The 111,782-nt window shown below is 59.1% G+C and carries 108 protein-coding genes and 2 pseudogenes (2 of these 110 only partly in view); 53 read left to right on the top strand and 57 right to left on the bottom strand.

Annotated features, from left to right (window positions below):
* From CLU80_RS12720 to exbB, 4 genes are all read right to left on the bottom strand, one after another.
* A protein-coding gene (locus CLU80_RS12720) for a hydrogen peroxide-inducible genes activator (RefSeq protein WP_007920331.1) crosses the window boundary here: on the bottom strand, positions 1 to 654 show its 5' portion. It extends 276 nt beyond the left edge of the window; only the first 654 of its 930 coding nucleotides appear in the window; its start codon is at positions 652 to 654; the stop codon falls past the left edge of the window.
* Positions 655 to 931: 277 nt separating this feature from the next.
* Entirely contained in the window at positions 932 to 1,678 is a 747-nt protein-coding gene (locus CLU80_RS12715; protein WP_093429658.1) for an energy transducer TonB family protein, read from the bottom strand.
* Positions 1,675 to 2,103, bottom strand: a complete 429-nt coding sequence (gene exbD / locus CLU80_RS12710) for a TonB system transport protein ExbD (protein ID WP_007920333.1) — start codon at positions 2,101 to 2,103, stop codon at positions 1,675 to 1,677. The genes CLU80_RS12715 and exbD overlap by 4 nt, the downstream gene beginning before the upstream one ends.
* 6 nt (positions 2,104 to 2,109) lie before the next feature.
* Positions 2,110 to 3,069, bottom strand: coding sequence for a tonB-system energizer ExbB (exbB, locus tag CLU80_RS12705; protein WP_099757518.1), 960 nt, complete (start codon positions 3,067 to 3,069; stop codon positions 2,110 to 2,112).
* Between the two features lie 188 nt (positions 3,070 to 3,257).
* On the opposite strand from exbB, the gene CLU80_RS12700 reads away from it, so the two are divergent.
* Positions 3,258 to 4,115 (top strand): SDR family oxidoreductase, encoded by an 858-nt coding sequence (locus tag CLU80_RS12700; RefSeq protein ID WP_099757517.1) that lies wholly within the window; start codon positions 3,258 to 3,260, stop codon positions 4,113 to 4,115.
* A gap of 139 nt (positions 4,116 to 4,254) precedes the next feature.
* Here CLU80_RS12700 and CLU80_RS12695 read toward each other — a convergent pair whose 3' ends face one another.
* The 6 genes from CLU80_RS12695 to CLU80_RS12670 form a co-directional block, all read right to left on the bottom strand.
* A complete protein-coding gene (locus CLU80_RS12695) occupies positions 4,255 to 4,995 on the bottom strand; it encodes a putative periplasmic lipoprotein (protein WP_099757516.1) in 741 nt (246 codons plus the stop codon).
* Positions 4,996 to 5,062: 67 nt separating this feature from the next.
* Positions 5,063 to 5,443, bottom strand: a complete 381-nt coding sequence (gene ridA, locus CLU80_RS12690) for a deaminase RidA (RefSeq protein ID WP_003229509.1) — start codon at positions 5,441 to 5,443, stop codon at positions 5,063 to 5,065.
* A 24-nt stretch (positions 5,444 to 5,467) separates the two neighbouring features.
* Entirely contained in the window at positions 5,468 to 7,573 is a 2,106-nt protein-coding gene (spoT, locus tag CLU80_RS12685) for a bifunctional GTP diphosphokinase/guanosine-3',5'-bis pyrophosphate 3'-pyrophosphohydrolase (protein ID WP_007920338.1), read from the bottom strand.
* A 57-nt stretch (positions 7,574 to 7,630) separates the two neighbouring features.
* On the bottom strand, positions 7,631 to 7,894 hold the full coding sequence (rpoZ, locus tag CLU80_RS12680) for a DNA-directed RNA polymerase subunit omega (RefSeq protein WP_008030604.1): 264 nt from the start codon (positions 7,892 to 7,894) through the stop codon (positions 7,631 to 7,633).
* Between the two features lie 167 nt (positions 7,895 to 8,061).
* Positions 8,062 to 8,682: a guanylate kinase gene (gene gmk / locus CLU80_RS12675; protein WP_008078609.1), complete on the bottom strand. Its 621-nt coding sequence runs from the start codon at positions 8,680 to 8,682 to the stop codon at positions 8,062 to 8,064.
* 12 nt (positions 8,683 to 8,694) lie between these two features.
* The gene (locus tag CLU80_RS12670) at positions 8,695 to 9,558 is read right to left on the bottom strand and encodes a YicC/YloC family endoribonuclease (protein WP_093429970.1); all 864 of its coding nucleotides are present in this window, start codon (positions 9,556 to 9,558) and stop codon (positions 8,695 to 8,697) included.
* 271 nt (positions 9,559 to 9,829) lie between these two features.
* Here CLU80_RS12670 and rph point away from each other — a divergent pair, with 271 nt between their 5' ends.
* The 3 genes from rph to gltS all read left to right on the top strand — a co-directional run bounded on the left by rph (position 9,830) and on the right by gltS (position 12,518).
* Complete coding sequence (gene rph, locus CLU80_RS12665) at positions 9,830 to 10,552, top strand: ribonuclease PH (RefSeq protein ID WP_016985814.1); 723 nt, start codon at positions 9,830 to 9,832, stop codon at positions 10,550 to 10,552.
* A gap of 28 nt (positions 10,553 to 10,580) precedes the next feature.
* Positions 10,581 to 10,949, top strand: a complete 369-nt coding sequence (locus CLU80_RS12660; protein ID WP_007920344.1) for a DUF4870 domain-containing protein — start codon at positions 10,581 to 10,583, stop codon at positions 10,947 to 10,949.
* A gap of 357 nt (positions 10,950 to 11,306) precedes the next feature.
* Complete coding sequence (gene gltS / locus CLU80_RS12655) at positions 11,307 to 12,518, top strand: sodium/glutamate symporter (RefSeq protein WP_099757515.1); 1,212 nt, start codon at positions 11,307 to 11,309, stop codon at positions 12,516 to 12,518.
* A gap of 79 nt (positions 12,519 to 12,597) precedes the next feature.
* Here gltS and crc read toward each other — a convergent pair whose 3' ends face one another.
* Positions 12,598 to 13,377 carry a catabolite repression control protein Crc gene (gene crc, locus CLU80_RS12650; protein ID WP_007920349.1) on the bottom strand — a complete coding sequence of 260 codons (780 nt, stop codon included), beginning with the start codon at positions 13,375 to 13,377 and terminating at the stop codon, positions 12,598 to 12,600.
* Positions 13,378 to 13,459: 82 nt separating this feature from the next.
* On the opposite strand from crc, the gene pyrE reads away from it, so the two are divergent.
* Positions 13,460 to 14,104 (top strand): orotate phosphoribosyltransferase, encoded by a 645-nt coding sequence (pyrE, locus tag CLU80_RS12645; RefSeq protein WP_008078597.1) that lies wholly within the window; start codon positions 13,460 to 13,462, stop codon positions 14,102 to 14,104.
* Positions 14,105 to 14,272: 168 nt separating this feature from the next.
* On the opposite strand, the gene argB is transcribed toward pyrE, so the two are convergent.
* The 4 genes and pseudogenes from argB to coaBC form a co-directional block, all read right to left on the bottom strand.
* Entirely contained in the window at positions 14,273 to 15,178 is a 906-nt protein-coding gene (gene argB / locus CLU80_RS12640; protein ID WP_003229488.1) for an acetylglutamate kinase, read from the bottom strand.
* A 17-nt stretch (positions 15,179 to 15,195) separates the two neighbouring features.
* A pseudogene (locus tag CLU80_RS12635) lies at positions 15,196 to 16,572 on the bottom strand (phosphomannomutase/phosphoglucomutase); the annotation flags it as partial.
* A 318-nt stretch (positions 16,573 to 16,890) separates the two neighbouring features.
* Positions 16,891 to 17,346: a dUTP diphosphatase gene (gene dut / locus CLU80_RS12630; protein WP_038359240.1), complete on the bottom strand. Its 456-nt coding sequence runs from the start codon at positions 17,344 to 17,346 to the stop codon at positions 16,891 to 16,893.
* A gap of 5 nt (positions 17,347 to 17,351) precedes the next feature.
* Entirely contained in the window at positions 17,352 to 18,560 is a 1,209-nt protein-coding gene (gene coaBC / locus CLU80_RS12625; RefSeq protein ID WP_007920365.1) for a bifunctional phosphopantothenoylcysteine decarboxylase/phosphopantothenate--cysteine ligase CoaBC, read from the bottom strand.
* A 135-nt stretch (positions 18,561 to 18,695) separates the two neighbouring features.
* On the opposite strand from coaBC, the gene radC reads away from it, so the two are divergent.
* Positions 18,696 to 19,370 carry a RadC family protein gene (radC, locus tag CLU80_RS12620; RefSeq protein ID WP_093429665.1) on the top strand — a complete coding sequence of 225 codons (675 nt, stop codon included), beginning with the start codon at positions 18,696 to 18,698 and terminating at the stop codon, positions 19,368 to 19,370.
* 133 nt (positions 19,371 to 19,503) lie between these two features.
* Here the strand turns inward: radC and CLU80_RS12610 are convergent, their stop codons facing one another.
* Positions 19,504 to 21,090 carry an ABC transporter substrate-binding protein gene (locus tag CLU80_RS12610; RefSeq protein WP_099757513.1) on the bottom strand — a complete coding sequence of 529 codons (1,587 nt, stop codon included), beginning with the start codon at positions 21,088 to 21,090 and terminating at the stop codon, positions 19,504 to 19,506.
* Positions 21,091 to 21,538: 448 nt separating this feature from the next.
* Between CLU80_RS12610 and rpmB the strand changes: the two genes are divergently transcribed.
* Positions 21,539 to 21,772 carry a 50S ribosomal protein L28 gene (rpmB, locus tag CLU80_RS12605; protein ID WP_007920377.1) on the top strand — a complete coding sequence of 78 codons (234 nt, stop codon included), beginning with the start codon at positions 21,539 to 21,541 and terminating at the stop codon, positions 21,770 to 21,772.
* Positions 21,773 to 21,783: 11 nt separating this feature from the next.
* On the top strand, positions 21,784 to 21,939 hold the full coding sequence (gene rpmG, locus CLU80_RS12600; RefSeq protein ID WP_003177274.1) for a 50S ribosomal protein L33: 156 nt from the start codon (positions 21,784 to 21,786) through the stop codon (positions 21,937 to 21,939).
* Between the two features lie 180 nt (positions 21,940 to 22,119).
* Here the strand turns inward: rpmG and CLU80_RS12595 are convergent, their stop codons facing one another.
* On the bottom strand, positions 22,120 to 22,482 hold the full coding sequence (locus tag CLU80_RS12595; RefSeq protein ID WP_093429667.1) for a cupin domain-containing protein: 363 nt from the start codon (positions 22,480 to 22,482) through the stop codon (positions 22,120 to 22,122).
* 239 nt (positions 22,483 to 22,721) lie between these two features.
* On the opposite strand from CLU80_RS12595, the gene CLU80_RS12590 reads away from it, so the two are divergent.
* Together CLU80_RS12590 and CLU80_RS12585 are read left to right on the top strand one after the other, a co-directional pair.
* On the top strand, positions 22,722 to 24,215 hold the full coding sequence (locus tag CLU80_RS12590) for an aldehyde dehydrogenase (RefSeq protein WP_099757512.1): 1,494 nt from the start codon (positions 22,722 to 22,724) through the stop codon (positions 24,213 to 24,215).
* A gap of 188 nt (positions 24,216 to 24,403) precedes the next feature.
* Entirely contained in the window at positions 24,404 to 25,546 is a 1,143-nt protein-coding gene (locus tag CLU80_RS12585; protein WP_099757511.1) for an MFS transporter, read from the top strand.
* Positions 25,547 to 25,632: 86 nt separating this feature from the next.
* Here the strand turns inward: CLU80_RS12585 and CLU80_RS12580 are convergent, their stop codons facing one another.
* Together CLU80_RS12580 and CLU80_RS12575 are read right to left on the bottom strand one after the other, a co-directional pair.
* A complete protein-coding gene (locus CLU80_RS12580) occupies positions 25,633 to 27,201 on the bottom strand; it encodes a phospholipase D family protein (RefSeq protein ID WP_093429670.1) in 1,569 nt (522 codons plus the stop codon).
* 60 nt (positions 27,202 to 27,261) lie between these two features.
* The gene (locus CLU80_RS12575; RefSeq protein ID WP_093429671.1) at positions 27,262 to 28,683 is read right to left on the bottom strand and encodes an aminotransferase-like domain-containing protein; all 1,422 of its coding nucleotides are present in this window, start codon (positions 28,681 to 28,683) and stop codon (positions 27,262 to 27,264) included.
* A gap of 178 nt (positions 28,684 to 28,861) precedes the next feature.
* Here CLU80_RS12575 and CLU80_RS12570 point away from each other — a divergent pair, with 178 nt between their 5' ends.
* On the top strand, positions 28,862 to 29,107 hold the full coding sequence (locus CLU80_RS12570; RefSeq protein ID WP_095049332.1) for a DUF1127 domain-containing protein: 246 nt from the start codon (positions 28,862 to 28,864) through the stop codon (positions 29,105 to 29,107).
* Positions 29,108 to 29,224: 117 nt separating this feature from the next.
* Here CLU80_RS12570 and CLU80_RS12565 read toward each other — a convergent pair whose 3' ends face one another.
* A complete protein-coding gene (locus CLU80_RS12565; protein WP_099757510.1) occupies positions 29,225 to 30,535 on the bottom strand; it encodes an NAD(P)/FAD-dependent oxidoreductase in 1,311 nt (436 codons plus the stop codon).
* 147 nt (positions 30,536 to 30,682) lie between these two features.
* Between CLU80_RS12565 and CLU80_RS12560 the strand changes: the two genes are divergently transcribed.
* Positions 30,683 to 31,036 (top strand): YkgJ family cysteine cluster protein, encoded by a 354-nt coding sequence (locus CLU80_RS12560; RefSeq protein WP_064389779.1) that lies wholly within the window; start codon positions 30,683 to 30,685, stop codon positions 31,034 to 31,036.
* A gap of 110 nt (positions 31,037 to 31,146) precedes the next feature.
* Here the strand turns inward: CLU80_RS12560 and CLU80_RS12555 are convergent, their stop codons facing one another.
* Positions 31,147 to 31,635, bottom strand: coding sequence for an Lrp/AsnC ligand binding domain-containing protein (locus CLU80_RS12555; protein ID WP_003177284.1), 489 nt, complete (start codon positions 31,633 to 31,635; stop codon positions 31,147 to 31,149).
* A gap of 156 nt (positions 31,636 to 31,791) precedes the next feature.
* On the opposite strand from CLU80_RS12555, the gene dadA reads away from it, so the two are divergent.
* From dadA to CLU80_RS12530, 5 genes are all read left to right on the top strand, one after another.
* Positions 31,792 to 33,096: a D-amino acid dehydrogenase gene (dadA, locus tag CLU80_RS12550; protein ID WP_099757509.1), complete on the top strand. Its 1,305-nt coding sequence runs from the start codon at positions 31,792 to 31,794 to the stop codon at positions 33,094 to 33,096.
* Positions 33,068 to 33,421 carry a RidA family protein gene (locus CLU80_RS12545; protein ID WP_099757508.1) on the top strand — a complete coding sequence of 118 codons (354 nt, stop codon included), beginning with the start codon at positions 33,068 to 33,070 and terminating at the stop codon, positions 33,419 to 33,421. The genes dadA and CLU80_RS12545 overlap by 29 nt, the downstream gene beginning before the upstream one ends.
* A gap of 94 nt (positions 33,422 to 33,515) precedes the next feature.
* Positions 33,516 to 34,589 (top strand): alanine racemase, encoded by a 1,074-nt coding sequence (gene alr / locus CLU80_RS12540; RefSeq protein WP_099757507.1) that lies wholly within the window; start codon positions 33,516 to 33,518, stop codon positions 34,587 to 34,589.
* An 88-nt stretch (positions 34,590 to 34,677) separates the two neighbouring features.
* A complete protein-coding gene (locus CLU80_RS12535; protein WP_007920393.1) occupies positions 34,678 to 35,226 on the top strand; it encodes a cupin domain-containing protein in 549 nt (182 codons plus the stop codon).
* Positions 35,227 to 35,407: 181 nt separating this feature from the next.
* Complete coding sequence (locus tag CLU80_RS12530; protein WP_016985831.1) at positions 35,408 to 35,824, top strand: c-type cytochrome; 417 nt, start codon at positions 35,408 to 35,410, stop codon at positions 35,822 to 35,824.
* 55 nt (positions 35,825 to 35,879) lie between these two features.
* Here CLU80_RS12530 and CLU80_RS12525 read toward each other — a convergent pair whose 3' ends face one another.
* Genes CLU80_RS12525 through lanM form a run of 4 tightly spaced genes read right to left on the bottom strand, consistent with a single transcriptional unit; the run spans position 35,880 to position 41,288 of the window.
* Positions 35,880 to 36,599 carry an AAA family ATPase gene (locus CLU80_RS12525; protein ID WP_099757506.1) on the bottom strand — a complete coding sequence of 240 codons (720 nt, stop codon included), beginning with the start codon at positions 36,597 to 36,599 and terminating at the stop codon, positions 35,880 to 35,882.
* Positions 36,592 to 37,476, bottom strand: a complete 885-nt coding sequence (locus CLU80_RS12520; RefSeq protein WP_099757505.1) for a 6TM ABC transporter family protein — start codon at positions 37,474 to 37,476, stop codon at positions 36,592 to 36,594. Before CLU80_RS12520 ends, CLU80_RS12525 begins: the two co-directional genes overlap by 8 nt.
* Before the next feature lie 3 nt (positions 37,477 to 37,479).
* Entirely contained in the window at positions 37,480 to 38,358 is an 879-nt protein-coding gene (locus CLU80_RS12515) for a 6TM ABC transporter family protein (protein ID WP_099757504.1), read from the bottom strand.
* Entirely contained in the window at positions 38,355 to 41,288 is a 2,934-nt protein-coding gene (lanM, locus tag CLU80_RS12510; protein WP_099757503.1) for a type 2 lanthipeptide synthetase LanM, read from the bottom strand. The genes CLU80_RS12515 and lanM overlap by 4 nt, the downstream gene beginning before the upstream one ends.
* Positions 41,289 to 41,873: 585 nt before the next feature.
* Here lanM and CLU80_RS12505 point away from each other — a divergent pair.
* Entirely contained in the window at positions 41,874 to 43,796 is a 1,923-nt protein-coding gene (locus tag CLU80_RS12505; protein ID WP_099757502.1) for an acetyl-CoA hydrolase/transferase C-terminal domain-containing protein, read from the top strand.
* 136 nt (positions 43,797 to 43,932) lie between these two features.
* Here the strand turns inward: CLU80_RS12505 and CLU80_RS12500 are convergent, their stop codons facing one another.
* Entirely contained in the window at positions 43,933 to 44,505 is a 573-nt protein-coding gene (locus CLU80_RS12500) for a xanthine phosphoribosyltransferase (protein ID WP_007920398.1), read from the bottom strand.
* 59 nt (positions 44,506 to 44,564) lie between these two features.
* Positions 44,565 to 46,574, bottom strand: a complete 2,010-nt coding sequence (rep, locus tag CLU80_RS12495; protein WP_038359196.1) for a DNA helicase Rep — start codon at positions 46,572 to 46,574, stop codon at positions 44,565 to 44,567.
* 262 nt (positions 46,575 to 46,836) lie between these two features.
* Here rep and CLU80_RS12490 point away from each other — a divergent pair, with 262 nt between their 5' ends.
* Positions 46,837 to 48,510, top strand: coding sequence for a putative bifunctional diguanylate cyclase/phosphodiesterase (locus tag CLU80_RS12490; RefSeq protein ID WP_093429679.1), 1,674 nt, complete (start codon positions 46,837 to 46,839; stop codon positions 48,508 to 48,510).
* Positions 48,511 to 48,618: 108 nt separating this feature from the next.
* Here the strand turns inward: CLU80_RS12490 and CLU80_RS12485 are convergent, their stop codons facing one another.
* Entirely contained in the window at positions 48,619 to 50,013 is a 1,395-nt protein-coding gene (locus CLU80_RS12485; protein ID WP_093429680.1) for a NorM family multidrug efflux MATE transporter, read from the bottom strand.
* A gap of 158 nt (positions 50,014 to 50,171) precedes the next feature.
* Between CLU80_RS12485 and CLU80_RS12480 the strand changes: the two genes are divergently transcribed.
* From CLU80_RS12480 to CLU80_RS12470, 3 genes are all read left to right on the top strand, one after another.
* Positions 50,172 to 51,092, top strand: a complete 921-nt coding sequence (locus CLU80_RS12480; RefSeq protein ID WP_099757501.1) for a LysR substrate-binding domain-containing protein — start codon at positions 50,172 to 50,174, stop codon at positions 51,090 to 51,092.
* A gap of 184 nt (positions 51,093 to 51,276) precedes the next feature.
* Complete coding sequence (locus tag CLU80_RS12475) at positions 51,277 to 53,253, top strand: methyl-accepting chemotaxis protein (RefSeq protein WP_099757500.1); 1,977 nt, start codon at positions 51,277 to 51,279, stop codon at positions 53,251 to 53,253.
* Between the two features lie 219 nt (positions 53,254 to 53,472).
* Complete coding sequence (locus CLU80_RS12470; RefSeq protein WP_099757499.1) at positions 53,473 to 54,687, top strand: aldose 1-epimerase family protein; 1,215 nt, start codon at positions 53,473 to 53,475, stop codon at positions 54,685 to 54,687.
* Here the strand turns inward: CLU80_RS12470 and CLU80_RS12465 are convergent.
* The 3 genes from CLU80_RS12465 to CLU80_RS12460 form a co-directional block, all read right to left on the bottom strand.
* Entirely contained in the window at positions 54,684 to 56,177 is a 1,494-nt protein-coding gene (locus CLU80_RS12465; protein WP_099757498.1) for a YifB family Mg chelatase-like AAA ATPase, read from the bottom strand. The genes CLU80_RS12470 and CLU80_RS12465 overlap by 4 nt on opposite strands.
* Before the next feature lie 171 nt (positions 56,178 to 56,348).
* A complete protein-coding gene (locus CLU80_RS30235) occupies positions 56,349 to 56,519 on the bottom strand; it encodes a hypothetical protein (protein WP_167351291.1) in 171 nt (56 codons plus the stop codon).
* Positions 56,520 to 56,553: 34 nt separating this feature from the next.
* Positions 56,554 to 57,006 (bottom strand): N-acetyltransferase, encoded by a 453-nt coding sequence (locus tag CLU80_RS12460; RefSeq protein WP_224794712.1) that lies wholly within the window; start codon positions 57,004 to 57,006, stop codon positions 56,554 to 56,556.
* 913 nt (positions 57,007 to 57,919) lie between these two features.
* On the opposite strand from CLU80_RS12460, the gene CLU80_RS12455 reads away from it, so the two are divergent.
* Positions 57,920 to 58,189 (top strand): HigA family addiction module antitoxin, encoded by a 270-nt coding sequence (locus tag CLU80_RS12455; protein ID WP_099757497.1) that lies wholly within the window; start codon positions 57,920 to 57,922, stop codon positions 58,187 to 58,189.
* On the opposite strand, the gene CLU80_RS12450 is transcribed toward CLU80_RS12455, so the two are convergent.
* Both CLU80_RS12450 and CLU80_RS12440 read right to left on the bottom strand, forming a co-directional pair.
* The gene (locus CLU80_RS12450) at positions 58,184 to 58,711 is read right to left on the bottom strand and encodes a BRO-N domain-containing protein (RefSeq protein WP_099757496.1); all 528 of its coding nucleotides are present in this window, start codon (positions 58,709 to 58,711) and stop codon (positions 58,184 to 58,186) included. The genes CLU80_RS12455 and CLU80_RS12450 overlap by 6 nt on opposite strands.
* A 359-nt stretch (positions 58,712 to 59,070) precedes the next feature.
* A complete protein-coding gene (locus CLU80_RS12440) occupies positions 59,071 to 59,331 on the bottom strand; it encodes an accessory factor UbiK family protein (protein ID WP_008086041.1) in 261 nt (86 codons plus the stop codon).
* A gap of 414 nt (positions 59,332 to 59,745) precedes the next feature.
* Between CLU80_RS12440 and glnK the strand changes: the two genes are divergently transcribed.
* The 4 genes from glnK to sutA all read left to right on the top strand — a co-directional run bounded on the left by glnK (position 59,746) and on the right by sutA (position 62,530).
* Entirely contained in the window at positions 59,746 to 60,084 is a 339-nt protein-coding gene (gene glnK, locus CLU80_RS12435) for a P-II family nitrogen regulator (RefSeq protein WP_002555808.1), read from the top strand.
* 38 nt (positions 60,085 to 60,122) lie between these two features.
* On the top strand, positions 60,123 to 61,460 hold the full coding sequence (locus CLU80_RS12430) for an ammonium transporter (protein ID WP_083367564.1): 1,338 nt from the start codon (positions 60,123 to 60,125) through the stop codon (positions 61,458 to 61,460).
* Between the two features lie 215 nt (positions 61,461 to 61,675).
* Complete coding sequence (locus tag CLU80_RS12425) at positions 61,676 to 62,101, top strand: secondary thiamine-phosphate synthase enzyme YjbQ (protein WP_007920418.1); 426 nt, start codon at positions 61,676 to 61,678, stop codon at positions 62,099 to 62,101.
* A 102-nt stretch (positions 62,102 to 62,203) separates the two neighbouring features.
* Positions 62,204 to 62,530, top strand: a complete 327-nt coding sequence (sutA, locus tag CLU80_RS12420) for a dormancy-specific transcriptional regulator SutA (protein ID WP_007920420.1) — start codon at positions 62,204 to 62,206, stop codon at positions 62,528 to 62,530.
* 189 nt (positions 62,531 to 62,719) lie between these two features.
* On the opposite strand, the gene CLU80_RS12415 is transcribed toward sutA, so the two are convergent.
* The 6 genes from CLU80_RS12415 to lptM are packed head-to-tail and all read right to left on the bottom strand — an operon-like array spanning position 62,720 to position 67,329.
* A complete protein-coding gene (locus CLU80_RS12415) occupies positions 62,720 to 63,427 on the bottom strand; it encodes an HAD family hydrolase (protein ID WP_099757494.1) in 708 nt (235 codons plus the stop codon).
* Positions 63,424 to 64,323, bottom strand: a complete 900-nt coding sequence (xerC, locus tag CLU80_RS12410; protein ID WP_099757493.1) for a tyrosine recombinase XerC — start codon at positions 64,321 to 64,323, stop codon at positions 63,424 to 63,426. The genes CLU80_RS12415 and xerC overlap by 4 nt, the downstream gene beginning before the upstream one ends.
* Before the next feature lie 2 nt (positions 64,324 to 64,325).
* A complete protein-coding gene (locus CLU80_RS12405; protein ID WP_064116398.1) occupies positions 64,326 to 65,051 on the bottom strand; it encodes a DUF484 family protein in 726 nt (241 codons plus the stop codon).
* A 13-nt stretch (positions 65,052 to 65,064) separates the two neighbouring features.
* On the bottom strand, positions 65,065 to 65,895 hold the full coding sequence (dapF, locus tag CLU80_RS12400) for a diaminopimelate epimerase (RefSeq protein WP_095119833.1): 831 nt from the start codon (positions 65,893 to 65,895) through the stop codon (positions 65,065 to 65,067).
* 3 nt (positions 65,896 to 65,898) lie between these two features.
* The gene (lysA, locus tag CLU80_RS12395; RefSeq protein ID WP_095049352.1) at positions 65,899 to 67,146 is read right to left on the bottom strand and encodes a diaminopimelate decarboxylase; all 1,248 of its coding nucleotides are present in this window, start codon (positions 67,144 to 67,146) and stop codon (positions 65,899 to 65,901) included.
* A 9-nt stretch (positions 67,147 to 67,155) separates the two neighbouring features.
* Complete coding sequence (gene lptM / locus CLU80_RS12390) at positions 67,156 to 67,329, bottom strand: LPS translocon maturation chaperone LptM (RefSeq protein ID WP_007911098.1); 174 nt, start codon at positions 67,327 to 67,329, stop codon at positions 67,156 to 67,158.
* A gap of 317 nt (positions 67,330 to 67,646) precedes the next feature.
* Here lptM and cyaY point away from each other — a divergent pair, with 317 nt between their 5' ends.
* The 3 genes from cyaY (at position 67,647) to rnk (ending at position 68,747) form a co-directional block, all read left to right on the top strand.
* Positions 67,647 to 67,979, top strand: a complete 333-nt coding sequence (gene cyaY, locus CLU80_RS12385; protein ID WP_077575013.1) for an iron donor protein CyaY — start codon at positions 67,647 to 67,649, stop codon at positions 67,977 to 67,979.
* Between the two features lie 4 nt (positions 67,980 to 67,983).
* Positions 67,984 to 68,208: a DUF1289 domain-containing protein gene (locus tag CLU80_RS12380; protein WP_093429716.1), complete on the top strand. Its 225-nt coding sequence runs from the start codon at positions 67,984 to 67,986 to the stop codon at positions 68,206 to 68,208.
* Positions 68,209 to 68,336: 128 nt separating this feature from the next.
* Entirely contained in the window at positions 68,337 to 68,747 is a 411-nt protein-coding gene (gene rnk / locus CLU80_RS12375) for a nucleoside diphosphate kinase regulator (protein WP_027610444.1), read from the top strand.
* Positions 68,748 to 68,754: 7 nt separating this feature from the next.
* Here the strand turns inward: rnk and CLU80_RS12370 are convergent, their stop codons facing one another.
* The 3 genes from CLU80_RS12370 to CLU80_RS12360 all read right to left on the bottom strand — a co-directional run bounded on the left by CLU80_RS12370 (position 68,755) and on the right by CLU80_RS12360 (position 72,572).
* Complete coding sequence (locus CLU80_RS12370) at positions 68,755 to 71,598, bottom strand: class I adenylate cyclase (protein ID WP_099757492.1); 2,844 nt, start codon at positions 71,596 to 71,598, stop codon at positions 68,755 to 68,757.
* A gap of 183 nt (positions 71,599 to 71,781) precedes the next feature.
* A complete protein-coding gene (locus CLU80_RS12365) occupies positions 71,782 to 72,027 on the bottom strand; it encodes a TIGR02647 family protein (protein ID WP_047596728.1) in 246 nt (81 codons plus the stop codon).
* Between the two features lie 254 nt (positions 72,028 to 72,281).
* Positions 72,282 to 72,572 (bottom strand): hypothetical protein, encoded by a 291-nt coding sequence (locus CLU80_RS12360; protein WP_093429718.1) that lies wholly within the window; start codon positions 72,570 to 72,572, stop codon positions 72,282 to 72,284.
* A gap of 123 nt (positions 72,573 to 72,695) precedes the next feature.
* Between CLU80_RS12360 and CLU80_RS12355 the strand changes: the two genes are divergently transcribed.
* On the top strand, positions 72,696 to 73,355 hold the full coding sequence (locus CLU80_RS12355; RefSeq protein ID WP_099757491.1) for a glutathione S-transferase family protein: 660 nt from the start codon (positions 72,696 to 72,698) through the stop codon (positions 73,353 to 73,355).
* A gap of 130 nt (positions 73,356 to 73,485) precedes the next feature.
* Here CLU80_RS12355 and argH read toward each other — a convergent pair whose 3' ends face one another.
* Complete coding sequence (gene argH / locus CLU80_RS12350) at positions 73,486 to 74,880, bottom strand: argininosuccinate lyase (protein WP_095049356.1); 1,395 nt, start codon at positions 74,878 to 74,880, stop codon at positions 73,486 to 73,488.
* A 334-nt stretch (positions 74,881 to 75,214) separates the two neighbouring features.
* On the opposite strand from argH, the pseudogene CLU80_RS30650 reads away from it, so the two are divergent.
* The 8 genes and pseudogenes from CLU80_RS30650 to rsd all read left to right on the top strand — a co-directional run.
* Positions 75,215 to 75,355, top strand: a pseudogene (locus tag CLU80_RS30650) (sensor histidine kinase); the annotation flags it as partial.
* The gene (locus tag CLU80_RS12345; protein ID WP_093429721.1) at positions 75,352 to 76,098 is read left to right on the top strand and encodes a LytR/AlgR family response regulator transcription factor; all 747 of its coding nucleotides are present in this window, start codon (positions 75,352 to 75,354) and stop codon (positions 76,096 to 76,098) included. The pseudogene CLU80_RS30650 and the gene CLU80_RS12345, both read left to right, overlap by 4 nt.
* Before the next feature lie 138 nt (positions 76,099 to 76,236).
* Entirely contained in the window at positions 76,237 to 77,178 is a 942-nt protein-coding gene (gene hemC, locus CLU80_RS12340) for a hydroxymethylbilane synthase (RefSeq protein WP_093429722.1), read from the top strand.
* Positions 77,175 to 77,936, top strand: a complete 762-nt coding sequence (locus CLU80_RS12335; protein ID WP_099757490.1) for a uroporphyrinogen-III synthase — start codon at positions 77,175 to 77,177, stop codon at positions 77,934 to 77,936. The genes hemC and CLU80_RS12335 overlap by 4 nt, the downstream gene beginning before the upstream one ends.
* Positions 77,937 to 77,952: 16 nt before the next feature.
* The gene (locus tag CLU80_RS12330) at positions 77,953 to 79,095 is read left to right on the top strand and encodes a uroporphyrinogen-III C-methyltransferase (protein WP_093429724.1); all 1,143 of its coding nucleotides are present in this window, start codon (positions 77,953 to 77,955) and stop codon (positions 79,093 to 79,095) included.
* Positions 79,092 to 80,330, top strand: coding sequence for a heme biosynthesis protein HemY (locus CLU80_RS12325; RefSeq protein ID WP_099757489.1), 1,239 nt, complete (start codon positions 79,092 to 79,094; stop codon positions 80,328 to 80,330). Before CLU80_RS12330 ends, CLU80_RS12325 begins: the two co-directional genes overlap by 4 nt.
* 218 nt (positions 80,331 to 80,548) lie before the next feature.
* Complete coding sequence (locus CLU80_RS12320) at positions 80,549 to 81,100, top strand: disulfide bond formation protein B (protein ID WP_093429726.1); 552 nt, start codon at positions 80,549 to 80,551, stop codon at positions 81,098 to 81,100.
* Between the two features lie 183 nt (positions 81,101 to 81,283).
* Positions 81,284 to 81,742: a sigma D regulator gene (rsd, locus tag CLU80_RS12315; protein WP_093429727.1), complete on the top strand. Its 459-nt coding sequence runs from the start codon at positions 81,284 to 81,286 to the stop codon at positions 81,740 to 81,742.
* A 60-nt stretch (positions 81,743 to 81,802) separates the two neighbouring features.
* Here rsd and CLU80_RS12310 read toward each other — a convergent pair whose 3' ends face one another.
* Positions 81,803 to 82,468, bottom strand: a complete 666-nt coding sequence (locus tag CLU80_RS12310) for an FKBP-type peptidyl-prolyl cis-trans isomerase (RefSeq protein ID WP_099757488.1) — start codon at positions 82,466 to 82,468, stop codon at positions 81,803 to 81,805.
* A gap of 192 nt (positions 82,469 to 82,660) precedes the next feature.
* Between CLU80_RS12310 and CLU80_RS12305 the strand changes: the two genes are divergently transcribed.
* Positions 82,661 to 83,806 carry an AlgP family protein gene (locus CLU80_RS12305; protein WP_099757487.1) on the top strand — a complete coding sequence of 382 codons (1,146 nt, stop codon included), beginning with the start codon at positions 82,661 to 82,663 and terminating at the stop codon, positions 83,804 to 83,806.
* Here CLU80_RS12305 and CLU80_RS12300 read toward each other — a convergent pair.
* The gene (locus CLU80_RS12300) at positions 83,803 to 84,264 is read right to left on the bottom strand and encodes a TIGR02444 family protein (protein ID WP_093429730.1); all 462 of its coding nucleotides are present in this window, start codon (positions 84,262 to 84,264) and stop codon (positions 83,803 to 83,805) included. The two genes, CLU80_RS12305 and CLU80_RS12300, sit on opposite strands and share 4 nt — an antisense overlap.
* A 50-nt stretch (positions 84,265 to 84,314) precedes the next feature.
* On the opposite strand from CLU80_RS12300, the gene CLU80_RS12295 reads away from it, so the two are divergent.
* From CLU80_RS12295 to CLU80_RS12285, 3 genes are all read left to right on the top strand, one after another.
* A complete protein-coding gene (locus tag CLU80_RS12295) occupies positions 84,315 to 86,225 on the top strand; it encodes an ATP-binding cassette domain-containing protein (RefSeq protein WP_099757486.1) in 1,911 nt (636 codons plus the stop codon).
* Positions 86,225 to 86,806 (top strand): mechanosensitive ion channel family protein, encoded by a 582-nt coding sequence (locus CLU80_RS12290; RefSeq protein ID WP_093429732.1) that lies wholly within the window; start codon positions 86,225 to 86,227, stop codon positions 86,804 to 86,806. The genes CLU80_RS12295 and CLU80_RS12290 overlap by 1 nt, the downstream gene beginning before the upstream one ends.
* Positions 86,807 to 86,972: 166 nt before the next feature.
* Positions 86,973 to 87,605, top strand: coding sequence for a LysE family transporter (locus CLU80_RS12285; protein WP_095049367.1), 633 nt, complete (start codon positions 86,973 to 86,975; stop codon positions 87,603 to 87,605).
* Between the two features lie 114 nt (positions 87,606 to 87,719).
* Here the strand turns inward: CLU80_RS12285 and CLU80_RS12280 are convergent, their stop codons facing one another.
* The 5 genes from CLU80_RS12280 to CLU80_RS12260 all read right to left on the bottom strand — a co-directional run bounded on the left by CLU80_RS12280 (position 87,720) and on the right by CLU80_RS12260 (position 92,483).
* Positions 87,720 to 88,463 (bottom strand): penicillin-binding protein activator LpoB, encoded by a 744-nt coding sequence (locus CLU80_RS12280; protein ID WP_095125000.1) that lies wholly within the window; start codon positions 88,461 to 88,463, stop codon positions 87,720 to 87,722.
* 3 nt (positions 88,464 to 88,466) lie between these two features.
* Positions 88,467 to 89,054: a penicillin-binding protein activator LpoB gene (lpoB, locus tag CLU80_RS12275; RefSeq protein ID WP_016772610.1), complete on the bottom strand. Its 588-nt coding sequence runs from the start codon at positions 89,052 to 89,054 to the stop codon at positions 88,467 to 88,469.
* Positions 89,055 to 89,090: 36 nt separating this feature from the next.
* Positions 89,091 to 89,465: a YcfL family putative periplasmic lipoprotein gene (locus CLU80_RS12270; protein WP_007911131.1), complete on the bottom strand. Its 375-nt coding sequence runs from the start codon at positions 89,463 to 89,465 to the stop codon at positions 89,091 to 89,093.
* A gap of 15 nt (positions 89,466 to 89,480) precedes the next feature.
* Positions 89,481 to 90,875 (bottom strand): COG3014 family protein, encoded by a 1,395-nt coding sequence (locus CLU80_RS12265; protein WP_093429735.1) that lies wholly within the window; start codon positions 90,873 to 90,875, stop codon positions 89,481 to 89,483.
* Between the two features lie 207 nt (positions 90,876 to 91,082).
* Positions 91,083 to 92,483 (bottom strand): COG3014 family protein, encoded by a 1,401-nt coding sequence (locus CLU80_RS12260; protein WP_099757485.1) that lies wholly within the window; start codon positions 92,481 to 92,483, stop codon positions 91,083 to 91,085.
* Positions 92,484 to 92,672: 189 nt separating this feature from the next.
* On the opposite strand from CLU80_RS12260, the gene CLU80_RS12255 reads away from it, so the two are divergent.
* Both CLU80_RS12255 and CLU80_RS12250 read left to right on the top strand, forming a co-directional pair.
* Entirely contained in the window at positions 92,673 to 94,568 is a 1,896-nt protein-coding gene (locus CLU80_RS12255; RefSeq protein ID WP_099757484.1) for an FTR1 family protein, read from the top strand.
* Positions 94,569 to 94,689: 121 nt separating this feature from the next.
* On the top strand, positions 94,690 to 95,145 hold the full coding sequence (locus tag CLU80_RS12250; protein ID WP_093429738.1) for a YaiI/YqxD family protein: 456 nt from the start codon (positions 94,690 to 94,692) through the stop codon (positions 95,143 to 95,145).
* Positions 95,146 to 95,273: 128 nt separating this feature from the next.
* Here the strand turns inward: CLU80_RS12250 and elbB are convergent, their stop codons facing one another.
* Together elbB and CLU80_RS12240 are read right to left on the bottom strand one after the other, a co-directional pair.
* Entirely contained in the window at positions 95,274 to 95,942 is a 669-nt protein-coding gene (gene elbB / locus CLU80_RS12245; RefSeq protein ID WP_038359087.1) for an isoprenoid biosynthesis glyoxalase ElbB, read from the bottom strand.
* A gap of 290 nt (positions 95,943 to 96,232) precedes the next feature.
* Complete coding sequence (locus CLU80_RS12240; RefSeq protein WP_093429739.1) at positions 96,233 to 96,883, bottom strand: DedA family protein; 651 nt, start codon at positions 96,881 to 96,883, stop codon at positions 96,233 to 96,235.
* A 207-nt stretch (positions 96,884 to 97,090) separates the two neighbouring features.
* Here CLU80_RS12240 and hemB point away from each other — a divergent pair, with 207 nt between their 5' ends.
* Entirely contained in the window at positions 97,091 to 98,104 is a 1,014-nt protein-coding gene (hemB, locus tag CLU80_RS12235) for a porphobilinogen synthase (protein WP_099757483.1), read from the top strand.
* 18 nt (positions 98,105 to 98,122) lie between these two features.
* The gene (ppk1, locus tag CLU80_RS12230; protein ID WP_034152005.1) at positions 98,123 to 100,348 is read left to right on the top strand and encodes a polyphosphate kinase 1; all 2,226 of its coding nucleotides are present in this window, start codon (positions 98,123 to 98,125) and stop codon (positions 100,346 to 100,348) included.
* Between the two features lie 272 nt (positions 100,349 to 100,620).
* Here ppk1 and ppx read toward each other — a convergent pair whose 3' ends face one another.
* The 5 genes from ppx to CLU80_RS12205 form a co-directional block, all read right to left on the bottom strand.
* Positions 100,621 to 102,123: an exopolyphosphatase gene (gene ppx / locus CLU80_RS12225; protein WP_093429742.1), complete on the bottom strand. Its 1,503-nt coding sequence runs from the start codon at positions 102,121 to 102,123 to the stop codon at positions 100,621 to 100,623.
* Between the two features lie 206 nt (positions 102,124 to 102,329).
* Complete coding sequence (locus CLU80_RS12220; protein WP_099757482.1) at positions 102,330 to 103,067, bottom strand: amino acid ABC transporter ATP-binding protein; 738 nt, start codon at positions 103,065 to 103,067, stop codon at positions 102,330 to 102,332.
* Positions 103,054 to 103,704 carry an amino acid ABC transporter permease gene (locus tag CLU80_RS12215; RefSeq protein ID WP_099757481.1) on the bottom strand — a complete coding sequence of 217 codons (651 nt, stop codon included), beginning with the start codon at positions 103,702 to 103,704 and terminating at the stop codon, positions 103,054 to 103,056. Before CLU80_RS12215 ends, CLU80_RS12220 begins: the two co-directional genes overlap by 14 nt.
* The gene (locus CLU80_RS12210; protein WP_093429744.1) at positions 103,701 to 104,375 is read right to left on the bottom strand and encodes an amino acid ABC transporter permease; all 675 of its coding nucleotides are present in this window, start codon (positions 104,373 to 104,375) and stop codon (positions 103,701 to 103,703) included. Before CLU80_RS12210 ends, CLU80_RS12215 begins: the two co-directional genes overlap by 4 nt.
* A gap of 21 nt (positions 104,376 to 104,396) precedes the next feature.
* Positions 104,397 to 105,182 (bottom strand): transporter substrate-binding domain-containing protein, encoded by a 786-nt coding sequence (locus CLU80_RS12205; RefSeq protein ID WP_093429745.1) that lies wholly within the window; start codon positions 105,180 to 105,182, stop codon positions 104,397 to 104,399.
* A gap of 256 nt (positions 105,183 to 105,438) precedes the next feature.
* On the opposite strand from CLU80_RS12205, the gene CLU80_RS12200 reads away from it, so the two are divergent.
* From CLU80_RS12200 to CLU80_RS12175, 6 genes are all read left to right on the top strand, one after another.
* Entirely contained in the window at positions 105,439 to 106,146 is a 708-nt protein-coding gene (locus tag CLU80_RS12200; RefSeq protein WP_093429746.1) for a FadR/GntR family transcriptional regulator, read from the top strand.
* A gap of 120 nt (positions 106,147 to 106,266) precedes the next feature.
* Positions 106,267 to 106,596, top strand: coding sequence for a thioredoxin TrxA (trxA, locus tag CLU80_RS12195; protein WP_003206727.1), 330 nt, complete (start codon positions 106,267 to 106,269; stop codon positions 106,594 to 106,596).
* Between the two features lie 250 nt (positions 106,597 to 106,846).
* Positions 106,847 to 108,106: a transcription termination factor Rho gene (gene rho, locus CLU80_RS12190; protein WP_003229334.1), complete on the top strand. Its 1,260-nt coding sequence runs from the start codon at positions 106,847 to 106,849 to the stop codon at positions 108,104 to 108,106.
* Between the two features lie 125 nt (positions 108,107 to 108,231).
* A complete protein-coding gene (locus CLU80_RS12185) occupies positions 108,232 to 110,193 on the top strand; it encodes an acyltransferase family protein (RefSeq protein ID WP_099757480.1) in 1,962 nt (653 codons plus the stop codon).
* Positions 110,194 to 110,273: 80 nt separating this feature from the next.
* On the top strand, positions 110,274 to 111,740 hold the full coding sequence (gene ubiD / locus CLU80_RS12180) for a 4-hydroxy-3-polyprenylbenzoate decarboxylase (RefSeq protein ID WP_095049380.1): 1,467 nt from the start codon (positions 110,274 to 110,276) through the stop codon (positions 111,738 to 111,740).
* Positions 111,740 to 111,782, top strand: partial view of a CDP-6-deoxy-delta-3,4-glucoseen reductase gene (locus CLU80_RS12175; protein ID WP_095049381.1) — the start only. 926 nt of this gene lie beyond the right edge of the window; only the first 43 of its 969 coding nucleotides appear in the window; it begins with the start codon at positions 111,740 to 111,742; its stop codon lies off the right edge, out of view. The genes ubiD and CLU80_RS12175 overlap by 1 nt, the downstream gene beginning before the upstream one ends.

Raw genomic sequence — 111,782 nt, 5'->3', positions numbered from 1 at the left:
GGCGCCATCGTTGCCCTTGGTCAGGGTCGGGCAGGCTTCCAGCACTTGGTCGCGGAAGCAGTGGCCCTCGCCGAGCAGCAGCAGGCTCTTGTCGTTGAGCAGGCCGGCGTCGATGGTTTCTTTTTGCGTCCACGGGTGCTGCGCCGGCATCAGGACGTAGAACGGCTCGTCGTAGAGCGGCAGGGTCAGCACGTCGGCTTCGTTGAACGGCAGGGCGATGATGATCGCGTCGAGCTCGCCGTTGCGCAGTTTGTCGCGCAGCACGTGGGTGAAGTTTTCTTCGATGTACAACGGCATCTGCGGGGCGACCCGGTGCAGTTGCGGAATCAGGTGCGGGAACAGGTACGGGCCGACGGTGTAGATCGCGCCGACTTTCAGCGGTGCGGTCAGCTGGTTCTTGCCGGCCTGGGCCAGTTCGCGGATGCCTTGCGCTTGCTCGAGGACTTTCTGCGCCTGGGCGACGATGCCTTCGCCGACCGGGGTCAGGCGCACGGCGCTTTTGCTGCGCTCGAAAATCAGCACACCGAGTTCGTCTTCAAGCTTTTTCACGCCCACCGACAGGGTCGGCTGGCTGACGTGGCAACGTTCGGCGGCGTGGCCGAAATGCTGCTCTTGGGCGAGGGTGACGATGTAGCGTAATTCTGTGAGGGTCATAGCAAGCGTCCATGAAGATGCGGGCCAAGCATACCGGCTGCAATCGATAGACGCACGTTATCAGACTGAGTGTGGAATGCGACACCGGGCAATGTCGGTTTGCCGTTGCCAGATATGCAAAAGGCACCTTTCGGTGCCTTTCTCTTGATTTAACGGTCGACTCATAACCCATGTGGGAGCGAGCCTGCTCGCGAAAGCGGTGGGTCAGACAAGCATGTGCTGACTGACACGACCTCTTCGCGAGCAGGCTCGCTCCCACAGGGTATTGCGGTGTTGCTTAGCGGCGGCGTTCGAGGGAGTAAACAAACGGCGCAACAATTTCGATCGAGCCGTTGGTCAACATGTCGGCCGGTGGCTTGGGCAGCGGTTGTGCGCGGCGGATCATTTCCAGGGTGGCCCGGTCCAGATCGGCGTTGCCTGAGCGGCCCACCAGTTCAAACGACAACACGTTGCCTTCGGCATCGACTACAAAACGCAGGCGGTTCAAGCCTTCCTTGCCCCGTGCCTGTGCACTTTGCGGGTACTTCTTGTACTTGGCCAAATGCGCAAGCAGAGTGCCTTGCCAACTGGCCTTGGCTGCCAACTGTGCCGGCGACGGGCCGGGCGCCGGTGCAGCGGATTTCTCCGTCGGTGCCGGGGTCGGTGGTGTATCGGCCGGTTTCTCCTCGGAAGGTTTTTCCTTCGGTGGATCAGGCAGCTTCTTCTCGACCGGCTTCGGCGGTTTAGGCTTTGGCTTCGGCTTGGGCTTCTGCACCGCGATTTCAGCTTTCGGTGCTTCGGCCAACTTCGGAATCGGCAACTCTTCAACCGGAGCCGGTGGCTGCGGCGGTGTGACGACTTTCGGCGGAGCAGGCGGTGGCGGGGCTGGAACCGGGGCCAGCTCGACCATCATTGCCTGTGGGGGCAATTCGATGGGCGGGCGGGCGGTCCAGTTCAGTGCCAGCGCGATGGCCAGCGCATGCACGCCCAGCACCACGGCCAGGCTACCGCTGTAACGCGTCAGCTTATGGCGCGTCGTGATCATTTCTTGGCTGCCGTCTCAAGTCCGACCAGGCCGACCTTCAGGTAACCGGCGGAGCGCAGCTTGTCCATCACGCTCATCAGGTCGCCGTAATCCACGCCTTTATCAGCCTGGAAGAAGATAGTGGTGTCTTTCTTGCCCTGAGTCTTGGCGTCGAGCACGGCGCCAAGGGTTTCGGCTTTCACTTCGTCGTCGCCGATGTACAGGCGCTGGTCAGCTTTGACGCTGAGGAACACCGGTTTCTCTGGCCGCGGCGCCGGTTTGGCCGTCGAGGCCGGCAGGTCGACTTTGATGTCCACGGTGGCCAACGGAGCGGCCACCATGAAGATGATCAACAGCACCAGCATCACGTCGATGAACGGCGTGACGTTGATTTCGTGGTTCTCGGCCAGATCGTCGTCTGCGCCTTCTTTCAAATGCAGGCCCATGGCCGATTACCCCACTTTCACCATGTGCGGTTGCGAGCTGCGCTCAGGCTGGTGATCGAGGTCGCGGCTGACCAGCAGCAGAACTTCTGCCGACGCGTCGGAGACCTGCGCCTTGTAACCGGCGATGGAACGGGCGAAGACGTTGTAGATCACCACTGCTGGAATCGCCGCAACCAGACCCAGTGCAGTGGCCAGCAGCGCTTCGGCAATGCCTGGCGCCACGACGGCAAGATTGGTGGTCTGGGTTTTGGCGATGCCGATGAAAGAGTTCATGATCCCCCACACGGTGCCGAACAGGCCCACGAACGGTGCGGTGGAACCGATGGTGGCGAGGACGCCGGTGCCGCTGCTCATGTTGCGACCGCAGGCCGCTACCAGACGCTCGAGACGGAAGCTCACGCGTTCCTTGATGCCTTCTTTCTCGCGGCTGTTGACCGACAGGCGCATCTCCTCGAGCGCGTCGTGCACCAGCAGGTTAGCGAGGGTGCCTTCCTTGCCGGCCGTGGCGCTGGCTTCTTTAAGGGTGGTGGCTTTCTTCAGGGCGGCGATCTCGCCACGCAGGCGACGCTTGGCGCCCATCAGCTCGAAGCCTTTGGCGATCCAGATGGTCCAGGTGATGATGGAAGCGATGGCCAGACCGATCATCACGATTTTCACGATGATGTCGGCGTTCTGGTACATGCCCCAAGGCGACAGGTCGTGGGCCATGCCCAGGCTGTTGTCCGCTTCGAGAACTTCAGGTACATCGGCAGCGTCTACCGCTTGCACTGGATCAGTGGCAGCGGGAGCAGCGGCAGGCGCGTTGGCGGCCGGTGCGTGCTGTTCGGTCGCGGCCGGGGCTGCTGGCGCTTGTGCGTCGGCGAACGCGGCGGTCGGTGCCAGCATCATGCTGAGCAGCAGAGCCGCCAGCGCGCTCCAGGCGCGAGGTCGATTGGTTGGCGAAGCGGGGATTTGATTGCGTGTCATGCTGGCCGGACCTGAGATAGAAAAACGTTGATGCTCTTCCAGGCCTCGTGAGGCCGAGAACAAAAGTGAGGTGCATTATTGCAAGTAATTCTTGTTAACAAAAGTAATAGAGTATCTTTTTTTCCTTCATTGCTAGCCGCCCGTCCTTTGCCAGCGCTAGTCTGTGTCTTTCCGATAGGAGTTTTTTGATGTCCGCGCCTTCTGTTTTGATTGCCGGTTGTGGTGATGTCGGCAGTCGTCTGGCCAGGCAATTGCTGGCGGCTGGTTGGGAAGTTCATGGCTTGCGCCGGGATGTTTCGAAGCTGCCCGACGGGGTGATTGGCGTTGCCGGCGACTTGTTCAGTGAGGACTGCCCGGCGACCTGGCCGGTGGGTGCCGTGGACTATCTGGTGTATTGCGCTGCAGCGACTGATCACGATGAGGCCGGTTATCGCGCGGCTTATGTTCAGGGTTTGCAGAATGTCCTGAGCTGGCTGGACGATTACGGGCAAGTGCCTGAGCGGCTGCTGTTCGTATCCAGCAGCAGTGTCTACGGTCAGCAGGATGGCGAGTGGGTTGACGAGGCATCCGCGACGGTCGCTGCGGGTTATTCCGGGCGACTGATGCTCGAAGCAGAGCAGGTGGCTCTAAACAGTGGAATCCCTGCGAGCATCCTGCGCCTGACCGGGATTTACGGCCCGGGTCGCGAATGGCTGCTGACTCAGGTGCGTCGCGGTTATCGCGTCGCGGTGGAGCCGCCGCTGTATGGCAACCGGATTCACGCTGACGACGCGGCGGGATTGCTGGCGTTTCTGCTGGAGAAGGATCGGCAGGGCGTGAAGCTGGAGGATTTCTACATCGGCGTGGACGATGCACCGGCACCGTTGGCCGAAGTGGTGGGCTGGTTGCGTGAGTATCTGGGCGTTACCGAATGGGCGGAAGACGCCAGCGTTCGGCGCACGGGCAGCAAGCGATGCAGCAATGCCCGGGCGAAAGCGTTGGGCTGGACGCCAGCGTACCCAAGTTACCGCGAGGGCTATGCCGCGATCCTCGAAGGTAAGTGCTGACTTCCTGACACCCCAAAACAACTGTAGGAGTGAGCCTGCTCGCGATAGCGGTCTAACATTCAACACTTATGCTGACTGTTACACCGCTAACGCGAGCAGGCTCACTCCTACAGGTGATTTCTGCGAATTGAGGTCCGGGTTACTGCTTCTCCAGCAACCACTTACGCTCGCCCGGCGTGTATTGCGGCATTTCATCCGCCAGCGCGGTGTTCACCGCCTGGAAAATCTCCAGCTCCTTGCCCTTGCGCGCAAAGATGTAGGCATTGCCCTGACCGTTGAGCTGCAACCACATGTTGTCGTTGGTACTGCTCATCGAAGCGCAATCACCTGCCAGGCACAAGGCATAACGGTCGGCGCCCGGCAAACCGGAAACCTGGCCGTCAGCCTGGAACTGCACGGTGCTGCCTTCGCCCTGACCACTGGCGATTGTCCAGCTGCCGCCCATGTAGGCGGAATACAGCGCACGTTCGAAGCTGGCGCCGATTGGTGCGCCTTCCGGCACCGGGATCTGTGCGCGGTCGAAAAGTTGCTCGGGTTCGTTCTCGCTGGCGGCTTGCTGCAGTTGCCCGCCGTCGCGTTTCAGCTCGCTGGCGGAGCTGCCATAGAAGTCGACTTTCCAGGCGCCGGATTTCTCGCCCAGCAGCCGCCCTTCGACGTTCTCAAAACCGTTGGTGTAGCGGGCCTGACCGGCCTTGGTGTTGACGTCCCACTCAAGGTTCGGGCCGTAAGCCTGAAGCGCTTCGCGCAGGGGGCCGCCCTTGGCTGCGGCATCGATCGCCACCTGGTTGATCCAGGTGCCGCTGATGTCACGGTCGGCAGGGTTGCTGGCGCAGCCGCCGAGGAAAATGGCGAGCAGCGGGAGAGCTAGCGCTTTGCGCATGGTGGAATCCTTTCAAAACCTTTTCTTGCAGCAGTCGGCGCGGCGTTTGAAGGCCGCGCCGTGCGCATCACTCGATGACCAGAATGGCATCCATTTCAACCTGCGAACCCTTTGGCAGGGCAGCCACGCCGATGGCGGCGCGAGCCGGGTATGGCTGGTCGAAGTACTTGCCCATGATCTCGTTGACCTTGGCGAAGTGGCTCAGGTCGGTGAGGAAGATGTTCAGTTTGACGATGTCCTTGAACGAACCGCCAGCGGCTTCAGCCACGGCTTTGAGGTTCTCGAATACCTGGACGGTCTGGGCTTCGAAGCCTTCAACCAGTTCCATGGTTTTTGGGTCCAGAGGAATCTGGCCCGACATGTAAACGGTGTTGCCTGCCTTGATCGCCTGGGAGTAAGTACCGATGGCGGCCGGGGCCTTGTCGCTGGTGATTACGGTTTTGGTCATATATGACTCCTTGTAATGGTTGAGTTATGCACGCATGCGGGTGATGCGGATCACCCCGGTCAAGGCGCGCAGCTTCTTGATCACGCGGGCCAGGTGCACACGGTCGTGAACGCTGACCACCAACTGGACCACGCTGATGCGACCATCGCGTTCGTCCATGCTGATTTTCTCGATATTGCCGTCGGCTGCGTTGACGCTGCTGGCCAGCAGGGCAATCAGGCCGCGCTGGTGTTCCAGCTCGACGCGCAGTTCGACGTTGAATTCGCCGGTGACATCCTTGGCCCACGAGAGCTGGATGCATTTTTCCGGGTTGTGCCTGATTTCACTGATGTTGCGGCAGTTGTCCAGGTGCACGACCATGCCTTTGCCCGCGGACAGGTGCCCGACAATCGGGTCGCCCGGGATCGGCGTGCAGCATTTGGCGTAGCTGAGCACCAGACCTTCGGTGCCGCGAATCGCCAGCGGACCTTCCGGGCTTGGCAACTGTTCGCCTTCGCCGAGCAGGCGGCGGGCGACCACATAGGCCATGCGGTTGCCGAGGCCGATGTCTTCGAGCAGGTCTTCGATCAGTTCGAGGCGGTACTCGGTGAGCATCGCCTTGACGCGTTCGGCCGGGATCTTCTCCAGCGAACTGTCGAAACCGTTGAGCACCTTGTTCAGCAGGCGTTCGCCGAGGCTGATGGACTCGGAGCGACGTTGCAGTTTCAGCGCATGGCGGATGTGCGTGCGTGCCTTGCCGGTGACGACGAAATTGAGCCACGCCGGGTTTGGCCGTGCGCCCGGGGCGCTGACGATCTCGACTGTGGAGCCGCTTTGCAGTGGTTCGGACAGCGGTGCGAGACGGCGGTTGATCCGGCAGGCTATGCAGCTGTTGCCGACATCGGTGTGCACCGCGTAGGCAAAGTCGACTGCCGTGGAGCCTTTCGGCAGCTCCATGATCCGGCCTTTGGGCGTGAACACGTAGACCTCGTCCGGGAACAGGTCGATCTTCACACTCTCGATGAATTCCAGCGAGTTGCCGGCACGTTGCTGCATCTCCAGCACGCCTTTGACCCACTGACGGGCGCGGGCGTGAGTGCCTTTTGGCTGCTCGTCACCGCTGGACTTGTACAGCCAATGGGCGGCGATGCCGTTGTTGGCCATCTCTTCCATTTCGCGGGTGCGGATCTGGATTTCGATCGGTACGCCGTGCATGCCAAACAGCGTGGTGTGCAGCGACTGATAGCCGTTGGCCTTGGGAATCGCGATGTAATCCTTGAAGCGCCCTGGCAACGGTTTGTACAAATTATGCACAGCACCCAGCACGCGGTAGCAGGTATCGACCTTGTCGACGATGATCCGGAACGCATAGACGTCCATGATCTCGTTAAAGGCCCGACGCTTGCCGCGCATTTTCTTGTAGATGCCGTAGAGGTGTTTCTGCCGACCGCTGACTTCGCCCTGGATGCCGTCGATGGCGAGGCAATGGCCAAGGGATTCTTCGATTTTGTTGACGATTTCCTTGCGGTTGCCCCGGGCGCGTTTGACCGCTTGGTAGATCCGCGCGGAACGCATCGGGTGCATGGCCTTGAAGCCAAGGTCTTCAAATTCGATACGAATGGCATGCATGCCCAGCCGGTTGGCGATGGGCGCGTAGATTTCCAGGGTTTCCTTGGCGATGCGTCGGCGCTTTTCGCCGGACAGCACTTCCAGCGTGCGCATGTTGTGCAGGCGGTCGGCGAGTTTGACCAGGATCACGCGAATGTCGCGCGCCATGGCCATGGCCATTTTCTGGAAGTTTTCGGCTTGGGCTTCGGCCTTGGTCTCGAAATTCATCTGGGTCAGTTTGCTGACCCCGTCGACCAGTTCGGCCACGGTTTCACCGAACTGCGCTTGCAGCGCTTCTTTGGCGATACCGGTGTCTTCGATCACGTCATGCAGCATCGCCGCCATCAGGCTCTGATGGTCCATGTGCATGTCGGCAAGAATATTGGCCACGGCAAGAGGATGCGTGACGTACGCCTCGCCGCTGCGACGGCGTTGACCGTCATGGGCTTGTTCGGCGTAGAAATACGCTCGGCGGACCAGGTTGACCTGGTCGTTGCCGAGGTAGGTCGATAAGCGATCGGCGAGGGCGTCTATGCTCGGCATGATGATTCCTGCCGTAAGCTGTGATCCCGCGCCGTGCTACGTCGACCAGGCATAGGCTTAGACGGCCTCGTTGGACTCGTCCTCGAACGCTGCAAACAGCGGCTCATCCTGGACGATTTCCTGCTCGGCGATGAACTCGTAGCTCATCAGGCCTTCAGCGATTTCACGCAGTGCGACAACAGTCGGCTTGTCGTTTTCCCACTGGACCAATGGCTCTTTGCCGCCGGTGGCCAGTTGACGGGCACGCTTGGTAGAGAGCATGACCAGCTCAAAGCGGTTTTCCACGTGTTCTAGGCAGTCTTCAACGGTTACGCGGGCCATGGTATTCCTCGGAGCGAATGCAATATGCGCGCTGCCCGGTTGGGCGAGCGGACTCAACAGTTTAAAAAATCACCAGCGATTAGGGAAGCGCTGATTTTTTGACCAAGCCCTTCAACGCGCTGCAAGCACCAATGTAAAGCGCTTGCAGCTGTTTTGGGAAGTGCTGATTATCCGAGCAATTCGGCCAGCAATTTGCCGAAACGTACTTGCTGGCGTTTCTGCTGGAGTTGATTGGCGCGGAAAATCGCCTTCAGATCGTCCAGTGCGTGAGCAAAATCGTCGTTGATGATCAGGTAGTCGTATTCGACATAGTGACTCATCTCGCTGACCGCTTCGCGCATCCGCCCGTCAATGATCTCGTCGCTGTCCTGACCGCGATTGGTCAGGCGTTGGTGCAGGGCCTGAAGCGACGGCGGCAGGATAAAGATCGAGCGTGCTTGCGGCATCAGCTTGCGCACTTGCTCGGCGCCTTGCCAGTCGATTTCCAGAATCAGGTCGTGACCTTCGTCCAGCGTCTGCTGCAGGCGGCTTTGCGAGGTGCCGTAGAAGTTGCCGAAGACTTCGGCGCGTTCGAGGAAGTCGCCATGCTCGCCCATCTTCACGAACTCTTCGCGGGTCACGAAGTGATAGTTCACGCCGTCCACTTCACCCGGGCGCATGGCGCGGGTGGTGTGGGAAACCGAAACGCGAATTTCCGGTATGGCGTCGGTCAAGGCCTTGACCAGGCTGCTCTTGCCCGCGCCCGATGGCGCGGAAATGATGTACAGGGTGCCGGTGCTGTGGGTCATGTCGGGGTAGCCTTACTCAATATTCTGCACTTGTTCGCGCATCTGCTCGATCAACACCTTGAGGTTGACGGCGGCTTGGGTGCTGCGCGGGTCGAAGGCCTTGGAGCCCAGTGTGTTGGCTTCGCGGTTGAGTTCCTGCATCAGGAAGTCCAGGCGCCGACCGGCGGCACCGCCGGACTTGAGCACCCGGCGTACTTCGATGATGTGGGTGCTCAGGCGATCCAGTTCTTCGGCCACGTCGCTCTTTTGCGCGAGGATGACCATTTCCTGTTCGAGACGCTGCGGATCCAGCTCGGCCTTCATGTCGGCGAAGCGATCGAGGACTTTCTGACGCTGGGTCGCGAGCATCTGCGGCACCAGTTCGCGCAGGGTCACCACGTCTTCTTCAATGGAGGTCAGGCGCTCGTTGATCAGGCGTGCCAGCTCCGCGCCTTCGCGCTCGCGGCCGGCCTTCAACTCTTTCAGGCCTTGATTGAACAGCGCCAGTGCGTCGGCATTCAGCGCCTGCGGGTCGCTCGCATCGCCCACCAGTACGCCGGGCCAGGCCAGCACTTCCAGCGGGTTGAGTGCGGCAGGGTTCTTGATCAGGCCAGCCACGGTCTCAGCCGCTGCGACCAGCTGCGCGGCGCGCTCGCGATCGACTTGCAGGGTTTTGCCGGTGCTTTCTTCGGTGAAACGCAGGGTGCATTCCAGTTTGCCCCGCGACAGGCCCTGACGCAGCGCTTCACGCACCGCGCCTTCGAGGTCGCGAAACGACTCCGGCAGGCGCAGGTGCGGTTCCAGATAGCGGCTGTTCACCGAGCGCAGTTCCCAGCTCAGGGTGCCCTGTGCGCCGGCTTTTTCGACGCGGGCGAAGGCGGTCATGCTGTGCACCATGGCGGTGACCTCGCAAATGCAGATCGGCGCGAAACCTGTGTTCCGCAGGCGCGATATGTATGAATTTAAGCCGACTGGCAGCAAAGGCGCAGGATTGTAGCGCAGTGCGGCGAATGCGCCCAAACACACGGTGTGACAAAGGGCTGCATCCCGTCGGTAACGGGTGTTTCAGGGCCTTCGATCGTCGGGCTGGATTTTTAACGAGTGCCCACGCGCGGTGCAGCGCTCTATAATGCTCGGCAGTTTTCCGTCCCCAGTACAGGTATTCCCTATGAAACGTCCAAGTGGTCGCGCTGCCGATCAGCTCCGCTCGATCCGCATTACCCGCAACTACACCAAACACGCCGAGGGATCCGTACTGGTCGAATTCGGTGATACCAAAGTCATCTGCACCGTCAGCGTCGAAAACGGCGTGCCGCGCTTCCTCAAAGGCCAGGGCCAGGGTTGGTTGACCGCCGAATACGGCATGCTGCCGCGCGCCACTGGCGAGCGTAACCAGCGTGAAGCGAGCCGTGGCAAGCAGGGTGGTCGCACCCTGGAAATCCAGCGCCTGATCGGCCGTTCCCTGCGCGCTGCGCTGGACATGTCCAAGCTGGGCGATGTGACCCTGTACGTCGACTGCGACGTGATTCAGGCCGACGGTGGTACTCGCACGGCTTCGATCACCGGCGCCATGGTTGCACTGGTTGATGCACTGAAAGTAATCAAGAAGCGTGGCGGCCTGAAGGGTGGCGATCCGCTCAAGCAGATGATCGGTGCCGTGTCGGTTGGCATGTATCAGGGCGAGGCCGTGCTGGATCTGGACTATCTTGAAGATTCCGCCGCCGAGACTGACCTCAACGTGGTGATGACCAGCACCGGTGGTTTCATCGAGGTGCAGGGTACGGCTGAAGGCGCGCCGTTCCAGCCTGAAGACTTGAACGCCATGCTGGAACTGGCCAAGCAAGGCATGAACGAAATCTTCGAACTGCAAAAGGCTGCACTGGCCGACTGAGCAGGTTCATAACCGCAAGGAGGACGCGATGAGTGACGAACAAGAGTTGCTGCCCAAACCGAGCCAGGAGGTTCGCCAGTGGGCGATGTTTTGTCACTTGTCCGCCTTGCTGGGGATCTGGATCCCGTTCGGCAATCTGATCGGGCCGTTGATCCTCTGGCAGATGAAGCGCGAAACGGACCCGTTCATCGACGCTCAAGGCAAGGAGGCGCTGAATTTTCAGATCACCGTCGCCATCGCCTCGTTGATCTGTTTCCTGCTGATGGTGCTGATCATCGGGTTCTTCCTGTTGGGGATACTGGCCATTGGTGCGCTGGTATTGACCATCATCGCCGGTGTGAAGGCCAATGAAGGTTTTCCTTACCGATATCCGTTTACCTGGCGGCTGATCAAATAAGGCGCTCGAAAAGTTTTAAAACAAATGCCCTGACCTGTCAGGGCATTTTATTAATGCAACAAAATTAATCGTTATTATGGGTAGGAATGATCTGATCGCGATGATCGGTCGATACTCTTTCTGTATATACACTTTTAGTCACAACTGCATCGGCTTAGTTAGGATTCATGGCCTTGGAATCAAAGGCGACGATTGTTAAAGTTGCTCGGATAATATTTCTCCTGAAATATTAAGATATATTCAAGCCATCGAAGGCTATTGAATTTCCGAGTAATCAGTGTTGAGACAATCAGCCGGTTCATGAGGCGCGTGCAGGTAAACAGCTCGCCTCTGAATATCTAGCCAAGAATAATCCCAATGATTCAGCTTGATTTTTACGGAACACTTGTCGCCGCCTCCTTAGTACTTCTGCTAGGGCGCGGGCTCGTTATGCGTGTTGGTTTCATGCGCAGTTACAACATTCCCGAACCTGTCGCGGGGGGCTTGGTAGTTGCCTTGATCTTGTTGCTGCTGCGAACGCTCAATATTGAAATTCGTTTCGATACTTCGCTGCAGACACCTTTGATGCTGGCCTTTTTTGCCACCATTGGTCTAAGTGCAGACTTTGCCAGCTTGAAGAAAGGGGGGCGCGTTGTCGGGATATTTCTATTGGCAGTCACCGGATTGTTGGTAGTGCAGAATGCGATGGGGATCGGGCTGGCAACAATGCTCGGGCTCGATCCATTGATGGGACTGCTGACCGGATCGATCACCTTGGCGGGCGGTCACGGCACTGGGGCTGCGTGGGGTACGGTATTCAGTGAGAAATACGGTCTGGCATCTGCGTCGGAGCTGGCGATGGCTTCCGCGACGTTTGGCCTGGTGCTGGGTGGTTTGATCGGCGGACCAGTCGCGCGCTTGCTCATCAAGCGAGTGCATGTGCCCGGTTGTCAGAGTCCGGATGCGCCGCTGCGGTTGCCGAAAGGCTTCGAGCAACCAAACAAAGAACGCTCGATTACCCCGTTTTCGTTTATAGAAACACTCGCCCTGATCGCGGTCAGTTTGCTGGCGGGCAATCTGTTGAACGGCCTGCTGCAGGGCACCGCATTCGAGTTGCCGACGTTCGTTTGTGTTCTGTTTGTTGGCGTGGTCTTGCGCAACGGGCTTTCGGCGTTGGGTCTGTATCAGGTGTTCGAGCGTGAGGTGTCGGTGCTGGGCAATGTCAGCTTGTCGCTGTTTCTGGCGATTGCCCTGATGTCGCTCAAACTGTGGGATCTGGCAGCATTGGCGCTGCCCATTTTCATCATCCTGGCAGTGCAGGCGCTGGTCATGGCGTTGTTCGCGATTTTCGTGACATTCCGGATGATGGGGCGCAACTACGACGCGGCCGTGCTGGCGGCAGGGCACTGCGGTTTCGGATTGGGTGCGACGCCGACGGCGATCGCCAATATGCAGGCAGTGACGCAGCGTTATGGGCCGTCGCAGATTGCCTTTCTGGTGGTGCCGATGGTCGGAGCGTTTTTCATCGATATCATTAATGTCGTCGTGATCAAGCTCTACCTGGCCTTACCGTTCTTCGCTGCTGTCTGAGTCCGAATCGGCTTGGCACTGACGCACAAAAAATGCCCGTATCCTGCGATACGGGCATTTTTTTACTTCGAAAAGGCGCTTAGATGGTCAGCGTCCAGTCGTAGTCGACGATCAGCGGTGCGTGCTGCGAGAACCGTGGCTGACGCGGCAGGCGAGCACTGCGCACGAAGCGCCGCAGGCCCGGGGTCAGGATCTGGTAGTCAAAACGCCAGCCCAGATTGAGCATCTCGGCCTGTTCGTTGTCCGGCCACCAGCTGTACTGGTCGCCTTCGCGGCTGACTTCGCGCAGGGCATCGACATAGCCCATGTTGCCGACAATCTCGTCCATCCAGGCGCGTTCTGGCGCCAGGAAGCCCGGGGATTGCTGGCTGTCGCGCCAGTTCTTGATGTCGAGCTTCTGCTGCGCCACGTACAGCGAGCCACAATAAATGTACTCGCGACGTTTGCGCCGCTGTTTGTCCAGGTACTTGCCGAAGTCGTCCATGAGCTTGAACTTCTGGTTCAAGTCCTCATCGCCGTTCATCCCCGAAGGAAGCAGCAAGGTGGCAATACTGACTTTGTCGAAATCTGCTTGCAGGTAGCGCCCGTAGCGGTCGGCCGTCTCGAAACCGAGACCGCTGATGACAGCCTTCGGTTGCAACCGCGAATACAAAGCCACGCCGCCTTGGGCAGGGACTTCAGCATCGCAGGCATAAAGGAAGTAGCCATCCAGTTGGAAGGCTGGGTCATCCAGTTCAAAGGCGGAGGCACGGGTGTCCTGCAGGCAGATGACGTCGGCATTCTGTGCTTGCAGCCAACTGAGCAAACCACGCTCGACTGCAGCCTGAATACCATTGACGTTCACACTGATGATCCGCATAAATGGCCCCAAAAATCGCGTGCGTGTATGATACACGGCGTCAAGCTAATTAGCTAAATCCGTGGTATTTGGGGTTTTTTTCATGCAAGCGTATCAGCGCGATTTCATTCGTTTTGCCATCGATCGCGGCGTTTTGCGCTTCGGTGAGTTCACCCTGAAGTCCGGGCGCACCAGTCCTTACTTCTTCAATGCCGGCCTGTTCAACTCGGGTTCGGCCCTGGCGCAGCTGGGGCGTTTCTACGCGGCAGCCATCGCTGAGAGCGGCATTCCCTTCGACGTTCTGTTCGGCCCGGCCTACAAAGGCATCCCGTTGGCGGCAACCACCGCTGTGGCACTGGCCGAGCACCACGACCGTGATCTGCCGTGGTGCTTCAACCGCAAGGAAGCCAAGGCCCACGGCGAGGGCGGTAGTCTGGTCGGCGCGCCACTGACTGGCGATGTGCTGATCATTGATGACGTAATCACGGCCGGTACAGCAATCCGCGAAGTGATGCAGATCATCGCTTCCCAGGACGGTGCCAAGGCTGCGGGCGTGCTGATTGCGCTGAACCGTCAGGAACGTGGCAACGGTGAATTGTCGGCCATTCAAGAAGTCGAGCGTGATTTCGGTATCCCGGTGATCAGCATTGTTTCGCTGAATCAGGTGCTGGAATTCCTTGCCGATGATCCGCAGCTCAAGCAACACCTGCCCGCCGTGGAAGCCTATCGCGCCCAGTTCGGCGTTTAACCGCAGAGCACTGTGGGAGCGAGCCTGCTCGCGAAGAGGGCTTCACATTTAACATTGATGTGATGCAGAGACCGCTTTCGCGAGCAGGCTCGCTCTCACAGGGAATGTGGTGCAAAAAAAGACCCCGCTCAGCCAGGCTGAGCGGGGTCTTTTGGTTTACGTCAGCGCTTATGGGCGCTTGCGATTGCTGATCAGCGTGCCCACACCGGTGTCGGTGAAGATTTCCAGCAGGATCGCGTTCGGCACGCGACCGTCGATGATCAGCGAGCTGCCCACGCCGCCCTGAACCGCTTCCAGTGCGCAACGAATCTTCGGCAGCATACCGCCGTAGATAGTGCCGTCGGCGATCAGGTCGTCGACCTGCTGCGTGCTCAGGCCGGTCAACACGGTGCCCGACTTGTCCATCAGGCCGGCAATATTGGTCAGCAACATCAGCTTCTCGGCTTTCAGTGCCTCGGCGACTTTACCGGCCACCAGATCCGCGTTGATGTTGTACGACTCGCCGTTCTCACCCACGCCGATCGGCGCGATCACCGGGATGAAGTTGCCTTTGACCAGCAGGTTCAGCAGTTCGGTATTGATCCCGACCACTTCGCCGACCTGACCGATGTCGATGATTTCCGGTTGAGTCATCTCCGGCGTCTGACGGGTGACGGTGAGCTTCTTCGCACGAATCAGCCCGGCGTCTTTACCGGTCAGGCCGATGGCGCTGCCGCCGTGACGGTTGATCAGGTTGACGATGCTTTTGTTGACCTGGCCGCCAAGGACCATTTCCACCACATCCATGGTCGCGGCGTCGGTGACGCGCATGCCATCGACGAAGTGGCTTTCGATCGACAGACGCTTGAGCAGATCGCCGATCTGCGGGCCGCCACCGTGAACCACGACCGGGTTGATGCCCACGGCTTTCATCAAGACGATGTCGCGCGCAAAGCCGGTTTTCAGCTCCTCGCTTTCCATCGCGTTGCCGCCGTATTTGATCACCAGGGTCTTGCCGACATAACGTCGGATGTAAGGCAACGCTTCGGACAGGACCTGGGCGGTATGGGCGGCGGCTTCGCGTTCGAGGGTCATTCAGGGCTCCGGGTGGATCAGAACGGTAGTTGGAGATCAGGTGCAACGCGTTTCAGTTGGGCGTGGAACACATCCTTGATGCGTTGCAATTCAGCCTCGTCATCGGCCTCGAAGCGCAGCACCAGCACCGGTGTGGTGTTGGACGCGCGCACCAGGCCCCAGCCTTTGGCGTAATCGACTCGCACGCCGTCGATGGTGGTCAGGTCAGCGCCTGCGCCCCACTGTGCGTCGTGCAGTGCATCAATGATGCTGAATTTGCTCTCTTCGGTCACATGGATATTGATTTCCGGCGTAGAAATATCGTTCGGGAACGTCGCAAACAGCTCTTCCGCGGTGGATTTTTCCTTGCTGAGGATCTCCAGCAGCCGTGCGGCGCTGTAGATGCCGTCGTCAAAACCGAACCAGCGCTCCTTGAAGAAGATGTGCCCGCTCATTTCCCCGGCCAATAGCGCACCGGATTGTTTCATTTTCTTTTTGATCAACGAATGACCGGTCTTCCACATTAGCGGACGACCACCGTATTCCTTGATCAGCGGCACCAGGCGACGGGTGCATTTGACGTCGAAGATGATTTCCGCGTCCGGGTTGCGCGCGACCACGTCACGGGCGAACAGCATCAGCAGGCGGTCGGGATAAACGATGCTGCCGGTGTTGGTCACCACGCCGACGCGGTCGCCGTCGCCGTCGAAAGCCAGGCCGATATCGGCGTTGGTTTCCTTGACCTTGGCGATCAGGTCGACGAGGTTCTCAGGCTTGCCCGGATCCGGGTGGTGGTTGGGGAAGTTGCCATCGACCTCGCAGAACAGCGGGATGACTTCGCAATTCAGCGCTTCGATCAGTTGTGGGGCGATCACACCGGCCGCGCCGTTGCCGCAGTCGACCACGACCTTCATGCGCCGTGCCAGTTTGATGTCCTGGATGATTTCGGTGTTGTAGCGGTCGAGGATCTCGACCTGAGTGACACTGCCGGTGCCGCTGCTCAAGTTGTTGCTCTTGAGGCGCTCGTGCAGGGCCTGGATCTGTTCGTTGGCGAGGGTGTCGCCGGCGATGACGATCTTGAAACCGTTGTAGTTCGACGGGTTGTGGCTGCCGGTGAGCATCACCCCGGATTTGCCGGCCAGGACGTTGGCGGCGTAGTACAGCGCGGGCGTTGGCACCAGGCCGACATCGCTGACGTGGCAGCCGCTTTCGGCGATGCCGCGAATCAGTTCTGCAACCAGCTCCGGGCCGGACAGGCGGCCGTCGCGACCGACGGAAACGTTCGGTTCACCTTGGGCCAGGCTCTGCGAACCGATGGCGCGGCCGATCCAGTAAGCGGTTTCGGCATTGAGGAATTCCGGCACGGTGCCGCGAATGTCATAGGCGCGGAAAATGCTGTCGGGCAGCTTCGGGGCGATCTTGGCTGGGGTGCTCATCTACGGAAATGCTCCATCTCGAAAGTGGCGGGACAGACCGACGAATCGTTCGACGGCAGGCTCAAACTGAAGGGTATGACGGCGTTTTCCACGGAGAGTTCGTGGTATGAAAGGGCCATGACGCCTCGGCGGGCGTGGCTTTCGGCCGGCAAAACCTTGATTTTCGGTGTTAAACCTTTCAGCTGATCTGCTGAAACTTCCCCCTGTAGGAGCTGCCGCAGGCTGCGATCTATTGATCTTGATCTTAAAAATCAAAAGATCGCAGCCTGCGGCAGCTCTTACAGAAGATGACTCCGGTTACTTGGTGCCGGTGTGGCCAAATCCGCCGGTGCCGCGTTCGGTTTCGACGAACTCTTCAACCATTTCGAAATGCGCCTGTACCACCGGTACCAGCACCAGTTGCGCCAGACGTTCGCCGACGGTCATGGTGAAATCGGTCTGGCCACGGTTCCAGCAGGACACCATCAACGGGCCCTGGTAATCGGAGTCGATCAAACCGACGAGGTTGCCCAGCACGATGCCGTGCTTATGGCCCATGCCCGAGCGCGGCAGGATCAGCGCGGCGAGGTTCGGGTCGCCGATGTAAACCGACAGACCGGTGGGGATCAGCACGGTTTCACCCGGCTTGATCACGATGTCCTGATCCAGCATGGCGCGCAGGTCGAGGCCGGCGGAACCCGGGGTGGCGTATTGCGGCAGCGGGAAATCGGTACCGATGCGTGGGTCGAGGATCTTGGCTTGCAAAGCGTGCATGTAAATTAAACCTGGTTCAGACGTTCGGCGATAAAGGTGACCAGTTGGCGAGCGATCTTGCTCTTGCTGGTCTGGGCGAAAACCGTGGCGTGCAGCGCACGGTCAATCACGCTGCAGGCGTTTTCTTCGCTGTTGAAACCGATGCTCGGGTTGGCGACGTCGTTGGCGACGATCAAATCGAGATTCTTGTCCTTCAGCTTGCGTGCAGCGTAGTCGAGCAGGTGTTCGGTCTCGGCGGCGAAGCCGACACTGAACGGACGGTCTGGACGGGTCGCGATGGTGGCCAGGATGTCCGGGTTACGCACCATTTGCAGGACGAAGCCGTCACCGCTCGTAGGATCTTTCTTGAGTTTTTGCGGGGCGACGACTTCCGGGCGGTAGTCCGCAACGGCCGCCGAGGCGATGAACACGTCGCACGGGATCGCCGACTCACAGGCCGCGAGCATGTCGCGGGCGCTGACCACGTCGATGCGCGTGACGCGATCCGGCGTCGGGAGGTGCACCGGGCCGCTGATCAGCGTGACGCGGGCGCCGGCCTCAACTGCGGCTTCAGCGAGTGCGAAGCCCATTTTGCCGGAGCTGTGGTTGGTGATGTAGCGAACCGGGTCGATGTTTTCCTGAGTCGGGCCGGCGGTGATGACGACGTGTTTGCCGGTCAGCGCCTGGCGCTGGAAGCAGTCCGCCGCGCATTGTGCGAGGTCGGTGGCCTCCATCATGCGGCCCATGCCGACGTCGCCGCAGGCCTGGCTACCCGAGGCCGGGCCGAAGGTCTTCAGGCCACGGCTTTCCAGGAGTTGCAGGTTGGCCTGGGTCGCCGGATCACGCCACATCGCCTGATTCATTGCCGGCGCGACTGCCACAACGGCGTCGGTGGCCAGCACCAGGGTGGTCAGCAAATCGTTGGCGATGCCTTGGGCCAGGCGGGCGATCAGGTCGGCAGTGGCCGGGGCGATCAGTACCAGATCGGCCCATTTCGCCAGCTCGATGTGGCCCATCGCGGCTTCGGCAGCCGGGTCGAGCAAGTCGAGGTGGACCGGGTGGCCGGACAGCGCTTGCATGGTCAGCGGGGTGATGAACTCGGCGCCGCCATGGGTCATGACCACGCGTACTTCGGCACCCTGATCGATCAGGCGACGAACCAGATCGGCGCTCTTGTAGGCCGCGATGCCGCCGCCGACGCCGAGCACGATGCGTTTCCGATACAGCCGCTGCATAGGTCTGCCTTTCATTTCGTGGGTGACATACGTGGCGAAACCCCCTCCCCAGGGTGAATTCGCCCGCAAAAAAGATGGGCTACGATATCACAGCGACCGCTACGGAACAGCGGCGCCCACAGACAGGGAAGTGCTATGAGTATTCGCGATTGGCCTGCGGCGGAACGTCCGCGGGAAAGGTTGTTGGAACACGGGGCAGCGAGCCTTTCAGACGCTGAGTTGCTGGCGATTTTTCTGCGCACCGGATTGCCCGGACTAAGTGCTGTGGATCTGGCGCGCAATCTGTTGACTCAATTCGGCAGCCTGCGTTTGCTGCTTGAGGCCGATCAGGACGAATTCAGCAAACAATTGGGGCTCGGGCCGGCGAAGTTTGCGCAACTGCAAGCTGCTCAGGAAATGAACAGGCGGCATCTGGCTGAGAAATCACGGCAGAAACCAGCCTTGGAAAACCCTCAGGTCGTTCGCGATTATCTGAAATCGATGCTTCGTCACGAACCGCATGAGGTGTTTGGTTGCCTGTTTCTCGACTCCAAACATCAAGTACTGAATTTCGAGATACTGTTTCGCGGCTCAATCGACAACACCAGCGTGCATCCACGCGAGGTTGTTAAGCGATGTTTGGCCAATAACGCCGCTGCGTTGATCCTGTGCCACAACCATCCATCGGGGAACACTGACCCCAGTCAGGCAGATCGGCTGCTGACCAAACGCCTGCAAAAGGCGCTGGAGCTGATTGACGTGCGGGTACTCGATCACTTCATCGTTGGTGATGGTGAGCCGTTGTCGATGGCGGAGTGTGGCTGGATGTAGTTCTCAGGGACAAACGCTAAACCCCTGTAGGAGTGAGCCTGCTCGCGATAGCAATTTTCCAGTCACCGAATGGGTTGACTGAAATGACGCCATCGCGAGCAGGCTCACTCCTACAGGTGATGTGCCGGGCAGGTTATTTCAAGTTTACCTTCGAATAGTCCTGGCGGCCAAAAGGGCTTACCGAGTAACCCTGCACGTCCTTACGTGTCAGCGCATAAGCGGTCGGATGCGCCAGCGGCAGCCACAACGCCTGCTGTTGAATCTGCGCCTGCGCCTGCTCATACAACTTGGTCCGGACGCCTTGTTCGCTGGTGGTCTTGCCGGCGCTGATCAGCTTGTCCAGATCGGCATTGCAGTAGCGCGCAAAGTTGGTGCCCGATTTGACTGCGGCGCAGGAAAACTGCGGCGTGAGGAAGTTGTCCGGGTCGCCGTTGTCGCCGGCCCAGCCCATGAACAGCAGGTCATGCTCGCCCGCCTTGGCGCGGCGAATCAGTTCGCCCCACTCGATCACGCGGATTTCCGCCTGAATGCCGATTTCCGCCAGATCCGACTGCAGCATCTGCGCACCCAGGCTTGGGTTCGGATTCAGCAGGCTGCCGGAAGGACGCGTCCAGATGGTGGTCTGGAAACCGTCCTTCAACCCGGCCTTGGCCAGCAATGTCTTGGCTTTGGCGACATCGTGCGGGTAACCCGGCAGGTTCTTCGCATAACTCCAGGTGTTCGGTGGGTAAGGGCCATTGGCCGCTTCGGCGGTGTCTTCGAACACCGCCTTGATGTAGTTGGCCTTGTCGAAGGCGAGGTTGATGGCCTGACGCACCTCTGGCTTGTCCAGCGGGGGATGCTGGCTGTTGATGCCAACGAAAGCGGTCATGAACGCGTCAGTCTTTTCTACTTTCAGTGTCGGCTCTTTCAGCGCGGCCTGTACGTCCAACGGTTTTGGCGACAGGGCGATCTGGCATTCGTTGCGCCGCAGCTTTTGCAGGCGCACGTTGGCGTCCGGGGTGATGGCGAAGATCAACGGGTCTACCGAAGGCTTGCCGCCGAAGTAATCCGGGTTGGCCTTGTAGCGAATCGCCGCGTCTTTCTGGAAGCGATTGAACACAAACGGGCCGGTACCTATCGGCTGGCTGTTGAGCTTGTCCGTGGCGTTGGCCTTCATCAATTTGTCGGCGTATTCGGCGGAGTAGATCGAGGCGAAGCCCATGCTCAGGGTCGCCAGGAAGGTCGAGTCCGGGTGATCAAGAGTGAAGCGCACAGTCAGCGGATCGAGCGCGTCGATCTTCTTGATTAACGCTGGCAACTGCATCGATTGCGCATGCGGGAAGCCGCTCTGGGCGACTTTGTGCCACGGGTTGGCCGGGTCGAGCATGCGGTCGAAGCTGAATTTGACGTCTTCTGCAGTCAGCTCACGGCTCGGCCTGAAGTAGTCAGTCGTATGAAACTTCACCTGCGGGTGTAGCTTGAAGACATACGTCAGGCCATCGGTGCTGACTTCCCAGCTGTCGGCCAGGCTCGGCACGACTTTGCCGCTGGCGGTGTCGAATTCAACCAGACGGTTCATCAGCACGTCGGCCGAGGCGTTGGTGGTGGTCAGCGAGTTGTACTGCACCACGTCGAAACCCTCAGGGCTGGCCTCGGTGCAGACGCTCAGCGCGGCGGCCTGGGCCAGGGGGCTCAGCAGGAGCGGGGCGAGCAACAGGGGTAGGGCAGCGAGGCGCATGGTCGGTTTCCTTTTACAGATCGAAGGCCCATCTGCAAGTGCAGTCTGGAAAAGGCCTACCCTAGAGGTCTGGATTACAAATGACTATCCCCTTTTTGCATTTTCGGGGCACAGTGATGGCGGTTTTTCAGACCGCGGTGCGCGGTAAAAAGTCTGAATCGCCCGTAGGGACGATTTTCTGCGACGAGTGGTAAAAATCGATGCCAGCCTTTATCCAAGGCGTTCGCAGGCTGAAAAAGCGCCTTTTTGTGGATTGTTTGCACACCGAATGTTGTTGCTCCGAAGTCTTTCTGGTATAAAGCAGCGCTCTTTTCTAGGGGCCCGGTTCCTTCACTGTAGGTGTAGCCGGTAAGACCTCTAAAGAAACGCGGCGCCTGGCGCCAAATGACTGAGAGATTAAGCGGCCAACCCATGCCGGGTTGGGCATGTGGTTTTAGAGGGCTGAGGCATGTCGAGAGTATGTCAAGTTACCGGTAAGGGTCCGGTGACTGGGAATAACATTTCCCACGCAAACAACAAAACCCGTCGTCGTTTCCTGCCGAACCTGCAGCATCACCGCTTCTGGGTTGAAGAAGAGAAACGTTTTGTGCGTCTGCGCGTATCTGCCAAAGGCATGCGTATCATCGACAAGCGTGGCATCACTGTCGTGCTCGCCGAACTTCGCCGCGATGGCAAGATTTAAGGGAGCTAATCATGCGTGAATTGATTCGTTTGATCTCGAGCGCCGGTACTGGTCACTTCTACACTACCGACAAGAACAAGCGTACTACCCCGGACAAAATCGAGATCAAGAAATATGATCCGGTTGTTCGCAAGCACGTGATCTACAAGGAAGGCAAAATCAAGTAATTGATTTTTCCCGACTTACGAAAAAGGCCCGTATCTCACGATACGGGCCTTTTTTGTGGTCTCGATTTTTGTGTCGCCTGTCCTGACGCCTTCGCGAGCAAGCTCGCTCCCACCATGGAATGCGGTCAATTGTAGGAGTGAGCCTGCTCGCGATAGGGCCGGATCAGCCAGCGAAAATCCTCAAGCCTTCTGTTCAAAGATCACATAGATCTTGCGGCAAGCTTCGAGCACTTCCCAAGTGCCCCGAAACCCTGCCGGAATCACAAACCGGTCGCCAACGCGCAACGTCTTGGCATTGCCCTCGCCGTCACGCAGCACCGACACGCCCTGTAAAATCTCGCAGTATTCATGCTCGGTGTAATTCACCGTCCACTGACCCACCGCACCTTCCCATACGCCAACGCCCATCTGCCCACACGGGCTGTCGTATTGATGAAACACCGCTTGCTCAGGATCACCCTTCAGTACTTTCGCCGGGTCCGGGCGATAGCGTTCGGCTTCGCTGCTGGTCAGGCTGATGTCGACGACGTTCTGGATGTTCATTGTTGTTATCCCCCGTAAATACGGCGCGATTGGCTGGAAAGGGCCAAAGTCTATGTTGATTAAAATCAACACCGCAAGGCCGTATGACCACCTTATGTCAAATATATTGAAACAACCCCGGCCGCTGGTTTAGGGTGGCGGGTGCCTCTGGCCGAAAAACCGGCTGGCCGGGCAGAATTCCTGAGGACGCTGGCGAAGATCGCGCGGCGCTCGTATTCAACAAGCGGAGGACACTCGAAATGACCACCCTGACTCGTGCCGACTGGGAACAACGCGCCCGCGACCTGAAAATCGAAGGCCGCGCCTACCTCAATGGCGAATACACCGACGCCGTCTCCGGCGAGACCTTCGAGTGCATCAGTCCGGTCGATGGCCGTCTGCTTGGCAAGATCGCCAGCTGTGACGCCGCCGACGCCCAGCGCGCCGTGGAAAACGCCCGCGCTACTTTCAATTCCGGCGTCTGGTCGCGCCTGGCGCCGACCAAACGCAAAGCCACCATGATTCGTTTTGCCGGCCTGCTTAAGCAGCACGCCGAAGAACTGGCCCTGCTCGAAACCCTCGACATGGGCAAGCCGATCAGCGATTCGCTGTACATCGACGTTCCGGGTGCGGCGCAAGCGCTGAGCTGGAGCGGTGAAGCGATCGACAAGATCTACGACGAAGTCGCCGCTACGCCGCACGACCAGCTGGGTCTGGTAACCCGCGAGCCGGTAGGCGTGGTCGGCGCCATCGTGCCGTGGAACTTCCCGCTGATGATGGCCTGCTGGAAACTCGGCCCGGCGCTGTCGACCGGTAACTCGGTGATCCTCAAGCCATCGGAAAAATCCCCGCTGACCGCCATCCGTATCGCTGCGCTGGCTGTTGAAGCCGGTATTCCGAAAGGCGTGCTCAACGTGCTGCCGGGCTACGGTCACACCGTCGGCAAGGCGCTGGCCCTGCACAACGATGTCGACACGCTGGTGTTCACCGGTTCGACCAAAATCGCCAAGCAACTGATGATCTACTCCGGCGAATCGAACATGAAACGCGTCTGGCTGGAAGCCGGCGGCAAGAGCCCGAACATCGTCTTTGCCGATGCGCCGGATCTGCAAGCCGCTGCCGAATCCGCTGCCAGCGCCATCGCCTTCAACCAGGGCGAAGTCTGCACCGCCGGTTCGCGTCTACTGGTCGAGCGTTCGATCAAGGACACATTCCTGCCGATGGTGATCGAGGCACTGAAAGCCTGGAAGCCGGGCAACCCGCTGGATCCGGCCACCAACGTCGGTGCATTGGTCGACACTCAGCAGATGAATACTGTGCTGTCGTACATCGAATCCGGTCACACCGATGGCGCCAAACTGGTCGCCGGCGGCAAGCGCATTCTTCAGGAAACCGGCGGCACTTATGTTGAGCCAACGATCTTCGATGGCGTGAGCAACGCGATGAAGATCGCTCAGGAAGAGATCTTCGGCCCGGTGCTGTCGGTCATCGCTTTCGATACGGCTGAAGAAGCGATCCAGATCGCCAACGACACGCCGTATGGCCTGGCCGCTGCGGTATGGACCCAGGACATCTCCAAGGCGCATCTGACCGCCAAGGCACTGCGGGCCGGCAGCGTGTGGGTTAACCAGTACGATGGTGGTGATATGACCGCACCATTCGGCGGCTTCAAACAGTCGGGTAACGGTCGCGACAAATCGCTGCACGCGTTCGACAAGTACACCGAGCTGAAAGCGACGTGGATCAAGCTGTAAGCCGTTAGGAGGGTCTGTTCGCAAGAGCAGATCCTCCAGACGAGGCAGATCCCTGTGGGAGCGAGCCTGCTCGCGAAAGCGGTGTATCAGTCAGCAGATCTGCTGAATGTGAAACCGTATTCGTGAGCAAGCTCGCTCCCACATTGGTTTTGTGGTGCACATAAAAATAATCCACAGGAGCGTGGAACATGCGGTGGGCGACGTATTTCGCCGTGTTGGCGTCTGTCTTGAGTGTCGGCCTGGCCCTGGGGGTCAGCATGCCGTTGGTGTCGTTGCGCCTCGAAGGTTGGGGCTACGGCTCCTTTGCCATCGGCGTGATGGCGGCGATGCCGGCGATTGGCGTGTTGTTGGGCGCGAAGATTTCCAGCCATCTGGCGGCACGTTTCGGCACGGCGAACCTGATGCGCCTGTGCCTGTGGGCCGGTGCGCTGTCGATCGGTCTGTTGGCGTTGCTGCCGAGCTACCCGATCTGGCTGGTGCTACGGCTGATGATCGGGGTGATCCTGACCATCGTGTTCATCCTCGGCGAGAGCTGGATCAATCAACTGGTGGTCGAGAACTGGCGCGGGCGGCTGGTGGCGCTGTATGGCAGCAGCTATGCGTTGAGCCAACTGTCGGGTCCGTTGCTGTTGGGCGCGCTGGGTACCGAGCATGATTATGGTTTCTGGGTCGGTGTCGCTTTGCTGTTGCTGTCGCCATTGCTTTTGCTGGGCCGCAGCGGTGCTCCGAGCAGTGAAGCCAGCAGCGTAACGTTCAAGGAGTTGTGGGGCTTCGCCCGTGAGTTGCCGGCGATTGCCTGGGCGGTGTCGTTGTTCGCCGCATTCGAGGCGATGATCCTGACGTTACTGCCGGTGTATTGCCTGCAACAGGGCTTCACTGCCGAGATTGCGCTGGCGATGGTCAGCACGGTGGTGGTGGGTGATGCGCTGCTGCAACTGCCGATTGGTGCGCTGGCCGATTATCTGTCGCGGCGCACCCTGTTCACTGGGTGCGCAGTGATCCTGATGCTGTCGAGCCTGGCGATTCCAATGTTGATCGACACGCTGTTGATCTGGCCGCTGTGGGTGCTGTTCGGTGCCAGCGCCGGCGGGCTGTTTACCCTGTCACTGATCCTGATTGGCGAGCGTTATCGTGACGATGCACTGGTGCGGGCCAATGCACATATTGCGCAGCTGTGGGGGGTTGGCTGTCTGATCGGGCCTCTGATGGCGGGGGCGGGCAGTCAGTGGATCAGCGGACATGCGTTGCCGCTGCTGATGGCGGTTGGGGCGTTTGGACTGGTGATTCTGCTGATGCGGCAAGGTGCATTCGGTACGGTGCAAACGGCTTAAGGTCAAAAGATCGCAGCCTGCGGCAGCTCTTGCAGGGGGAATGCATTTCAACTGTAGGAGCTGCCGCAGGCTGCGATCTTTGCTTTTTAAAGCATCCGCTCAAGGCCGACAGTGGTGCTGAACCATGCGTTGAAGCGCCGCCACCAGCTCCCCGGTTCCTTGGTCAGCGTGTGCAGCTGGCCGTTGTCTTCGGTCACCCAAATGATCTGGCCATCCTGCAATTTCGCTTGGTAACTCAGCGCCGGCGCCATCCCCTGCAAGGCCAGCTCACGCACATGCTCGGCCAACTCCGGACTGTCGACCAAGACCCCGACCTCGGTGTTCCACAACACCGAGCGCGGGTCGAAGTTGAACGAGCCGATAAACGACTTCTGCCGATCAAAGATCATCGCTTTGCTGTGCAAGCTTGAATCAGAGCCGCGAAACGATTTGCTGTAAAACACATGCGGGCCACTGCCGTAGTTATCCCCAGGCTGACGGCGCAGTTCATACAGTTTCACGCCATGCTCCAGCAACGCTTTGCGATACGGCGCATAGCCGCCGTGCACCGCTGGCACATCGGTGGCTTCCAGCGAGTTGGTCAGAAGGCTTACCGAGACGCCGGCATCGGCACGACCGGTCAGGTAGACCAGTCCCGGCTGGCCCGGAACGAAATAGGCCGAGATCATCACCAGTTCTTTGCTGACGTTTTTCAACTCCGGGCCCAACTGCGTGGTCAGCAGCAATTGCGGATCCGGTTCAGCCTTGGCCAGCACCTTGCTCGGCGCGTCCCACAGCGCCTGATTCCATGCCCAGATCAGCTCTTTGCGCCAGATATCCATGCGCGGCGCAGTCTTGAATGTCATCAACTGCTGGTACAGCGCGTGATTCTGTTTGCGGGTTTCCTCCAGCGATTCTTCCAGACGTGTGCGGGTGTTCTGCAGGTCCTTGGCGGTAGGTCGGCTGGAGAGAAATTCGTCGATCGGTTTGCTCAGGGCGCTGTTCCAGTACTGGTCGAAACTGTGCCCGAGCTGCTCGGCCACCGGCCCGACACTGAGCATGTCGATGTCGGTGAAATTCAGGTTTGGCTCGGCGTCGAAATATTCGTCACCGAGATTGCGCCCGCCGACGATGGCCACACTGTTGTCCGCCAGCCACAGCTTGTTGTGCATGCGCCGGTGTTGCAGCGACAGGTTGAACAAGCGGCCCGCCGCGCGGGTGACGCCGGTGCTGCGGCCCAGATGCAGCGGGTTGAACAGGCGGATCTGGATCTGCGGATGCGCCGCCAGCGTGGCGATGATCTGGTCCAGACCGTCGCTGGTGGTGTCGTCGAGCAGAATGCGCACGCGCACGCCGCGATCGGCAGCCTTGAGCAGTTCCTCCACCAGCATTCGCGTGCTGATGCCGTCATGGACGATGTAGTACTGCAGATCGAGACTGGTCTGGGCGTTGCGAATCAGCTCGGCGCGGGCGGTGAACGCCTCGCTGCTGTTGGACAGCAGGCGAAAACCCGAGCGGCCCTGATAGGGCGCCGCTTGCGCCTGAATCGAACGGCCGAAGCTGGAATCAGCTGCCGGTAACGCCTGACTTGGCTCGCGCGGGACATCGAGACTGGCACAGCCGCTCAGGAACGAGGCGAGTAACAGCAAAGCGAGTAGGGGCTGTCTGAAGCTCACGTAGGATCATTCCGGTTGGCGGCAAGGGTCGGCATATGGACGCGGTTCTCTGGAAAAAGGTCAGTCGGCTTCCGCCAGCAATCTGACAGCGGTCGCGCCGACCTTGCGCACCGCCTCTTCGATCTGCGCTGTCGGTTTGGCAGCGTAGTTCATCCGCAGGCAATTGCGGTACTTGCCTGAGGCGGAAAAGATACTGCCGACGGCAATCTGTACGCCTTGGTCGTGCAACTCACGATTCAGTTTCAAGGTGTCGAAACCTTCCGGCAATTCGACCCACAACATGAAGCTGCCTTGCGGCCGGCTGGCGCGGGTACCTGCCGGGAAATAGCGGGTCACCCAATCGATCATCAGGTCGCGGCTGCGTTGGTATTGCGTGCGCATGCGCCGCAAATGCGGTTCGAAATGGCCAGCCTTGAGAAATTCGGCAATAGCGATCTGCGGTTGCGGCGCGGTCGAGCCGGTGCTGATGTATTTCATGTGCAACACCCGTTCAAGGTATCGACCCGGCGCGACCCAGCCAATGCGCAGCCCCGGCGCCAGGGTCTTGGAAAACGAACTGCACAACAGCACACGGCCGTCTTCGTCGAAGGATTTGATCGTGCGAGGGCGCGGGTAGGTGTAGGACAGTTCGCCATACACATCGTCCTCGATGATCGCTACGTCGAAGCGCTGCGCGAGGTTGAGGAGGGCGCGTTTGCGCGACTCCGGCATGATGTAGCCGAGCGGGTTATTGCAGTTGGGCGTGAGCTGGATGACCTTGATCGGCCATTGTTCCAGTGCCAGTTCCAGCGCTTCGAGGCTGATCCCGGTGAGCGGGTCGGTGGGAATTTCCAGGGCTTTCATGCCCAGGCCTTTGAGGGTCTGCATGGCGCCATGAAAGCTTGGCGAGTCCACCGCGACAATGTCGCCCGGTTCGCAGATCGCGTGGATGCTGGTAGACAGCGCTTCGTGGCAACCGGTGGTGATCACCAGATCGCTGGCGCTCAACTGGCAGCCGGAGTCGAGCATCAGTCGAGCGATCTGTTCGCGCAGTTCGAGAGTGCCGTGGATGTTGTCGTAATACAGACCGGGCATGTCCTGACGGCGGCTGATCCGCGCCAGCCCACGCAGCAAAGGCTTCATCGTCGGCGAGCTGATGTCCGGCATGCCACGACCCAGTTGCACGACATCCTTGCGCGGCACCGCGCGAATCAACTCCAGCACTTGATCCCACTGCGAAATCTCCACCGGGCGCTGCGCCGGACGGCCGACGGCGGGCAGCTCCGGCAGTTCGCGGCCGACCGGCACAAAGTAGCCGGACTTGGGTTTCGGCGTGGCCAGGCCGCTGTCTTCGAGCACGCGATAGGCCTGTTGCACCGTGCTCAGACTGACCCCGTGTTCGACGCTCAAGGCGCGCACCGATGGCAGCCGGTCCCCTGGGCGATAGAAGCCGTTTTCGATGCGCGTGCCGAGCAATTCGGCGAGGTTTACATAAAGGGTCATGGCGCTGCCTCGGTGCGGTGATTCGATAAACCAGTACAGATCTCGCAAAAATCGACAATTCAGTCGACAAAGCGGCAAATCTGTATGGAGTTAATACAGTGTCTTTGAATCTGTAATGGTTTTGCTCGCCCGCGCATCATGGAATCTCTGGCTACCCAAGTAAACAGGAGCATTGAAAATGAACGGCTTGAGCGATGTGCGGTTGACGTTACACGGTCAGGAACTGGCGGCAGGGCAGAAGGACAGTGCGCGCAATGAGATCATGCGCAATGCGCCGTCCGGCCTGAGTCGCTGGAGTCTGTTGTGGCATCGTCTGCACACGCGCAAGGCGTTGCTGGCGCTGACGGCGGATCAGCTCAAGGACATCGGGCTGACGCGTGAGCAAGCGCAGGAGGAGGGGTTGAAGCCTTTCTGGCGGATCTGAGATCTGTATGGTCGTTTTGGGCCTCATCGCGAGCAGGCTCACTCCTACAGGGGAACGCATTTCAACTGTAGGAGTGAGCCTGCTCGCGATTGGACCTTCAAATTCACTGCAAAACCATCAGACCAACTCTTTCATCCGATGCCACAACATCCCCAACGCCAACAGCGGCGAACGCAAATGTTTGCCGCCCGGGAAGGTGATGTGCGGCACCTTGGCGAACAGATCAAAGCCACCGCTGTGCTGCCCGCTGATCGCCTCGGCGAGCAATTTGCCCGCCAGGTGCGTGGCATTCACCCCGTGCCCGGAGTACGCCTGTGCGTAATACACATTTGGTTGATCATTGAGCCGGCCAATCTGCGGCAACCGGTTCGCGCCGATGCCGATCATACCGCCCCACTGATAATCGATCTTCACGCCAGCCAGTTGCGGGAATACTTCCAGCATCTTCGGCTGCATATACGCCGCGATGTCTTTCGGGTCGCGTCCCGAGTAATGGCAGGCACCGCCGAACAGCAGGCGGCGATCCGCCGAGAGCCGGTAGTAATCCAGCGCCACACGCTGATCGCAGACCGCCATGTTTTGCGGCAGCAGGTTGTGCGCCTGCGCTTCGCTTAACGGCTCGGTGGCGATAATGTAGCTGCCGGCGGGCAGGACTTTGCCGCTGAGTTGCGGGTTCAGATCGTTGAGATAGGCATTGCAGCCCAGCACCAACGTCTTCGCGCGCACTGAGCCTTGCGCTGTATGCACCTTCACTTCAGGGCCGTAGTCGATACGGGTTACTGCCGAATGTTCGAACAGCTTCACGCCCAGTTGCTGCGCTGCTGCTGCTTCGCCCAAGGCCAGGTTCAGCGGATGCAGATGCCCGGAGCCCATGTCGATCAAGCCGCCGACATAGCGTTTGGAACCGACCACCGTGTGCATGTCGTGGGCTTGCAGCAAGCGGGTTTCGTAGCGATAGCCAAGGCCACGCAGTTCTTCGGCGTCTTCGGCAAAGCCTTCGAGGTCGGACGGTTTGTTGGCGAGGTCGCAATAGCCCCAGGTCAGGTCGCAGGCAATCTGAAAACGCTCGACGCGCTGGCGAACGATTTCCACTGCTTCCAGGCCCATCAGTTTCATCTCGCGCACGCCGTCGGCACCGATGACGTTGGTGAACTGATCGAGACCATGACCGACCCCGCGAATCAGCTGCCCGCCGTTGCGACCGCTGGCGCCCCAACCGATCTTGTGCGCTTCCAGCAACACCACGCTGAGGCCGCGTTCGGCCAGTTCCAGCGCCGTGTTCAATCCGGAAAAGCCGCCGCCGACCACACAGACGTCGGCCAGCACGTCACCTTGCAACACCGGGTGATCGGGCTGCGGCAGGCTGCTGGCGGCGTAGTAAGAGGCAACGTGGGGTTGGCTCGCGGAGGTGAAAGCGCGGGCAGTCATAGGCGTCATCCAACGGCTAAGTGTCGAGAAAATTTGACGGAGCATAAGCCGCACGCCCGAACGTGGGCAACATTGGTCGGCCTGCGGTGTCTGGATCTCGGCTTTTGCGGCACAATTGCCGCCTATTCCTCCTCGGTCATCGCTGCAATGAGCTGCAACAGCCAGAAAATCCGCACCTTGCGCCAGCAGATTCCCTCGTTCGAGTGCGTGCCCGGCTGTCACGATTGCTGCGGCCCGGTGACCACTTCGCCGGAAGAAATGGCCCGCCTGCCACGCAAGACCCGCGCCGAGCAAGATGCGGCGATGGAAGAGCTGAACTGTGTGCACCTGGGGCCGAACGGCTGCACGGTGTATGAAGAGCGGCCGTTGATTTGCCGTTTGTTCGGCACGACCAAGACCTTGCCTTGTCCGAATGAGCGGCGCCCGGTGGAGTTGATTCATCCGCGGGTGGAGAAGCAGATATTCGAGTACATGGCGGCGAATCGGCAGGTGTTGGTTTAACGCGTTCACTCGGAACCGATTCGACGCCATCGCGAGCAGGCTCGCTCGCACATTTGGAATGCGTTTCCCTGTGGGAGCGAGCCTGCTCGCGAATGGAGCGCCAGCGATCTTCAATCCGGAATAGGTAAGCTCAAGCTCTCCTTCACCTCTTCCATCACGATATAACTCTTCGACTCGCGCACATGCGGCAGCTTCAGCAGAATGTCACCGAGCAGCTTGCGGTACGAGGCCATCTCGGAAATCCGCGCTTTCACTAGATAGTCGAAATCCCCTGACACCAGATGACATTCCAGTACATGCGGCAATTTCAGCACCGCGCGTCGGAACTCCTCGAAAGTATCGCCGGATTTGTAGTCGAGGCTGATCTCGACGAACACCAGCAAGCTACCCTTCAAATGCTGCGGATTCAGCCGGGCGTTGTAGCCCATGATGATCCCTTCACGCTCCAGGCGCCGTACCCGTTCGGTGCAGGGCGTGGTGGAGAGGCCGACCTTTTCCCCAAGTTCGGTAAAGGAAATCCGCCCGTCCGCCTGCAGGATCCGCAAGATGTTGCGGTCGATCTTGTCCAGCTCACGTTTGGTCTGAGTGTTGGTACGCATAGGGGATGCGCCTCCGTGAAAAGGGTTTTTGCCGAGAATTGTCGCCAAATATAGGCGCTTATATAGTGAAAAGCACTGGCATTTCTTTTTTACACTGCGCCCATCATTGCTCTAACAACAGACGTACGCGGCCCTGCCGCGATGAGGGATACAAAAATGCGCGTAATGGTCTTGGGTAGCGGCGTCATCGGTACCGCCAGTGCTTACTATCTGGCCCGTGCCGGGTTTGAAGTGGTGGTGGTCGACCGGCAGCCAGCCGCGGCCATGGAGACCAGTTTCGCCAACGCTGGCCAGGTATCGCCGGGCTACGCCTCGCCGTGGGCCGCGCCGGGCGTGCCGCTGAAGGCGATCAAGTGGCTGTTGCAGCGCCACGCCCCTCTCGCGATAAAAGCCACCGCCGACATCGACCAGTACCTGTGGATGGCGCAGATGCTGCGCAACTGCACCGCCAGCCGTTACGCGGTGAACAAGGAGCGCATGGTGCGTCTGTCCGAGTACAGCCGCGACTGCCTCGATGAACTGCGTGCGGAAACCGGCATCGCCTACGAAGGCCGCAGCCTCGGCACGACTCAATTGTTCCGCACTCAGGCACAGCTTGATGGCGCCGCCAAAGACATCGCTGTGCTGAAAGAATCCGGCGTGCCGTTTGAAGTCCTCGACCGCGCCGGCATTGCCCGCGTAGAGCCGGCCCTGGCGGGTGTCACTGACATCCTCGCCGGCGCCCTGCGCCTGCCGAATGACCAGACCGGCGACTGCCAGATCTTCACCACGCGCCTCGCCGAAATGGCCGTGAAACTCGGTGTCGAATTCCGTTTCGGTCAGGACATCCAGAAACTCGACTACGCCGGTGATCGCATCAACGGTGTGTGGATCGACGGCAAGCTGGAAACCGCTGACCGCTACGTACTGGCGCTCGGCAGCTACTCGCCGCAACTGCTCAAGCCGCTGGGCATCAAGGCGCCGGTGTATCCGCTCAAGGGTTACTCGCTGACCGTGCCGATCACCAACCCGGCAATGGCCCCGACGTCGACTATTCTCGACGAGACCTACAAGGTCGCGATCACCCGTTTCGACAACCGCATCCGCGTTGGCGGCATGGCCGAGATCGCCGGTTTTGACCTGTCGCTGAACCCGCGCCGCCGCGAAACCCTGGAGATGATCGTCAACGACCTTTATCCTCAGGGCGGTAATCTGGCCGAGGCGAGCTTCTGGACCGGCCTGCGTCCGACCACCCCGGACGGCACCCCGATCGTTGGCGCTACGCCGTTCAAGAACCTGTTCCTCAACACCGGTCACGGCACGCTCGGTTGGACCATGGCGTGCGGTTCCGGTCGTTTGCTGGCCGATCTGATGGCGAAGAAAAAGCCACAGATCAGTGCCGAAGGCCTCGATATTTCCCGTTACGGCAACAAGACCCAGGAGTCCGCAAAACATGTCAATCCAGCGCCAGCTCACCAATGAGCGCATGAGTCAGATCGTCAGCCACAGCGGCACCGTGTATCTGGCCGGGCAGGTCGGCGACGACTTCGACGCCGGGATTGAGCAGCAGACCCGCGAGGTACTGGCCAATATCGAGCGCTTGCTCGATCTGGCTGGCACCGACAAACAGCATCTGCTGTCGGCGACCATCTACCTGAACGACATCGAAGCACACTTTGCCGGGATGAACTCGGTGTGGGACCAGTGGCTGCCCAAAGGCGCCGCCCCGGCCCGTGCCACCGTCGAAGCGAAAATGGCCAAACCGAGCATTCTGGTGGAAATTTCCATCGTCGCCGCGCTGCCGTAACCGTTGTAAAGATCCCTCTCCCGGCGCTGTTGGCGGTTCACGTCGTCAGTCGGCGCCGGTTTTTCTTCCCATGACCGCCTAGAAGTCTGCTGCCATGCGTCCTGCCCGTGCCCTGATCGACCTAGAAGCCCTGCGCCACAACTACCGAATTGCCCGCGAAGTCACTGGCGCCAAGGCGCTTGCGGTGATCAAGGCGGACGCCTACGGCCATGGCGCGGTGCGTTGCGCCCAGGCACTGGAAACCGAGGCCGACGGTTTTGCCGTCGCCTGCATCGAAGAAGCGCTGGAGTTGCGCGCGGCCGGCATCAAGGCCCCGGTGTTGTTGCTCGAAGGCATCTTCGAAGCCGATGAGCTAGCGATGATTGTCGAGCATGATTTCTGGACCGTGGTGCATTCGCTGTGGCAGCTCGAAGCGATTGAGCAGGCAACACTGAGCAAGCCGATCACCGTGTGGCTGAAGCTTGATTCGGGCATGCATCGCGTTGGTCTGCATCCGAAGGACTATCCGGCGGCCTATCAGCGTCTGCTGGCCAGCGGCAAAGTGGCGAAGATCGTGTTGATGAGCCACTTCGCCCGCGCCGATGAGCTGCACGCGCAGAGCAGCACCGAGCAAGTCGCGGTGTTTGAAGCGGCGCGTCAGGGCCTGGCGGCGGAAGTCAGCCTGCGTAACTCGCCGGCCGTGCTCGGTTGGCCGCAGATTCACAGCGACTGGGTGCGTCCGGGCATCATGCTCTACGGCGCGACCCCGTTCGAGGAGGCCAACGCCGTGGCTGATCGCCTGCAACCGGTGATGACCCTGGAGTCGAAAGTCATCTGCGTCCGTGAACTGTCCGCCGGTGAGCCGATCGGCTACGGTGCCAAATTCATCACCGACAAGCCGATGCGCGTCGGCGTGGTGGCGATGGGTTATGCCGATGGCTACCCGCGTCAGGCGCCGACCGGCACGCCGGTACTGGTGGCGGGTAAACGCAGTCGGATTCTCGGTCGCGTGTCGATGGACATGCTCTGCATCGACCTCACCGATGTGCCTGAAGCTGGCCTCGGTTCGAGCGTTGAGCTGTGGGGTAAAAACATCCTCGCCAGCGAAGTGGCGCAGTGGGCGGACACCATTCCGTACCAGATCTTCTGCAACCTGCGTCGGGTGCCAAGGCTCTATTCCGAGGGTTGACGCCGCTGCGGGGGCCAAGTGTTGTAAATACTGAACGCTGTCGCCATGATAACGCTCAATATTCTTACAACATCAGGAGGCTCCCGCCTTGGACGTCGGTGAACGACTGCAATCGATCCGCAAGCTCAAAGGGCTTTCCCAGCGTGAACTCGCCAAACGCGCGGGCGTCACCAACAGCACCATTTCGATGATCGAAAAGAACAGCGTCAGCCCTTCGATCAGTTCGCTGAGGAAGGTACTGGGCGGGATTCCCATGTCGATGGTCGAGTTCTTTTCCGAAGAAATCCTGCAGGAAGTCCCGACCCAGATCGTCTACAAGGCCAACGAGCTGATCGACATTTCCGACGGCGCCGTGACCATGAAACTGGTCGGCCGCGCGCACCCCAGCCGCGCCATCGCCTTCCTCAACGAAATCTACCCACCGGGTGCCGACACCGGCGAAGAAATGCTCACCCATGAAGGCGAAGAAACCGGGATTCTGGTGGAAGGTCGTCTGGAACTGGTGGTGGGTCTGGAAACTTTTATTCTCGAAGCCGGCGACAGCTACTACTTTGAAAGTACCAAGCCGCACCGTTTTCGTAATCCGTTCGACGCGCCTGCGCGACTAATCAGCGCAGCCACGCCGGCGAATTTTTAACAAAGAGGTGCCAAGCCATGGCGGCAAAGGCATCCGGACCGTTTATCTACCGTGCGGTATAACCCCTTCGACTATGGGGTTGTTTCAGTGTGGCGGGCTACCCGCTATACTTCCGCCCGCCTGCGAACCGTGGCCGCAGGCGTGAATAGCCACCATTGAGGGTGAACGCGTGAACCTAATTATGAAAATGCTGGCCGCACCAGCAACCGTACTGGCCCTCTGGGCTGTCAGCGCTCAAGCTGCGACGAATGACGACATTGCCAAACGCCTGGAGCCGGTTGGCCAGGTGTGTGTACAAGGTCAGGAATGCAAGGGGATGGAAGTTGCCGCTTCCGCAGGCGGCGGTGGCGGGGCGAAAACCCCGGATGAGGTGATTGCCAAGCATTGCAATGCTTGCCACGGTACCGGGTTGTTGGGCGCGCCGAAGATCGGTGACACCGCAGCGTGGAAAGAGCGTGCTGATCATCAGGGTGGTCTTGATGGCATCCTCGCCAAAGCCATCACCGGTATCAATTCGATGCCGCCGAAAGGCACCTGCGCCGATTGCTCGGATGATGAGTTGAAGGGCGCGATCCAGAAGATGTCTGGCCTGAAATAAGCCGCGTCTCTGGCGAAAAAAACCGTCTTCGGACGGTTTTTTTGTGTCTGCAGCATCACTGCATGCTTTTCGCGATAAAGGCACCGGAAGAATTAAGTACGGCTTTGTACACAGCATAAGCATCAGTATCTGCCGGAGTTATTGGTTCGGAGCGCCCTTCCGATATCTGTCTCAGATCACATCCCGGGATCGACATAATGAGAGGTGAGTGAGTGGCGATGATGAACTGTGCGCCCTTGCGTGCCAGCTCCATCATTCGGTTGATAAACACTAATTGCCTCAATGGGGATAACGACGCTTCCGGTTCATCGAGAACGTACAGTCCCTGGGCTTTGAATCGGTTTTGAAACAGCGCCTCCATTGCTTCACCGTGCGACATGCAATGCATATCCACGCCGCCGTAATAGGTCTTTATTTCGGGATCAAAGCTCCCCTCTGCATCAAGCTTGCGGATCGCAGTGTTCAAGTTATAGAAGGTTTCTGCTCTGTAGAAAAAAACGTCCTTCTCCCTTCGGTAGCCTTTTGAAAGCGTCAGGGTTTCGTACAGTTTCGAATGGGTGTTCTCAGTCGAGAAATTGAAGTTTTTCCCACCGCCTTCTGGATTGCATCCCAATTTGATGGCAAGTGCTTCAAGCAGGGTGGATTTTCCAGAACCGTTTTCTCCGATAAATACGGTAATTCTGTTATTGAATTGAAGCGGAAAAAGGCCGCGTAGAAAATGAGCCGCAACTCTGTCTGACTTAAGGCGTATCTGCTGAATGAATAAATCATTCATATTGGTGCCCCCTGAATACTCTACCGACGGATACCTTTACTCCAATCATTGTTATACCAAGTCTTATCGAACTCGTGCTGGCCATGGTAAAAATTCCGACGTAACCAAGATAAGCAATAAGACGCTCGCCGAATAACTCCGGCGTCGCAGTGGCGCTAAAAATGATGACTGATACTGTCCCGGCCGAGATAGCCATCTCCGGCCAGAAGCACTGAATTGCGTTGGCTTTTTGATATCTGTAACGTGCTTGTATTGTGTTGCTCAAACATCCATTGCTATTGCTGATAAGTGATTGAAAACTTTGCTCATCAATTGTGGGTGTGCTGAAAGTGCTGATTAACGATTCCTTGTACAGGTCTTCATTGCTCATTTCGTCTTTATACAGACTCTGGATTTGTGGTTTTGCAAATTTCAACTGCACACAAGTCAATGTCGTAATAAATATCAAGGGGATGAGAAAATAAGCGTTTTCACGAAGTAAGATATAGGCTGTGGCAAAGGTCAAAATACAAGATCCTGCCAGATGAATTAAGTCATGAAGGACTGAAGCAATTTTCTCGGCATCTTCTTTGATCATCGTCACGCGAGAGCTTAACGGGCGAGGTCTTTCATCATGCACAATGAAATTGATGAGTGAAAAGCGAGATTTCGCTTCCATGAGCGCCGCCATGGAGCTGCCCAGAGTTTGAGTCGCGAGTTTGGATAAAAAAATAGCGGTGAGAAGGAAATACAGATTAGTGCTGACAGCACCACTACTGAGAGCTGTAAGTCCCTCTGCCACGATCGAAGGTATTAGCAACTGACATGCAGCTGCTAAACTCAGGCATACTGTTGAAAACAAAAATAATGCCCCGTTTTTTCGCAAGCACATAAGCATAATTCAGCGCCTCCCGAGCTGTAGTTTATAGCTCAGAATTCGATTACGGCGATAAGAGGCCTCTCTGCTTGAGTAGTAAATGGATATAAGTGACATTGTTGGGCTGAGCACACGCTCAAGGTAGATGGCTGAGGCAAAGATAGCGCCTGTTGTCAAAGCGCTTTCACTTATTAAATGAGCGGATATCAAGAATAAAAAAACTATCGCTACCAAGTAACATGTGCCTGAAATTGATTCGAAAAAAGATGCCTTCAGGTTTGAACGAAAAGCGAGGCGCTCAATTTTTTTGATGTCCAGCTTGACTCTGTCGTTGTACGGTTTGGCATCGCATACATGCGCACAGATTGTCCCGATTATAACGGTGTTTTCTTGGACGTATTCTTCAAAAAGGGTGTCGCTCTTTCTCCGGGTTATAAAATATGCAGCTGAGGCATATAGCAGGCCGCTAAGGGGGGCGAGCACCAGAAGAGGATGATACTGAGCAGTTATAATCAGCGCGAAGATTATTATGCTGAAGTTGAGTGAGGTGTCAAAGAATACCGAATGGTATAGATATATCGAGCCGTCAACATCACGGTCGATAAGTTCGATCTGCTCACCTGGGTTTTCCCTATATGTGGTTGCCTTGCTTCGCAGGTGCGTTAGAATTGTCCTTTTCAGAATATATCTTGTCTTGGCAGCAGTCCTTTGTAGATAAATGTTGGCTGCTAGTTTCAAGGGGGGCGTCGCGATGATAAGAAGCGAAGCGCCTGCGAGTGCATATAAATATGAGCGGTCTTGGGATAGGTAAAAATTAATTGAACTGCCGATTAGGTAGGGCGATGCGCTTGTTAGAACTGAGATGCCTAGGCCAAAGCAGCAAAGTATTAGGTTGCTTTTCATGGTTTGATAAATTCCATTTGGTGCGGAAGAAATGGAAACTCGTAGTTACGGTCAGTCAAGCCAATAGAGCCAAGTAGTGAACCCACGCGTCCGATCCATAATCCTAATGGATCGGCAGTTTTTGTTCTCAAGATTCTCGAATTTTGTTCACTTAAGTTAACGATGTTCGACCATAGAAAAACTTGTGGGTCGAGCAACGATTCCGGTGAGATCTTTTTCATGATATTCAGAATCCCATAAGCGCCATGACATAAAGAGTCATTGACGGGTCTCTTTCGTTTTTCGAGATTCGAATATGAGAATGCGGCTTTTGGTGGGTGTTTTTCCAAGAAATCTAGCGCAGGCTGTACTCCATTGTTTGCGAAATAACTGATCGCCAAATAATTACCAGGTAAACCGTGGCTCCACGCAAACTCACCGGCGCTTGATTCCGAGCGTTTTCTGTAGTCGCGCCAATTTTCAATTGAATCATCATATTCGTTAAGCTCCCAAGACAAAAAGCCTAGGAATAATTCGTGGATTGAATCTTTTTTTGCGATAAGTTTATTAAAGTAAAATAATGAGTATGCGCACCCCATTATTCCGTGAGACAGGCCACTCAATAAAGCGTCGCTTCTCGTTGTGATTGCATTGTCGAATGTGGGTAGTTTGCTTCCAGATATAAAGGTGAGTTCGGTCTCTATTTTTTTGTATAAGGAGTTGGCTAAATCGGAAAACGATAAATCTTTAGTAAGATCGAATAATAGCGTGAGTACATTTAGAGTGCCGAACATTCCAGAAAGAAAGTCAGAGCCCCAAAAATATTTTTGCCACCATGGTTCTCCCAGTACGTCTTCAACATATTTTTTATACAGCTGTAGTAGTTGGCTCTGCCTTTCATCGTCGAAATAATTTAAGCCTATCAGGAGCGGAACGATTGCGGACGATAGACCGAAGTGAAAGCCCCCTAAGTGCGTACCCTTATTTGTCAGTTTTTTAACTATTCTACTGTGGCAATGATTTAGTAGTTCAGTTACCAGAGCTTTATCTATGGCGCTGCTATGACTGGCCGCCACTACGCAGCCATAAAGAATACCAGACAATCCGTAGTAGAAGTCATCTCCTAACTCCGAGAACTCCATATAGCCACCTGGTGATGAGTGAAATCCTAGCCAGAGCCCATTACTTGAAATTTCGGTGCGTAACAGTTCATTGATCAAGCATGCGTTGATTTCCGATGATGTCCTGATTTTGTTAATGATCTCGTCTGTATTTGAATAACGGGGATCTCTCACATCGTCGTGTTGTTTGAAGGAGTGGTCCGTGAGTTTATTTCCGTGTTCATACATGTTTTTCATTGCTAAAAGGGTGTTTGAAGTTAGTTTCTCTTCAAATGCAATTCTGTTTTTGTCCAAGGTTTTGATGTATTGGATACTGTTGTCTATTCCGTTTATATAATCTTTACTATCGAGGTGCCCTGAACCGCTGTAACCGGGTTCGTAGAACTCAAGAACACCGGCTTGTCCTCGAGCAAAAGGTATGTCCAGATCCAAGCAAGCTGAGACCTCCGCGTTGAGAAAGCCTATCGCGGGAGCTGTGTCGTTATTAAGGATATTTTCCAGGAAGGCCGTTCGTTTGTCAGTGCAACGCATTAAGGTTGCATGCAGGGAACATTGAATGGCGTAGTGATATGTCGCGGTCGGTCTGGGGATATACCTGTTTTGTCGGCCTCTAAAAGATTTAATTGTTTCGATAATTGACGGTTGCGCATTGTTCAATATAGAAAATAGAGTGGTTAGGCCATCAATGATTTGATTTTCGTAGTCCCACGGCTGCGCCGGTTTCTCGTTAAGATATAAAACATTCTGATTTGGGAATATTTTAACTCCGTCCATGCCAAATTGACTGTGACCAGTTTCGTCTTCTAAGTGTTGATACAGGTTTAGGCTGACATATTGCTCTGATAATCCACCCAGCGCACTCAAGTCTACACCGATACCATCGGTGCCTTTCCAAGTCCAATTCGGAAGAATACTTGTTTGGGTAACGTTCCACCGAACTTCTCTCGGGATTGTCTCAATGTTTAAGGTGCTGTAAAAAATTGTCTCCAGATCAATGGGTATAGGGCTTGATCCATGCGCAATCAGATTGTCAGAGGTAATGTCCGCAGCCATAAAGGCCGTGCAATAACCTAATAAAAATCCTGCTCTTTTAAAGTATTGATGTACCTCTTCTTCAGTTTCTGCCTGCTTTTGAGGTGTATGCTCTGACCATCCATGTTCTTTTTTCACCAAATAAATTGGTATTTTCCATTCGCAAAAGTCAGTGCCTGCGGCACTGCTCAAAGACAGTAGAAAACCGGAAGCTTCCGCTTCAAGTTTAAGATTTCTTGGTTTGTAAATTATTTTTATGGAGTTAAAGGAAAGCGTGCAAACGGTCCTCGATCCGTAATGCGTTTCGCTAGTCGCGACATCAATAGCGGAGAGGTTGACGTCAGACCCAATATTGAATACTTCGTTAATCTCCTGTCTGTCTTCTTTTAAATGAGTAAAAAACTGTAATGTAAATTCGACAAAATTTTGTGATATTTTGGTGAGGACTCGATCTAGCTCTGGATAAGCTTTAATGATGTCGGTGAGATAGCTTTTATTTTCGCTAACTAACTTGTAGTAAGAGGAGGTTTCCATCTCTCTGCCGATGATGGATTTTTCAAATATTTGTTTTTCGGTGATTAAAACGTTATTAGCTGCGTTGGTAATTCTCGCTGCCAGGTTTGTTGCGAAACCGCTGATAATAACTGACTGAGTTTCCAAGGCGCTTCCGGATGTTTTTGGAAGTTTATTTTCGATGTGGTAAATATAGTAAGACAGGTATGGCCATAGCGGGCAGTCTGTGGTCAGGCTTCGGTGCGAGTTCAAGGGTTCAGTTAAAAACTCAATCGGCGTTTTCAATGTAAAAAAATCCTAAAGTAATTGAAAGGGGCGGCACGTATTGACCGCCCCTGGCTCATAACTACATGTAAGTCGCGTAGCAGCACCCTTGCCAACATTGTGAGCAACAACTAGTGCATGGTCGCGAACCGCTGCTGGCTGCGCTTAAGTTGCTGAATGCTTGAATTGCCAGCGTTGAAATAGGTGCGCTTGAATTTAGAATGTGTGCCCTCGCACTACGGATTGCTAAGAAGTCGATTTCCATAATTTTTCCTTATAAGTTTATGTTTGGCCTAAAAGTATTGATTGCTAATGAAGTGTTACGTTTTTAATGCTAGCTGTGACTCAGATAACTTCAATTCAGAAGTGTCCTGAAGTTCTGCGTGATTAAATTCGAGCCAATGTAGGAAAGAAGTCACGGGCTTGTGCGATGATTCTTTTGGTGTTGTTAATTCATTGTTATTGTTGAAAGTTCTCTGGGTGTGGTTGCGCCAAGCACTGCACTCGCCTACTTCACGTTTTTTTCGCATTAATTGCCTTCCCTCGGAAGTAAATCCCCGGCAAGCTCGGTCTACCCCTATTCACGGAACGGGCAGGAGGCTTCAGATGGTGCAGTTGTGTTCGATCGAACAGGCGGTGGACGACGTGCTGGCGCGGTTGCCGGCGCATATCCACATGGGCATGCCGCTGGGGTTGGGCAAGCCCAATCACTTCGTCAACGCGCTGTACCGACGGATCAAAGGCCTGCCCGAGCGGCAACTGACGATCTACACCGCGCTGTGCCTCGGCCGGCCGAACCTGGGCGATGGTTTGCAAAAACGCTTTATCGAACCCTTCGTCGAACGCGTCTTCGGTGACTACCCGGAGTTCGATTTCCTCGCCGACCTGCACCGCGACAGCCTGCCCGCCAACATCCGTATCGAGCAGTTTTTCATGCAGCCCGGCAGCCTGCTCAACAGCGCGCCGGCCCAGCAGAATTACGTCAGCAGCAACTACAGCCACGCCGCGCGCGACATCAACGCCGCCGGGCTCAATCTGGTGGCGCAATTACTGGCCAGCAGCAGCGAACACCCCGACCGTCTGAGCCTGAGTTGCAACCCGGACATCACCCTCGACCTGTTGCCGATGATCGCCAAGCGCCGCCACGCCGGGGAGACCATTTTGCTGGTCGGTCAGGTGCACACCGATCTGCCGTACATGCCCGGTGATGCCGAAGTCGATATCGACACCTTCGACCTGCTGATCGACGCGAAAGACAGCAGCACGCTGTTTTCCACGCCGAACATGCCGGTGGGTTTTCAGGATCATTTCATTGGCTTGCACGCCAGCACGCTGGTGCGCGACGGCGGTACATTGCAGATCGGCATCGGCTCGATGGGCGATGCGCTGACTGCCGCTTTGCTGGCGCGCCAAGCCGATAATACCGGCTATCAAGCGTTGCTCGACGACATCAACCTCAGCCAATGGGCGCAGTTGATCAACCGCGAAGGCGGCACCGGGCCGTTCGCCAAAGGCCTGTACGGTTGCAGCGAAATGTTCGTCAACGGCCTGCTGGTACTGGCTGATGCCGGGATCATTCGGCGCAAGGTCTACCCCGATGTACCGACGCAGGAACAGGCCAACGCCGGCACCCTCGACGAGGCCGCGCAGACTGACGGGATTTCGGTGCATGGCGGTTTCTTCCTTGGTCCGCGCAGCTTCTATGAGCGCCTGCGTGAGTTACCGCAGAGCAAACGCCTCGAATTCAACATGACCCGCATCAGTTACATCAACGAGTTGTATGGGCAGGAAGAGCTCAAGCGCTTGCAGCGTCTTGACGCGCGATTCATCAACACCGTGTTCACCATGACTTTGCTCGGTGCCGGTGTGGCGGATCAACTGGAGGATGGACGGGTACTCAGCGGTGTCGGCGGGCAGTACAACTTTGTCGCGCAGGGCCACGCGCTGCACGATGCCCGATCGATTCTGATCCTGCGTAGCTGGCGCGAATCCGGTGGTGACGTCAGTTCCAACATCGTCTGGGAATACGGCCATTGCACGATCCCACGGCATCTGCGCGACATCGTCGTGACCGAGTACGGCATCGCTGATCTGCGCGGCAAAGCCGACGCAGTAGTGATCGAGTCGCTGCTGAACATTAGTGACTCGCGCTTCCAGCAGGGGCTGATCGAGCAAGCGCAAAAGGTCGGCAAGCTGCCAAAAGATTTCCGCCTCGACCCACGCTTTGCCGATAACACACCGCAGCGTCTGCAGGCGATCGCCGCACGGCATCCGAACCTGTTTCCGGAGTATCCGCTGGGCTGTGATTTCACTGCGATCGAACGGGATTTGCTGCGGGCGCTGAACTGGCTGAAGAGCAAATTCAAACTCACCGAAATCCTCGATCTCGGCAAAGCAGCCCTCGATGCGCCCGAGGCATCGCTATACCCCGAACACCTCGAACGCATGCAGCTGACAAACCCGGAAGGCCTGAAAGAAGACCTCTTCCAACGCCTGCTGCTCACCGGCCTCAAAGCCACCGCGCAGTAACAAGCGACAAAAAACCTGTGGGAGCGAGCTTGCTCGCGAAAGCGGTTAGTCAGTCACTGAAGAGGGGACTGATCTGACGCCTTCGCGAGCAAGCTCGCTCCCACAGGTATTGCGGTGAGCTTGCGGCTTTCAGCGGTTATTCGATGAAGGTAACAACGCCATCCTTCAGCGATTTCACCCGAGCCAGCGATTCGACGCGGTAGCCTTGCGAGTCCAGCTCGGCGCGGCCGCCCTGGAACGACTTCTCGATGACGATGCCCAGACCGGCAACGGTCGCGCCGGCTTGCTTGATGATCGAGATCAGCGCTTGCGACGCCTTACCGTTGGCCAGGAAGTCGTCGATGATCAGCACGCGGTCGCTGCTGGTCAGGTGGCGCGGGGAGATGGCCACGGTGCTTTCGGTCTTCTTGGTGAACGAGTAAACGGTCGCCGACAGCAGGTTTTCCGTCAGGGTCAGGGACTGTTGCTTGCGGGCGAAGATCACCGGCACGCCGAGGTTCAGACCGGTCATGATCGCCGGGGCGATGCCCGAGGCTTCGATGGTGACGATCTTGGTGATGCCCGAATCCTTGAACAGCGAGGCGAATTCGTCGCCGATCAGCTTCATCAGGGCCGGGTCGATCTGGTGGTTCAGGAAGGCGTCGACCTTCAGGACCTGGTCGGAAAGCACAATGCCTTGTTCGCGGATTTTCTGGTGCAATGCTTCCATGAAGCTGTCCTCTTTTGGCGCTTTGTGCGCCGAAGGTCTAGTAAAAAAAGTGGTCAATTCTAGCGCTTTAACATCGCGCGTATATCGGCCAATGCGTTGTTGCCGCGCACGGCTTTGACTTCGGTCGGTGTGTCGTCGTTGCCTTCCCACGCCAGATCGTCCGGCGGTAGCTCATCGAGGAAGCGGCTGGGCGCGCAGTCGATGATCTCGCCGTACTGCTTGCGCTTGGCGGCGAAGGTGAAGGCCAGGGTCTGACGCGCGCGGGTGATGCCCACGTAGGCCAGGCGGCGTTCCTCTTCGATGGTGTCGGCTTCGATGCTGGAGCGGTGCGGGAGGATTTCCTCTTCCATGCCCATGATGAACACGTAAGGGAATTCCAGACCCTTGGACGCGTGCAAAGTCATCATCTGCACGCCTTCGGCGCCGTCTTCCTCTTCCTGCTGACGTTCGAGCATGTCGCGCAGGACCAGTTTGCCGATGGCGTCCTCGACGGTCATTTCGCCTTCTTCGTCCTTTTCAAGGGTGTTTTTCAACGCCTCGATCAGGAACCAGACGTTGCTCATCCGGTAATCGGCCGCCTTGTCGCTGGAGCTGTTGGTGCGCAGCCAGTTCTCATAGTCGATGTCCATGACCATGCTGCGCAGCGCCGAGATCGGATCCTCACCGGCGCATTGCTCACGGACCTTGTCCATGAAGCGTTTGAAGCGCGACAGGCGATCGGTGAAGCGGCTGTCCAGATGCTCGCCCAGACCGATTTCGTCGGTGGCGGCGTACATCGAGATCTTGCGTTCGGTGGCGTAGTTGCCGAGTTTTTCCAGGGTGGTCGAGCCGATTTCGCGGCGCGGTACGTTGATCACCCGCAGGAAGGCGTTGTCGTCATCCGGGTTGACGATCAGGCGGAAGTAGGCCATCAGGTCCTTCACTTCCTGGCGGCCGAAGAAGCTGTTGCCGCCGCTCAGGCGATACGGCACCTGGTGGTGCTGCAGCTTCAGTTCGATCAGCTTGGCCTGGTAGTTGCCGCGATAAAGGATGGCGAAATCGCTGTACGGACGGTCGGTGCGCAAGTGCAGGCTGAGAATTTCCATGGCCACGCGCTCGGCTTCGGCGTCCTCATTGCGGCAGCGGATCACGCGGATCTCGTCGCCGTGGCCCATCTCGCTCCACAGCTGCTTTTCGAATTCGTGCGGGTTGTTCGAGATCAGCACGTTGGCGCAGCGCAGGATGCGGCTGGTGGAGCGGTAGTTCTGCTCGAGCATCACCACTTTCAGGGACGGATAGTCGTCCTTGAGCAGCATCAGGTTTTCCGGCCGCGCACCGCGCCAGGCGTAGATCGACTGGTCGTCGTCGCCGACCACGGTGAACTGGTTGCGCTTGCCGATGAGCATTTTTACCAGCAGGTATTGGCTGGCGTTGGTGTCCTGGTATTCGTCGACCAACAGGTAACGGACTTTGTTCTGCCACTTTTCGAGGATGTCGGCATGTTCTTCGAAGAGTTTTACCGGCAGCAGGATCAGGTCGTCGAAGTCCACCGCGTTGAACGCTTTCAGCGTGCGCTGGTAGTGGGTGTAGACGATGGCGGCGGTCTGTTCCTTGGGATTGCGCGCGTTCTCCAGCGCCTGAGGCGGCAGGATCAGGTCGTTTTTCCAGGCGCCGATCATGTTCTTGATCTCGTCGACGCCGTCGTCGCCCGCGTATTCCTTCTGCATGATGTCGGTCATCAGCGCTTTTACATCGGTCTCGTCAAAGATCGAGAAACCGGGTTTGTAGCCCAGCCGCACGTGCTCCTTGCGGATGATGTTCAGACCGAGGTTGTGGAACGTGCAGACGGTCAGGCCGCGACCTTCGCCGGCCCGCAGCAGAGTGCCGACCCGCTCTTTCATCTCGCGCGCGGCCTTGTTGGTAAAGGTCATGGCGACGATGTACTGGGCACGGATGCCGCAGTTCTGGATCAGGTGCGCGATTTTGCGCGTGATCACGCTGGTTTTGCCGGAGCCAGCACCGGCGAGCACCAATAGAGGGCCGCCGACGTAGTTCACGGCTTCTTGCTGCCGGGGATTGAGTCGGGACATACGAAAATTCGGGAGTCGTTGACGAAATGGGCCGGCATTTTAACAGGCTCAGCGATTTGTGCCGCTCTCTCCGACTTGTGACGTACCACGCGATTCAAATTTGCCGGTTTTGTTACTTTCGCGGAGGATGCGCGGTGATTTTGCGGCTAATGTTCTCATTCGTGACACAAAATAACGTTTTGATAACCGTTGTCATTTGGTCATTGAACTGCGCAACGGCATAATGCCCCGCCCACATCATTGCAGAGTCTAGGGAGCTAGCTTGTCTACGCCTGTCGAACCCTTGCGTTTGCTGCTACTGGCCGAAGAGCCAGCGTGGACAGCGTTATTGCGTGAGTGTCTGGCTCCAATGGGGAGCGCGGCGGTGCTGATCAGCGCGCCGAGCTGGGATTCGGTCAGCAGTTTGTTCGAAGACAACCGCCATGCGGTGTTGTTGACCCTTCCGGCATTGCAACCGGCACCGGGCCGGTGCAGCCTGCCGACGGTCTTGCTGCTGGAACATGAACCGGACACCGCGCCGGTTGGCGTCAGTGACTGGCTGGTGTTCGACGCCCTCGACGCCGGCATGCTGCGCCGCTGCCTGCGCCATGTGCGCGAACGCGGCGTTCTCGAAAACACCCTGCAACGCCTCGCCGAGCAGGATCCGCTGACCGGCATCGCCAACCGTCAGGGTTTCCAGACCTTGCTTGCTGCGCGCCTCGCGGAAAACGACGGTCGCGGCCTGGCCCTCGGGCATCTCGATCTCGACAACTTCCGCCACGCCAACGATGCGCTTGGCCATCAGGCGGGCGATCGCTTGATCCTGCAAGTGGTCGCACGGCTGAAAAGTCAGCTCGAAGCCGGTGATCAACTGGCGCGGCTGGGCAGCGATGAGTTTGCCCTGCTGATCGACACCCGCCGTGCACCGCAGCGCGCCGAGTGGATGGCCGAACGCATCACCGAAGCGCTCGCCGAACCGTATTGGGTCGATGGCGAAAGCCTGCTGATCGGCTCCAGTCTCGGCATCGCCCACGCCCGTGCGCAGGGCGGCGCTGATCCGCTGATGTGGCACGCCCACATCGCCATGCAGCAGGCCAAGAGCACCCAGGGCTGCACCTTCCATATCTTCAACGAACGCATCAACCGCAATGCGCGGAGCATGGCCGACCTCGAAAGCGAGTTGCGCCGAGCGTTGCGTCGCGATGAGCTGGAATTGCATTACCAGCCACGCCTGAATCTTGAGGATGGCCAGATTGTCGGCCTCGAAGCGTTGGTGCGCTGGCGTCATGGCGAGCGCGGTTTGCTGCCGCCGAGTGAATTTGTCCCTTTGGCCGAGCAGAGCGGTTTGATTGTGCCGCTGGGTTACTGGGTGATTTCCCGGGCCTTGCGTGACATGCAGGCGTTGCGCGAGCGCGGACTGCCGGCGCTGCACATGGCGATCAATCTGTCATTTCGTCAGTTTCAGGACAGTCAGTTGTTGCCGACGCTGAGCCGGTTGATTGCCGAGCGTGGCGTTGAGGCCCAGTGGCTGGAATTCGAACTGACTGAAACCGCCGTGATGCGCCGTAGCGATCTGGTCAAGCAGACCATGGACGCTCTCGGCCGTCTCGGTGTGCGCTTCTCGCTGGATGACTTTGGCACCGGGTTCTCGTCGTTCGTGCACCTCAACAGCCTGCCGATCACCTTGCTGAAGATCGACAAAAGCTTTGTCGGCGGCATGGAGCAGCGCGAAGAGAACCGCAAACTGGTGCACGCGATGATCAATCTCGCGCACAACCTGCATCTGGAAGTGGTGGCGGAGGGGGTGGAAACCCCTGAACAGCTAGAACTGTTGCGCGGGTTTGGTTGCGATCAGGTGCAGGGTTATCTGATCAGCCGGCCGTTGCCGTTGGCGGAGTTGGTTGAATATCTAACCTTCGGCTCAAGCCAACAGTCAGCCCTCGAAATCGTGAGCTGAACGCATAACCCTGTGGGAGCGAGCTTGCTCGCGAAGGCTGCGACACATTCAATACACATGTGTCAGGTACACCGCTTTCGCGAGCAAGCTCGCTCCCACAGGGGAACTTCATTCAGGTTGAGGGATGTTGAAGCCCCGAGATTGCGGCTCCAGCCGAATCATCCGCTTCATCTTCCATTCAAACGCCAGCGTCAAACTCACCGCCGCACACGCCAGGCCCAGCGCCAATCCCCACCAGACACCCGTCGGCCCCCAGTTCAAATGGAACGCCATCCACCATGCCGCCGGTGCGCCAATCAGCCAATAGCAAGCGAGCCCGACCAGAAACGTGGTCTTTGCATCCTTGAGGCCACGAATGCAGCCCATGGCAATCGTCTGCGTGCCGTCGAACAGCTCGAACCACGCCGCCACTGCCAGCAGGCTCACCGCCAGGCGAATCACCTCGGCAAACGCCGGATCATTGTGATCGAGGAACAACCCGACCAACTGGTTCGGCAACAGCCAGAACACCATGGCGAAACCCAGCATCACCACGGCGCCGAAGACGATCCCGACCCGTCCGGACATCCGCGCATCACTCAGTTGCCCGGCGCCGTAATGCTGGCCGACGCGCATGGTGATCGCGTACGACATCCCCGCCGGCACCATGAACGCCACCGAGACAATTTGCAGGGCAATCTGGTGCGCGCCCAATTGCGTGCTGCCCATGGTGCCCATGCACAACGCCGCGAAGGCGAACAAACCGACTTCCACCGCGTAGGTGCCGCCGATTGGCAGGCCGAGGCGCCACAGTTCTTTGAGATATTGCCGGTTGGGCCGCGACAAGCCTTCGCGCAATGGATACGCGTCATAGGCCGGATGCCGGCGAATATGCCAGGCCAGCGCCAACGCCATGCAATTGGCGACAATCGCTGTGACCAGGCCGATGCCCGTCAGGCCCATTTTCGGCAGACCGAACATGCCGGTGATCAGCGCGTAATTGAGCAGGAAATTCGCCACCGTGCCGGCCAGGCTGATGACCATCACCGGTGTCGCCCGGCCGATTGCACTGGTGAAACCGCGCAGGGCCATGAAGCTCAGGTAGCCGGGCAGGGCGAAGGGCAGGGCAATCAGGAATTGCCCGGCCGCGTTGACGTTGGTTTCGGTCTGGCCGAACAGCAGCAACACCGGTTTCAGGTTCCACAGCAGCAACCCGGCGCCCAGCGCCATCAGCCACGCCAGCCACAATCCGGCCTGGGTCAGACGCGCAGCGCCAATGATGTCGCCGGCGCCCTTGCGAATCGCCACCAATGTGCCGACCGCTGCAATCACGCCGATGCAGAAAATCGACACGAACGAATAAGTCGCCGCACCGAGACCGCCGCCCGCAAGCGCTTCAGGACTCAGGCGCGCCATCATCAACGTGTCAGTCAGCACCATCAACATGTGCGCCAACTGTGAAGCAATCAACGGCCCTGCCAGCCGCAGAATGGCCCAGAGTTCGGTACGCACAGGATGCTGCATGGTCATCACCACTCAATTTCAGAGGGAACAGGAGACCGTCGATTCTCGGCGCTTGGCGGGCTTTGCACAAAGGGATAAAAAGGATGGGTGGCATGATTAAAACTCATCCTGAGTAAACGGTTTAAGATTGGCTTTATCCCGCTATCGGAGCTTTCTGCATGTCTCGTCGTCTTCCTCCCTTGTATGCCTTGCGCGCATTTGAAGCGGCGGCGCGACATAGTTCGTTCACCCGGGCTGCCGAGGAACTGTCGATTACCCAGAGTGCGGTAAGTCGGCATATTCGGACCCTCGAAGATCACTTCGCCTGTCGGCTGTTTCATCGCAGCGGGCGCAATCTGCAACTGACCGAAGCGGCGCGGTTGCTGCTGCCCGGGATCCGCGAAGGCTTCAGTGCGCTGGAGCGGGCCTGCAATACCTTGCGTGCCGAGGACGACATTTTGCGCATGAAAGCGCCCTCGACCCTGACCATGCGCTGGTTGCTCGCGCGCCTGAGTCGCTTCCGTCATTTGCAGCTTGGCAACGAAGTGCAACTGACCAGTGCGTGGATGGACGTCGATTCGGTGGACTTCAACGATGAGCCGTTCGACTGCGCGGTGCTGTTGAGTGACGGGCATTTTCCGCCGGACTGGGAGGCCAGCCTGCTGTTTCCTGAAGAGCTGATTCCGGTGGGGGCGCCAAACCTGCTGAATGATCAGCCGTGGGATCTGGCTCGACTGGCTTGCACCGAATTACTTCACCCGACACCGGACCGTCGCGATTGGCGCAGTTGGCTGGAACACATGGGGCTGTCCGATCAGGTGTCACTCAAGGGTGGGCAAGTGTTCGATACCCTCGAATTGGGCATGATCGCGGCGGCGCGCGGGTACGGTGTATCGATGGGCGACCTGTTAATGGTCGCCGAAGATGTGGCGCAGGGAAGGCTGAGCCTGCCGTGGCCAACCGCGGTCGCCAGCGGCTTGAATTACTACCTTGTGTGGCCAAAGACCCGCCCGGGAGGTGAACGTTTGCGCCGTCTCAGCGATTTTCTGCAAAGCGAAGTCCGCGCCATGGAGTTGCCGGCAGTCGCGCGCTTGAGCTGAAACGTTAGAGCCGCCACAATGCCGGCCTTGTGCCATAACCTTGTTTTCCGCTCAAGTATTTGGATCCACCGCCGAATACGTGCTTGTGGAACCGTCGTGCCGGTATCCACGATTCACCCCCACAACCAGAAAAATTTCCGAGTCGAGATCAAGGAGGATCCCGTGGCTCGGCCAGGAGCTGTCCATGTCTCAACCTCGCGCTCGGATCGCCTCGCAGCTGGGCCTCGCGCTCGCTGTAATACTGGCGATAGTTATCAGTGGCAGTACGGTGTTCGCCTTGCGTTCGCTGGACTCCGCCAACCTCGCCACTCGTGAAGAGCATCTGGCCAGTGAGGCGCGGCTGCTGGCCGACCAACTGAGCACCTTCCACGGCACGCTGCGTGAAAGCACCCAGCGCCTGAGCGGGCTGTTCGAGAAGCGCTTCAGCGTAGGTCTGAGCATTCACCCGAGTGAGCCGGTGAATGTTGCCGGCACCCAGACCCCGGGCCTGCACCTGGGCAGCGAAGTGCTGAACAACAACTTCAAGGAAGTTGACGAGTTCAAGCAGATGACCGCCGGCGTCGCCACACTGTTCGTGCGCAGCGGCGAAGACTTCATCCGCGTCAGCACTTCGCTGACCAAACAGGATGGCACCCGTGCCATCGGCACCTTGCTCGATCACGCGCACCCGGCCTACGCGAAGTTGATGGCGGGGCAGGGTTACGTCGGTCGCGCCTTGCTGTTCGATCGCTCCTACATGACCCAATACACCCCGGTGCGCGATGGCAGCGGCAAGGTGATTGCGGTGCTGTTCGTCGGCTTCGATTACACCGACGCGCAGAACATCCAGTTCGATAACCTCAAGCGCTTCCGCATTGGCCAGAGCGGTTCGCTGGCGTTGCTCGACGAGCAAAACAAATGGCTGGTCGCGCCGGCGGGGGTGCAGGCGCTGGATCAAGCCGTTCCGGTGATCAAAGGTTTGGCTGCAAAGCCGGGCAAGGGTGAGTTCTGGAGCGACACCTCGGAAGATTTCTACAGCATTGCCGTGCCGTTCGATGGCGGACCATGGTCGGTCGTGGCGAGCATGCCGAAAGCCGAGATCCGCGCGGTGACCTGGAGCGTGGGTACGCAACTGGCCATTGGCAGTCTGTTGGCGATGCTGCTGGCGGTCGGATCTGTGGTCTGGCTGCTGCGCAGCAAACTGGCGCCTCTGGGGGATCTGGTGCGTCAGGCCGAGGCCTTGGGCGCCGGTGATCTGAGCGTTCGCCTGAACGTATCGAGCAACGATGAAATCGGTCAGTTGTCGCGCGCGTTCAACCAGATGAGCCAGGCGCTGTCGACCATGGTCGAGCACATCCGCCGCTCTTCGGAAGAGGTCAATAGCCGTGCCCAGGCCCTGTCCGGTTTGTCCGGTGGTGCGTATGAAGGCATGGAGCAACAATCTGGCGAAATCACCAGCATGGCCGGCGCGGTGGAAGAGTTCAGTGCGACGTCGTTGAACATCGCCGACAACATGGGCGCGACCCAGCGTCTGGCGCAGGAAAATGCCCAGCAAACGCAGATTGGCCGCAGCTCGATGGAAGAAGCGTCGTCCTCGCTGGAGCAAATCGCTGGCGCCCTGAACAGCACCGCTACCGTGATCAACACCCTCGGTCAGCGTTCGCAGGAAATTGGCGGCATTGTCGGTGTGATTACTTCGATTGCCGAACAGACTAACTTGCTGGCGCTCAACGCCGCGATTGAAGCGGCACGTGCCGGTGAACAAGGTCGCGGCTTCGCCGTGGTAGCCGATGAAGTGCGCAGCCTGGCCTCGCGTACTCGTCAGGCGACTGATGAAATTTCCAGCATGATCCACAGCATCCAGCAGGAAACCGGTAACGCGATCAGCACCATGGAGCAGGGCAATGTGCTGATGCAGGAAGGTTTGTCGCGCAACGCCAACGTGGCGTCGGCGCTGGCGCGAATCGATGAACAGAGCCGTTCGGCGGGACAGCAGTTTGCCGCGATTACCACGGCCACTCAGGAGCAGAGCAGCACCGCGACGTTGTTGAGCAGCAATTTGCAGAGCATTGCGCTGGCCAACAGTGAGCAGCGTGAGGTTGTGTCGAACCTGGCGGTGACGGCTAAAGAGCTGGAGAAACTGGCGGCGGATTTGCGTTCCGAGGTTGATCGCTTCCGTTGATACAGCCTTGATATAGCTTTCGCGAGCAAGCTCGCTCCCACATTTTCCGGGGTAGCTCACAAATTGTGTGAACACCCGAAAACCTTGTGGGAGCGAGCTTGCTCGCGAAGGCATCCCTGCCAATTCTTGATAAATCACACGATCGCAAGCTCCGTTACACTTGCTGAAACGTTTCCGCAGCGCTATAAAAATGGCACAACTCCAATAAAGGCTGCTGCCATGACCCCGCTCAAACTCGCCGTCGCCCTCGGCGCATTCTCCGCTGCTTCCCACGCCATGGCCTGGGATTACGTCCTTCTCGATACCAACAAGCCCGCGCAAAACTGGACCATCACCAGTGAGCAGCTCGGCGTGAAAACCGCCAAACCCTTCTCCGTGAGCCTGCGTACCTTGCACGGTGGGCGGCAGGAAGGTGTCAGCATCGTTGATATCGATAACGGCACAATGAAACTCTCGGTGGTGCCCACCCGAGGCATGAACGTCTTGCAGGCTTCTGTCGGCGACGTGCGGATGGGTTGGGATTCGCCGGTCAAGGACGTGGTCAACCCGGCCTTTATCGAGCTCAACGGGCGTGGTGGGCTGGGTTGGCTGGAGGGCTTCAATGAACTGGTCGCCCGCTGCGGTTACGAATGGGTCGGCCATCCCGGCATCGACAATGGCGAACTGCTGACCTTGCATGGCCGCGCCGCCAACATTCCGGCCAGCACCGTCACGCTGCACATCGATGAAAAGCCGCCCTACGCCATCAGTCTGCGTGGCGAGTTGAAAGAACAGGCCTTCAAGAAAGTCGACTTCTCGGTCGTCACTGAACTGGTCACCGAACCCGGCAGTGTGCGTTTCGCACTCAACGATACGCTGACCAACAACGGCGATTATCCGAAGGAATACCAGGCGCTGTATCACAGCAACTTCAGTACGCCGTTCCTCGAGCAGGGCGCACGTTTTGCCGCACCGGTAAAACAGGTCTCGCCGTTCAACGACAAGGCCAAGGGCGATCTGGCTGACTGGCAGACTTATCGTGCGCCGACCAAGGACTACGACGAAACCGTCTACAACGTCGTGCCCTATGCCGACGCCAAAGGCGAAACCCTGACTGTTCTGCATAACAAGGCGGGCAGCCTCGGTGTTTCCGTTGGCTTCAATACCCAGCAGTTGCCGGTGTTCTCCCTGTGGAAAAATACCGACACTCAAGGCCAGGGCTATGTCACCGGGCTGGAGCCGGGCACCAGTTTTTCCTACAACCGTCGCTATCAGCGTCCGCTGAATCTGGTGCCGACCATCGCGCCCAAAGAACAAAAACAGTTCCAGATCAGCTACAGCCTGCTCGCGGACAAAGGTGCTGTGGATAACGCCTTGAAGCGTGTGACCGAGATTCAGTCTGGGCGCGAAACAGAAGTGCGGCAGACGCCGCTGGTTGATCTGACCGAGCATTAAGGTGTCGCAGGCCGGTATTGCAGTGCCTCGGCCAAGTGTTCGCGTTTGATTGCATCGACTTGCTCGAGGTCTGCCAGTGTCCGGGCGACCTTGAGCAGGCGATGGGCCGAGCGCAGCGACAACGTCAGTCGCTCACAGGCGGACTCCAGCCAGGTTTCATCGGCTGTGGATAACTTGCAGTGCCGCTTCAATCCCGGCAGATCGAGAAACGCATTGGCACAGCCCTGACGCTTCTGCTGTCGTTCGCGAGCCTCGGCTACCAGTGCTGCGGCGCTGGCGCTATCTTCTCCCGGCTTCACCTGCGGGTTCAACGCCGTCGCTTCCCGCGCCACGGTCAGGTGCAAGTCGATCCGGTCCAGCAACGGCCCCGACAGTTTGTTGCGATAGCGCTGCACCATGTCCGGCGTGCAGGAACACTTGCCGCTCGGCTCACCGAGATATCCACAGGGACACGGGTTCATCGCCGCCACCAACTGAAATCGCGCCGGGAAACGCACGCGATCCTTGGCCCGGGCAATCACGATATGCCCGGACTCCAGCGGCTCGCGCAGCACCTCCAATACCTTGCGATCAAACTCCGGCAGCTCATCGAGAAACAGCACGCCGTGGTGGGCGAGGGTGATCTCGCCGGGTTGCGGTTTTGAGCTGCCACCCACCAGTGCCGGCCCGGATGCCGAGTGGTGCGGTTGACGAAAGGGACGCTGCGGCCAATGGGTTAGCGGTGCACCACTGGCGACTGACTGAATCGCCGCCACCTCCAGCGCTTCACTCTCGGCCAGCGGCGGCAACAGCCCCGGCAGGCGACTAGCCAACAATGTCTTACCCGTTCCCGGCGGCCCGCTGAACAGCAAGTTATGGGCACCCGCAGCAGCAATTAGCAACGCTCGTTTGGCCGCCACTTGCCCCTGCACTTCATTCAAATCGGGATAAGGTTTGCTGGCGTGCATCAATCCGTCGGATACATAGGGCTCAACCGGCGTATGCCCATTGAAATGCGCCACCGCCTCCAGCAAATGATCCACCGCAATCACCTTCAACCCCGAGGCCAGACACGCCTCCTCAGCATTCGCCCGCGGCACCACCAGTGCACGACCCGCCTTGCGCGCCGCCAACGCTGCCGGCAACACCCCACGCACCGCTCGTACGGCGCCGGACAACGCCAACTCACCCAGACATTCCACATCATCCAGCGTCAGACACGGCACCTGCACACTCGCCGACAGAATCCCCAAGGCAATCGCCAGATCAAACCGCCCGCCATCCTTGGGCAAATCCGCCGGCGCCAGATTCAACGTGATCCGCCGCGCCGGAAACTGCAGCCCGGAATTGATGATCGCGCTGCGCACCCGATCCTTGCTCTCCTTCACCGCCGCCTCGGGCAGGCCGACCATGGTCAGCGACGGCAGACCGTTGGCCAGATGGACTTCGACGGTGACAGCGGGGGCTTCCACGCCTATCTGGGCGCGACTGTGGACGATGGAGAGGGACATGGTCGTTCCTTGAGCTGAATCGGGGGCCGCTTCCTGCGGGTTTTTGAAGGGTAGTCTGGGGAGAGGGCGTTGGTCGGACAGTTTTAAGGGCGAACTTTCACTGGATGTTGCTGAAGGCACTAATCCTCAGGCATAAAAAAACCGCCTGTTTGGCGGTCATTTTTGCGGTACTCAGGTTCCACCACCGGCGAGCCAGCCATCGGGCTCCATTTCCTTGCCATAGGTCGCGGCCACTTTCAGAAAATGCCGCTGACTGGCTGAAACTCTGTCCGGCAAACCGAGTGTCTCGGTACCTGGTTTGGAAACCCGTGCCGGTTGGGTTTTCTGCTTCTTCTGCTTCATAAACACCTCACGTGCCGGGATGCTTGATTCGATCTTATTGGTCGTCCAATGGAAAGACAAGGCGGCCGGTTGTATCAAAATAAAATCCCAGCGTTTGATAGTAAGGGATGGCGCCTGAGTCTGGCTCTTGTACTTCGATTTGCGTGCACCCCAGCTTCCGGGCGTAGAACTCTGTTGTCAGCAATGCCATCGGAGCGATCCAGCCCCGCAAGGTATTTGTCTTGCAGGTGTGCCCCTGCAAAAGGACGATTTTCATGCAGATCGTGCTTCTTCGCGGCGTTGCGTAGCACAGTCCGCACAGTTCTTCTTCGTACCAGAACGCCAAGTCCAGCCCTTTTGCATCTTTGGTCTTCCAGTCCAACACAGCGTCCCATGGATACCCAACGGGGCCGGTCCACTGGTGGAATGCGTTGATTGCTACTGGAGTAATCGGATCGATCCTGAGTGATAGAGCATCAACTCCAGCCGCCAAGGCTTCTGGGTCCATGGACATTGTTTGATGTGCGAGTTTTCGGGATTCAGATTTGAGTGTCTGATTTCGAAGTTCGGTACCTTTGCCTTTTCTTCGCATCGTCTTGTTCTGTGGGATCAATCTGCAGACGATATCGAAGGCATTGATGCTTACGTAATCAGACGTAGGGGACGGTCCTTGTAGGACAGTGCTTGCGTTAGTGAAGGACGTTGGAGATGGCCAGTTCAGATTGTGAGAGGGCGGAGAGGCAATACTTTATACCGGCATGGATGAGGGTTTTGCGCTGCTCTCGATCGTAAATGAGCTTTGACTCCTGAGCGGTACTGAAGGATCCTCACGTTCGGGGACTGCAACTGCGCATTCGTCGGGACTGGGCACCAGTAAAAGCTCCCCCGCATTTTTGGCAGCAGAGAAAGCTGGTTTCTCTGAAGTAATGACGACGGGTTAGCCTGTCGGATTCTGAACCCAAGGCCGTAAAGCCAGGAGCTAAAGAATCGCTGCGACTATTCCTCCGAACAAAAAAAGGCGTCCTATGGACGCCTTTTTTATTTTTCACTCAGGACCTTCTACCGGCCAGCGCGCCGCTTGGCTCAAGCGCTGGCCCACATGTAACAGCAACTTCAATAAATCGCCGTTGGTTGGCTGACATATCCCCAGCCAAACGGAGTGCTTCGAGGTGCAAATCAACAATCTGAAATAGCTTTTCCTTCCTCTTCTTATCCTTCACAGATACCTCCACTTTGATGGGCGTATTTCGTTTGCCAATGTAATGACATGCGTAAGGGCTGCGTAACTGGGCGCAGACTCTGATGTTTGTAGGGCTATGCCCTAATAGTTGTAGGACGTCGGCGAAAGGGTTTCGACGGTCTTGTATCGCGGAGTCGGATGCTCCAGTTTGGCCACTCAATGCAGCCTCTGGAGGCGAAAAATGGACCGCAATGGTATGCGCCCGATTCATCCGGGCGAGGTTCTGAATAAGGAATTCATGGAGCCGTTGGGCATGACTGTCATGGATCTGGCCATGCCCACGAAATGGCCCGAAAGTGAGATCGAAAAGCTTGTGAAATGCCAGCTCAGGATCTGCGCCGACTTGGCAATCAGACTTGCCATTCATCTCAACACGACGCCTGAGTTCTGGATGAGTCTTCAGTCGACTTACGATTTGCGCAGGGCCCAGCTCCGGCATGCGGGTTTATAGCGAATGCAGCATCCGCGAAGCTCTTTTCCACCATGGCCCTGTCATTGGGCGCTTGGTCTGTTCCCGTTCCACCATCATCTGCGGCACATCCTGCAACCGTATCCACGGCTGGTTATTCCAATGCAACAAACTCAACGTCATGTCCGGCCAACTGAGCAAGCTGAGGTGTGGACGTTCGCTTGTGGTGGGGTGTTGGGCGTCGCGTAGGGTGGGGATGACTTGGTGGGTGAGCCATTCGCGCAAGGCTCGGTATTCGGGGCAGTAGTGGTAGACGAGGAGGGCGTAGACGCCGGATTCGCTGATCAGCAGGGTGTTTTCGATTTGGTTGTTGATCAGGGTTTTGCGGGTTTGGTATTGGTCGGGGTCGAGTTTCCGCAGCATGCGTTCGTTTAGGTAGATGTGCAGCAGGCGACTCAGGTCTCGGGCGCAGAACCAGGGTTGGTTTTGGATGAGGAGAGCGTGGAAGGGGAGGTTGTGGCGGGTGAAGATGTGCGGAGTCAGATAAGTCTCTTCTTGATTCATTGAGCAGTTCCTCTTGCTTAAGGGGCTGCCCTCAATCGTCGCCAAACGATTGGGTGGCAGTTGTACGCGGGTTGGCGAACCGGAGCAAAAGGAACCCGGCAGACCCGAAGGTCTCCCACGCACAACCGCCATAACTCGATGAGGCGGTAAATGTAGCCGCCATCATGGTAGTCGTGCGCCTTAAGCTTTCCAGGTCGCCAAACCCGGTGCTGAACATTCAGCATCGGGTGAGCTTAGAAACCTGGGCTTTTCGGCGCAATCGGACGGCGGTGGTGCAGGTTGTAGGACGTTGCCGGGATGGTTGAAGGGCTGTAGATCAAAAGATCGCAGTCTTCGGCAGCTCCTACAGGGGGCGCGGATTATTCAGCGGGCGGTGTCAGCTTGGCTTCCATCTCGGCAACCTTGGCTTCGAGGCTTTCGAGGCGGGCGCGAGTGCGGGCCAGAACGACCATCTGACTATCAAATTCTTCACGGCTCACCAGGTCGAGTTTGCTGAACGCACTCTGCAGCAGCATCTTGAACTGGCTTTCGATTTCGGCTTTTGGCAGCGGGGTGTCGCCGTTGAACAGGCGGGAAGCGGTGCCGCTCAGGGCGTCGAGGAAGTCTTTGGGCGCGAGCATGGTGGATGTCCTGGAAACAATGGCCGGCAGTGTATCACGCAGTGTCTATAGTCAATCTCGTGGTCAGGGATGCACGCTTTTCGCGCAGGCGGACGGACGGCGACGCACCGTTGTTGTGCGTATCCGCTGTGCCTTCTGCACGGGATGGCTTGCGGCAGCGGCCAAGGGATTGAAATCAGGGGATTTTGGCGAGATGGCAAGGTTTCTGCTTAGTCACCTTCGACCCATGCACTGATGCAGTCGCTGTGACGAATGCAGTGCGGCAGACGGAGCGGGGAGTTTCGTCGGCAGCGGTTAGCTGGCGTCAGTCGGGCAGGTACGGCCGACGATGCGTTACAAAGCCAGGCACTGCGCTTAGACTTGAGTCGGGTTTGTTTTCCTGGGGCAAGTCCACCAATTCGGGAGAGAGTTTTCATGAAGCTAGTCACTGCCATCATCAAGCCGTTCAAGTTGGACGACGTGCGCGAGTCGCTGTCCGAAATCGGCGTGCAGGGCATTACCGTTACTGAAGTCAAGGGCTTCGGCCGGCAGAAGGGTCACACCGAGCTGTATCGCGGCGCGGAATATGTGGTCGATTTTCTGCCCAAGGTGAAAATCGACGTGGCCATCGACGACAAGGATCTGGATCGGGTTATCGAGGCGATAACCAAAGCGGCCAACACCGGCAAGATCGGTGACGGCAAGATCTTCGTGGTCAATCTGGAACAGGCGATTCGCATCCGTACCGGCGAAACCGATACCGACGCGATCTAAGCGCCGCCACAAACCCCAACGCCCCAGGAGAAAACAATATGACTCTGCGTAAATTCGCAGGGCTAGGAGCCCTGTTGTCCATCGTAATGCCAAGCCTTGCAATGGCGGCAGACGAAGTGGCGGCCCCGGTCCTCAATTCCGGCGACACTGCCTGGATGCTCACCTCGACAGCCCTCGTGCTGTTCATGACCATCCCCGGCCTGGCGCTGTTCTACGGCGGCATGGTTCGCTCGAAAAACATTCTTTCCGTGATGATGCAGTGCTTCGCCATTACCGGTCTGATCAGCATCCTGTGGGTCATTTATGGCTACAGTATTGCGTTCGACACCACCGGCATGGAGCAGGGCGTCGTCAACTTCAACTCGTTCTTCGGCGGCATGGGCAAGGCGTTCCTCGCCGGTGTCACGCCGTCGAGCCTGACCGGCCCAGCGGCGCTGTTCCCTGAGGCGGTGTTCATCACCTTCCAGATGACCTTCGCGATCATCACCCCGGCGCTGATCGTCGGTGCGTTCGCCGAGCGGATGAAGTTCTCCGCGATGCTGATCTTCATGGGCGTCTGGTTCACCCTGGTTTATGCGCCGATCGCGCACATGGTCTGGTCCGGCAACGGCGGCCTGATGTGGGACTGGGGCGTGCTCGACTTCGCGGGCGGCACCGTGGTGCACATCAACGCCGGTGTCGCCGGTCTGATTGCCTGCCTGGTGCTGGGCAAGCGCAAAGGCTTCCCGACCACGCCGATGGCGCCGCACAACCTCGGTTACACCCTGATGGGCGCGGCGATGCTGTGGGTCGGCTGGTTCGGCTTCAACGCCGGTTCCGCTGCAGCGGCCAACGGCACCGCCGGCATGGCGATGCTGGTCACTCAGATCGCTACCGCTGCTGCCGCGCTGGGCTGGATGTTTGCCGAATGGATTACTCACGGTAAGCCAAGTGCACTGGGCATCGCTTCGGGTGTGGTTGCTGGCCTGGTGGCAATTACGCCGGCTGCCGGCACCGTAGGCCCTATGGGCGCACTGGTGATCGGTCTGGCCGCAGGCGTGGTGTGCTTCTTCTGCGCCACCACCCTGAAACGCAAACTCGGTTATGACGATTCCCTGGACGCGTTCGGCGTACACGGTATCGGCGGTATCCTCGGCGCGATCCTCACCGGTGTCTTCGCTGCACCGTCGCTGGGTGGCTTCGGCACCGTGACCGACATCGCCGCACAAGTGTGGATTCAGTGCAAAGGCGTGGGCTTCACGGTGATCTACACCGCGATCGTCACCTTCATCATCCTCAAGGTGCTGGACGCTGTGATGGGTCTGCGTGTGACCGAGGAAGAAGAATCGGTCGGCCTCGATCTGGCACAGCACAACGAACGCGGCTACAACCTGTAAGTACGCGCAGCAAAAAACTTGCCCGGTTCGCCGGGCATTTTTTTGTCTGGAATTTGTCGCAAAGAGAGCAGCTGAAAGGATTTTTCGTACGGCTTTGGTCGTGTTTACGACGAGCGTTTTTCTACGGCCAATGGCTTACATCATTGCAGGAATATTAGGGCCTTTGTTTTTTCCCAGAGCGCGCTAGAATGCGCCCCGAACGTGCGGAGAACTGTATGTGGCAACAGACTCTGATAACCCTGCGGGCACGGCCCCGGGGCTTTCATCTGGTAACGGACGAGTTACTCGCTGGCCTGCCTGAACTCAGGGAGTGCCGGGTCGGTCTGTTGCATTTGTGGCTGCAGCACACCTCGGCGTCGTTGACCATCAACGAGAACGCCGATCCGGCGGTCCGTCGCGACTTCGAACGATTTTTCAATCGTCTGATCCCACAAGGAACAGACGGCTATGAGCATAACGACGAAGGCCTGGACGACCTCCCGGCGCACTTCAAGGCCAGCGTGCTTGGTTGCCAGATCAGTCTGCCGGTTTCGGCAGGTCGTCTGGCACTGGGTACCTGGCAAGGTGTTTATCTGGGCGAGCACCGTGATCATGGCGGTGCCCGTAAAGTCCTCGCCACCTTGCACGGTGAAGGGGCATAAACCGTTGGTCACCAATGGTTACTGATTTTTTAACGGCGACTTTCGACAGTTGCCAAAGCTGGTCTATAACTAATCTGCTTTTCGCAAGTCATGAGGTAGAACATGAGCGACGATGATCTGGAAAACGACGACCTCGAAGTAGGCGACGAAGACGAGGCCGAGGAAGGCCTGGAAGCAGCAGCGGAAGACGTTGCTGACGACGATGGCGGTGACGATACGCCGGCCCCGGCTGCCAAAGGCAAAGCCAAGGCTGCGGTGTCGGTAGATGAGTTGCCGAGCATTGAAGCCAAGAACAAGGAACGCGACGCCCTGGCCAAGGCCATGGAAGAGTTCCTGTCGCGCGGCGGAAAAGTGCAGGAAGTGGAGGCCAATGTGGTCGCCGATCCTCCGAAGAAGCCGGACAACAAGTACGGCAGCCGCCCTATCTGAGGCGTGCCGCTGGCTTGCTGAAAAGGCCCGCCGTCGCTGCGGGCTTTTTCATGCCTGGAATAAATGAGCTGAAGTGAATGCAGTTCCCTTGTGGGAGCGAGCTTGCTCGCGAATGCGGTAGGTCGTACAGCATTGCAGTGACTGACCTGACGCTTTCGCGAGCAAGCTCGCTCCCACAGGGTTTGTGGATTATTTCGAGGTGGCATTCCAGCGTGCGAGTACGGCTGGCAAGTCAGTCAGGCTGCGAATCTCGGCATCCGGCAGACGATCCGCTTCCCAGACTTTCCCCGCCGGGTTGAACCAGATCGCCCGCAACCCGGCCTGCTGCGCGCCGGCAATATCATCGCCCGGATGATCACCAATATGCACGGCAGTTTCGGCTGTAGCACCACCACGCTGCAACGCCTCATGAAACAACCGGGCATCCGGTTTGGCAATGCCGATGTCTTCCGCGCACAACGCAAACTTGAAGTAGTCCGCCAAACCCAGCCGACGCACATCGGCATTGCCATTGGTGACTACGCCAAGCGAGTAATGATTGGCGAGAATCTCCAGTACTGGTTCGACTTCAGGGAACACTTCGATCTGATGCCGAGCATGCAGAAACACTTCAAAACTCTTGTCCGCCAGCGTCGACGCCTCGTCATGGGCGTACCCGGCTTCTTCCAGTGCATGGAACAACACCCGCCGGCGCAGCGCGCTGATGCGATGTTTCAGCCCCGGCTCATTGGCCAGCACCCGCTCACGAATCCCCCACAAATGCTCCACCGGCACCGCACCCAGATTCGGCGCATGTTCGCTCAGCCATTCGCGCAATATCGCTTCGGCGCTGACGATCACCGGAGCGGTGTCCCACAAGGTGTCGTCGAGGTCGAAGGTGATCAACTGGATGCTCATGAATCATCGCCTTTCATGCGTTTGGCTCGTGGGTGAGCACTGTCGTAGACCGCCGCCAGGTGCTGGAAGTCCAGGTGGGTGTAGATCTGCGTAGTCTTGATGTCCGAATGGCCGAGCAGTTCCTGCACCGCGCGCAGGTCCTGCGAGGATTCCAGCAAGTGGCTGGCGAAGGAATGCCGCAGCATGTGCGGGTGCAGGTTCTGCCCCAGTTCGCGTTCGCCGGCCAGTTTCACTCGCACCTGAATCGCCCGTGGACCGAGGCGTCGGCCTTGCTGGCTGACGAATACGGCGTCGTCTGCGGGGTTGGTCATGGCCCGCAGAGGCAGCCATTGTTCGAGGGCTTCGCGGGCCTTTTTGCCCACCGGCAGCAGCCGGGTTTTACTGCCCTTGCCGAGGACTTGAACCATGCCATCGGCGAGGTCGAGTTGATCGAGATTGAGTCCGGTCAGTTCGGAAAGGCGCAGGCCGGAAGAATAGAACAACTCAAGAATCGCCTGATCGCGCCGCGCGAGAAAATCATCCTCGACCGCCCCTTCAAGCAGTTGCAGTGCGCGATCAGTATCGAGGGTTTTCGGCAGTCGGCGCTCGCCTTTTGGCGGTGCCAGACCCGTCGCCGGGTCGTGGTCGCAAAGACCTTCGCGATTCAGATAGTGATAGAGCCCGCGTACTGCCGATAGCAGCCGCGCGAGACTGCGCGAGGATTGGCCCTGCGCATGCAGACGGACGATCAGGCTGCGCAGGCGCTGAATGTCTAGCGCCGCCCAGCTGCCGATGTTCTGTTTCACGCACCAGCCAAGGACTTTATCGAGGTCGCGGCGATAGGCCGAGAGCGTGTGCGGCGACACCTGTCGCTCACTGCGCAGGTGTTCGCAGTAAGCGTCAAGTTGCCGTTCCATGCTCAGCGTACCGAGCGCAGGGAGCTGTTGACCCGTGGCAGCACACGGCCCATGACTTCGGCGATATAGCTGAGGAACAGCGTACCGACCGAACTCTTGTAGTGCTGCGGATCACGGCTGGCGATCGCCAGAATGCCGTGGATGCCTTGATGACTGACCGCGACCACGGCGGTGGAGCCGATCTGTTTGCGCTGTTCTTCGCCGAAGAGGAAGTCCAGTTCATGCTCACGCAGGCTGCCGCTGACGCTTTTGCCTTCGGTGAGCAAGCCACCGATGGCGACTTGTGCGTCGGCGTGAGTGACCCAGCGACCGACCGGTGCCGGGTTGTCACCGAGCAGAATCAGGCTGACAAAGGGCACCTGAAAATCCTGGCGCAGGCTGTCTTCGACGCTGATCACCACGTCTTCGAGGCTGGCGGCGTCCATCAGGGACAGTATGAGACGGCGGGTCTTGTCGAACAGTCGATCGTTGTCGCGGGCGACGTCCATCAATTGCGAGAGGCGATGGCGCATCTCGATGTTGCGGTCGCGCAGAATGGTCATCTGCCGCTCGACCAGCGAAACGGTATCGCCACGCTGGTGAGGAATGCGCAGGGCGGGCAGCAGTTCTTCGTGCTCGACGAAGAAGTCCGGATGAGCCTCCAGGTATGCGGCAACCGCTGCCGCCTCCAGGCTCTCGGACGCTGATTCGTCGGACTGTCGGGCGGGTACCTGAGGCTTATCGGTCATGGTTTCTGCTCACTCAAAGACGTACTTGTCCTTCGTATACACGCACTGCCGGACCGGTCATCAGCACCGGTTGGCCAGGGCCTGCCCACTCAATGGACAGGCGCCCGCCTGGCAGGTCGATCAATAGCGGCGAATCCATCCACCCCTGGCTGATCGCAGCGACAGCCGCTGCACACGCGCCGGTACCGCAGGCCTGGGTTTCCCCGGCACCGCGTTCCCACACGCGCAACTGCGCACGGTTACGGTCGATGACCTGGAGAAAACCGACATTCACGCGCGCGGGGAAGCGCGGATGGTGTTCGATTTTCGGTCCCAGTTCATGCACCGGTGCACTGTTGATGTCCTGCACGCGCAACACGGCGTGCGGGTTGCCCATCGACACGGCGGCCAGTTCGACCGTGGTGCCGTCGACTTCCAGTTGATAGCTGCTGGCCTGCGCCGGCGCTTCGAACGGAATGTCCGCTGGCACCAGACGCGGGGCGCCCATGTTCACGCCGATCTGGCCGTCGTTACGCACGTCCAGTTCGATGATGCCGCCCTTGGTCTCGACGCGAATCTGCCGTTTGGCGGTCAGACGCTTGTCGAGCACGAAGCGTGCAAAGCAGCGCGCACCGTTGCCGCACTGCTCGACTTCCGAGCCATCGGAATTGAAGATCCGGTAACGGAAATCCACGTCCGGATTGCTCGGTGCCTCAACGATCAGCAACTGGTCGAAACCGATGCCGGTGTGGCGGTCGCCCCACTGCTTGGCGTGCTTTGGCTGAATATGCGCGTGCTGGCTGACCAGGTCGAGAACCATGAAGTCATTACCCAAGCCGTGCATTTTGGTAAAACGCAGCAGCATGGGTTACTCCGGCAGCAGGCTTTCGCCGGCAAACAGCTCGGCCACGGTTTCGCGGCGGCGCACTTCAAAAACCTGAGCACCGTCTACCAACACTTCGGCAGCACGGCCACGGGTGTTGTAGTTGGAACTCATCACAAAACCGTAGGCGCCGGCCGAATGCACGGCCAGCAGATCGCCTTCGGCCAGGGCCAATTCACGGTCCTTGGCGAGGAAATCGCCGGTTTCGCAGATCGGGCCGACGATGTCGTATTTGCGCGCAGCGGTGTCACGCGGTTTGACTGCGGTGACGTCCATCCACGCCTGATACAGCGCCGGGCGGATCAGGTCGTTCATCGCCGCATCGACGATGGCGAAGTCCTTATGTTCGGTGTGCTTGAGGTACTCGACCTGCGTCAGCAGCACGCCGGCATTGGCGACGATGAAACGGCCCGGCTCGAACACCAGCGCTAGGTCACGTCCGTTCAAGCGCTCGCGCACAGCCTTGATGTAGTCGGCAGCCAATGGCGGCTCTTCATCGCGATAGCGCACGCCCAAACCACCACCGAGATCGATGTGGCGCAGGTGAATGCCGCAGTCGCCCAGACGATCGACCAGATCCAGCAAGCGATCGAGCGCATCAAGGAACGGTGGCAGGGTGGTCAGTTGCGAGCCGATGTGGCAGTCGACACCGACCACTTCCAGGTTCGGCAGATGCGCGGCGCGCACGTACACGTCTTCGGCGTCGGCGATGGCGATGCCGAACTTGTTCTCTTTGAGACCGGTAGAAATGTAAGGGTGGGTGCCGGCATCGACGTCCGGGTTCACCCGCAGCGATACCGGGGCGCGAACGCCGAGCTCGGCGGCGACCACTTGCAGGCGCTCCAGCTCGTCGGTGGATTCGACGTTGAAGCAGTGCACGCCGACTTCGAGGGCGCGACGCATGTCGTCACGGGTCTTGCCGACACCGGAGAAGACGATCTTGTCAGCGCTGCCGCCAGCGGCCAGAACGCGTTCCAGCTCGCCACGGGAAACGATGTCGAAACCGGCACCGAGACGGGCCAGGACATTCAGTACGCCGAGGTTGGAGTTGGCCTTGACCGCAAAGCAGACCAGGTGCGGCATGCCGGCCAAAGCATCGGCGTAAGCCAGATACTGAGCTTCGATATGCGCGCGCGAGTACACATAAGTAGGCGTACCGAAACGATCGGCGATGGCGGACAGCGCCACACCTTCCGCGAACAGTTCCCCGCCACGGTAGTTAAAAGCGTCCATGGCGATCCCTTATTGGTAAACGTCGTGCTTATGTGCTTTGGACGGTTGCTTCTGCGAAGACTGGGCTTGCTCGGCCGGGTCCTGATCGTCATCCGGCAGGTACAGCGGGCCTTTTTGACCACAGGCCGAAACGAGGCAGGCAACCGCGACGAGCGCAGCAAGGGAAGAGATCAGGCGCTTCATGGCGAAATCCTTGAAAATGCGTTAATTGCGCCGGAGTATACCGGCCACCCGGCGGCTTGCCTATGTGATGGCCTTCCCGTCCGGCGGGGCTTGCCCGTGAGCACTGGTAACCCTGTGTGAGCGAGCCTGCTCGCGATGGCGGTGTGTCAGGCAACAATAATGTTGAATGTGCCGGCCATTCGCGAGCAGGCTCGCTCCCACAGGGTTGGGTGTTCGATGCCCTGACCGGTGCTTGGTCGTTAATCTTTGCAATCGGCCGGCAGCGTCCGTATCTTTCGGCGCTTGAGCCTGATCAGACATTTTTTGAGGTTGCCGCAATGAGTTTGTCCGAAGCCCGTTTCCACGATCTGGTCGATGAAACCCAGGAAAAACTGGAAGACATCTTTGACGAGAGCGACCTGGACATCGATCTGGAAAGTTCGGCCGGTGTGCTGACCGTCAAGTTCGAAAACGGCTCGCAGCTGATCTTCAGCCGCCAGGAGCCGCTGCGTCAGCTGTGGCTGGCGGCGGTGTCCGGTGGTTTCCACTTCGACTACGACGAAGAAAGCGAGCGCTGGATGTGCGACAAGAGCGAAGAGCAACTGGGCGAAATGCTCGAGCGCATCGTCAAGCAGCAGGCCGGCGCCGAATTCGACTTCGAAGGTCTGTGATTCCGTGACTGACACCGCTCCCGTTCGTCCACCGAAGCCGCTGTACAGCAACATCAGCCCGGCCGTGCCCTCGCCGTGCAGCGGTGTGTGCCGATTGGATGAGCAGAAGGTCTGCCTCGGCTGCTTCCGCCATGTCGAAGACATTCGCGAATGGCGCTCGGCAGACGATGACCGGCGACGTGTGATTTGCGCGCAGGCGTCTCAGCGCAAACAGTGCGGCGGGGCGTGACTTGTATATTTTTTGAGCTGTGATAGTGTCCGAACACGCCTCAACCCATCGAGGCCTGGTGAAAACCCCGTCTTTTTTGGCGGGGTTTTGCTTTTTTTGTGTGCAGAAGAAAGGAGTCTGCCCGGATCATGACCGCACCTTCCATCACCCTTACCCGTCTGGACGTGCAACGTCTGGAGCGCCTGATCGACAGCCTGGATGACACGCTGCCGGGCGTGATTGCGCTGCAAACCGAGCTGGACCGCGCCGACACCGTGGTCGGTCACGATGAAGTGCCCGCCGATGTCGTGACGATGAATTCCCGTGTGCATTGCCGCGAAGAAGGCAGTGGCAAGGATTACCACCTGACGCTGGTCTATCCGAAGGACGCCAACGCCGATGAAGGCAAGATCTCGATTCTGGCGCCAGTCGGCAGCGCACTGCTGGGCCTCAAGGTCGGTCAGCACATCGACTGGCCGGCTCCGGGTGGCAAGACCCTCAAACTGACCTTGCTTGAAGTCGAATCGCAGCCGGCCAACGGCGGTGAATTCCGCGAGTAAGCCCGCCTCAGACCTGTTCGAGTGCCTCGTTCAGAGCGCGCTCCAGGTCAGCCTTGTAGCGCAGATACAGATTGCTTGAACTCTGCCCGTCACCGAGCAGGCCGGAAAGGTCGAGGTCGGTGATGTAGCAGCGATAGCGTTCGCTCTCACGGCGCTGCTCGACGATCTCCCGGGCGACCACGCTGAACAGCTGGTCGCCATGTTCCAGTTCGCTGAATTCCCGTTGATTGCAATACAGCGTGACCTGCACTTCGCCAGGTGCGGCTTTGCCGACGATCGCCTGCACGTCGTAGAACGGCTTGTTCACCGGTGTCTGCGGTGCCGGCCGCGCTTCGACCCGGCGCGCGCGTCCCGGACCTGAAGGCAATAACTGGTAATACAAAGTTTCGAGACGGCCGTCGGGGCCGGCGTCCATCGGCAGCACGGCTTCGCGGCGGAACAGAATCGATTGCAGGAAGCGTTGCAACGGCACCAACAGACTCTGCTCGTCGTGATAGGGCAAATGTTGCTGCCACAGCGCGTTGAACTCATCCAGCACGTACAGCTCGGCCTGCTGCTCGGTGATCCGATAGAACACTTGAATGCACTCCGGCTGGCCCATCGGTAGGATCAGTGCAAGGTCGTGATCTTCCAGTGCCATGGGATCCAGGTGCAGCGGACTGTAGCGCGGCTGTTCTTCGCCAAGGTAATCGAGCAGGGCCGGCAGGGTGGCAAGCGCCACATGGTTGACCTGGCCCGGCACCAATTCCAGCACGTGATAATGCTGCTGCACCTGAATCAGGTAGCGATGGTTCAACTCGCTGAGCAACAGGTTCTGCGCGGTGTCGATGATTTCTTCAACGCGACGGGCAATGAACTGCGCGCGGTTGTGGCAGAAGCAGCGCACCTTCAATGACGGCTGCAACGGCCCGCGCGGCAGGTTGTTGAGGTAATCGCGTAGGCAGTCGAGCAGGGCATGCGGGCCGTCGAAGCGGTTGACCAGTACTTCGTTCCAGCTATTGAGCGTGACCTGATCCAGGGTCAGCACGAGGTTTTCGCGCACCCCGGCGTAACTCAGCGAGTCGGTGCGCTCGGTGGTCATCAGGATATTCAGGTCGCGGTGATGCTTGAGCGGGTCGACGCCGACGTTGACCAGAATCAGCACTTCGCTTGGCACCGCTGCACGCAGCAACGGTTCTTCCGCGACGGTGGGCAAGGGCAGGGCGATGCACTGTTGCAGGCTGCCGAGCAGGTTGAACAGCTCGAACTCGCTCAGGTCGCTGGTGCCGGGATGCAGGGCCAGGCGGGTGCTGCTGTCGATCACGCCGTTGCGGTGGCACCAGGTCAACAGCTCCAGTAACTCGCGGCTGCGCTTGATTGGCGCAAAATGTTCCCACTCAAGTGCCGTGAGGCTGCCGTTATACAGGCCCCACTGGGTTTGTCCCGGTTCCTTTTTATTGCGTGATTGCACCAGGGTCAGGGTGTCTTCGGCCAGATCCGGGGCGATTCCGGGGTTGATGAATTCGACCTTGTCGGCCTTGCGTTCGAAGGCCGCGTAGAGCCGGCGCCCCAGCACATTGAGATCGCGTTTATTGATCAGGCTGACGGTTTGTTCTGTGCGGGCGAACTGGGTCAGGAAGCGATAGCTGTAGTTCAGCTCATTGACCAGCGCGCGGCGTTCGGCGCTGACCTGGCGGACTTTCCACTGGCTGCGGCTGTCGAGCAGCGTCAGTTGCCGCTGATCCCAATGCCACTCGCTGGCCAGCCGTTCCAGCAACGTGCGTTGCCAGCTCTGGGTGCGGCTGTTGCCGGTGAGCTTGCGGTTGACCTTCAGGTACAACGCGCGACGAACCAGCTCCAGCCGTTCCGGCTCGTTGCGCGCGGTGAGGTATTCCTCGATACGCCGGTACACGACCATGTACGGGTCCAGCTCATCCAGATCGAGCTGATTGGCGAACACGGCTTTTTTGAAGCGCAGGCTCAGACATTGCACCTGCGGGTGTTCGCTGGCGTAGACCTCGGTCAGCAGCAGCTTGAGCACCGATTTGTAGGGTGACTCGATGCCCTTGAACAACTGCCACAATCCGGCACCGATGAATTCGCCCGGCGGAATCCGCGCCAGATGACCGAGGTCGAGGGTCTCGTCGGCCCGGATAAAACGCTTGGACAGCAGGGTGTGGGTGTAAAGGTCGTACGCAGTTTCTTCGTAAACCGGCACCAGCCACCAAATGGGTGTGCGCCCGGCCAGCCAGATCGCGGTGCGGTAAAACTCGTCCAGCAGCAGATAGTGCTGAGTGCTGCCGCAGTTTTCCGAGCTGAGCTGGGTGTCGCGTTCGCCCTTGACGAAGCGCACCGGGTCGATCAGAAAGAAATGCGCCTCAGCACCCTGGCTCGCGGCCCAGGCTTCCAGTAACTGACATTTCTTGCTCAGTTCGGCGAGTTCACCTTCGCTCAAGCCAGGCGCGTGGCAGACCCACACGTCCATGTCACTCTGATCGGCTTGCGCCAGCGTACCGAGGCTGCCCATCAGGAACAGGCCGTGAATCGGTCGCGGCGGATTGCTGCCGTGACGCGGTTTGTACGAAAACGAACGAGTCAGACGCTGTGCTTCGGTCAGCACGTTGGCGTCGGGCTCGTAATTCGACAGGCCGGCCGGCGTGCTGCCCGATACGTATCCCGGCAGCAGCGGGTGATTAACATGAAAGAACAGCGGCAACAGCGTCAACACACTTTGCTGGCGTGTCGACAGCCCTTCAAGGGCACGACCGAGGCGGCCTTCATTGAGTTTGAGAAAACGCGCGCGCAGCTGGCTGAGTACCTTGCGGTCGATGCCTTCGTCCAGGTCGGGGCGGATTTCGTGGGTGCGCGTCATGTCAGCTCAAACCGGCTCGCAGGCTCGGACGAAGAGGGTCTCGGAATGGGAGGCAGTTTAGCCTTTGCGCAGCGGGACTTTTAAGCTGAATTTGTTTTTTGACGTCAGATTTCTATCGCGGGTGGCCGGGCAAGCCCGCGGAAATCCCGTGGCAGGAGTTCCCGTGGGCAAAGTCAGGGGGAATCAGGCGGTTTCCTGCTCTCTCAGAATGGTCAGCACGGTTTGCACACTTTGTGCGGCATCGCGACCGAGGCTGGTCAGATACCCGCCATCGGGCTGGTCGGTCAGTTCTTTTTCAAAGAGGCGTTTGGCAGCGGCGATGTGTTTCGGGGCAGCGGTCTGATGAATTTTCAGACCTTCCTGGGAACTGTCCAGGTTGAAGAGTGCGAGGACTTCCAGTTCGGCAACCAACTCAGGGGTAAGCGACATAAGGACTCCAGACTTTCTAGGAATTGGACGACAGCGTCCCTAAGGTGAACCCGCTTTTGCGGCATGTCCAGTGCTCAGATCAGGGATTTTGTCTTGAGGCGGATTGCAGTGTAGTCGGGAGGCGGGAGTTGGCTGGATGGATACGTTACAAACATTGTAGGAGTGAGCCTGCTCGCGATAGCGGAGTGCCTGTCAGCATCTTTTTCACTGACAGAACGCTATCGCGAGCAGGCTCACTCCTACAGGATCGGGGCTTACTGCTTTTCGGGTGGCAACTCTGGCAAAGCGCGCAGCGCCGCTTCGTACCATTCGGTATTGAACGCACGGTCTTCATCGAGCATCGCGTCGATTTCGTAAGCCAGTACGTGAGCCATCAGATTGAGGATTTCTTCGCGCTCGACGCCCACCAGGGTCAGCTTGTTGAACGTCGCTTTGGCGGCCGGCGGATTGTCGCTTTCGATCTGGTTTTCGATGGCTTCGATCAACGTCGCTTCGGTGAACTCTTCTTCGTCGTTGTCATTGTCGATGTCTGTCGGCTCGCTCATGGCAGGCTCCTCATGGAAAGGCGCCAGTTTACCCGCATTCAGTGGCGTGATGCTGCTGGCGGGAAACGCCTGAGCGATCTATAAACAGGCACTGCCCACCCCGCACGGCCTGGAGGCTATGTGATGTTCAAGCTCTACGGATTCTCAGTCAGCAACTACTACAACATGGTCAAACTGGCACTGCTGGAAAAAGGCCTGCCGTTCGAAGAGGTCACGTTCTACCCGACGCAGACAGCGGAGTCTCTGGCCATCAGCCCGCGCGGCAAAGTGCCGGTGCTGGGTGTAGACGCTGGTTTTATCAACGAAACCGCGATCATCCTCGAATACCTCGAACAGACCCAGAAAGGCACGCCGCTGCTGCCGAGCGATCCGTTCCAACGCGCGCAGGTGCTGGCGATTGCCAAGGAAATCGAGCTGTACATCGAGTTGCCGGGACGCGCTTGTTACGGCGAGGCGTTCTTCGGCATGACTCTGCCAGAGGCGATCAAGGAAAAGACCAAGACTGAATTGCAGCTGGGTTTCGCCGCGCTGGGCCGACATGGCAAATTCGACCCGTACGTGGCGGGCGACAGTCTGAGCATTGCCGATTTGTATTTCCTCTACAGCGTGCCGCTGGCCTGTGCGGTCGGGCAGAAGCTGTTCGGGATTGATCTGCTGGCGGAGTTGCCGCAGGCGAAGGCGCTACTGGAGAGGTTGGAGCAGAATCCGCATGTGCAGAAGATCGCGGCAGACAAGGAAGCTGCGATGCCGGCGTTTTTGGCGATGATCGCTGCCAAGAAGTGAGTTTTATAGCGCTCTGAAGGAAGCCTTCGCGAGCAGGCTCGCTCCCACATTTGGATTTTTGTTGAACACAAAATTTGTGACCGACAAAAATCCCCTGTGGGAGCGAGCCTGCTCGCGAAGCTTTTGGCTTTTAGCGGCTAGCGATCAGCGCCTGACCGCGTACCACCGCTGCCTTGACCTGCGCCGGCGCAGTGCCGCCGATATGGTCACGGGCATTCACCGAGCCTTCCAGGGTCAGCACGGCAAACACGTCCTGCTCGATCTGATCACTGAACTGGCGCAGTTCTTCCAGGCTCATCTCGGCCAGGTCCTTGCCAGTGTCGACGCCGTACTTCACCGCGTGACCGACGATTTCATGGCAGTCACGGAACGGCAGGCCACGGCGTACCAGGTAGTCAGCCAGGTCGGTCGCGGTGGAGAAACCGCGCAGCGCCGCTTCACGCATGATCGCGTGCTTGGGCTTGATCGCCGGGATCATGTCGGCAAAGGCTCGCAGCGAATCACGCAGGGTGTCGGCGGCGTCGAACAGCGGCTCTTTGTCTTCCTGGTTGTCCTTGTTGTAGGCCAGCGGCTGGCCTTTCATCAGGGTCAGCAGACCCATCAGTGCACCGAACACACGGCCGGTCTTGCCACGCACCAGCTCCGGTACGTCAGGATTTTTCTTTTGCGGCATGATCGAACTGCCGGTGCAGAAGCGGTCCGGCAGATCGATGAACTGGAACTGCGCGCTGGTCCACAGCACCAGCTCTTCGGAGAAGCGCGACAAGTGCATCATTGCGATGCTCGCGGCCGAGCAGAATTCGATGGCGAAGTCGCGATCGGAGACGTTGTCCAGCGAGTTGCCGCCCACGGCGTCGAAGCCCAGCAGTTGCGCGGTGTATTCGCGGTCGATCGGGTAGGTGGTGCCAGCCAGCGCGGCGCTGCCCAGCGGCATGCGGTTGGTGCGCTTGCGGCAGTCGACCAGACGCTCGTAGTCGCGGCTGAGCATTTCGAACCAGGCCAGCATGTGGTGCCCGAAGGTCACTGGTTGCGCGGTCTGCAGGTGGGTGAAGCCCGGCATGATGCTCGCGGCTTCGCGCTCGGCTTGCTCCAGCAGGCCTTTCTGCAGGCGGGTGATCTCGGCGAGGATCAGGTCGATTTCGTCACGCAGCCACAGGCGAATGTCGGTGGCGACCTGGTCGTTACGGCTACGCCCGGTGTGCAGCTTTTTACCGGTGACGCCGATGCGGTCGGTCAGGCGTGCTTCGATGTTCATGTGCACGTCTTCGAGGTCGACACGCCAGTCGAACTGGCCGGCCTCGATTTCGCCCTGAATGGTCTTCAGGCCGTCGATGATGCTGTCGCGCTCGGCATCGGTCAGCACGCCGACCTTGGCCAGCATGGTGGCGTGGGCGATCGAGCCCATGATGTCGTGGCGATACAGGCGCTGGTCGAAAGTGACGGAGGCGGTGAAGCGGGCGACGAAGGCGTCGACGGGTTCACTGAAGCGGCCGCCCCAGGACTGATTGGTCTTGTCAGTGCTCATGAATTCGCTCGTATCGGCTTGAAGAAAGAAGGCGTGAAACGCTGGCGCGGATAATAACAGGGTTGCCAATCCTGTCGCTGACACTGGTCGATACGTTTTTTTCTCATTGCGTCAGCCATAGTGGCCGCTGGTGCCGGGGGATTTGCACAAGGATATTTTTCGATTGAGCAATATCGGCCCGGCGAGCGTCTACAGTTGGACATAAGGGTCGACGCGGCTCTGGATCGCGCAAAGGTCTGGCCGGCGACTATAAGAAGAGGGGGTGGGTGTTTTGTCCTTCGGCAAACCCCGTGAGAAACGCAGGAAACAGCGGGCTTTGAGCAGTACGACCCGGACACTGGCAAATATTGCTGGCCGACGTACGGCACTTTTTGGCGCTCGGGCTAGTCTTAGCGTGGATCGCGGTGACGGACGTCACTTCACCTGTCTACGCTATCCTTGTGCGAGACTCACGCAGGAATCCAGCGCAATATGAATGTCCTGATCGTTGATGACGAACCACTGGCTCGCGAGCGCCTCAGCCGAATGGTGAGCGAGCTCGAGGGTTATACAGTTCTGGAGCCCGGCGCCACGAATGGCGAAGAGGCGTTGGCACTGATCGACAGCCACAAGCCGGATATCGTGCTGCTCGATATTCGCATGCCGGGTCTCGATGGCCTGCAGGTTGCTGCCCGTCTGTGCGAACGTGAAACGCCGCCGGCCGTGGTGTTTTGCACCAGCCCCGATGAATTTGCCGTGGAAGCCCTGCAGGCCAGCGCCGTGGGCTATGTGGTGAAACCCGTGCGAACCGAACATCTGCATGACGCCCTGAAACGGGCTGAACGTCCCAATCGGGCGCAACTCTCGGCCCTGACCCGTCCCGCTGCCGAAAGTGGCAACGGCCCGCGCAGCCATATCAGCGCCCGAACCCGCAAAGGCATCGAACTGATCCCGCTGGATCAGGTGGTCTACTTTATCGCCGACCACAAGTACGTGACCCTGCGCCACGAGGCCGGTGAAGTGTTGCTGGACGAGCCGCTCAAGGCCCTCGAAGACGAATTCGGCGAGCGCTTTGTGCGTATCCATCGCAACGCGCTGGTCGCCCGCGACCGCATCGAACGTCTGCAGCGTACGCCGCTGGGGCATTTCCAGCTGTTTCTCAAGGGTCTAAATGGTGACGCGCTGATCGTCAGTCGTCGGCACGTGGCCGGTGTGCGCAAGATGATGCAGGGCCTGTAACCCGGTCATTCCGGACAGCTCCAGCTCCTTTTTACCAGGCACTGCGGGCCAGGGAGGCCGCGCCGACTCTGATTCAAGTCAAAGTGGATTTGGCTGAGCTGTTATTATCCGCCGTATCTATTCAGTACGGATTGATCCATGTCCTCTCGCGAAATCCGCATCGCCACCCGTAAAAGTGCGCTTGCCCTCTGGCAGGCCGAATACGTCAAAGCCCGTCTTGAAGCGGCCCACCCGGGCCTGCTGGTGACGCTGGTGCCCATGGTCAGTCGCGGCGACAAACTGCTCGATTCGCCACTGTCGAAAATCGGTGGCAAGGGCTTGTTCGTCAAGGAACTGGAAACTGCGCTGCTGGAAAACCAAGCAGACATCGCCGTCCACTCGATGAAAGATGTGCCGATGGACTTCCCGGAAGGCCTCGGCCTGTTCTGCATCTGCGAGCGTGAAGATCCGCGTGATGCCTTCGTTTCCAATACGTATGCCAGCCTGGAAGCATTGCCTGCCGGCAGCATTGTCGGCACGTCGAGTCTGCGTCGGCAGGCACAGTTGCTCACCCGTCGTCCGGATCTGCAGATCCGCTTTCTGCGCGGCAACGTCAACACTCGCCTGGCCAAACTCGATGCCGGTGAGTACGACGCGATCATCCTCGCCGCCGCCGGCCTGATCCGCCTCGGCTTCGAAGATCGCATCACTTCGGCGATCAGTGTTGATGACAGCCTGCCTGCCGGTGGCCAAGGTGCAGTCGGCATCGAATGCCGCAGCGCCGACACCGAAATCCACGCCTTGCTCGCACCGCTGCATCACGCCGACACCTCGTCGCGCGTCACCGCCGAGCGTGCCCTCAACAAACATTTGAATGGCGGCTGCCAAGTGCCGATCGCCTGCTATGCCGTGCTCGAAGGCGAACAGTTGTGGTTGCGTGGTCTGGTCGGTGAGCCAAGCGGCGGCAAGCTGCTCAGCGCCCAAGCGCGCGCGCCACGGGCCGATGCCGAAGCACTGGGTGTGAAGGTCGCCGAAGACCTGCTCAGCCAGGGCGCCGACGACATTCTCAAAGCGGTCTACGGCGAGGCAGGTCACGAGTGACCGGTTGGCGCCTGCTGCTGACGCGCCCCGCGGAAGACTGTGCGGCGCTGGCGCAGACGTTGGCCGGGCAGGGCGTTTTCAGTAGCTGTTTGCCGCTTCTGGACATTGTCCCGCTGCCAGTCTCTGAGAAAATTCGTCAGGCGATTACGCAGTTGCCAAGTTGCAGTGCAGTGATTGTCGTCAGCAAACCGGCGGCGCGTATTGCGCTGGATCTGCTCGAAGGTGCATCTGCGCTGACGATGCCGTGGTTCAGTGTCGGCGCGGCGACTGCGCAGATTTTGCTGGATCACGGTCTGGACGCGAACTTCCCGGCCGCCGGCGATGACAGCGAAGCCTTGCTGCAATTGCCGCGTCTGCGTGAGGCGGTCAGCCAGCCCGGCGCGCAGGTGTTGATCTTGCGCGGGGAGGGGGGGCGTGAACTGCTCGCCGAGCGCTTGCGTGAGCTAGGTGCTAGTGTCGAGTATCTGGAATTGTATCGACGCGACCTGCCAGCCTATGCCCCGGATGAGCTGCCACGGCGGATCGAAGCGGAACGCTTGAACGGGCTGGTGGTCAGCAGTGGACAGGGTTTCGAGCACCTGCGCCAAATGGCCGGCGATGCCTGGCCGACTATCGCGCCGTTGCCGTTGTTTGTACCAAGCCCAAGAGTCGCCGAGCTGGCACGTGCCGCCGGGGCTCAAACAGTTGTGGATTGCCGCGGCGCGAGTGCCGCGGCTTTGCTGACGGCGTTGCGGGAGTATCCCGAACCCGTTTTCTAATGCAAAGGATGGATACGTGAGCGAAACAGCCTTGCCAAAAGATGACGTCCAGCCTGTGATTGAACCCCAGGTTGAAACTCCACCGCCGGCCACAGAGCCGCGCCGAGGCAATGGACTGGCCATCGTCGCTTTGTTGCTCGGTGCTGCCGGTGTTGCGATCGGCGGCTGGGGTGTCTGGCAGGTTCGTCACCTGCAGACCAACACTCAACAGCAGTCCGGTGAAGTGCAGGCATTGAACGATCAGGCACAGAGCCTGAAGCTCAATGAACAGCGTCTGACCGAGCGCCTCGCGCAGCTGCCGGGTGCCGACGAACTTGCCGAGCGCCAGCGTCTGGTGACCCAGCTTCAAGGTGATCAACAGCGCCTCAATCAACGTCTGGAAACGGTGCTGGGCGCTAGCCGCAAGGACTGGCGTCTGGCCGAGGCCGAGCATTTGCTGCGCCTGGCCAGTCTGCGTTTGTCGGCTTTACAGGACATCAGCAGCGCTCAGGCGCTGGTCCAGGGCGCTGACGAAATTCTCCGTGAGCAAAACGATCCAGGCTCTTTCGCCGCCCGCGAGCAAGTGGCGAAAACCCTGGTGGCGCTGCGCAGTACTTCGCAACCGGATCGCACCGGTCTGTTCCTGCGTCTCGGCGCGCTGCGTGATCAAGTCATCGACCTCACCGAGCTTGCGCCGGAGTACAAGGATCGTGGCGAATCGCTGCTGGGCCTGACCGCTGACGGTGACGGCGCCAGTCGTTGGGCGCAGTGGTGGGACCAGGTCTCGCGCTATATCCGTATCGATTTCAATGCCGACAAGAATGTGCGGCCGCTGCTGGCCGGGCAGAGCCTGAGTCAGGTGCGTCTAGCCCTGAGCCTTGCGCTTGAGCAGGCGCAGTGGGCAGCCCTCAACGGTCAGGCGCCGGTCTATACCCAGGCGCTGGCCGAAGCGCGCGATGTGCTCAAGGGCAATTTCAACCCGGACAATCCGCAAAGCAAAGTGATGCTCGAGCAGGTCGGTGAGTTGAGCAAGGAACCGGTCACAGTCACCACGCCGGATCTGGCCGGCACGCTGAGTGCGGTGCAAGCCTACCTTGAACGGCGCAACGTTAACGCCGAAGAGTCGGTGAAACCCTTCGCCAAGCCTGCCGCCAACACCGCGCAGGAGACCACGCCATGAAACGCCTGTATGTGATCGTGTTTCTGGTGATCGCGGCGACAGCGGCGCTGGGTCTGGCGATTGCCGAGCATTCCGGTTACGTGCTGGTGGCCTACAAAAGCTTCCGCTACGAGTCCAGCCTGTGGGCGACGCTGGCGGTCATCGCGGTGCTGTGGCTGCTGATCTGGGGGATCAAGGCACTGGTCGAATTGGTCATGACCTCCAGTGGCGTAGTCAACCCATGGTCGCGCCGCAACCGCAGTCGGCGCGTGCAGGTGGCGATCGAGCACGGTCAACTGGATCTGGCCGAAGGTCGCTGGGCCAGTGCTCAGCGTCACCTGTCTCGAGCGGCTGAAGCCGAGCGCCAGCCATTGCTGTACTACCTCGGTGCTGCCCGCGCAGCCAACGAGCAAGGTCTTTACGAAGAGTGCGATCGTTTGCTGGAACGGGCGCTTGAACGTCAGCCCCAGGCGGAGCTGGCCATCGCTTTGAGTCATGCGCAGTTGCAGACTGACCGTGGCGACACCGACGGTGCCTTGGTGACGCTGCAAGCGATGCACGATCGCCATCCACACAATGCGCAGACGTTGCGTCAGTTGCAGCGCTTGTACCAGCAGCGCGGCGAATGGTCGGCGGTGATTCGTTTGCTGCCGGAATTGCGCAAGGACAAAGTCCTGCCGCGCGCCGAACTGGCCGAACTCGAGCGCCGCGCCTGGGGTGAAAACCTCTCGCTGGCTGCGCAACGGGAAGAGGATGGCAGCGTGGGTTTGCAGTCGCTCACGCGCGCCTGGGAGCAGCTCACTTCGGCGCAACGGCAGGAGCCGCCGCTGGTGTTGGCGTACGCCGAACAGTTGCGGCAGTTGGGCGCCCAGGTCGAAGCGGAAGAAGTGCTGCGCACTGCCCTCAAACGCAAGTACGACAGCCATCTGGCCCGTCTCTACGGGCTGGTGCGCGGCAGCGATCCGGCCCGCCAGTTGCAAACCGCCGAAGGCTGGCTGAAGGAGCATCCGAACGATCCAAGCCTGCTGTTGACCCTCGGCCGACTGTGTCTGCAAACCAGTCTGTGGGGCAAGGCACGGGATTACCTGGAAAGCAGTCTGCGTTTGCAGCGCAATCCCGAGGCGTGTGCGGAACTGGCGCGCCTGCTCGCCCAGTTGGGCGATACCGAGCGCAGCAATCAGTTGTTCCAGGAAGGCCTTGGTCTGCTGGACGAGCGCCTGCTGGCCGCGCCGTTGCCGGCTCCGGCCCAAGTCTGAAGTGGCGAGGGAGTTCGCTCCCTCGCTTACCTTTTGTGGCTGAATTTTCCACTTCGTTGAGCGCCTGAAGCAAATTCCTACAGCGGTCTACACCAATTCCTCTCGATCCTGTCGGGTTTTCCCTACACCTCTGGTGAACTGTCGGCAGGGCCTTGCCTTGAAAGGCTGACACGCTTTCCTCTACCGTAACCGTCTGTCTCTACTGTTACGGAAAAGCCATGTCGTTGGCCTGCTCACGCTCCTTGTTCTTCATGGCTTTCACTGCGGGGGCCTTTGCTCTGGGAGCTTCCTATTATCTTGAATATGCAGTCGGCCTGACGCCGTGCAGCCTGTGTCTGGTGCAGCGCCTGTTCCTCACGCTGCTGTGCGTAGTCAGTGGTCTGGCGGCGGTGCACGGTCCCAAACGTGTCGGTTTGTGGTTCTACTGGCTGTTGACCCTGGGCGCCAGCCTGGGTGGGACCACGGCGGCCTGGCGGCAGGTACTGATACAGAGCGATCCGATGCTGCACCTGCTCAATTGTTCGCCTGCTCCCGAGGCCTTGTTCAGTGGTCTGCCATGGATCTGTGCCCTGCAAACGATGTTTAGCGGCGGTACCGATTGTGCGGAAATATCCTGGACGCTGTTCGACCTGAGTATCCCGGAGTGGAGCCTGCTGTTCTTTGTCGCGGTATCGATTCTGGCGGTGTATCAATTGTTGCGGCTGGTATGGAGTGCTCTGCAACGCCCGCTCAGCGGCCAAGCGTCGCACCCGGTGCTGTTGCGGGATTAAACACTTGTATGAACTTTATCTCCTGCGTACCTTGAAGCCATAGGCGTGCGGGCATAATCTGGCCCGCACGTGTCATTGGATTTATGTTGCTCGATGACGCTCTGCCCGGCCGACCCCCAAGCCAGAATCAAAAGAGGGGCGCGGGTGTAGAGCAGCATGACCCACAAGGGAAGAGAGATCGCCATGCTCGAAAGTTGTCAGAATGCTCAGGAACGTTGGGGTGGGGTTCATCTGCTGATCGACCGCTGGTTGCAAGAGCGTGAAGAGCTGATCGGTGCCTACGACAAACTCGGTGCACAGCCTGAGTCGCTCTCCGAGAACCGCAAGCCTCTGCAGGAATTCTGCGGTGTGCTGGTCGATTACGTCTCGGCTGGGCACTTCGAAATCTACGAACAGCTGACGGGTGAAGCCAAGGCTTTCAACGACAAGCGTGGGCTGGAACTCGCCGAGACGATTTATCCGCGCATCGATGTCATTACCGAGAAGCTTCTAGCCTTCAACGACCTGTGCGATGAGGGCAAATGCGTTGCAGAGAAGTTCAAAGAGCTAGGTGGCCTGCTCCACGAACGCTTCGAACTTGAAGACTGCCTGATTGAAGTGCTGCACACAGCACACAAGGAAGAAGATCCGGTTCAGGCCTGATCCCGAACCCTGATCAAAAAAAACGGTGCGCCCGAAAGCGCACCGTTTTTTATTGCCCGATCAACTCGTCGCACCACGCAATTCCACTTCAAACACCAGCGGTGTGAACGGCGCAATCAGGTCACCGGCACCGTCAGCGCCATAGGCCTGGTCCGATGGAATCACCAGTCGCCATTTCGCGCCTACCGGCATGTTCTGCAACGCGGTGCGCCAGCCGGCAATCACGCTGTCGAGGTTGAACCATTGCGGCTGAGTGTTCTGATCGAACACGGTGCCATCCGGCAACCGTCCGACGTACAGCACCTGCACTTTTCCATCGGGGCCAGCCCTGGCACCGGTACCCGCTGTCAGCTCGGTGAGCAGGATGCCGTCAGCCAGTTCCTGAACACCCGGTTTGGCTTTTTCAGCGGTAAGAAAACGTTGCTCGTTTTCCATCGCCGCATCACTTGAAGGCTGTGCAGAGTGCTCGGCGTTTTGCGCTTCATGATCGGCCAGAATCTGTTCGATACGTGCTTCGCTCAACGCCAGCGGCTTGCCTTGATAGGCTTGTTGCAAGCCATCGACCAGCGCCTGGATCTGCAACTGCGGGACTTCCTGACGCAGCCGTTCACCGAGGCTGGCACCGAGGCTGTAGGCCAGATCGTGAGCATCGTTCGCGGTGTTTTTTTCGTCAGCGTGAACGGCCGAAAAAACCATGCAGAGGGATAAAAAAAAGTAGCGCGACATGGGCACACTCCGTCCTGAGATGCGGTGGATTATGCCAGCGCGAACGTCTGCAACGGTGAACTGCTTTTGACTTCGCGCAGAACATTTTCGATTCGGTGCAACGCAACGCAATCGATACTGTCAAGATGCCCTAGCGGCGGTAACTGCAGAGGTCTAGTATGAGCCGCACTCACGTCAGCCAGGAGGTAAACCATGTCGGCCACCAAGAAGCCTGTAAATACTCCGTTGCACTTACTCCAACAACTCTCGGGCAGCCTGCTCGAGCATCTGGAAAACGCTTGCTCCCAAGCCTTGGCTGATGCTGAAAAACTGCTCGCCAAACTGGAAAAGCAACGCGGCAAGGCGCAAGAAAAACTGCACAAATCCCGCACCAAATTGCAGGACGCAGCCACTGCCGGTAAAGCCAAGGCACAGAACAAAGCCAAGGCCGCAGTGAAAGAACTGGAAGACCTGCTCGATGCCTTAAAGGATCGTCAGTCCGACACTCGCAGCTACATTCTGCAACTCAAGCGCGATGCCCAGGAAAGCCTGAAACTGGCCCAGGGTGTGGGTCGCGTTCAAGAAGCCGTGGGCAAAGTACTGTCCACCCGCGCCGCCAAACCGGCAGCGGCACCGGCGAAGAAAGCGGCTGCCAAACCGGCTGCAGCCAAGCCTGCAGCGAAAACCGCAGCGGCTAAACCTGCTGCAAAAACGGCGGCCAAACCTGCGGCGAAAAAACCGGCTGCGGCGAGCGCTGCCAAACCGGCGGCTAAAACCACTGCTGCAAAACCAGCTGCTGCCAAGCCAGCCGCTAGAACGGCTGCCGCCAAACCGGCTGCAAAACCAGCCGCGAGCAAAGCTGCTCCCGCGAAAACTGCAGCTGCCAAACCGGCCGCTAAACCTGCGGCGAAAGCTGTGGCGAAACCAGCCGCAAAACCTGCTGCCAAAACCGCCGCTGCCAAGCCAGCCGCCAAACCGGCTGCCAAACCGGCTGCCGCTAAACCCGCTGTAAAAACCGCGGCAAAACCTGCCAAGCCGGCTGCAAAACCAGCAGTGAAAGCCGCCGCCAAGCCAGCCGCCGCTGCTAAACCAGCGACCACTGCTGCCAAGCCTGCTGCTGCAAAACCGGCCGCCAAACCAACTGCCAAACCGGCCGCAAAACCAGCCGTGAAAAAGCCTGCCGCTGCCAAACCAGCTGCCGCCAAACCGGCTACCACTCCAGCTGCCAAGCCTGCCGTGCCAGCCACTCCGGCAACGCCAGCCGCCGCTGCTCCAGCCGCCACCACCTCGACTCCTTCGACTGCGCCATCGCCAGCCGCTGCGTCGAGCGTCAGCAACAACCCGACCAGCGCTTCCTAAGTGCCGGTTGCCGCGACGCGCAGCACTTGCAGCGCGTCGCGGTTCGGGCTGGCCGCCATGCCGGCCAATCCTTCAAGCCAGGTCTTCGAGCCTGCATCGTTTAGCGGCCATTCCTGCGCCACCCCTTCAAGCCGTGACAGCAACGCTCGCTCAGCCTCAAGCTCCAGTGATTTGATCTGCTCGCGCATGCCTTTCAGCACCGCATCATCAACGGCCCGTGTTTTCCATTGCATCCGCAGTGAGCGCAGCGGCTGTACCACCTCGGTATCCCAGGGCTCGGTCAGCGTCTGAAGCTGGCTTACACGTTGTTCATCACAGATCACCCCGCGTTGTTCGAGCCATAAACCGCACAGCAGCAGGCACACATTGGCGCCCGCCGTTTGCAGTCGCAGGCAGGCATCTTCCACGCCCGGGCGGGCGTAGGTGGCAAGGGAAAAGCTCCACAGGTCAGAGGACATCGTGCTACTCGCGCCAGTTGTGAGCGAAGCTGGTAGACTCCGCCGCCATTATGATCCGACTTCAGAACCTGACTTTACAGCGTGGCCCGCAACGTCTGCTAGAAGACGCCGAGCTGACCCTGCACGCCGGCCACAAAGCCGGCCTCATCGGTGCCAACGGCGCCGGCAAATCGAGCCTGTTCGCCTTGATTCGGGGCGAACTGCACCCCGACTCGGGTGATTGCTTCCTGCCGGCTGACTGGCGCATCGCCCACATGCGCCAGGAGATCGAGACCCTTGAGCGTCTTGCCGTCGACTATGTGCTCGATGGCGATTTGCGTCTACGCGAGGTGCAACGTGACCTCGCCGCCGCCGAAGCGGCGCATGACGGTGCCGCTCAGGCCCGCCTGCACTCGGAACTCGACAGCGCCGACGGCTACACCGCCGACGCGCGGGCGCGCAAATTGCTCGCCGGTCTCGGCTTCACCAACGAGCAGATGGATCGCCAGGTAGGAGATTTCTCCGGTGGCTGGCGGATGCGTCTGAATCTGGCGCAGGCATTGATGTGCCCGTCCGACCTGTTGTTGCTCGACGAACCGACCAACCACTTGGACCTCGACGCGATCATCTGGCTCGAAGAGTGGCTGAAAAGCTACCCGGGCACCTTGCTGCTGATCTCCCACGACCGTGATTTCCTCGATGAAGTCGTCGATCACGTGGCCCACGTCGATCAGCGCAAAATCACCCTGTATCGCGGCGGCTATACCGCGTTCGAACGCGCCCGTGCCGAGCGTCTGGCCCAGCAGCAACAGGCCTACGAGAAGCAGCAGGCGCAACGTGCGCACATGGAAAGCTACATCGCCCGTTTCAAGGCCCAGGCGACCAAGGCCCGTCAGGCACAGAGCCGGATCAAGGCACTGGAGCGGATGGAAGAGCTATCGGCGGCCCACGTCGATTCGCCATTCGACTTCGTCTTCCGCGAGTCGAGCAAGATCTCCAGCCCGCTGATCGACCTGTCGGATGCGCGTCTTGGCTATGGCGACAAAACCATCCTGGAGAAGGTCAAGCTGCAACTGACCCCGGGCGCGCGGATCGGCCTGCTCGGCCCGAACGGCGCAGGTAAGTCGACGCTGATCAAAAACCTCGCCGGCGAACTGTCACCGCTGGGCGGGCGGCTGACCCGTGGCGAGAACACTGTGGTTGGCTACTTCGCCCAGCATCAGCTCGATTCGCTGGATTCCAAGGCCAGCCCGTTGTTGCACTTGCAGCGTCTGGCGCCGACCGAGCGCGAGCAGACACTGCGTGACTTCCTCGGCGGTTTCGACTTCCGTGGCGCGCGCATTGATGAGCCGGTACTGAATTTCTCCGGTGGTGAAAAAGCGCGTCTGGCCCTGGCGTTGATCGCCTGGGAGCGGCCGAACCTGTTGCTGCTCGACGAACCGACCAACCACCTCGACCTGGAAATGCGCCTGGCGCTGACCATGGCGCTGCAGGAATTCAGCGGCGCGGTGCTGGTGGTGTCTCACGATCGTCACTTGCTCAAGAGCACCACCGACAACTTCTACCTGGTCGCTGATGGCAAAGTCGAAGAGTTCGATGGCGACCTCGAAGACTACGCGCGCTGGCTGGTGGAGTACCGCCTGCGTAACGCGCCGGTCAGTAACACCCCGGTGAATCCGGACAAGACCGACAAAAAGGCCCAGCGTCAGGCTGCTGCTGCGTTGCGTCAGCAACTGGCCCCGCACAAGCGTGAAGCTGACAAGCTCGAAGCCGAGCTGGGCAAGCTTCACGAGAAACTGGCCAAGGTCGACGCCAGCCTCGGCGACAGCGACATCTACGAGCCGGCACGCAAGAACGAATTGCGTGATCTGCTCGCTGAACAGGCCAAGCTGAAGGTTCGTGAAGGCGAGCTGGAAGAGGCGTGGATGGAAGCTCTCGAGGTATTGGAAAGCATGCAGGCGGAGCTGGAGGCGCTGTCCTGATGGAAGCGTTCAAGCTGCCGCTGCCGGCGGAGTGGGTCGAGCCGATCTGGTTCGCGGTGCAGATTCTGCTGATCCTGCTGGCCGGTTACCTCACTCAGCGCTTCGTCGCCAAAGGCCTGACCCGGTTGGGCGAGCGCTATCCGTTCCCGCCGCAATTGCTGATGCCACTGCGCGGCGTGTTGCGCTGGCTGATCATGGGCAGTGCGCTGATCTTTGTTCTGGAACGCCTCGGTGTCTCGGCCACGGTGCTGTGGACGGCGCTGTCAGGGTTCGTCGCCGTGGCGGCGGTGGCGTTCTTCGCGATGTGGAGTGTGCTGTCGAATCTGCTCTGCGCGATTCTGATCTTCACGGTTGGGCCGTTCCGGCTGGGCGATATCGTTGAGCTGGTGGACACCACGGACAAGCCTGGCGTCAAAGGCCGGGTGGTGGCGATCAATCTGCTTTACACCACGTTGATCGAGGCGGAAGAGCTTGGGACTGGCAGCGCGATGGTGCAGGTGCCGAACAGCTTGTTTTTCCAGCGCTCGGTACGACGTTGGCGCGGGACGGATGTATTCCCTTCCAGCGGGTTCGAGAAGTAAGTCTTACAGCAAGATCAAAAGATCGTCCGATCGCGGCCCGAGCCTTCGGCAGCTCCTACAGGGGTCGCATTCCAAAGTAGGAGCTGCCGGAGGCTGCGATCTTTTGCTTTTAGGCCCAATCCGCATTAGCTTGAGCGTCTGTCACAATTCAGATGCGAGGTGTGCGATGGAGCTTCAAACATGGCTGGCATTTTTTGCCGCCTGCTGGGTGATCAGTCTGTCCCCGGGTGCTGGCGCCATTGCGTCGATGTCCAGCGGCCTGCAATACGGTTTCTGGCGCGGTTACTGGAACGCCCTCGGCCTGCAGATTGGCCTGGCGGTGCAAATCGCGATCGTCGGCGCCGGTGTTGGCGCGATCCTGACCGCCTCGGCCACCGCCTTCCACGCGATCAAGTGGTTCGGTGTGGCTTATCTTGTTTATCTGGCCATCAAGCAATGGCGCGCGCTGCCCATGGACATGAGCGACGACGCGGCGGTACGACCGATCGGCAAGCCGCTGGCGCTGGTGTTCCGCGGCTTTCTGGTGAACATCAGCAACCCCAAGGCTTTGGTGTTCATGCTCGCGGTGCTGCCGCAGTTCATCAACCCGCATGCGCCGTTGCTGATTCAGTATGTAGTAATCGGTGTAACGATGATCTTCGTCGACCTGATTGTCATGGCGGGCTACACCGGTCTGGCTTCGAAGGTGCTGCGTTTGCTACGCACCCCGCAGCAGCAGAAGCGTATGAACCGCACGTTTGCCGGACTGTTCATCGGTGCGGCGGCGTTTATGGCGACGTTGCGTAAAGCGGCGGCGTAAACCTCGCGAGCACAAAAAAGGCGACCTTTGCGGGTCGCCTTTTTTGTGGCTGGGACGCAGAGCGTCCCGGGATGCATTCCCACGTCGAGCACGGGGACGATCAGGCGCCAGTCATCAGCGCAAAATCACCGGCGCAGTATCACGCGGCAGATTGTTGCGCTGTGGTGCTTCGCGCGGCTGCTCGTAACCGCCGCCACCGAGCTGCATGCTCAGTTGCCCGGCCACGTCCTCACCCAGCGCCTTCGACACGTCACGCACCACCCGTGGGCGGTTCAGCGAGATCTTGATGTCGCGGTGGTTCACCAGTTTGGTGTCCTGCGCTTCGCCCATCGCCGTGAAGGCCGAGGTGATTTCGAAGGTCTTGGTGTTGATCAGGCTGAAATCCGCCACCAGCGTCAGGCCCAGTACCGCCGAATAGCTGTCGGTGTGCGCCAGTTCGTTGATGTCCTGAGTGAAGTCGATGTCCGACACCGTACCGAACAGCACATAGTCGGCGCCTTTGAAGTTGCCGGCCTTGATGCGCTTGATCACGTCGTAGACGTCACCCTTGGACGACGCGGTGTACGGCGTGCCCTGCACCAGCTGGAACATGCCGGTACGCAGGATTTCACCTTTGATGTCGCCGGTGAATTTACGCAGCTCGCCTTGCTCGATGTAGCTGGTGCTCGCTTCGATCTCGTTGTAGCTCGACGAGCCGCTGGAGCTGTAGTAACCCTCGCGATGATTGCTCTGGGCCGAAACGATGTGGATGTATTGCTCCACACGTTCCTGGTAAGCCAGATCCGTCACCGCGACTTTCGGGGCCGCTTGCACGCTGAACGCGCAAGCCAGGGCCATCATGCCAATCCATGCGCGCATCAATTAACGCTCCGTGGTTTTGCGGATCTCTTTTTCGTCCATCCACTCGGCTAGACCGCTTTCAACGTCGATCAGTTGCAGGCTGAATTTGTAGAAGACGTCCTTATAGTCGCTGCTGCGTTTGACGATCGAGCTGATCGAACCTTCGATGCGGTACTTGGCGGCAACCATGTTGCCAGTCTTGGCCACGGTGCTCTTCTTGTACAGGCCGCTCTGGTTTTGCAGCTTGAGCTGGTCAACCTGGCTCTGCATGGCGTTGTTGTCGCTGGCGAAGCGGGCCACGCCGGTTTTCATCAGCTGAGTCTTGATGCTGGTGGTGATTTCGCGGGTGTCGATGTATTCGCTGGTCTTGTTCTTCACGTCGTAGACCTGAACCACCGGGCGGCCCTGCAGAATGCCGGACTGGGCCAGCGAGCGGGTCATCGACTCGGCGATCATTTGCAGGTCGGTCGAACCGAATTCATTGGTCACGGTTTCAACCGCTTTGGTGTCGCCGTAGCTGATGTTCTTGCTGCCCAGGGTCGGCGAAGTGTTGGCGCAACCGGAGGCCAGCAGGGCGATAACAGCGATGCAGGAAAAGCGTGCAAACATGGGAATGCTCTCTAAAACAGAAATAGGGTGACAGGCTTACGGCGTCTTGATTTCCAGACGGAAGTCCACGGCTTTCGGGGTCGGGGCGATGCCTTGAATGAAGCTGGTCTGGGCGCCGTACATCATTTGGCTTTTCCACACTTCTTCTTCGGCAATCGGGAAACCTTCCGCGCCGAGCCAGGCGAAGCGGTAGTAGAAAATCTTGTTGCTGTTGAGGGTGTTGCTCAACTGCACGTTGACCGTCATGAAGCCGTTTTCGCGAGCGACGCGCATGGCGCCGACGACGATGTGTTTCTGCGGGCCCATGGCCACGACTTTGCTCGCGGCGCTGCCCGGCTCTGGCGGTGGCGGGGTAGCGCAGCCGCTCGCCAGCAAGGCGAGGGCGGCGACGGCGATGAGTTTGAAGCGCATGCAAAGACTCCGTTCTTAAGGTTGTTTGAGGCTGGCGACGTTGGTCGCGCTGGCGCTCGGGATGACGTGGGCGGCGAGGCCACCGGCGAACACCTGGTTGCCCACGGCGCGCAGGGTGATCACCTGATAACGCTGATCGACGGTGACCTTGACCACCGAACCGCCGACGGCGCTCGGCAGACTGACCTGATGCTCGCCTTTCTTCAAGCGCAGACGCACCACTTGAGTGTTGTCCGGCAGGGTGCGCCACGTACGGGTATCGGCACCTTCAAGCACAGCTGAAGAGATGCCGACGGCCAGACCGGCCAGTGGATTGGTTTCGTTGATCTTCTTCTGCGCCACGCCTTTGGTGATCGCCCGCACGGTGGTGCGCAGGATGATCCCCGGCATATCGTCACGCAGGGCGCGGCGGGACATGGCGGTGGTGCTGTTCAGAGCGGTCAGATCGACCTGCTGGCCATCGACACCGATCTGCGCGAACGGCGCGGTGGAGGTGTCCGGCTTGATGATCGGGAACGACAGTGGGGTGATCACCACGTTGTTGGAGATCGGCAATGGCAGCGGCACGCGGATCGAGTCGCGAGCTGGCGCCAGACCGCTTTGCACGACGATCAGAATATCGCTGTCGTCAGACTTGCTCGGCTTGTCGAGGTTGACCAGTGCCTGCTCCAGCAACGGCGTGTTCGGACGCAGTTCGGCAGCCTTGCGGTAACCCGGCGCCGCGAGGCCTTTTTCGCCCAGGGCTTCGTAGACGAAACCGGACAGGTAATGGCTGAAAGCACTCTGGTAGCTGTTCTTCAGACCGACCACTTCCGGTGCGTCGAGGCTGGCGACCGGATAACCCTGCAGGTCTTTGTACTGGGTCTTGATGCCTTCTTTCTCGGCCTCTTCTTCGCTCTTGAGGTATTCCTTGTCGCGCAGCTCGGCGATCACCGCTTCACGTTCGTGAGTCTTTTTGATCGCGGTGCGCGCGCCGTCGAAGTCGTTGACCGCCAGCAGGTTCAGGGCCATCTGCGTGGTCAGCATGACTTTTTCGTAGTCGTAGCCTTCGTAGCGACGCACCTTGTCGTTGACCAGGAAGCTGCCGAACTGGGCCAGATATTTGTCGGTGTCGAGCTTGACCGAGTCTTCCCACTTGCCCACCACCTGATCAGCGCTGGTCCAGGCGTTCTGGCTGCCGGACAGGTCGCCCTTGGCGCGCAGCAATTCACCTTTCTCGAAGTAATAGAGCAGGTCTTTGTCCGGGCCGGTGTTGTTCTTTTCCAGCAGAGTCAGCGCGGCGTCAACATTGCCGGTGGCCAGTTGCTGATTGGTCTGGGCCAGTTCGGAGTCGTAGTTGCGAAACGCCGAACAGCCGGACAGCAGAGTGACGGCGCTGAGCGCAATCAGAGTGGGAGCGCGGAATGCCATGGGGGTACTTCTTCCCTGGAGTAATACAGCCGCGAATGCTGGTCGGGCTGGTGTGACCCATCGACAGTGGCGCTGGCCTCCTGCCAATTCCTCATAACCTGAGGAGCTTTAATGCCGTTTCGCGATAGCGAGGGCGCGGCATTATAGGCGGGCAGTGGTGGCTATGTAATATCTTTTTAATTGCACTTGTTAGTTTGGTGCCATTATTTATTTCAGGTCGGATACCACACTGCCGCTCGGCGCTCCGCTGGGCTGGAACGCGCTGCCATTGGCAAACACTCGCTCACCCAAAGCACGCAGGCCGATGACCTGGCGGCTCTGGTCGATGCGGATTTTCATGGGCGCAGCACCGGGAGCGTTGGGCAGGCTGATCAGGTGCTCACCTTTTTTCAGGCGCAGGCGCACGACTTGGGTGAGGTTGGGCAAGGTGCGCCAAGTGCGCGTGTCGGCATGCTCGAAAGCATCCCAGTGGGTGACGTAGGAGGCTTTGCTCGGGTCGCGTCGATTGTCCCTGGCCTGAACATCGGCTGCCAGAAATGCCCGATAGGTTGTGCGCTGGATAATGCCCGGCATGTCGTCACGCAGGGTGCGCAAGGACATGTCGGCAATGCTGTTGACCGCAATCAGCTTTTTTTGACGACCATCGATGCTCAGTTGGTTGAATGAAGGCGTCGAGATGTCGGGCACCATTACGGGGAACGAGATATTGGCGACGATGACCTGACCGTCCGCGAGCTTCACCGGGTAGGGCACGCGCACGGAGCTGCGGGCCGGCGCTAGGCCGCTCTGCACGATGATCAGCACATCGCTTTCGTCTGCCTTCAGACCAGGGCTGTCGAGGTCGCGCAGTGCCTGTTGGAAAAACGCCATGTCCGGACGCAGTTCAATTGCCTGACGATAGCCGGGCGCTGCCAGATCTTTCTCGCCCAGCGCTTCGTAGGTGAAGCCGGCGAGATAGTGACTGAATGCACTTTGGTAGCCGTTTTTCAGCGCAATCACCGCAGGCGATTCGAGCATCACCACGGGGTAACCCTGCAGGTCCTTGTAATGCACGCGCGCGCCCTGGGCCTTGGCCGCTGCTTCGACACGCTCGTATTCCAGCTCCCGCTGTCGGGCTATAAGCGCTTCGCGCTCGTGGGTTTTCTTGATGTCGGCACGGGCGCCGTCAAAATCATTCATGGCCAGTTGGTTGAGGGCCATTTGCGTGGTCAGCATGACTTTTTCGTAGTCGTAGCCATCGTAGCGGCGCAGCTTGTCATTGATGATGCTGCCCCAGTGATCGCCCATGGCGGCGAGCAACTTGTCGCCAGTGGTTTGGATTGTGTCCTGGCGCTCGATGATCATCTGCTCGGCGCTACGCCAGGTTGTCTGGCTCTGCGCAAACTCGCCGCCCGCACTCAGTACGGCGCCCTTTTCGAAATAGTAGAGCAGGTCTTTTTCCACGGTCGGATTGTTCGCTTCGATCACGGCCAGGGCGCTGTTGATGTTGCCGGCCTTGAACGGGTCGGTGGTCTGTTGCAGTTCCAGATCGTAGTTGCGATATGCACCGCAGCCGCTCAGTTGCACAACGGCGGCGATCAACAGGGGCAAGTGCAAGCGGTGGCGCATGAAAAGGGTTCATCCTTGAGCGGGAAATGCGACAGGTCGCGCAGTATAGGGTGCAATAGTGGCTAAGTGATCTGGCGTTTTTGCTGGCCGATGGCTCGCGTCTTGTGTGGCGTTACGTCGACAAAGCTTGAGGGAAACGCGCTCGAAGTGAACAATATGTAACTTCGCATTTCCATTTGAGACTCATTCATGACTGCCTCGTCCCGTTTTCTGGCCTGGCTGGTGTTCCCGTTGTTTGCCCTGAGCAGCTTTAATCTGCTGGCCGATACCGTGGAAGGCGCGCCGCAAGCGCTGCACCTGCTCGATTACATCAGCGCCGACTACCCGCCGACGGTAGCGGCGGGCAAGGTTGTCGATGATTCCGAATACCGCGAGCAACTGGAGTTCACGCGGGCGCTGCAAGGCTTGATCGCCGGCATGCCGGCCAAGCCTGAAAAGGTTGCGCTGGAGCAGGGTGTCAGCGCTTTGCACGCGGCAATCACTGCCAGGCAGGATGGCGCCGAAGTGGCCCGACAGGCACGGCAACTGGGCGCGCAACTGGCGGTGGCATATGAGGTCAGCCAAGCGCCGATCATCACCCCTGACCCCTCCCGGGGTGCGCCGCTCTATGCGCAGAATTGCTCGGTGTGCCACGGCGACAGTGGCGCCGGTGACGGCCCGGCGGGCCTCGGCATGACCCCGGCACCGGCCAATCTGCGTGATGCGGCGCGGCTGGATCACCTGAGTCTGTACGCGATCTACAACACCCTCGGCCAAGGCGTCGAAGGCACCGACATGCCGGCGTTTGCCGATCAGCTCGATGATCGGCAGCGTTGGGATCTGGCGACCTACATCGCCGGGTTCAGCGCTGATCCGGCGGCGGCCAAAGCCGAGAAAACCTACAACATCGCCGATCTGGCGCGCCAGACACCGGCCGAAGTGCAGGCCGCCGATGGTCCGCAAGCTGCAGCGACGTTCCGTGCACAACGCGCGCAGCCGCCGCAGGTCAAGCGTGGCCCGGCGCAGTTGCTCGACTACACCGCCGCAACGCTGGACAAGAGCCTTGCCGCCTATCGCGCCGGTGAACACGATCAGGCTTACGACCTGTCGGTGGCGGCGTATCTGGAAGGCTTTGAGCTGGTCGAAAGCTCGCTGGATAACGTTGACGCCAATGTGCGCAAGGACACCGAAAAATCCCTGATGGCGTATCGGCAATCGTTGCAGGACGGTTTGTCGGTCGAGCAGGCCGAGCAGCGCCTGGACGCGGCCAAGGCGAAGTTGAAAGAGTCCGCCGGGTTGCTCGGCAGTGATGGCTTGAGCTGGTCGCTGAGCTACATCTCCGGTTTGCTGATTCTGCTGCGCGAAGGGCTGGAAGCGATTCTGGTGCTGGCAGCTATCCTCGCTTTCCTGCGCAATACCGGCCAGCAATCGGCGGTGCGCAGCGTCAACGTCGGTTGGGGCTTGGCGTTGCTGGCCGGCCTCGGCACCTGGGCGCTGGCGGCGTATGTGATCGACGTCAGCGGTTCGCAGCGTGAATTGCTCGAAGGTGCGACGGCGCTGTTCGCCAGTGTCATGGTCTTGTGGCTGGGCGTGTGGATGCATGACCGTCGCCACGCAGCGGCCTGGCAGGATTACATCAAGAGCAGCCTGGTCGGCGGTGGCGGGCGTTTCGGCTTCGCGATTCTGGCGTTCTTCTCGGTGTATCGCGAGTTGTTCGAAGTGATCCTGTTTTACGAAACCCTGTGGCTGCAAGCCGGCCCGGCCGGGCATGACGCGGTGCTCGCGGGTGGCGCCACGGCGCTGGTGCTGCTGGTCGGTCTGGCGTGGGTGATTCTGCGCGGTTCGGCGAAGCTGCCTCTGACGCTGTTCTTCAGCATCAACGCGGCGCTGCTCTGCGCATTGTCGGTGGTGTTTGCCGGGCATGGCGTGAAGGCGTTGCAGGAAGCCGGGATCTTCGGCACGCGGCCGGTGGCGTTCTTCGAGTTTGATTGGCTGGGGATTCATGCCGATGCCTATTCGCTGACGGCGCAGGCGGTGGCGATTCTGGCGATTGCTGTGTTGTATGGGCGTAGTTGGGTGGCGGAAAAGCGGCGGGTAGTCGCCTAAAAAGCATTCGCTGCGCTGACATTCGCGAGTAGGCTCGCTCTCACAGGGTTTACGCGTAACCTGTGGGAGTGACGGTGCGACGATTCGACTTGCTCGCGAATTGTTTTTGGAGATTAGAAAAATGCGTGTATGGATCGATGCCGACGCCTGCCCAAGGGCGGCGAAGGATCTGGTGGTGAAGTTCGCCCTCAAGCGCCAGTTCGAAGTAGTGCTGGTGGCCGGGCAGCCGCAGATCAAGCCGGGACTGGCCATCGTCAAACTGATCGTGGTGCCGAGCGGTCCGGATGCGGCAGACGATTATCTGGTCGAACACGCAGTGCCCGGTGAGCTGGTGATTTGCAGCGATATCCCGCTGGCCGATCGTTTGGTGAAGAAGGGCGTCGCGGCGCTCGATCCGCGCGGCAAGGAGTTCGATGCACAGAACATGGGCGAGCGGTTGGCCGTGCGTAACCTGTTCACTGATCTGCGCGAACAAGGCCAGATGAGCGGCGGACCGGCGCCGTTTGGCGATCGCGAGAAGCAGGCGTTCGCCAATGCGCTGGATCGGATCCTCACCCGACTGACGCGCCAGTCTTGAGCGGTACACAAAACCTGTGGGAGCGAGCTTGCTCGCGAAGGCGCCAGGTCAGGCAACGCTGTGTTGAATGACACACCGCTTTCGCGAGCAAGCTCGCTCCCACATTGGGATTTGTGTACTGCTGGGAATCAGGCGTCGTTTTCGTGGGTCAGCTCGAGCACGCGGTCGACCAGTTTGTTGATCCCCGACGCCGCTTCACTGATGTTCTGCGCCAGCATGTAAGCCGGGGTCGTCACCAGTTTGCGCGCCTTGTCTTCGATGATTTCCGTCACCGCACAGTCTTCGTGGGTGGCGCCCATCTTGTTCATCGCCGTGGCGGTGTCGGCGTCGTTGCCGATGGTGCAGGTTACGCCCGGGCCGTAGATCTTCGCCGCCAGTGCCGGCGAGATGCACATCAGACCGACCGGTTTGCCCGCTTCGGCAAATGCCTCGGCCAGCGCCAGTACTTCCGGCTGCACGCTGCAGCCAGCGCCTTCAACAGCGAAGTTCGACAGGTTCTTCGCCGCCCCGAAACCGCCCGGCACGATCAGCGCATCGAAGTCATCGACGTCGGCTTCGCGGATGTCTTTGATGTTGCCGCGAGCAATGCGCGCCGATTCCACCAGAACGTTGCGCGACTCGGGCATTTCTTCGCCGGTCAGGTGATTGATCACGTGCAATTGCGCGATGTTCGGTGCGAAGCACTGCACCTGCGCACCGCGTTGGTCGAGACGGAGCAGGGTGATGACGCTTTCATGGATTTCGGCGCCGTCGTATACGCCACTGCCGGACAGGATCACTGCAACTTTTTTGCTCATGGGTTTCTCTCCAGATTCATGGCGCTAAATGTCCACTAAATTGTCGCGCGTTGCCATAGGCCCAAGTGGCGGCTGCACCTGTATGGAGCGCTTTCTACATGGATCGCAACGACGGCGGGGTGTTCATTATTTGGAGTTGCCTGCGGCGTAACGAGCGGGAGATTTTTGGCGTGACAACGCCGCTGGCGAATTTGAATGCCCCAGAGTAGCGAGGATAAAAGTGATCCGTCTGACTGAAAGGGTCGGCCAGCCCGCTCAGTGCTGGCGGGCTGTAGCAAGTCGCCAGCGAGTTACTCTGCTGGCGTCTTCGGTTCGGCAGCCTTGGACGCTTCGTCTTGACTCAGCAGTGCAGCTTTCGCGGCTTGCTCGTCGGCGTAAACCTGTTTGGCCAGCCGCGCATTCTTGAAGCGGCGGCGCAGCCACAGGCCGACGCCAAGAATCAGCAGCGCCCCGAGTACCCACAACTCGTACTTCTTGATGCTGCCGAGCATGCCTTCCAGTACCGCACCGAAGTGGTAGGCGGCCGCAGCCAGCGCCGTCGCCCAGATCGCCGCACCGATGCCGTTGAGCAGCAGATAACGTCCCGGCGGATAACCCGACAAACCGATCGCTACCGGCATCACCGTGCGCAAGCCATAGACGAAGCGGAAGCTCAGCACCCAGATGTCAGGATGCTTGCGAATGTGCTCCAGCGCGCGGTCACCCATCATCTGCCAGCGCGGTTTGCGCGCCAGCAATTTGCGCCCGTGCTTGCGGCCGAGGAAGTACCACAGCTGATCGCCGGCATAGCTACCGAAGAACGCCACGACCACCACCATATTGATGTCCATGTATCCACGGAACGCGAGGAAGCCCGCGAGCACCAGAATGGTTTCGCCTTCGAAAAACGTGCCGAGGAACAAGGCAAAGTAGCCAAAGTCATGCAGAAATTGTTGGAGCATTGTCTGGGTGCTGGCGAAATGAACGCGCAGCCTAACCCTTCGGACACATTCATGAAAGTGTCCAAATGTGTCTCGACGTGAACAATTCCTACACTGAGAATGGAATGCGGCTACCTGTCACAGGTCTCACACAACTGTCATCTGTTCGTCATAATGGCCGTCTATAACTGTCACGCTCGCCCGTTTGCGCGGGCTCAGGAGTCTGCCGTGAGCTTTACCCCCGCCAATCGTCTGTTCCCTGCCACACGCCTGCGGCGTAATCGTCGTGATGATTTTTCGCGTCGGCTGGTGCGGGAAAATGTGCTGACAGTCGATGACCTGATCCTGCCGGTGTTCGTGCTCGACGGTGAAAACCGCCGCGAAGCCGTGGCCTCGATGCCCGGGGTAGAGCGGCTGACGATCGATTTGCTGCTCGAAGAAGCGGCCAACTGGGTCGAGCTGGGGATTCCGGCGCTGGCGCTGTTCCCGGTCACCCCTCCTGAGCTTAAATCCCTCGACGCCGCCGAAGCCTGGAATCCTCAAGGCATCGCCCAGCGCGCCACCCGCGCCCTGCGTGAGCGTTTCCCGGAGCTGGGGGTGATCACCGACGTCGCGCTCGATCCGTTCACCACCCACGGCCAGGACGGCATTCTCGACGAAGAAGGCTACGTACAGAACGACATTACCGTCGACGCGCTGGTTCGTCAGGCGTTGTCCCATGCTGAAGCCGGCGCGCAGGTGGTGGCGCCGTCGGACATGATGGACGGTCGCATTCAGGCGATCCGCGAAGCGCTGGAAATCGCCGGCCACGTCAACGTGCGGATCATGGCTTATTCGGCCAAGTACGCCAGCGCCTATTACGGCCCGTTCCGCGATGCGGTCGGTTCGGCGTCGAACCTAGGCAAGGCCAACAAGGCCTCGTATCAGATGGACCCGGCCAACAGCGACGAAGCGCTGCACGAAGTCGGCGCCGACTTGTCTGAAGGCGCGGACATGGTCATGGTCAAACCCGGCATGCCGTATCTGGACATTCTTTTCCGGGTAAAAGATGCCTTCAAAGTGCCGACCTTCGTCTATCAGGTTAGCGGCGAATACGCCATGCACATGGCGGCGATCCAGAATGGCTGGTTGAGCGAGGCGGTGACTCTCGAATCACTGACCGCCTTTAAACGTGCCGGCGCTGATGGCATCCTGACTTACTTTGCTGTCCGCGCCGCTCAATTGTTACGAGAGCAGAAATAGCCCTCCCAGGAACATTCAATGAATACCGAAGGACTCACGGAAGTTGCAGTAAAAGAAGCTCAACCGGTGGTCGAGCAAATCACCGAGACCCCGCCTGAGCTGGAGCCTGCGCCACCCGCGCCAGTCACCGAACCTGTCGCGGCGGCGCCAGTGATTGCGATACCGGGCCTTGATGACAGCAGCCTGTACATCCACCGTGAGCTTTCGCAACTGCAATTCAACATCCGCGTGCTGGAACAGGCGCTGGACGAGTCCTATCCGTTGCTGGAACGCCTGAAGTTCCTGCTGATCTTTTCCAGCAACCTTGACGAATTCTTTGAAATTCGCGTCGCCGGCCTGAAGAAGCAGATTACCTTCGCCCGTGAACAGGCCGGTGCTGACGGCTTGCAGCCGCATCAGGCGCTGGCGCGGATCAGCGAGCTGGTCCACGGTCACGTTGACCGCCAGTACGCGATCCTCAACGACATTCTGTTGCCGGAGCTGGAAAAGCATCAGGTGCGCTTCATCCGTCGCCGCCACTGGACGGTCAAGATCAAAACCTGGGTGCGCCGTTATTTCCGCGACGAGATCGCACCGATCATCACGCCGATCGGCCTCGACCCGACGCACCCGTTCCCGTTGCTGGTGAACAAGAGCCTGAACTTCATCGTCGAACTGGAAGGCATCGACGCCTTCGGTCGCGACTCCGGTCTGGCGATCATCCCGGCGCCGCGCCTGCTGCCACGGATCATCAAGGTGCCGGAAGAGGTCGGCGGTCCCGGCGACAACTATGTGTTCCTGTCGTCGATGATCCACGCCCATGCCGATGACCTGTTCCAGGGCATGAAGGTAAAAGGCTGCTATCAGTTCCGCCTGACCCGAAACGCTGACCTCGCGCTCGACTCCGAAGACGTCGAAGACCTGGCCCGCGCCCTGCGTGGCGAGTTGTTCTCGCGTCGTTACGGCGATGCGGTGCGTCTGGAAGTCGCTGACACCTGCCCGAAACACCTCTCGGATTACTTGCTCAAGCAGTTCAACCTGAGCGAGAGCGAGCTGTATCAGGTCAACGGCCCGGTCAACCTGACGCGTCTGTTCAGCATCACCGGTCTGGACAGTCATCCGGAGCTGCAATACACGCCGTTCACCCCGCAGATCCCGAAACTGCTGCAGAACAGCGAAAACATTTTCAGCGTGGTCAGCAAGCAGGACATCCTGCTGCTGCACCCGTTCGAGTCGTTCACCCCGGTGGTCGACCTCCTGCGTCAGGCGGCGAAAGACCCGCACGTACTCGCTGTGCGCCAGACGCTGTACCGCTCCGGCGCCAACTCCGAGATCGTCGATGCGCTGGTGGATGCCGCGCGTAACGGCAAGGAAGTGACGGCAGTCATCGAGCTGCGTGCACGGTTCGACGAAGAGTCCAACCTGCAACTGGCCAGCCGTCTACAAGCGGCCGGTGCGGTGGTGATCTACGGCGTGGTCGGCTTCAAGACCCACGCCAAGATGATGCTGATCCTGCGTCGCGAGGCCGGCGAGATCGTGCGTTACGCGCACCTCGGCACCGGTAACTACCACGCCGGCAACGCCAAGCTTTACACCGACTACAGCCTGCTGACCTCCGACGATGCCTTGTGCGAAGACGTCGGCAAACTGTTCAGCCAGTTGATCGGCATGGGTAAAACCCTGCGCATGAAGAAGCTGCTGCATGCGCCGTTCACCCTGAAGAAGGGCATGCTCGACATGATCACCCGCGAGACGCAATTTGCGCTCGACGGCAAACCGGCGCACATCATCGCCAAGTTCAACTCGCTGACCGATCCGAAGATCATCCGCGCGCTGTACAAGGCCAGCCAGTCCGGCGTGCGCATCGATCTGGTGGTGCGCGGCATGTGCTGCCTGCGTCCTGGCATCGCCGGTGTTTCGCACAACATCCATGTGCGCTCGATCATCGGCCGCTTCCTGGAACACACCCGCGTGTTCTACTTCCTCAATGGCGGCGACGAGCAGATGTTCCTCTCCAGCGCCGACTGGATGGAGCGCAACCTCGACAAGCGCGTCGAGACTTGCTTCCCGGTAGAAGGCAAGAAGCTGCTGACCCGGGTGAAGAAAGAGCTGGAGCTGTATTTGACTGACAATACCCATAGCTGGAGTTTGCAGTCGGATGGTCGTTATATTCGCAACACGCCGACCGGCAACCAGAACCCGAGGAGTGCGCAGGCGACGTTGCTGGAGCGGCTGGGTAGCCCGATCTTGCCGGTGAGCAGCTAAAGCCTTGAAGGTCAAAAGCCCCTCATCGGAACGCCGCCCGCCTAACCCTCTCCCAGAGGGAGAGGGGACTGACCGAGGTGTCTTACGCTATCACCGACCTGAGAAATCGAGTCGAACTCAGGATTTGAAAAGCCCACAAATCGGCTCCCTCTCCCTCGGGAGAGGGCTGGGGTGAGGGGAAGGCCCAACTCCAATTTCAAGCCGAACCCAATAAAAAGGCGATCCCTGCGGATCGCCTTTTTTGTACCTGTTATCCACAAATTTGCTGGGTATCAGTGAACAGTGAGCACAATCCCCACCCGCGTCAGCCAATCCGCCTCAAGCCCGAAATCCGCCTGAGTCAGCTGATTCTCATCCAGCCAATTCTCCGGAAACTCCACATCGAGGGTGTTGCCCTTGGCATGCAACACCACCTGCGGCATCGCTTGGGTGCCACGAATGTGGTGGAACAGGATTGCAAAACGCAGCAGCACACAGAGGCGAATCAGCTTGTCACCGTCGTCGCCGAAATCGGCAAACTTGTCCTTGGGAATGTTGCGGCGATGGCCGCGCACCAATAGCGCGAGCATCTGTTGGTCTTCACGGGAGAACCCGGCGAGGTCCGAGTGCTCGATCAGGTAGGCGCCGTGCTTGTGGTAGTGATAGTGAGCGATGTCGAGGCCGACTTCGTGCACTTTCGCCGCCCAGCCGAGGAGTTCGCGCCAGATGCCGTCATCCAGCTCCCAGTCCACCGCAACCTGGTCAAACGCGTGCAAGGCTTTGCGCTCAACCCGTGCGGCTTGCTCCAGATCAACGTGATAGCGCTCCATCAACGAGGTCAGGGTGCGCTCGCGCACGTCTTCATGATGATGACGGCCGAGCAGGTCGTAGAGCACGCCTTCACGCAGTGCGCCGTCGCAGTGGTCCATGCGTTGCAGTTCGAGGGCGTCGAAAATCGCTTCGAGAATCGCCAGACCCGCCGGGAAGATTGTCCGGCGATCAGGCTTGATGCCTTCGAAATCGATCTTGTCGACGTCACCGAGCTTGAACAGGCGGCGCTTGAGCCACGCCAGGCCTTCGGCATTCACTTCGCCAGTGCCGTGACCGCCGGCCTTCAGCGCCAGGCCGATGGCACGGATGGTGCCCGAGGAGCCGATGGCTTCATCCCAGGTCAGGCGATGCAGGGCGTGTTCGATGCTCATGATCTCCAGCCGCGCCGCGGTATACGCCTGGGCGTAGCGGGCCGGGGTGATCTTGCCGTCCTTGAAGTAGCGCTGAGTGAAGCTGACACAGCCCATTTGCAGGCTTTCGCGCAACAATGGCTCAAAGCGCTGGCCAATGATGAATTCGGTACTGCCGCCGCCGATATCGGCGACCAGACGTTTGCCCGGGGTGTCGGCGAGGGTGTGCGACACGCCCAGATAAATCAGACGCGCCTCTTCACGGCCGGAAATGACTTCCACCGGATGACCGAGGATTTCTTCGGCGCGGTGGATGAATTCGAGGCGGTTGCGCGCTTCACGCAAGGCGTTGGTGCCGACGATGCGCACGGCGCCCAGCGGCATACCGTTGATCAGTTGGGCGAAACGCTTGAGGCAATCGAGGCCTCGTTGCATCGATTCTTCGTTGAGATGGCGCTCATCGTCGATGCCGGCGGCGAGCTGAACCTTCTCCCCGAGGCGTTCGAGAATGCGGATCTCACCGTTCTGGGCCTTGGCCACGACCATGTGAAAGCTGTTCGAGCCCAGGTCGATTGCGGCGATCAGGGACAGATTCTTGGCTTGGGATTGCGGCATGGTCAGGGGGTCTCGGTCGATAACCCCGTCATCGTGCCACGATCAAACGCTGGCGCCAACGCGCACGGTTCAAACCGTTGATTCAGCGCAGAAAGTCTGGAGATCGCGGCGCGGCCATTCGCGAGCAAGCTTGCTCCACAGGTGAGCGCATTCCAATGTGGGAGCGAGCTTGCTCGCGAAGAGGGCATCACTGCCTCAGAAGATCTTCAGGCTGTTGCTTCAACTGTGCCAATAAAGTTCGCCAGCTCTGCCGTCTGCGGATTGGCAAACAACACCTTCGGATCCCCCACCTCATGCACCTTGCCATGGTGCATGAACACCAATTTATCCCCGACCTCGCGGGCGAAGCGCATTTCGTGGGTGACCATGATCAGCGTCATGCCTTCCTTGGCCAGTTGCCGCACCACGCTGAGCACTTCATTGACCAGTTCCGGGTCGAGCGCCGAGGTGATTTCATCGCACAACAACACTTTCGGCGACATCGCCAGCGCCCGGGCAATCGCTACCCGCTGTTGCTGGCCCCCAGACAACCGATCCGGGAAGGCATCGAATTTTTCCCCAAGGCCCACGCGTTCCAGCATTTCCCGGGCCAGCTCAGCCGCTTTGGCTTTCGGCACTTTCTGCACTACTTGCGGTGCGAGCATGACGTTTTCGCCCACGGTCAGGTGCGGGAACAGATTGAACTGCTGAAAGACCATGCCGACTTTCTGCCGCAGGCTGCGCAGATCGGCGCGGGCGGCGTCGAGGTATTCGCCGTCGACTTCGATCACGCCGTCATTGATCGACTCCAGCCCATTGAGGGTGCGCAGCAGGGTGGATTTGCCCGAGCCGCTGCGGCCGATGATCGCCACCACCTGGCCTTCCTCGACACTGAGGTCAATGCCTTTAAGCACATGGTGATCGCTGTAGTATTTATGCAGGGCGGAAATTCTAAGCAGAGGCATGCAGTCTCCTTTCCAGGTAGCGCGCACTGAGGGACAAGGGGTAGCAGAGCAGGAAGTAGCCGAGGGCGACGAGGCCGTAGACCATGAACGGTTCAAACGTGGCATTGGCGAGCATGCCGCCGGTCTTGGTCAGCTCGGTGAAACCGATGATCGAGGTCACGGCGGTGCCTTTGACCACTTGCACCGAGAAACCCACGGTCGGCGCCACAGCGATGCGCAGTGCTTGCGGCAGGATCACGTAGCGCAGCTGTTCCAGCGGATTCAGCGCCAGACTCGCCGAGGCTTCCCACTGGCCATTGGAGATCGACTCGACGCAGCCGCGCCAGATCTCCGCCAGATAAGCGCTGGTAAACAAGGTCAGGGCAATCGCTGCGGCCATCCACGGCGAGATTTCGATCCCGGCCAGCGCCACGCCGAAGAACACCAGAAACAACTGCATCAACAGCGGCGTGCCCTGAAACAGCTCGATCCAGGTGCGGGCGATGCTGCTCGGCACAGAGTTTTTCGAGATTCGCATGACCAGGATCAGCAGCCCGACGACCCCGCCACCAATGAACGCCACCAGCGACAGCGCCAGTGTCCATTGCAGGCCGGTGAGCAGGTTGCGCAGGATGTCCCAAAAGGTGAAATCGCTCATACGCGGCTCCCGCTTCGACTGATATAGCGTCGGCCAATCCAGTTCAGCAACTGGCGAATCAGCAACGCCATGCACAGGTAGATCAGCGTGGTCAGCGCATAGGTTTCAAAGGCGCGGAAGTTGCGCGACTGAATGAAGTTGGCGGCAAAGCTCAGCTCTTCGGTAGCGATCTGCGAACACACCGCTGAACCGAGCATGACGATGATGATCTGGCTGCTCAGCGCCGGCCAGACCTTGCCCAGCGCCGGCAGCAGCACCACGTGGCGGAATGCCTCGAAGCGCGTCATCGCCAATGCCGCTGCGGCTTCCAGCTGCCCGCGCGGGATTGCCTGAATGCCGGCGCGGATGATCTCGGTCGAATAGGCGCCAAGGTTGATCACCATCGCCAGCACCGCCGCTTGCCACTCGGAAATCTGCACGCCAAGCGATGGCAGGCCGAAGAAGATAAAGAACAACTGCACCAGAAACGGCGTGTTGCGGATCAACTCGACGTAGACGCCGAAGATTGCCGAGAACGGGCGGATGTTCCACGCCCGCACCAAAGCACCGACAACTCCGACACCGACCCCGAGCAACGCACCGATGGCCGTCAGCTCAAGGGTGAACAGCGCCCCGCGCAGCAACAGGTCGGTGTTTTCCACCACCGGCATGAAATCGAACTGATAAGCCATGAAGGTCTCCCGCGCAGTCGATCAGAGATCGGCCGGCAGCGGCTCTTTCAGCCAGGTCTGCGAGTTCTTTTCCAGTGCGCCGTCAGCCTTGGCGGTGGTCAGGATGTCGTTGACCTTGGCCAGCAGCGCCGCTTCGTTCTTGTTCACACCGACGTAGACCGGCGAATCCTTTAGTTTCACTTTCAGCGCCGGCACGCGTTTCGGGTTCTTTTCGCTGATCGCGACCATGACCACGTTGCCGCTGGCGATCAGGTCGACCTGGCCGGCGAGGTAGGCGGCGATGGTCGAGTTGTTGTCCTCGAATCGCTTGATGGTCACGCCTTCTGGGGCGACTTTGCTCAACTCGATGTCTTCGATGGCGCCACGGGTGACGCTGATGGTTTTGCCCTTGAGGTCGTCGAGGTTGGCGATCGCAGCGTCTGGCGGGCCGAACACGGCGAGGTAGAACGGCGCGTAAGCGCGGGAGAAGTCGATGACTTTCTCGCGCTCAGGGTTTTTGCCGAGGCTGGAAATCACCAGATCGACTTTGCCGGTGGTCAGGAACGGGATGCGGTTGGTGCTGTTGACCGGGGTCAGTTCGAGTTTGACCTTGAGTTGATCGGCCAGCAGTTTCGCCGTGTCGATGTCCAGGCCGCGAGGCTTCATGTCCGGGCCGACCGAGCCGAATGGCGGGAAGTCCTGGGGCACGGCGACTTTCAGCGTGCCGCGTTTGACCACGTCGTCGAGACCGTCGGCGTGCGCGGGAGCCTGGCTGAGCAACAGAGAGGAAAACAGAGCGGCGAGGAGGGCGCTGTAACGCTTGGTCATGGACAATCTCCGGATCGGCGAGAAGTGATTTCTGCGATCGGACAGAGCATGGGCCGTGCCAATACGTGGTTTTCGCCCCCGCAGACCGCAGTTTCAGCGACTTTGCTCGGTCTTACTGGTCTGAACAGTCAGGTTGTTTTTCGCACTGCCTTGGCGCACCGGTGTGGTTTACCGAACCCTGCTGGGGCACGACTTGCCGGACTCGGCGAATAGCTTTACAACTAGCCGCACATTGGCCTGGCGCGTCTGAAAAACCATGAACTCGATTTCCCGTGCGGTACCCGAAGTGGCGCTGCAAGCGATCCGCAAACTGATCACTGAGCAGGGTTTCGGTGCGGGCGATGCGTTGCCGTCGCAACGGGACCTGGCGCTGCAACTGGGTGTTAGCCGGGCATCGTTGCGTGAGGCGCTGTCGTCGCTGAGTGCGCTGGGCGTGGTCAGTATTCAGCCGGGCAAAGGCGTGTTCGTGCAGTCGCCCGTAGAGTTGCCGCGTGGTGCGCAGGCACCGGGCTGGCCATTTGCGGCGCAAGCGTCACCGCTGGACATCTTTCAATTGCGCTATGCGCTGGAAGGCTTCGCCGCAGGGCTGGCGGCGGTCACGTTAAGCACGTTCGATCTGGATGCGCTCGAAGACAACGTTGCGGCCATGCGTGACCAATTGAAGGTCGGTGACTTTGAAGCGGCGGCGAAACTCGACTTCGAATTCCACCGCCGAATCCTCTTGGCCAGCGGCAATCAGGCGATGCTGAGCATCCTTACCGCCAGCGCCGAGATGTTCCTGGAGAGCCAGAAGCTACCGTTCATCCGTGCCGAACGCGCCATGGAAACCTGGCAGGAACACCGCAAGATCCTCCGCGCCCTCGCGCGCCGGGCGTCGGGCGCGGCACAAAAAGCCATGCAGGAACACGTGCGCAACGCCGCCCTGCGTACCGGAATTGCTTTCATTGCCCCCGCCACGACGTGACTTGAGCTATACCCAAACTCATCGAGTGCCATAGCAAGACTCAATCAACTGCGGCTTCCTGAACAGGGGAAGGGCGGCTATGATGGGCCACGTTTTTTTGCTTACAACCTGGAGAATTCCATGAGCAGCGATCTTATCAAACACGTTAGCGACGCTAGCTTCGAAGCCGACGTACTCAAGGCCGAAGGCGCTGTCCTGGTCGATTACTGGGCTGAATGGTGCGGTCCTTGCAAAATGATCGCTCCGGTTCTGGACGAGATTGCCGAGACTTACAAAGGCAAGCTGACCGTTGCCAAACTGAACATCGACGAAAACCAGGAAACCCCGGCCAAGCACGGCGTGCGTGGTATCCCGACGCTGATGCTGTTCAAGAACGGCAACGTTGAAGCGACCAAAGTCGGCGCCCTGTCGAAGTCGCAACTGGCGGCTTTCCTCGACGCCAACATCTAAGCGTCGCTGTAAAGTGCCTGAAAAAAAGCCCCGCAAATTAGCGGGGCTTTTTGCGTATTCAGGGCTAGACGCTCCGAAACTCAGGTGGTACATTCGGCCCCGCACTGGTTTCTCCATTGCCCCCTGCTAGCCGTCGCCGACGCACTCCTTTTCGAATTAGTTCGCGATCCTGTCGCCTTCTCCGCGGCGCGGCCTCATTAAGCCAAAAGCTTAATTTCCCCCCCTCCATAAATGATTACGTCATTCCTATATGAATCTGACTGAACTCAAGCAAAAGCCGATTACCGAACTGCTCGAATTGGCCGAACAGATGGGCATAGAAAATATGGCCCGTTCGCGCAAGCAGGACGTGATTTTCTCCCTGCTGAAAAAGCACGCGAAAAGCGGCGAGGAAATCTCCGGTGATGGCGTGCTGGAGATTCTCCAGGACGGCTTCGGCTTCCTGCGCTCCGCTGACGCTTCCTACCTGGCCGGCCCGGACGATATCTACGTCTCGCCGAGCCAGATCCGCCGTTTCAACTTGCGCACCGGTGACACCATCGTTGGCAAGATTCGCCCTCCGAAGGAAGGCGAGCGGTATTTCGCCCTGCTCAAGGTCGACACGATCAACTTCGATCGTCCAGAGAACGCGAAAAACAAGATTCTCTTCGAGAACCTGACTCCGCTGTTCCCGACCGTGCGCATGAAGATGGAAGCCGGTAACGGCTCCACCGAAGACTTGACCGGTCGTGTCATCGACCTGTGCGCCCCGATCGGCAAAGGCCAGCGTGGTCTGATCGTTGCACCGCCGAAAGCCGGTAAAACGATCATGCTGCAGAACATCGCCGCGAACATCGCCCGTAACAACCCTGAAGTTCACCTGATCGTGCTGCTGATCGACGAACGTCCGGAAGAAGTAACCGAAATGCAGCGCACCGTGCGTGGCGAAGTGGTTGCCTCGACCTTCGACGAGCCGCCGACCCGTCACGTGCAGGTTGCTGAAATGGTGATCGAGAAGGCCAAGCGCCTTGTTGAACACAAGAAAGACGTGGTGATCCTGCTCGACTCCATCACCCGTCTGGCCCGTGCCTACAACACCGTGATCCCGAGCTCCGGCAAGGTATTGACCGGTGGTGTCGATGCCCACGCCCTCGAGAAGCCAAAGCGTTTCTTCGGTGCCGCGCGTAACATCGAAGAAGGCGGCTCGCTGACCATTATCGCCACCGCGCTGGTTGAAACCGGCTCGAAGATGGACGAAGTGATCTACGAAGAGTTCAAGGGTACCGGCAACATGGAACTGCCTCTGGATCGCAAGATCGCCGAGAAGCGTGTGTTCCCGGCCATCAACATCAACCGCTCCGGCACCCGCCGCGAAGAGTTGCTGACCGCCGACGACGAACTGCAGCGTATGTGGATCCTGCGCAAGCTGCTGCACCCGATGGACGAAGTGGCTGCCATCGAGTTCCTGGTCGACAAGCTGAAAACGACCAAGACCAACGACGAGTTCTTCTTGTCGATGAAGCGCAAGTAATACACACGCTGTAAAAAAGAACGCTCCCGAAAGGGGGCGTTTTTTTGCGTACGCGCCGCATAACTTTCGTAACGCGCTACTGTCCTTGTCTGGAGCGGTTTGTACCTACAAGGATAAGAAAGGTTATGCACACGTTTGGCAATCGCCGTGATATCGACGGATTACGGGCGCTGGCGGTTATTCCCGTCGTCCTGTTTCATTTCGGATTCAACACATTCAGCGGCGGCTTTGTCGGCGTTGATGTGTTCTTCGTCATTTCCGGTTTTCTGATCACTTCAATCCTGTTTCGTGAAATCAGCGCGCAGCGCTTCAGCTTCCTCGACTTCTGGGGGCGTCGCGCCCGACGCATCCTGCCGGCGTTGACTGTGGTTGTGGTGGTCACGCTGGCATTAGGCTGGCTGTTGCTGACGGCCAAAGACCTGGCCGAACTGGGACGCACGATTCGTTATCAGTCGCTGTTCATTTCCAACATCTTGTTCATGCGCGAAGACGGCTACTTTGCGCCGGCGTCGGAGCTCAAACCGCTGCTGCATACCTGGTCGCTGGCGGTGGAGGAGCAGTACTACATCTTCTTCCCGTTGATGATGGTGTTGCTGATGCGGTATGTCCGTCATTGGCGCTGGATGCTGTTCGCGGTCCTGTTGGTGTCGTTTGGCCTGAACCTCATTTATATCGAACGCCGGCCTGAATTCGCCTTCTTCGCGCTGCCGACCCGCGCCTGGGAGTTGCTCTGCGGAGCAATGCTGGCGGTGCTGCCCGCGTCGAAACACGTCGCACGGCCGTGGCTGCGCCAGTCGGTGGGCCTGGCCGGACTGGCGGCGGTGCTGCTGGCGATATTCACCTTTGACAAGTCCACGGTGTTCCCGGGCTGGGCGGCATTGCTGCCGGTATTGGGCACTACCGCGTTGATCTGGTCGGGCGCGCAAGGTGCGACGTGGGCCAGCCGTCTGTTGAGTGTCCGCGTTCTGGTGTGGGTCGGCCTGCTGTCCTACTCCCTGTATCTGTGGCACTGGCCGGTTTATGTGTATGCCAATGCAATTTCCATCGACGGCATCCAGCCGCTGGAGGCGCTTGGCTGGATGGCGCTGGCGTTGGCCCTGGCGTGGTTGAGCCTGCGTTATATCGAGCTGCCCTTTCGTGAGAAACGAGTGTTCGCCAAGCGGAATTCCATGTTGGTCGGTGGTTTGCTGTCGATCACCGTGCTGGCGATTACCGGCTCGGTGATTAACTCGTCAGACGGTGTGCCACAGCGTCTGACCGGCAAGGCGCTGGAATACGCGCAATCGCGGGAGTGGAAGGCCGGGCAAGCGGATTGCATGCAGCTGAGCACGGACAAAACGCTGGACAAGGCCTGTCGGTTGGGCGGCGATGAACAGGTCGCTCCGACCAAGATGTTCTGGGGCGACAGTCACACGGCGGCACTGTTGCCGGCCATCGCCGGCACTCTCGGTCGCGACGCGCAGCCGGTCTGGTTGTACAGCCTGACGGCCTGCCCGCCGATTGTCGAAGACCGCCTGCGCCCTCAATGCCAGGACTTCAACAAACGCAACATGGCGCTGGTGCTCAGTCGAGGTATCAAGGATGTCGTACTGGCGGCGAACTGGAGCCTGTACATTTATGGTCGCGAAGACGGCGACGGCGACAGACAGTTTCTGCTTGAGCGCAAGGACAGTCCGGCGCAAGCCGAACAGCGTCTGGCTGCCGGGCTCAAGGCGCAAGTGGCTGAGCTGCGCGCGGCTGGTGTGCAAGTCTGGCTGTTCAAGGAAGTGCCGCTGCAGCACAAGAGCTACATCGACCGCCTGACCAGCCTCGCGCGCATCGGGCGCTCGGCGCAAGGGCTCGGTCGCCCGCTCAACGAGCATCTGGCGCGCCAGCGGTTTTTCACCGAGCTGTTCGGCTCGATGAGTGCGGCGGATCCCGGCGTGCATGTTATCGACCCGACCTCGCTGATGTGCAAGGACGGCTTGTGCGCCATTGATGTCGATGGCCACTCGCAATACAAGGATGCCGATCATCTTTCGGACGTTGGCAGCGCCAGACTGAGCCCGTTGTTTGCGCCATTGATGCTGGGCACCAGCGACAATTGATTGATGCCAGGCGCTGACGGGCTGCTGTTTGCCCGTCAGAGCAGGTAGGATGTACGCCTATTTTGAGGGTGCCATCGTCAATGAAATTCAAGGATCTTCGGGATTTCGTGCAGCAGCTTGAGCAGCGCGGAGAGTTGAAACGCATCCAGATTCCCGTCTCGCCGGTGCTGGAAATGACCGAGGTGTGCGATCGCACACTGCGGGCCAAGGGCCCGGCACTGCTGTTCGAGAAACCCACCGGCTACGACATCCCGGTGCTCGGCAACCTGTTCGGCACGCCTGAACGGGTGGCGATGGGCATGGGCGCCGAGTCGGTCAGCGAGCTGCGCGAAATCGGCAAGCTGCTGGCGTTCCTCAAGGAGCCGGAGCCACCGAAGGGCTTGAAAGACGCATGGTCGAAACTGCCGATCTTCCGCAAGATCATCTCGATGGCGCCGAAAGTCGTCAAAGACGCGGTGTGCCAGGAAGTGGTCATCGAAGGCGACGACGTCGACCTCGCGATGCTGCCGGTGCAGACCTGCTGGCCCGGCGACGTCGGCCCGCTGATCACCTGGGGTCTGACCGTCACCAAAGGCCCGAACAAGGATCGTCAGAACCTCGGCATCTATCGTCAGCAAGTGATCGGCCGCAACAAGGTGATCATGCGTTGGCTCAGCCACCGTGGCGGCGCGCTGGACTTCCGCGAGTGGTGCGAGAAGCATCCGGGCCAGCCGTTCCCGGTGTCCGTCGCCCTGGGTGCGGATCCGGCGACCATTCTCGGCGCGGTGACGCCAGTGCCGGACAGCCTCTCCGAATACGCTTTCGCAGGCCTCTTGCGCGGTAACCGCACTGAACTGGTCAAGTGCCGTGGCAACGATCTGCAAGTGCCGGCCACCGCCGAAATCATCCTCGAAGGCGTGATCCATCCGGGCGAGATGGCTGACGAAGGTCCTTACGGCGACCACACCGGTTACTACAACGAAGTCGACAGCTTCCCGGTGTTCACCGTCGAGCGCATCACCCACCGGATCAAACCGATCTACCACAGTACCTACACCGGCCGTCCGCCAGATGAGCCGGCGATCCTCGGTGTGGCGCTGAATGAAGTGTTCGTGCCGATACTGCAGAAGCAGTTCCCGGAAATCACCGACTTCTACCTGCCGCCGGAAGGCTGCTCGTACCGCATGGCTGTAGTGACGATGAAGAAGTCGTATCCGGGGCACGCCAAGCGCGTGATGCTCGGTGTCTGGTCGTTTTTGCGACAGTTTATGTACACCAAGTTCGTTATCGTCACTGACGACGATATCAACGCCCGTGACTGGAACGACGTGATCTGGGCCATCACTACGCGCATGGACCCCAAGCGCGACACTGTGATGATCGATAACACGCCGATCGACTACCTCGACTTCGCCTCGCCGATCTCAGGGTTAGGTTCGAAAATGGGCCTCGATGCCACCCACAAGTGGCCGGGCGAAACCACTCGCGAGTGGGGTCGTGTGATCGTCAAGGACGACGCCGTCACCCAACGGATCGATGCCATCTGGAATCAGTTAGGAATAGATTGATGCGTGTAACCCTGCAGCCCTCCGGAGCAGTGCTTGAGATAC

Origin of the sequence: Pseudomonas sp. 29 (genome assembly GCF_002754355.1) — a bacterium.
Taxonomy (GTDB): Bacteria; Pseudomonadota; Gammaproteobacteria; order Pseudomonadales; family Pseudomonadaceae; genus Aquipseudomonas; species Aquipseudomonas neuropathica.
Note: the sequence above shows the minus strand (reverse complement) of the source record. Positions and strands in the feature narration are given on the sequence as shown.

Excerpts from the sequence above, each read along its gene's own strand:
- rnk (WP_027610444.1), top strand. The coding sequence starts at position 68,337 with ATGACCGCACCTTCCATCACCCTTACCCGTCTGGACGTGCAACGTCTG.
- CLU80_RS12575 (WP_093429671.1), bottom strand. The coding sequence starts at position 28,683 with ATGACCCTTTATGTAAACCTCGCCGAATTGCTCGGCACGCGCATCGAA.
- CLU80_RS12695 (WP_099757516.1), bottom strand. The coding sequence starts at position 4,995 with ATGCGCAAAGCGCTAGCTCTCCCGCTGCTCGCCATTTTCCTCGGCGGC.
- CLU80_RS12370 (WP_099757492.1), bottom strand. The coding sequence starts at position 71,598 with ATGACGCGCACCCACGAAATCCGCCCCGACCTGGACGAAGGCATCGAC.
- CLU80_RS12485 (WP_093429680.1), bottom strand. The coding sequence starts at position 50,013 with ATGCAGCATCCTGTGCGTACCGAACTCTGGGCCATTCTGCGGCTGGCA.
- rph (WP_016985814.1), top strand. The coding sequence starts at position 9,830 with ATGAAACGTCCAAGTGGTCGCGCTGCCGATCAGCTCCGCTCGATCCGC.
- xerC (WP_099757493.1), bottom strand. The coding sequence starts at position 64,323 with ATGGAACGGCAACTTGACGCTTACTGCGAACACCTGCGCAGTGAGCGA.
- CLU80_RS12185 (WP_099757480.1), top strand. The coding sequence starts at position 108,232 with ATGCACACGTTTGGCAATCGCCGTGATATCGACGGATTACGGGCGCTG.
- CLU80_RS12220 (WP_099757482.1), bottom strand. The coding sequence starts at position 103,067 with ATGCCTCTGCTTAGAATTTCCGCCCTGCATAAATACTACAGCGATCAC.
- CLU80_RS12360 (WP_093429718.1), bottom strand. The coding sequence starts at position 72,572 with ATGAGCGAGCCGACAGACATCGACAATGACAACGACGAAGAAGAGTTC.
- gmk (WP_008078609.1), bottom strand. The coding sequence starts at position 8,682 with ATGACCCACAGCACCGGCACCCTGTACATCATTTCCGCGCCATCGGGC.
- dadA (WP_099757509.1), top strand. The coding sequence starts at position 31,792 with ATGCGCGTAATGGTCTTGGGTAGCGGCGTCATCGGTACCGCCAGTGCT.
- dut (WP_038359240.1), bottom strand. The coding sequence starts at position 17,346 with ATGCACGCTTTGCAAGCCAAGATCCTCGACCCACGCATCGGTACCGAT.
- CLU80_RS12700 (WP_099757517.1), top strand. The coding sequence starts at position 3,258 with ATGTCCGCGCCTTCTGTTTTGATTGCCGGTTGTGGTGATGTCGGCAGT.
- ppx (WP_093429742.1), bottom strand. The coding sequence starts at position 102,123 with ATGCCGCAATCCCAAGCCAAGAATCTGTCCCTGATCGCCGCAATCGAC.
- CLU80_RS12325 (WP_099757489.1), top strand. The coding sequence starts at position 79,092 with ATGAAACGCCTGTATGTGATCGTGTTTCTGGTGATCGCGGCGACAGCG.
- rsd (WP_093429727.1), top strand. The coding sequence starts at position 81,284 with ATGCTCGAAAGTTGTCAGAATGCTCAGGAACGTTGGGGTGGGGTTCAT.
- CLU80_RS12295 (WP_099757486.1), top strand. The coding sequence starts at position 84,315 with ATGATCCGACTTCAGAACCTGACTTTACAGCGTGGCCCGCAACGTCTG.
- CLU80_RS12480 (WP_099757501.1), top strand. The coding sequence starts at position 50,172 with ATGTCTCGTCGTCTTCCTCCCTTGTATGCCTTGCGCGCATTTGAAGCG.
- CLU80_RS12505 (WP_099757502.1), top strand. The coding sequence starts at position 41,874 with ATGGTGCAGTTGTGTTCGATCGAACAGGCGGTGGACGACGTGCTGGCG.
- CLU80_RS12310 (WP_099757488.1), bottom strand. The coding sequence starts at position 82,468 with ATGTCGCGCTACTTTTTTTTATCCCTCTGCATGGTTTTTTCGGCCGTT.
- trxA (WP_003206727.1), top strand. The coding sequence starts at position 106,267 with ATGAGCAGCGATCTTATCAAACACGTTAGCGACGCTAGCTTCGAAGCC.
- CLU80_RS12345 (WP_093429721.1), top strand. The coding sequence starts at position 75,352 with ATGAATGTCCTGATCGTTGATGACGAACCACTGGCTCGCGAGCGCCTC.
- CLU80_RS12260 (WP_099757485.1), bottom strand. The coding sequence starts at position 92,483 with ATGCGCCACCGCTTGCACTTGCCCCTGTTGATCGCCGCCGTTGTGCAA.
- pyrE (WP_008078597.1), top strand. The coding sequence starts at position 13,460 with ATGCAAGCGTATCAGCGCGATTTCATTCGTTTTGCCATCGATCGCGGC.
- lysA (WP_095049352.1), bottom strand. The coding sequence starts at position 67,146 with ATGGACGCTTTTAACTACCGTGGCGGGGAACTGTTCGCGGAAGGTGTG.
- CLU80_RS12515 (WP_099757504.1), bottom strand. The coding sequence starts at position 38,358 with ATGAAAAGCAACCTAATACTTTGCTGCTTTGGCCTAGGCATCTCAGTT.
- CLU80_RS12595 (WP_093429667.1), bottom strand. The coding sequence starts at position 22,482 with ATGAACATCCAGAACGTCGTCGACATCAGCCTGACCAGCAGCGAAGCC.
- exbB (WP_099757518.1), bottom strand. The coding sequence starts at position 3,069 with ATGACACGCAATCAAATCCCCGCTTCGCCAACCAATCGACCTCGCGCC.
- CLU80_RS12555 (WP_003177284.1), bottom strand. The coding sequence starts at position 31,635 with ATGCGTACCAACACTCAGACCAAACGTGAGCTGGACAAGATCGACCGC.
- argH (WP_095049356.1), bottom strand. The coding sequence starts at position 74,880 with ATGAGCACTGACAAGACCAATCAGTCCTGGGGCGGCCGCTTCAGTGAA.
- rpoZ (WP_008030604.1), bottom strand. The coding sequence starts at position 7,894 with ATGGCCCGCGTAACCGTTGAAGACTGCCTAGAACACGTGGAAAACCGC.
- CLU80_RS12670 (WP_093429970.1), bottom strand. The coding sequence starts at position 9,558 with ATGGTGCACAGCATGACCGCCTTCGCCCGCGTCGAAAAAGCCGGCGCA.
- CLU80_RS12660 (WP_007920344.1), top strand. The coding sequence starts at position 10,581 with ATGAGTGACGAACAAGAGTTGCTGCCCAAACCGAGCCAGGAGGTTCGC.
- crc (WP_007920349.1), bottom strand. The coding sequence starts at position 13,377 with ATGCGGATCATCAGTGTGAACGTCAATGGTATTCAGGCTGCAGTCGAG.
- CLU80_RS12425 (WP_007920418.1), top strand. The coding sequence starts at position 61,676 with ATGTGGCAACAGACTCTGATAACCCTGCGGGCACGGCCCCGGGGCTTT.
- sutA (WP_007920420.1), top strand. The coding sequence starts at position 62,204 with ATGAGCGACGATGATCTGGAAAACGACGACCTCGAAGTAGGCGACGAA.
- rho (WP_003229334.1), top strand. The coding sequence starts at position 106,847 with ATGAATCTGACTGAACTCAAGCAAAAGCCGATTACCGAACTGCTCGAA.
- CLU80_RS12300 (WP_093429730.1), bottom strand. The coding sequence starts at position 84,264 with ATGTCCTCTGACCTGTGGAGCTTTTCCCTTGCCACCTACGCCCGCCCG.
- CLU80_RS12545 (WP_099757508.1), top strand. The coding sequence starts at position 33,068 with ATGTCAATCCAGCGCCAGCTCACCAATGAGCGCATGAGTCAGATCGTC.
- CLU80_RS12610 (WP_099757513.1), bottom strand. The coding sequence starts at position 21,090 with ATGCGCCTCGCTGCCCTACCCCTGTTGCTCGCCCCGCTCCTGCTGAGC.
- CLU80_RS12590 (WP_099757512.1), top strand. The coding sequence starts at position 22,722 with ATGACCACCCTGACTCGTGCCGACTGGGAACAACGCGCCCGCGACCTG.
- CLU80_RS12455 (WP_099757497.1), top strand. The coding sequence starts at position 57,920 with ATGGACCGCAATGGTATGCGCCCGATTCATCCGGGCGAGGTTCTGAAT.
- ppk1 (WP_034152005.1), top strand. The coding sequence starts at position 98,123 with ATGAATACCGAAGGACTCACGGAAGTTGCAGTAAAAGAAGCTCAACCG.
- lptM (WP_007911098.1), bottom strand. The coding sequence starts at position 67,329 with ATGAAGCGCCTGATCTCTTCCCTTGCTGCGCTCGTCGCGGTTGCCTGC.
- CLU80_RS12415 (WP_099757494.1), bottom strand. The coding sequence starts at position 63,427 with ATGAGCATCCAGTTGATCACCTTCGACCTCGACGACACCTTGTGGGAC.
- glnK (WP_002555808.1), top strand. The coding sequence starts at position 59,746 with ATGAAGCTAGTCACTGCCATCATCAAGCCGTTCAAGTTGGACGACGTG.
- CLU80_RS12570 (WP_095049332.1), top strand. The coding sequence starts at position 28,862 with ATGAACGGCTTGAGCGATGTGCGGTTGACGTTACACGGTCAGGAACTG.
- CLU80_RS12715 (WP_093429658.1), bottom strand. The coding sequence starts at position 1,678 with ATGATCACGACGCGCCATAAGCTGACGCGTTACAGCGGTAGCCTGGCC.
- CLU80_RS12440 (WP_008086041.1), bottom strand. The coding sequence starts at position 59,331 with ATGCTCGCGCCCAAAGACTTCCTCGACGCCCTGAGCGGCACCGCTTCC.
- CLU80_RS12585 (WP_099757511.1), top strand. The coding sequence starts at position 24,404 with ATGCGGTGGGCGACGTATTTCGCCGTGTTGGCGTCTGTCTTGAGTGTC.
- CLU80_RS30235 (WP_167351291.1), bottom strand. The coding sequence starts at position 56,519 with ATGAAGCAGAAGAAGCAGAAAACCCAACCGGCACGGGTTTCCAAACCA.
- CLU80_RS12280 (WP_095125000.1), bottom strand. The coding sequence starts at position 88,463 with ATGCGCGCATGGATTGGCATGATGGCCCTGGCTTGCGCGTTCAGCGTG.
- hemC (WP_093429722.1), top strand. The coding sequence starts at position 76,237 with ATGTCCTCTCGCGAAATCCGCATCGCCACCCGTAAAAGTGCGCTTGCC.
- CLU80_RS12305 (WP_099757487.1), top strand. The coding sequence starts at position 82,661 with ATGTCGGCCACCAAGAAGCCTGTAAATACTCCGTTGCACTTACTCCAA.
- CLU80_RS12365 (WP_047596728.1), bottom strand. The coding sequence starts at position 72,027 with ATGTCGCTTACCCCTGAGTTGGTTGCCGAACTGGAAGTCCTCGCACTC.
- CLU80_RS12265 (WP_093429735.1), bottom strand. The coding sequence starts at position 90,875 with ATGGCATTCCGCGCTCCCACTCTGATTGCGCTCAGCGCCGTCACTCTG.
- CLU80_RS12500 (WP_007920398.1), bottom strand. The coding sequence starts at position 44,505 with ATGGAAGCATTGCACCAGAAAATCCGCGAACAAGGCATTGTGCTTTCC.
- CLU80_RS12430 (WP_083367564.1), top strand. The coding sequence starts at position 60,123 with ATGACTCTGCGTAAATTCGCAGGGCTAGGAGCCCTGTTGTCCATCGTA.
- CLU80_RS12405 (WP_064116398.1), bottom strand. The coding sequence starts at position 65,051 with ATGACCGATAAGCCTCAGGTACCCGCCCGACAGTCCGACGAATCAGCG.
- rpmG (WP_003177274.1), top strand. The coding sequence starts at position 21,784 with ATGCGTGAATTGATTCGTTTGATCTCGAGCGCCGGTACTGGTCACTTC.
- CLU80_RS12470 (WP_099757499.1), top strand. The coding sequence starts at position 53,473 with ATGACCCCGCTCAAACTCGCCGTCGCCCTCGGCGCATTCTCCGCTGCT.
- CLU80_RS12210 (WP_093429744.1), bottom strand. The coding sequence starts at position 104,375 with ATGGCTTATCAGTTCGATTTCATGCCGGTGGTGGAAAACACCGACCTG.
- dapF (WP_095119833.1), bottom strand. The coding sequence starts at position 65,895 with ATGCTGCTGCGTTTTACCAAAATGCACGGCTTGGGTAATGACTTCATG.
- CLU80_RS12530 (WP_016985831.1), top strand. The coding sequence starts at position 35,408 with ATGAAAATGCTGGCCGCACCAGCAACCGTACTGGCCCTCTGGGCTGTC.
- elbB (WP_038359087.1), bottom strand. The coding sequence starts at position 95,942 with ATGAGCAAAAAAGTTGCAGTGATCCTGTCCGGCAGTGGCGTATACGAC.
- CLU80_RS12250 (WP_093429738.1), top strand. The coding sequence starts at position 94,690 with ATGCGTGTATGGATCGATGCCGACGCCTGCCCAAGGGCGGCGAAGGAT.
- alr (WP_099757507.1), top strand. The coding sequence starts at position 33,516 with ATGCGTCCTGCCCGTGCCCTGATCGACCTAGAAGCCCTGCGCCACAAC.
- CLU80_RS12450 (WP_099757496.1), bottom strand. The coding sequence starts at position 58,711 with ATGAATCAAGAAGAGACTTATCTGACTCCGCACATCTTCACCCGCCAC.
- CLU80_RS12290 (WP_093429732.1), top strand. The coding sequence starts at position 86,225 with ATGGAAGCGTTCAAGCTGCCGCTGCCGGCGGAGTGGGTCGAGCCGATC.
- rep (WP_038359196.1), bottom strand. The coding sequence starts at position 46,574 with ATGTCCCGACTCAATCCCCGGCAGCAAGAAGCCGTGAACTACGTCGGC.
- spoT (WP_007920338.1), bottom strand. The coding sequence starts at position 7,573 with ATGCCGAGCATAGACGCCCTCGCCGATCGCTTATCGACCTACCTCGGC.
- CLU80_RS12460 (WP_224794712.1), bottom strand. The coding sequence starts at position 57,006 with ATGGACCCAGAAGCCTTGGCGGCTGGAGTTGATGCTCTATCACTCAGG.
- rpmB (WP_007920377.1), top strand. The coding sequence starts at position 21,539 with ATGTCGAGAGTATGTCAAGTTACCGGTAAGGGTCCGGTGACTGGGAAT.
- cyaY (WP_077575013.1), top strand. The coding sequence starts at position 67,647 with ATGAGTTTGTCCGAAGCCCGTTTCCACGATCTGGTCGATGAAACCCAG.
- CLU80_RS12355 (WP_099757491.1), top strand. The coding sequence starts at position 72,696 with ATGTTCAAGCTCTACGGATTCTCAGTCAGCAACTACTACAACATGGTC.
- CLU80_RS12520 (WP_099757505.1), bottom strand. The coding sequence starts at position 37,476 with ATGCTTATGTGCTTGCGAAAAAACGGGGCATTATTTTTGTTTTCAACA.
- CLU80_RS12475 (WP_099757500.1), top strand. The coding sequence starts at position 51,277 with ATGTCTCAACCTCGCGCTCGGATCGCCTCGCAGCTGGGCCTCGCGCTC.
- CLU80_RS12270 (WP_007911131.1), bottom strand. The coding sequence starts at position 89,465 with ATGCGCTTCAAACTCATCGCCGTCGCCGCCCTCGCCTTGCTGGCGAGC.
- CLU80_RS12465 (WP_099757498.1), bottom strand. The coding sequence starts at position 56,177 with ATGTCCCTCTCCATCGTCCACAGTCGCGCCCAGATAGGCGTGGAAGCC.
- exbD (WP_007920333.1), bottom strand. The coding sequence starts at position 2,103 with ATGGGCCTGCATTTGAAAGAAGGCGCAGACGACGATCTGGCCGAGAAC.
- CLU80_RS12255 (WP_099757484.1), top strand. The coding sequence starts at position 92,673 with ATGACTGCCTCGTCCCGTTTTCTGGCCTGGCTGGTGTTCCCGTTGTTT.
- CLU80_RS12560 (WP_064389779.1), top strand. The coding sequence starts at position 30,683 with ATGAGCTGCAACAGCCAGAAAATCCGCACCTTGCGCCAGCAGATTCCC.
- CLU80_RS12525 (WP_099757506.1), bottom strand. The coding sequence starts at position 36,599 with ATGAATGATTTATTCATTCAGCAGATACGCCTTAAGTCAGACAGAGTT.
- CLU80_RS12565 (WP_099757510.1), bottom strand. The coding sequence starts at position 30,535 with ATGACTGCCCGCGCTTTCACCTCCGCGAGCCAACCCCACGTTGCCTCT.
- CLU80_RS12215 (WP_099757481.1), bottom strand. The coding sequence starts at position 103,704 with ATGAGCGATTTCACCTTTTGGGACATCCTGCGCAACCTGCTCACCGGC.
- ubiD (WP_095049380.1), top strand. The coding sequence starts at position 110,274 with ATGAAATTCAAGGATCTTCGGGATTTCGTGCAGCAGCTTGAGCAGCGC.
- ridA (WP_003229509.1), bottom strand. The coding sequence starts at position 5,443 with ATGACCAAAACCGTAATCACCAGCGACAAGGCCCCGGCCGCCATCGGT.
- CLU80_RS12320 (WP_093429726.1), top strand. The coding sequence starts at position 80,549 with ATGTCGTTGGCCTGCTCACGCTCCTTGTTCTTCATGGCTTTCACTGCG.
- argB (WP_003229488.1), bottom strand. The coding sequence starts at position 15,178 with ATGACCCTCGAACGCGAAGCCGCCGCCCATACCGCCCAGGTCCTGTCC.
- CLU80_RS12240 (WP_093429739.1), bottom strand. The coding sequence starts at position 96,883 with ATGCTCCAACAATTTCTGCATGACTTTGGCTACTTTGCCTTGTTCCTC.
- gltS (WP_099757515.1), top strand. The coding sequence starts at position 11,307 with ATGATTCAGCTTGATTTTTACGGAACACTTGTCGCCGCCTCCTTAGTA.
- coaBC (WP_007920365.1), bottom strand. The coding sequence starts at position 18,560 with ATGCAGCGGCTGTATCGGAAACGCATCGTGCTCGGCGTCGGCGGCGGC.
- CLU80_RS12205 (WP_093429745.1), bottom strand. The coding sequence starts at position 105,182 with ATGACCAAGCGTTACAGCGCCCTCCTCGCCGCTCTGTTTTCCTCTCTG.
- CLU80_RS12285 (WP_095049367.1), top strand. The coding sequence starts at position 86,973 with ATGGAGCTTCAAACATGGCTGGCATTTTTTGCCGCCTGCTGGGTGATC.
- lpoB (WP_016772610.1), bottom strand. The coding sequence starts at position 89,054 with ATGTTTGCACGCTTTTCCTGCATCGCTGTTATCGCCCTGCTGGCCTCC.
- radC (WP_093429665.1), top strand. The coding sequence starts at position 18,696 with ATGAGTATTCGCGATTGGCCTGCGGCGGAACGTCCGCGGGAAAGGTTG.
- CLU80_RS12200 (WP_093429746.1), top strand. The coding sequence starts at position 105,439 with ATGAACTCGATTTCCCGTGCGGTACCCGAAGTGGCGCTGCAAGCGATC.